This window comes from Paenarthrobacter nitroguajacolicus (assembly GCF_031455195.1).
In the GTDB taxonomy this organism is placed as follows: domain Bacteria; phylum Actinomycetota; class Actinomycetes; order Actinomycetales; family Micrococcaceae; genus Arthrobacter; species Arthrobacter nitroguajacolicus_D.
In genome coordinates, this window is record NZ_JAVDSH010000001.1 from 512537 (window position 1) to 627474 (window position 114938).

The 114938-nt window shown below is 61.5% G+C and carries 104 protein-coding genes and 1 pseudogene (2 of these 105 running past the window's edge); 50 read left to right on the forward strand and 55 right to left on the reverse strand.

Annotated elements, in window-relative coordinates; translation table 11 throughout:
* Window positions 1–22, forward strand: partial view of a hypothetical protein gene (locus tag J2Y68_RS02410; protein WP_309989213.1) — the 3' end only. The gene continues 587 nt to the left of window position 1, outside the view; the window shows 22 of its 609 coding nt (coding positions 588–609); its start codon lies beyond the left edge, outside the window; it ends in the stop codon at window positions 20–22.
* A 119-nt stretch (window positions 23–141) separates the two neighbouring features.
* Here the strand turns inward: J2Y68_RS02410 and J2Y68_RS02415 are convergent, their stop codons facing one another.
* The 5 genes from J2Y68_RS02415 to J2Y68_RS02435 form a co-directional block, all read right to left on the reverse strand.
* Window positions 142–975, reverse strand: coding sequence for an aldo/keto reductase (locus J2Y68_RS02415; protein WP_309989215.1), 834 nt, complete (start codon window positions 973–975; stop codon window positions 142–144).
* 140 nt (window positions 976–1115) lie between these two features.
* Entirely contained in the window at window positions 1116–1448 is a 333-nt protein-coding gene (locus J2Y68_RS02420) for a DUF6510 family protein (RefSeq protein ID WP_309989218.1), read from the reverse strand.
* Window positions 1445–2182, reverse strand: a complete 738-nt coding sequence (locus J2Y68_RS02425) for an FAD-binding oxidoreductase (protein ID WP_309989221.1) — start codon at window positions 2180–2182, stop codon at window positions 1445–1447. Before J2Y68_RS02425 ends, J2Y68_RS02420 begins: the two co-directional genes overlap by 4 nt.
* A gap of 10 nt (window positions 2183–2192) precedes the next feature.
* Window positions 2193–2783, reverse strand: a complete 591-nt coding sequence (locus J2Y68_RS02430) for a molybdopterin-dependent oxidoreductase (RefSeq protein WP_309989224.1) — start codon at window positions 2781–2783, stop codon at window positions 2193–2195.
* 417 nt (window positions 2784–3200) lie between these two features.
* Entirely contained in the window at window positions 3201–3458 is a 258-nt protein-coding gene (locus J2Y68_RS02435; RefSeq protein WP_309989226.1) for a hypothetical protein, read from the reverse strand.
* 252 nt (window positions 3459–3710) lie between these two features.
* Here J2Y68_RS02435 and J2Y68_RS02440 point away from each other — a divergent pair, with 252 nt between their 5' ends.
* From J2Y68_RS02440 to J2Y68_RS02455, 4 genes are all read left to right on the forward strand, one after another.
* Window positions 3711–4310, forward strand: coding sequence for a TetR/AcrR family transcriptional regulator (locus J2Y68_RS02440; RefSeq protein WP_309989230.1), 600 nt, complete (start codon window positions 3711–3713; stop codon window positions 4308–4310).
* Window positions 4307–6205: an alpha/beta fold hydrolase gene (locus J2Y68_RS02445; RefSeq protein WP_309989232.1), complete on the forward strand. Its 1899-nt coding sequence runs from the start codon at window positions 4307–4309 to the stop codon at window positions 6203–6205. The genes J2Y68_RS02440 and J2Y68_RS02445 overlap by 4 nt, the downstream gene beginning before the upstream one ends.
* 118 nt (window positions 6206–6323) lie before the next feature.
* Window positions 6324–6542, forward strand: coding sequence for a hypothetical protein (locus J2Y68_RS02450; protein ID WP_309989235.1), 219 nt, complete (start codon window positions 6324–6326; stop codon window positions 6540–6542).
* Complete coding sequence (locus tag J2Y68_RS02455; RefSeq protein ID WP_463675847.1) at window positions 6446–7033, forward strand: fatty acid desaturase family protein; 588 nt, start codon at window positions 6446–6448, stop codon at window positions 7031–7033. The genes J2Y68_RS02450 and J2Y68_RS02455 overlap by 97 nt, the downstream gene beginning before the upstream one ends.
* Window positions 7034–7163: 130 nt before the next feature.
* Here J2Y68_RS02455 and J2Y68_RS02460 read toward each other — a convergent pair whose 3' ends face one another.
* The 4 genes from J2Y68_RS02460 to J2Y68_RS02475 are packed head-to-tail and all read right to left on the reverse strand — an operon-like array spanning window position 7164 to window position 13712.
* The gene (locus J2Y68_RS02460) at window positions 7164–7421 is read right to left on the reverse strand and encodes a hypothetical protein (RefSeq protein ID WP_309989237.1); all 258 of its coding nucleotides are present in this window, start codon (window positions 7419–7421) and stop codon (window positions 7164–7166) included.
* Window positions 7422–7436: 15 nt separating this feature from the next.
* The gene (gene mgtA / locus J2Y68_RS02465) at window positions 7437–10154 is read right to left on the reverse strand and encodes a magnesium-translocating P-type ATPase (protein WP_309989240.1); all 2718 of its coding nucleotides are present in this window, start codon (window positions 10152–10154) and stop codon (window positions 7437–7439) included.
* Window positions 10139–12556: a phosphoketolase family protein gene (locus J2Y68_RS02470; protein WP_309989243.1), complete on the reverse strand. Its 2418-nt coding sequence runs from the start codon at window positions 12554–12556 to the stop codon at window positions 10139–10141. The genes mgtA and J2Y68_RS02470 overlap by 16 nt, the downstream gene beginning before the upstream one ends.
* A gap of 7 nt (window positions 12557–12563) precedes the next feature.
* Window positions 12564–13712 (reverse strand): acetate/propionate family kinase, encoded by a 1149-nt coding sequence (locus tag J2Y68_RS02475; protein WP_309989246.1) that lies wholly within the window; start codon window positions 13710–13712, stop codon window positions 12564–12566.
* Between the two features lie 162 nt (window positions 13713–13874).
* Here J2Y68_RS02475 and J2Y68_RS02480 point away from each other — a divergent pair, with 162 nt between their 5' ends.
* Window positions 13875–14699 (forward strand): universal stress protein, encoded by an 825-nt coding sequence (locus tag J2Y68_RS02480; RefSeq protein ID WP_309989248.1) that lies wholly within the window; start codon window positions 13875–13877, stop codon window positions 14697–14699.
* Here J2Y68_RS02480 and J2Y68_RS02485 read toward each other — a convergent pair.
* Window positions 14696–15178 (reverse strand): pyridoxamine 5'-phosphate oxidase family protein, encoded by a 483-nt coding sequence (locus J2Y68_RS02485; protein ID WP_309989251.1) that lies wholly within the window; start codon window positions 15176–15178, stop codon window positions 14696–14698. The genes J2Y68_RS02480 and J2Y68_RS02485 overlap by 4 nt on opposite strands.
* Window positions 15179–15313: 135 nt before the next feature.
* Between J2Y68_RS02485 and J2Y68_RS02490 the strand changes: the two genes are divergently transcribed.
* The gene (locus J2Y68_RS02490) at window positions 15314–17926 is read left to right on the forward strand and encodes a cation-translocating P-type ATPase (RefSeq protein ID WP_309989254.1); all 2613 of its coding nucleotides are present in this window, start codon (window positions 15314–15316) and stop codon (window positions 17924–17926) included.
* Window positions 17927–17979: 53 nt separating this feature from the next.
* Window positions 17980–18438, forward strand: coding sequence for a universal stress protein (locus J2Y68_RS02495; protein ID WP_309989256.1), 459 nt, complete (start codon window positions 17980–17982; stop codon window positions 18436–18438).
* Here the strand turns inward: J2Y68_RS02495 and pta are convergent.
* Window positions 18435–20513: a phosphate acetyltransferase gene (pta, locus tag J2Y68_RS02500; protein ID WP_309989258.1), complete on the reverse strand. Its 2079-nt coding sequence runs from the start codon at window positions 20511–20513 to the stop codon at window positions 18435–18437. The two genes, J2Y68_RS02495 and pta, sit on opposite strands and share 4 nt — an antisense overlap.
* Before the next feature lie 203 nt (window positions 20514–20716).
* Between pta and J2Y68_RS02505 the strand changes: the two genes are divergently transcribed.
* Window positions 20717–21139 carry a pyridoxamine 5'-phosphate oxidase family protein gene (locus tag J2Y68_RS02505; protein WP_309989260.1) on the forward strand — a complete coding sequence of 141 codons (423 nt, stop codon included), beginning with the start codon at window positions 20717–20719 and terminating at the stop codon, window positions 21137–21139.
* On the opposite strand, the gene J2Y68_RS02510 is transcribed toward J2Y68_RS02505, so the two are convergent.
* From J2Y68_RS02510 to J2Y68_RS02525, 4 genes are all read right to left on the reverse strand, one after another.
* Entirely contained in the window at window positions 21078–23024 is a 1947-nt protein-coding gene (locus J2Y68_RS02510; RefSeq protein WP_397334638.1) for a heavy metal translocating P-type ATPase, read from the reverse strand. The genes J2Y68_RS02505 and J2Y68_RS02510 overlap by 62 nt on opposite strands.
* 24 nt (window positions 23025–23048) lie before the next feature.
* Window positions 23049–24116 carry a zinc-dependent alcohol dehydrogenase family protein gene (locus tag J2Y68_RS02515; protein WP_309989263.1) on the reverse strand — a complete coding sequence of 356 codons (1068 nt, stop codon included), beginning with the start codon at window positions 24114–24116 and terminating at the stop codon, window positions 23049–23051.
* 72 nt (window positions 24117–24188) lie between these two features.
* A complete protein-coding gene (locus J2Y68_RS02520; RefSeq protein ID WP_309989265.1) occupies window positions 24189–24653 on the reverse strand; it encodes a pyridoxamine 5'-phosphate oxidase family protein in 465 nt (154 codons plus the stop codon).
* Window positions 24654–24721: 68 nt separating this feature from the next.
* A complete protein-coding gene (locus J2Y68_RS02525) occupies window positions 24722–25192 on the reverse strand; it encodes a pyridoxamine 5'-phosphate oxidase family protein (protein WP_309989270.1) in 471 nt (156 codons plus the stop codon).
* A gap of 170 nt (window positions 25193–25362) precedes the next feature.
* Here J2Y68_RS02525 and J2Y68_RS02530 point away from each other — a divergent pair, with 170 nt between their 5' ends.
* Window positions 25363–27084: a GAF domain-containing sensor histidine kinase gene (locus J2Y68_RS02530; protein WP_309989272.1), complete on the forward strand. Its 1722-nt coding sequence runs from the start codon at window positions 25363–25365 to the stop codon at window positions 27082–27084.
* A gap of 51 nt (window positions 27085–27135) precedes the next feature.
* On the opposite strand, the gene J2Y68_RS02535 is transcribed toward J2Y68_RS02530, so the two are convergent.
* On the reverse strand, window positions 27136–27828 hold the full coding sequence (locus J2Y68_RS02535) for a response regulator transcription factor (RefSeq protein WP_309989273.1): 693 nt from the start codon (window positions 27826–27828) through the stop codon (window positions 27136–27138).
* Between the two features lie 228 nt (window positions 27829–28056).
* On the opposite strand from J2Y68_RS02535, the gene J2Y68_RS02540 reads away from it, so the two are divergent.
* From J2Y68_RS02540 to J2Y68_RS02550, 3 genes are all read left to right on the forward strand, one after another.
* Window positions 28057–28419 carry an SPW repeat protein gene (locus tag J2Y68_RS02540; RefSeq protein WP_309989276.1) on the forward strand — a complete coding sequence of 121 codons (363 nt, stop codon included), beginning with the start codon at window positions 28057–28059 and terminating at the stop codon, window positions 28417–28419.
* Window positions 28420–28499: 80 nt separating this feature from the next.
* Window positions 28500–29903 (forward strand): MBL fold metallo-hydrolase RNA specificity domain-containing protein, encoded by a 1404-nt coding sequence (locus tag J2Y68_RS02545; RefSeq protein WP_397334639.1) that lies wholly within the window; start codon window positions 28500–28502, stop codon window positions 29901–29903.
* Between the two features lie 90 nt (window positions 29904–29993).
* Complete coding sequence (locus tag J2Y68_RS02550) at window positions 29994–30911, forward strand: universal stress protein (protein WP_309989279.1); 918 nt, start codon at window positions 29994–29996, stop codon at window positions 30909–30911.
* An 86-nt stretch (window positions 30912–30997) separates the two neighbouring features.
* Here J2Y68_RS02550 and J2Y68_RS02555 read toward each other — a convergent pair whose 3' ends face one another.
* From J2Y68_RS02555 to J2Y68_RS02575, 5 genes are all read right to left on the reverse strand, one after another.
* Window positions 30998–31849, reverse strand: a complete 852-nt coding sequence (locus J2Y68_RS02555; protein WP_309989280.1) for a universal stress protein — start codon at window positions 31847–31849, stop codon at window positions 30998–31000.
* Window positions 31850–31890: 41 nt separating this feature from the next.
* Complete coding sequence (locus J2Y68_RS02560) at window positions 31891–32334, reverse strand: pyridoxamine 5'-phosphate oxidase family protein (protein ID WP_309989282.1); 444 nt, start codon at window positions 32332–32334, stop codon at window positions 31891–31893.
* Window positions 32335–32428: 94 nt separating this feature from the next.
* On the reverse strand, window positions 32429–32893 hold the full coding sequence (locus J2Y68_RS02565; RefSeq protein ID WP_309989285.1) for a universal stress protein: 465 nt from the start codon (window positions 32891–32893) through the stop codon (window positions 32429–32431).
* A 78-nt stretch (window positions 32894–32971) separates the two neighbouring features.
* Entirely contained in the window at window positions 32972–34300 is a 1329-nt protein-coding gene (locus J2Y68_RS02570; RefSeq protein WP_309989288.1) for a sensor histidine kinase, read from the reverse strand.
* Between the two features lie 105 nt (window positions 34301–34405).
* The gene (locus J2Y68_RS02575; RefSeq protein WP_309989290.1) at window positions 34406–35410 is read right to left on the reverse strand and encodes an ANTAR domain-containing protein; all 1005 of its coding nucleotides are present in this window, start codon (window positions 35408–35410) and stop codon (window positions 34406–34408) included.
* Between the two features lie 342 nt (window positions 35411–35752).
* Here J2Y68_RS02575 and J2Y68_RS02580 point away from each other — a divergent pair, with 342 nt between their 5' ends.
* Window positions 35753–36754, forward strand: a complete 1002-nt coding sequence (locus J2Y68_RS02580) for a zinc-dependent alcohol dehydrogenase family protein (RefSeq protein WP_309989293.1) — start codon at window positions 35753–35755, stop codon at window positions 36752–36754.
* Window positions 36755–37214: 460 nt separating this feature from the next.
* Entirely contained in the window at window positions 37215–37637 is a 423-nt protein-coding gene (locus tag J2Y68_RS02585) for an Hsp20/alpha crystallin family protein (protein WP_309989296.1), read from the forward strand.
* 39 nt (window positions 37638–37676) lie between these two features.
* On the opposite strand, the gene J2Y68_RS02590 is transcribed toward J2Y68_RS02585, so the two are convergent.
* The 3 genes from J2Y68_RS02590 to ppsA (J2Y68_RS02600) are packed head-to-tail and all read right to left on the reverse strand — an operon-like array spanning window position 37677 to window position 44301.
* Window positions 37677–38705 carry a 6-phosphofructokinase gene (locus tag J2Y68_RS02590; RefSeq protein ID WP_309989298.1) on the reverse strand — a complete coding sequence of 343 codons (1029 nt, stop codon included), beginning with the start codon at window positions 38703–38705 and terminating at the stop codon, window positions 37677–37679.
* Window positions 38702–41881, reverse strand: coding sequence for an HAD-IA family hydrolase (locus tag J2Y68_RS02595; protein ID WP_309989301.1), 3180 nt, complete (start codon window positions 41879–41881; stop codon window positions 38702–38704). Before J2Y68_RS02595 ends, J2Y68_RS02590 begins: the two co-directional genes overlap by 4 nt.
* A complete protein-coding gene (ppsA, locus tag J2Y68_RS02600; RefSeq protein WP_309989304.1) occupies window positions 41878–44301 on the reverse strand; it encodes a phosphoenolpyruvate synthase in 2424 nt (807 codons plus the stop codon). Before ppsA (J2Y68_RS02600) ends, J2Y68_RS02595 begins: the two co-directional genes overlap by 4 nt.
* Before the next feature lie 126 nt (window positions 44302–44427).
* Here ppsA (J2Y68_RS02600) and J2Y68_RS02605 point away from each other — a divergent pair, with 126 nt between their 5' ends.
* The 15 genes and pseudogenes from J2Y68_RS02605 (at window position 44428) to J2Y68_RS02675 (ending at window position 56199) form a co-directional block, all read left to right on the forward strand.
* Window positions 44428–44757: a DUF3040 domain-containing protein gene (locus tag J2Y68_RS02605; protein WP_309989306.1), complete on the forward strand. Its 330-nt coding sequence runs from the start codon at window positions 44428–44430 to the stop codon at window positions 44755–44757.
* A complete protein-coding gene (locus J2Y68_RS02610; RefSeq protein ID WP_309989308.1) occupies window positions 44754–45221 on the forward strand; it encodes a flavodoxin family protein in 468 nt (155 codons plus the stop codon). The genes J2Y68_RS02605 and J2Y68_RS02610 overlap by 4 nt, the downstream gene beginning before the upstream one ends.
* On the forward strand, window positions 45221–45667 hold the full coding sequence (locus tag J2Y68_RS02615) for a universal stress protein (RefSeq protein ID WP_309989311.1): 447 nt from the start codon (window positions 45221–45223) through the stop codon (window positions 45665–45667). Before J2Y68_RS02610 ends, J2Y68_RS02615 begins: the two co-directional genes overlap by 1 nt.
* A 91-nt stretch (window positions 45668–45758) precedes the next feature.
* Window positions 45759–46661: an ABC transporter ATP-binding protein gene (locus J2Y68_RS02620; protein ID WP_309989314.1), complete on the forward strand. Its 903-nt coding sequence runs from the start codon at window positions 45759–45761 to the stop codon at window positions 46659–46661.
* Window positions 46658–47422, forward strand: a complete 765-nt coding sequence (locus J2Y68_RS02625) for an ABC transporter permease (RefSeq protein ID WP_309989316.1) — start codon at window positions 46658–46660, stop codon at window positions 47420–47422. The genes J2Y68_RS02620 and J2Y68_RS02625 overlap by 4 nt, the downstream gene beginning before the upstream one ends.
* A 2-nt stretch (window positions 47423–47424) precedes the next feature.
* Window positions 47425–48876, forward strand: a complete 1452-nt coding sequence (locus J2Y68_RS02630) for a DUF4389 domain-containing protein (protein ID WP_309989318.1) — start codon at window positions 47425–47427, stop codon at window positions 48874–48876.
* Window positions 48873–49877, forward strand: a complete 1005-nt coding sequence (locus tag J2Y68_RS02635) for a polysaccharide deacetylase family protein (protein WP_309989321.1) — start codon at window positions 48873–48875, stop codon at window positions 49875–49877. The genes J2Y68_RS02630 and J2Y68_RS02635 overlap by 4 nt, the downstream gene beginning before the upstream one ends.
* Before the next feature lie 149 nt (window positions 49878–50026).
* Window positions 50027–50877 (forward strand): annotated as a pseudogene (locus J2Y68_RS22000) (P-type ATPase actuator domain-containing protein); the annotation flags it as partial.
* Window positions 50857–52623 (forward strand): cation-translocating P-type ATPase, encoded by a 1767-nt coding sequence (locus J2Y68_RS22005; RefSeq protein WP_397334643.1) that lies wholly within the window; start codon window positions 50857–50859, stop codon window positions 52621–52623. The pseudogene J2Y68_RS22000 and the gene J2Y68_RS22005, both read left to right, overlap by 21 nt.
* Entirely contained in the window at window positions 52620–53153 is a 534-nt protein-coding gene (locus tag J2Y68_RS02650; RefSeq protein WP_309989323.1) for a hypothetical protein, read from the forward strand. The genes J2Y68_RS22005 and J2Y68_RS02650 overlap by 4 nt, the downstream gene beginning before the upstream one ends.
* On the forward strand, window positions 53128–53598 hold the full coding sequence (locus J2Y68_RS02655; protein WP_309989324.1) for a pyridoxamine 5'-phosphate oxidase family protein: 471 nt from the start codon (window positions 53128–53130) through the stop codon (window positions 53596–53598). Before J2Y68_RS02650 ends, J2Y68_RS02655 begins: the two co-directional genes overlap by 26 nt.
* 173 nt (window positions 53599–53771) lie before the next feature.
* Complete coding sequence (locus J2Y68_RS02660) at window positions 53772–54260, forward strand: GyrI-like domain-containing protein (RefSeq protein ID WP_309989326.1); 489 nt, start codon at window positions 53772–53774, stop codon at window positions 54258–54260.
* A 244-nt stretch (window positions 54261–54504) separates the two neighbouring features.
* The gene (locus J2Y68_RS02665; protein ID WP_309989329.1) at window positions 54505–55374 is read left to right on the forward strand and encodes a universal stress protein; all 870 of its coding nucleotides are present in this window, start codon (window positions 54505–54507) and stop codon (window positions 55372–55374) included.
* A 59-nt stretch (window positions 55375–55433) separates the two neighbouring features.
* Window positions 55434–55790 (forward strand): CU044_2847 family protein, encoded by a 357-nt coding sequence (locus J2Y68_RS02670; RefSeq protein ID WP_309989331.1) that lies wholly within the window; start codon window positions 55434–55436, stop codon window positions 55788–55790.
* A gap of 130 nt (window positions 55791–55920) precedes the next feature.
* Window positions 55921–56199: a hypothetical protein gene (locus J2Y68_RS02675; RefSeq protein ID WP_309989334.1), complete on the forward strand. Its 279-nt coding sequence runs from the start codon at window positions 55921–55923 to the stop codon at window positions 56197–56199.
* Window positions 56200–56309: 110 nt separating this feature from the next.
* Here the strand turns inward: J2Y68_RS02675 and J2Y68_RS02680 are convergent, their stop codons facing one another.
* From J2Y68_RS02680 to J2Y68_RS02715, 8 genes are all read right to left on the reverse strand, one after another.
* Window positions 56310–56987, reverse strand: a complete 678-nt coding sequence (locus J2Y68_RS02680) for a hypothetical protein (RefSeq protein WP_309989336.1) — start codon at window positions 56985–56987, stop codon at window positions 56310–56312.
* Window positions 56988–57090: 103 nt separating this feature from the next.
* Window positions 57091–58560, reverse strand: coding sequence for a DUF5129 domain-containing protein (locus J2Y68_RS02685; protein WP_309989337.1), 1470 nt, complete (start codon window positions 58558–58560; stop codon window positions 57091–57093).
* A gap of 14 nt (window positions 58561–58574) precedes the next feature.
* A complete protein-coding gene (locus J2Y68_RS02690; protein ID WP_309989340.1) occupies window positions 58575–59345 on the reverse strand; it encodes an SDR family NAD(P)-dependent oxidoreductase in 771 nt (256 codons plus the stop codon).
* Between the two features lie 152 nt (window positions 59346–59497).
* Window positions 59498–59917: a PfkB family carbohydrate kinase gene (locus J2Y68_RS02695; protein WP_309989343.1), complete on the reverse strand. Its 420-nt coding sequence runs from the start codon at window positions 59915–59917 to the stop codon at window positions 59498–59500.
* Entirely contained in the window at window positions 59914–60975 is a 1062-nt protein-coding gene (locus tag J2Y68_RS02700; RefSeq protein WP_309989345.1) for an NAD(P)-dependent alcohol dehydrogenase, read from the reverse strand. Before J2Y68_RS02700 ends, J2Y68_RS02695 begins: the two co-directional genes overlap by 4 nt.
* 24 nt (window positions 60976–60999) lie before the next feature.
* Window positions 61000–61905 (reverse strand): carbohydrate ABC transporter permease, encoded by a 906-nt coding sequence (locus J2Y68_RS02705; RefSeq protein WP_397334640.1) that lies wholly within the window; start codon window positions 61903–61905, stop codon window positions 61000–61002.
* Window positions 61902–62870 carry a carbohydrate ABC transporter permease gene (locus tag J2Y68_RS02710; protein WP_309989347.1) on the reverse strand — a complete coding sequence of 323 codons (969 nt, stop codon included), beginning with the start codon at window positions 62868–62870 and terminating at the stop codon, window positions 61902–61904. Before J2Y68_RS02710 ends, J2Y68_RS02705 begins: the two co-directional genes overlap by 4 nt.
* 20 nt (window positions 62871–62890) lie before the next feature.
* Window positions 62891–64240, reverse strand: coding sequence for an ABC transporter substrate-binding protein (locus J2Y68_RS02715; RefSeq protein ID WP_309989350.1), 1350 nt, complete (start codon window positions 64238–64240; stop codon window positions 62891–62893).
* Window positions 64241–64446: 206 nt separating this feature from the next.
* Between J2Y68_RS02715 and J2Y68_RS02720 the strand changes: the two genes are divergently transcribed.
* The gene (locus J2Y68_RS02720; protein ID WP_309989351.1) at window positions 64447–65370 is read left to right on the forward strand and encodes an AraC family transcriptional regulator; all 924 of its coding nucleotides are present in this window, start codon (window positions 64447–64449) and stop codon (window positions 65368–65370) included.
* 339 nt (window positions 65371–65709) lie between these two features.
* On the opposite strand, the gene J2Y68_RS02725 is transcribed toward J2Y68_RS02720, so the two are convergent.
* The 11 genes from J2Y68_RS02725 to J2Y68_RS02775 all read right to left on the reverse strand — a co-directional run bounded on the left by J2Y68_RS02725 (window position 65710) and on the right by J2Y68_RS02775 (window position 78819).
* Window positions 65710–66705: an aldo/keto reductase family protein gene (locus J2Y68_RS02725; RefSeq protein WP_309989358.1), complete on the reverse strand. Its 996-nt coding sequence runs from the start codon at window positions 66703–66705 to the stop codon at window positions 65710–65712.
* Window positions 66706–66733: 28 nt separating this feature from the next.
* Complete coding sequence (locus tag J2Y68_RS02730; RefSeq protein WP_309989920.1) at window positions 66734–68158, reverse strand: glycoside hydrolase family 32 protein; 1425 nt, start codon at window positions 68156–68158, stop codon at window positions 66734–66736.
* A 134-nt stretch (window positions 68159–68292) separates the two neighbouring features.
* Window positions 68293–69840: a glycoside hydrolase family 32 protein gene (locus J2Y68_RS02735; RefSeq protein ID WP_309989359.1), complete on the reverse strand. Its 1548-nt coding sequence runs from the start codon at window positions 69838–69840 to the stop codon at window positions 68293–68295.
* Window positions 69837–70931 (reverse strand): ABC transporter ATP-binding protein, encoded by a 1095-nt coding sequence (locus J2Y68_RS02740; protein ID WP_309989362.1) that lies wholly within the window; start codon window positions 70929–70931, stop codon window positions 69837–69839. The genes J2Y68_RS02735 and J2Y68_RS02740 overlap by 4 nt, the downstream gene beginning before the upstream one ends.
* The gene (locus J2Y68_RS02745) at window positions 70928–71890 is read right to left on the reverse strand and encodes an ABC transporter ATP-binding protein (RefSeq protein WP_309989365.1); all 963 of its coding nucleotides are present in this window, start codon (window positions 71888–71890) and stop codon (window positions 70928–70930) included. Before J2Y68_RS02745 ends, J2Y68_RS02740 begins: the two co-directional genes overlap by 4 nt.
* Window positions 71887–72813 (reverse strand): ABC transporter permease, encoded by a 927-nt coding sequence (locus tag J2Y68_RS02750; RefSeq protein ID WP_309989366.1) that lies wholly within the window; start codon window positions 72811–72813, stop codon window positions 71887–71889. Before J2Y68_RS02750 ends, J2Y68_RS02745 begins: the two co-directional genes overlap by 4 nt.
* 10 nt (window positions 72814–72823) lie before the next feature.
* Window positions 72824–73801, reverse strand: a complete 978-nt coding sequence (locus J2Y68_RS02755) for an ABC transporter permease (protein ID WP_309989368.1) — start codon at window positions 73799–73801, stop codon at window positions 72824–72826.
* A 132-nt stretch (window positions 73802–73933) separates the two neighbouring features.
* The gene (locus J2Y68_RS02760) at window positions 73934–75607 is read right to left on the reverse strand and encodes an ABC transporter substrate-binding protein (RefSeq protein WP_309989371.1); all 1674 of its coding nucleotides are present in this window, start codon (window positions 75605–75607) and stop codon (window positions 73934–73936) included.
* A 78-nt stretch (window positions 75608–75685) separates the two neighbouring features.
* On the reverse strand, window positions 75686–76756 hold the full coding sequence (locus J2Y68_RS02765) for a LacI family DNA-binding transcriptional regulator (RefSeq protein ID WP_309989373.1): 1071 nt from the start codon (window positions 76754–76756) through the stop codon (window positions 75686–75688).
* 257 nt (window positions 76757–77013) lie between these two features.
* The gene (gene trxA, locus J2Y68_RS02770; RefSeq protein ID WP_309989376.1) at window positions 77014–77442 is read right to left on the reverse strand and encodes a thioredoxin; all 429 of its coding nucleotides are present in this window, start codon (window positions 77440–77442) and stop codon (window positions 77014–77016) included.
* Between the two features lie 435 nt (window positions 77443–77877).
* On the reverse strand, window positions 77878–78819 hold the full coding sequence (locus J2Y68_RS02775; RefSeq protein WP_309989378.1) for a LysR family transcriptional regulator: 942 nt from the start codon (window positions 78817–78819) through the stop codon (window positions 77878–77880).
* 120 nt (window positions 78820–78939) lie between these two features.
* Between J2Y68_RS02775 and J2Y68_RS02780 the strand changes: the two genes are divergently transcribed.
* From J2Y68_RS02780 to J2Y68_RS02790, 3 genes are read left to right on the forward strand one after another with little or no spacing between them, the layout of a single operon-like run.
* Window positions 78940–79932, forward strand: coding sequence for a DUF1852 domain-containing protein (locus tag J2Y68_RS02780; protein ID WP_309989380.1), 993 nt, complete (start codon window positions 78940–78942; stop codon window positions 79930–79932).
* A gap of 20 nt (window positions 79933–79952) precedes the next feature.
* Entirely contained in the window at window positions 79953–80999 is a 1047-nt protein-coding gene (locus J2Y68_RS02785; protein WP_309989382.1) for a methionine synthase, read from the forward strand.
* Window positions 81000–81001: 2 nt separating this feature from the next.
* Entirely contained in the window at window positions 81002–81574 is a 573-nt protein-coding gene (locus J2Y68_RS02790) for a flavin reductase family protein (protein WP_309989384.1), read from the forward strand.
* Window positions 81575–82011: 437 nt separating this feature from the next.
* On the opposite strand, the gene J2Y68_RS02795 is transcribed toward J2Y68_RS02790, so the two are convergent.
* Window positions 82012–83391, reverse strand: coding sequence for a hypothetical protein (locus J2Y68_RS02795; protein ID WP_309989387.1), 1380 nt, complete (start codon window positions 83389–83391; stop codon window positions 82012–82014).
* Window positions 83392–84159: 768 nt separating this feature from the next.
* Here J2Y68_RS02795 and J2Y68_RS02800 point away from each other — a divergent pair.
* Window positions 84160–84366 (forward strand): DUF4177 domain-containing protein, encoded by a 207-nt coding sequence (locus tag J2Y68_RS02800; protein WP_309989390.1) that lies wholly within the window; start codon window positions 84160–84162, stop codon window positions 84364–84366.
* Between the two features lie 165 nt (window positions 84367–84531).
* Here J2Y68_RS02800 and J2Y68_RS02805 read toward each other — a convergent pair whose 3' ends face one another.
* Both J2Y68_RS02805 and ppsA (J2Y68_RS02810) read right to left on the reverse strand, forming a co-directional pair.
* Window positions 84532–85374, reverse strand: a complete 843-nt coding sequence (locus J2Y68_RS02805; RefSeq protein ID WP_309989393.1) for a pyruvate, water dikinase regulatory protein — start codon at window positions 85372–85374, stop codon at window positions 84532–84534.
* Window positions 85375–87774, reverse strand: coding sequence for a phosphoenolpyruvate synthase (gene ppsA, locus J2Y68_RS02810; protein ID WP_309989396.1), 2400 nt, complete (start codon window positions 87772–87774; stop codon window positions 85375–85377).
* 388 nt (window positions 87775–88162) lie between these two features.
* Here ppsA (J2Y68_RS02810) and J2Y68_RS02815 point away from each other — a divergent pair, with 388 nt between their 5' ends.
* Both J2Y68_RS02815 and J2Y68_RS02820 read left to right on the forward strand, forming a co-directional pair.
* The gene (locus J2Y68_RS02815; protein WP_309989398.1) at window positions 88163–88435 is read left to right on the forward strand and encodes a hypothetical protein; all 273 of its coding nucleotides are present in this window, start codon (window positions 88163–88165) and stop codon (window positions 88433–88435) included.
* 129 nt (window positions 88436–88564) lie between these two features.
* Window positions 88565–89002 (forward strand): DUF1003 domain-containing protein, encoded by a 438-nt coding sequence (locus J2Y68_RS02820; protein ID WP_309989401.1) that lies wholly within the window; start codon window positions 88565–88567, stop codon window positions 89000–89002.
* 519 nt (window positions 89003–89521) lie between these two features.
* Here J2Y68_RS02820 and J2Y68_RS02825 read toward each other — a convergent pair.
* The 4 genes from J2Y68_RS02825 to J2Y68_RS02840 all read right to left on the reverse strand — a co-directional run bounded on the left by J2Y68_RS02825 (window position 89522) and on the right by J2Y68_RS02840 (window position 95068).
* A complete protein-coding gene (locus J2Y68_RS02825; protein ID WP_309989403.1) occupies window positions 89522–90772 on the reverse strand; it encodes a metal-dependent hydrolase family protein in 1251 nt (416 codons plus the stop codon).
* A gap of 61 nt (window positions 90773–90833) precedes the next feature.
* Window positions 90834–91289 carry a GAF domain-containing protein gene (locus J2Y68_RS02830; protein WP_309989405.1) on the reverse strand — a complete coding sequence of 152 codons (456 nt, stop codon included), beginning with the start codon at window positions 91287–91289 and terminating at the stop codon, window positions 90834–90836.
* A 44-nt stretch (window positions 91290–91333) separates the two neighbouring features.
* Window positions 91334–93007, reverse strand: coding sequence for a hydantoinase B/oxoprolinase family protein (locus tag J2Y68_RS02835; RefSeq protein WP_309989408.1), 1674 nt, complete (start codon window positions 93005–93007; stop codon window positions 91334–91336).
* Between the two features lie 9 nt (window positions 93008–93016).
* On the reverse strand, window positions 93017–95068 hold the full coding sequence (locus tag J2Y68_RS02840; protein ID WP_309989411.1) for a hydantoinase/oxoprolinase family protein: 2052 nt from the start codon (window positions 95066–95068) through the stop codon (window positions 93017–93019).
* A 584-nt stretch (window positions 95069–95652) separates the two neighbouring features.
* Here J2Y68_RS02840 and J2Y68_RS02845 point away from each other — a divergent pair.
* The 12 genes from J2Y68_RS02845 to J2Y68_RS02900 all read left to right on the forward strand — a co-directional run bounded on the left by J2Y68_RS02845 (window position 95653) and on the right by J2Y68_RS02900 (window position 107796).
* Window positions 95653–97005, forward strand: coding sequence for an MFS transporter (locus tag J2Y68_RS02845; protein ID WP_309989414.1), 1353 nt, complete (start codon window positions 95653–95655; stop codon window positions 97003–97005).
* Window positions 97002–97826 carry an aspartate/glutamate racemase family protein gene (locus J2Y68_RS02850; protein ID WP_309989417.1) on the forward strand — a complete coding sequence of 275 codons (825 nt, stop codon included), beginning with the start codon at window positions 97002–97004 and terminating at the stop codon, window positions 97824–97826. Before J2Y68_RS02845 ends, J2Y68_RS02850 begins: the two co-directional genes overlap by 4 nt.
* A 365-nt stretch (window positions 97827–98191) precedes the next feature.
* Window positions 98192–99190: a zinc-dependent alcohol dehydrogenase family protein gene (locus tag J2Y68_RS02855; protein ID WP_309989419.1), complete on the forward strand. Its 999-nt coding sequence runs from the start codon at window positions 98192–98194 to the stop codon at window positions 99188–99190.
* 657 nt (window positions 99191–99847) lie between these two features.
* Entirely contained in the window at window positions 99848–101068 is a 1221-nt protein-coding gene (locus tag J2Y68_RS02860) for a hydantoinase/oxoprolinase N-terminal domain-containing protein (RefSeq protein ID WP_309989422.1), read from the forward strand.
* Window positions 101065–102147: a DUF917 domain-containing protein gene (locus J2Y68_RS02865; RefSeq protein ID WP_309989425.1), complete on the forward strand. Its 1083-nt coding sequence runs from the start codon at window positions 101065–101067 to the stop codon at window positions 102145–102147. Before J2Y68_RS02860 ends, J2Y68_RS02865 begins: the two co-directional genes overlap by 4 nt.
* Window positions 102140–103687, forward strand: coding sequence for a helix-turn-helix domain-containing protein (locus J2Y68_RS02870; RefSeq protein ID WP_309989427.1), 1548 nt, complete (start codon window positions 102140–102142; stop codon window positions 103685–103687). The genes J2Y68_RS02865 and J2Y68_RS02870 overlap by 8 nt, the downstream gene beginning before the upstream one ends.
* A gap of 713 nt (window positions 103688–104400) precedes the next feature.
* Complete coding sequence (locus J2Y68_RS02875) at window positions 104401–104790, forward strand: hypothetical protein (protein ID WP_309989429.1); 390 nt, start codon at window positions 104401–104403, stop codon at window positions 104788–104790.
* Between the two features lie 119 nt (window positions 104791–104909).
* Window positions 104910–105302 carry a hypothetical protein gene (locus J2Y68_RS02880; RefSeq protein ID WP_309989430.1) on the forward strand — a complete coding sequence of 131 codons (393 nt, stop codon included), beginning with the start codon at window positions 104910–104912 and terminating at the stop codon, window positions 105300–105302.
* Window positions 105303–105479: 177 nt separating this feature from the next.
* A complete protein-coding gene (locus J2Y68_RS02885) occupies window positions 105480–105869 on the forward strand; it encodes a hypothetical protein (protein ID WP_309989433.1) in 390 nt (129 codons plus the stop codon).
* Between the two features lie 93 nt (window positions 105870–105962).
* Entirely contained in the window at window positions 105963–106916 is a 954-nt protein-coding gene (locus J2Y68_RS02890) for a GIY-YIG nuclease family protein (protein WP_309989434.1), read from the forward strand.
* Between the two features lie 44 nt (window positions 106917–106960).
* A complete protein-coding gene (locus tag J2Y68_RS02895; protein WP_309989437.1) occupies window positions 106961–107500 on the forward strand; it encodes a barstar family protein in 540 nt (179 codons plus the stop codon).
* Between the two features lie 8 nt (window positions 107501–107508).
* Window positions 107509–107796 (forward strand): hypothetical protein, encoded by a 288-nt coding sequence (locus J2Y68_RS02900; RefSeq protein WP_309989439.1) that lies wholly within the window; start codon window positions 107509–107511, stop codon window positions 107794–107796.
* 225 nt (window positions 107797–108021) lie between these two features.
* Here the strand turns inward: J2Y68_RS02900 and J2Y68_RS02905 are convergent, their stop codons facing one another.
* The 5 genes from J2Y68_RS02905 to J2Y68_RS02925 form a co-directional block, all read right to left on the reverse strand.
* Window positions 108022–108882, reverse strand: coding sequence for a sporulation-delaying protein SdpB family protein (locus tag J2Y68_RS02905; RefSeq protein WP_309989440.1), 861 nt, complete (start codon window positions 108880–108882; stop codon window positions 108022–108024).
* A complete protein-coding gene (locus J2Y68_RS02910) occupies window positions 108867–109451 on the reverse strand; it encodes an SdpA family antimicrobial peptide system protein (protein ID WP_309989441.1) in 585 nt (194 codons plus the stop codon). The genes J2Y68_RS02905 and J2Y68_RS02910 overlap by 16 nt, the downstream gene beginning before the upstream one ends.
* Before the next feature lie 45 nt (window positions 109452–109496).
* The gene (locus tag J2Y68_RS02915; protein ID WP_309989444.1) at window positions 109497–110198 is read right to left on the reverse strand and encodes a hypothetical protein; all 702 of its coding nucleotides are present in this window, start codon (window positions 110196–110198) and stop codon (window positions 109497–109499) included.
* A gap of 45 nt (window positions 110199–110243) precedes the next feature.
* Window positions 110244–110693, reverse strand: coding sequence for an SdpI family protein (locus tag J2Y68_RS02920; protein WP_309989446.1), 450 nt, complete (start codon window positions 110691–110693; stop codon window positions 110244–110246).
* A 1679-nt stretch (window positions 110694–112372) separates the two neighbouring features.
* Window positions 112373–113413: a 3'-5' exonuclease gene (locus J2Y68_RS02925; RefSeq protein WP_309989449.1), complete on the reverse strand. Its 1041-nt coding sequence runs from the start codon at window positions 113411–113413 to the stop codon at window positions 112373–112375.
* Between the two features lie 696 nt (window positions 113414–114109).
* On the opposite strand from J2Y68_RS02925, the gene J2Y68_RS02930 reads away from it, so the two are divergent.
* Window positions 114110–114938, forward strand: the beginning of a protein-coding gene (locus J2Y68_RS02930; protein WP_309989452.1) for an nSTAND3 domain-containing NTPase. The gene runs 1451 nt beyond the window's last position; the window shows 829 of its 2280 coding nt (coding positions 1–829); the start codon lies at window positions 114110–114112; its stop codon lies beyond the right edge, outside the window.

The following is a 114938-nucleotide window of genomic DNA, read 5'->3' on the forward strand; positions in this document are numbered from 1 at the left end:
CAGGAAAGCTGCGCGTCGCTGACCGCGCGAAAAAATGACTGACGCCGAGGCAGGAAGGCGGCCAGCACCATCTCCCGACTGGCCGCTTGACGAAGAAAGTCGGAGCTGAGGTGTGCACGCAATGGTGTTCGAGCGGGTCCCCTAGAGCATCTCTAGCCCGCGTTTGTTGCTGGGTGGAGGATGGGCGCGATCCAGGTCAGCCAAGTCGCGAGGAGTGAGCCGCACGTCGAGTGCCAGGTGACATTCCTGGACATGCTGCGGGCTGGAAGCTTTAGGAATTGCCAGGACGAGGGGCTGCCTGAGCACCCAGGTGAGGGCTATCTGCGCTGGACTGGTGCCATGTTCTGAAGCGATGCGGGCCAGCACAGGATCAGTCAGCATACGCCCCTGCTCCAGCGGCGAATACGCCATAACCGGGATACCCCTCCTGACGCAGTGCGGCAACAGGTCAAACTCGATGCCCCGGCGGGTCAGGTTGTACAGCACCTGGTTGGTCGCAACGTCCTGGCCGCCGGGCGAGCCCGCAAGTTCTTCCATGTCCGCCACATCGAGGTTGCTGACGCCCCAGTAACGGATTTTTCCGGCCCGCTGCAGATGTTCGAAGGCTTCGAGTGTTTCGGCCAAGGGAACTCCGCCCCTCCAATGCAGCAGATAGAGGTCGATGGTGTCCGTTCCCAAGCGGCGGAGACTACCCTCGCAAGCGGTGATGGTTCCGCGCAAAGTGGCGTGATGCGGCAGGACCTTAGTGACCAGGAACGCTTCATCCCGCCGTGTTGCCAGCGCCCTTCCGACGAGTTCCTCGGCCGCACCGTTGCCATACATCTCCGCGGTATCCACTACGGACATTCCCAAGTCCAGGGCCGTATGGATCGCCGCTGTCTCTCGGCCGGCGCTGCCGGGGCGCTCCCCCATGCCCCACGTTCCGATCCCGAGCACCGGGACAGCCTCACCGGACGGAAGAGCTATTCCGCGCATCGTAACTCCCGTCAGAAAAAACCCGTTCCTGTTGCCGGGATGCATCCCGGACGACGTTTCTCCTCGGCACCATGACGGAACGCGTCGTGATTCTTCAATCTACTCCGCCGGATAAGGTCACGATAGGAAGTATCTGCGCCCTACTCCTCACGGTCGATCTCCAAATAGCTAAGCCCGCTCAGATCCAACCAATATCGGGTAGGCGTCTGTACCAACCGCAGCAGGACGCCCTGGCAATCACGGCACCGCACCACTATTCCCGGCGCGTCGGTAAAGACCATGGCCGCCCCAAAGGCGCGTACTGCTCCGCAGTGCCTGCAGCGCCCGAGCGCGGCGATGATGTCGATCCGGAAGATTTCAGACAGGGCGCCCGCCGCTGCGTTCCCGTCTACAGACGGAATGGGCTCGTGGGGTCCTGCGTCAATGTCCTGATCCTCGGGTTCTGGGTAAGCAAAGTTGTCGGCGCTGCTCACTGGATGCCTCCCGTCCCGCCAAACCGTTCGGTCCGTATCGACTCCGCCGAATAGCCAGCCATCACGAGCCAATCCGCTACGGCCTCCACGAAAACCGTTTGGCCGCACACGAACACGTCGGGATTCTCCTCAGCAGGGAAGATCCTGGCCAAAAGGGTGTCGGCCGTGAGGCGGGCCGGCTTGGCCGGCCAGCCCTCCGGCGTCGAACGCGTATAAACATAGTCGACGGTCAGCTTGGCCGATTCGCGCTCCAACCGGCGTAACTCCTCCCGGTAGAGCAACGTGTGGGGAGACTTGAGGGAGTACAGCAACCGGAATGGGGACGCGTTGCCGGAAGCCTGATGGGCGCGGATCATGGACATCAGTGGCACCACGCCGGACCCTCCCCCGATCAGCTGTACAGGGTTCACCCTGCTGGGCCGCCAGACAAACCAGCCGCCTACGGGTCCGCGAATTTCCAATTGGTCCCCCACGGCCAGGTTGCGCACAAGATAGGGCGACACTTCGCCGTCGGGCAGTTCATCAACGGTAATTTCCAGATGCCCATCCATACCGGCAGACGCCACCGAGTAGGAGCGGATGGCGGTGTACCCGTCGTCGGCGGTAAGTCGGATGTCGATGTGCTGGCCCGCCAGGTGCCCCATAAGGCCCTCCACCCGGAGCCGTATGGTCCGCGCTGTGTCGGTTTCGTCCGTACCGCCGACCACTTCCGCGACCTGCCACACGGAGCTCACTGCAGGCGCCTCACGAGTACCGCTCCTCTCGCCAAGGATTCCCGTGAAGGTGATAGCCGTTTGATTCCCAGAAGCCTGGAACGTCCTCCCCCGTCAGTTCCAAGCCGTGAATCCACTTGGCGCTTTTCCAGAAATACAGGTGAGGCACCAGCAGCCGCGCTGGCCCGCCGTGGGCCCGCGCAAGCGGTTCTCCACCGAATTCCGACACCACCCACGCCTTCCCGCCCAGGAGATCCCACAGCGGAATGTTCGTTGTATAGCCGCCGAAGGAGTGGGCCGTGGCGAAGTCACTGGTCGTTTCGACGCTTTCGAAGAACGTGTCCACCGGCACTCCTCGCCAGCTCGTTCCAAGCTTGGACCAACTGGTCACACAGTGAATGTCCTGGGTAATTTCCTCCTGCGGCAAAGCCATGAAGTCATCCCAGGACCAGGAATACCGCTGGCCTTCCCCCGTGGTGATGAAGAACTCCCATGTGTCTATGGGGATCAGCGGAGCGGGTCCCGCCGTCAGGACGGGGAAATCGTGTGTCTCATGCTGCCCGGGAGGCAGGGCGGTATTTTCCGACCGCCGTCCACGGAATCCGGACGAAATGATACCCATGATGCACCTCCGCAGTGGAGCTCCACCCGGCCAAAGGCCGTTGATTCCCCCACCATAGGGCAACCTTCAGCCGGGGTCCAGAGAGCGACGGGACTCAGCCAGTGTGCTCGCGGAATCCCGGTGGTGCCTCAGTTAGGGATGCTCGCGAAAGTGCTGGCCGTGTCCGTGACGAGCTGGTCGCGGGCGAACGCTCGGCCGCAGCTGACGGCGGCGGCGAAGTGCCGCGGGGTGCCGCGGGGTGCCGCGGAAGATACGAAGGGCCGAAGGAAATAGTCTTGCTGAACGAGCTGTGGACCTTGGTAAATCTCCGGAAGAACTACCTGCTGCCCACAAAAAAGCCACGGGGCGGAACAAGCGCCCCTCCGGCCGGAACCGGCGCGTTTATGACCGGCCCGCACCGCCTATCTCCGACTGGGCTTAGGCTGCCTTGGAAAGCGTTACGTAGCTGCCGCCGTCAGGGCCGTCGGGAGCGCCGGGTACCGTGACATAGCTGCCACGAGTAACCGGAGACACTTTTCGGTTGCCGGGGACGGTGACGTAGGTACCTTCACCACGCGTCCGAGAGCTGGCTGTGGAAAGCGTTACGTAGCTGCCGCCGATCAGGGCGGTGCCGAGGACGGTGACGGCCGCAGCTGTGTCAGCGGCGGGTGTTGCGGTTGCGGGGCGTTCAGTCATTAAAGTAATGGGTTCTCCTTGGGGTTCAGGATCATGGTCAGTTGGGGATTCCAGTACCGCTCAAGCGGAAGGGTGTTTGCGGTTTTGTTGCGCGCCCTGCCGGCCCGGGAATGCCCACCGGTGCGGTACTCAAGGGCTGCTCTGGCCTATACCGAGTTTATCTTCTTATTTTGAATAGCTCACAATAACGTGGGGAGACTCACGCGCAGGAGCGGATTTTCAAAAATATGTAGACCGGTCTATTATGTTTTTATGGCATCCAAAGGAAATCTGACAAAGGTGCGGCTCACCGAGTCCATGCTCCAACTCATCCAGACCAGCGGCTACAGCGGCACGGGCCTGAATGCTGTGATCGAACATGCCGCAGCACCCAAAGGGTCCATCTACTTCCACTTCCCCGATGGGAAGGAGGGCCTGGGTGTCGCAGCAGTCGAACTCGCCGCGAAGCAGTTCGAGACGCTCATTGCAGAGACCGCAGTTTCTGCGGGCGGTGCGGCGGAGGCCGCCCGCGCCGCTATCGAGGCCTTGGCGATCATCGTCAGCGAGAGCAACTTCAGGCTGGGTTGCCCGGTCTCCGTCGTCACCCTGGAGATGGGCGCGGAGAGCGAGCGACTGCGGCAGGCGTGCGCCACCGCCTTCGAGTCATGGATCACCCCAACGGCCGCGTTGCTCGAGGCAAACGGTCTACGCGCCGCGGAGGCCCGGTCCCTGGCAACGGTCATTGTGTCGACAATCGAGGGTGCGGTGATCGTCTCCCGCGCCATGCAGGACACCCAACCCTTGGCTTCGGCAGCTGACATTGTGGCAGAGCTCATTAACCAGCGTCTCGAGAGCGCTGGGAGGACACGATGACAGCACATGAAGGCCCCCGCCACGCCTTGGTCTTCGGTGCCTCGGGGATGGTCGGCAGGCACCTCGTCCTGGCCCTTGCCCAAGCTGGCGCGAACGTCACGGCGGCAGTTCGGACTATCGAGTCCGGAGAGCGTGTTAAGCAATGGCTGAGGCAGCATGGCCTAACACGGAGCATCAGCATGACGATCGTCGATTTCGATGCTCCGGAAATCGTCGCGGGCGGCCCTGCGGCGTTCCCGTACATCACCGAGATCCACAACTGCGCCGGGTCCTACCGCTTCGGAATGACCGCCCAGGAAGCACGCAGCGCAAACGTCGGCATCGTCGAGAAGCTGATGGACTTCGCCGAGGACCTCCCTAAACTGCAGCGGGTGGTCCACGTGTCCGGATACCGCGTCGGCGGACAGGACCCAACCACCGTTCCGTGGTCAGAAGACCACCGCACGGCTGCCTACAAAGAACTTGGCGCCTACGAAGCCTCAAAGGTGGAATCCGACGCCATCTTCCAGGCCCAGGCCTTGGAGCTCGGGATCCCCTGGACCATTGTCAATCCATCCAGTGTGATCGGCGACAGCGTCACCGGAGAGTCCGATCAGCTCATCGGGCTGGCCAGTACTATCGAGCAGCTCTGGGACGGCACCGTATCCGCGCTGCCGGGAAACGAAACGACGTTCCTCCCGGTCGTTACGGTCGACTACTTGGCGGCCTTCATGGCTGCAGCAGCCGTCGATCCCACCGCTGCGGGCAAGGCCTATTGGATTCTCGACGACGCCACCCCGCCGCTGGCAGACCTGCTCACTCACGTCGGCCGGCACCTCGGTGCGAAGGTCCCGCGCCTAAGAATGCCTGTTGCTGTGATCAAGCGGCTCCCTCAGCGGATCACCAAAGCAGATCCCGAGACACTCACCTTCATGTCCGCCGACCGCTACCCGACCCAATCCGCCGTCGAGTTTGCCGACAACCACGGGATCCTGATGCCGGACGTGCTGGTGTCCCTCAAACGGTGGGCCGATTACCTGGCCGCGCATCGGTTTGGTGCCGGCAATGCGGATGGCCGTCGATTCGTCGACGCCGGAGGCCTAAGGACATTCGAGCTCGGCCTGCCCGGATCAAACCGGGTGATCCTGCCCGGCTTGCCAGTCAACGCAGACACATGGGCCGAAGTGGCCTCGGGCATCGGAGCGCGCGCCGTCGATCTCCCAGGACTCGGTCTCAGCGGCGGAACGGGCGTCCAGGACTGGGAACAGTGGCTGCCCGCCATCCTCGGTGGGGAACCTGCTGACCTCATCGGTCATTCCATTGGTGCGGCTGCGGCAGTAGTCGCGGCTGACCGATTCCCGGAGCGGGTAAAGTCCCTCACCTTGATCGCACCGTTCTTCCTCCAAGCGCGAATGGGTGCCTCGGCCAGGCTGCAGCCGCTCGTACGTACATATCTACGTCACACCAGCCCGTTGCGACTGTCGCGCCAACTGACCGGTACGGATGCGAACTCGGACGCCCTCAAGTCCAGCGTGGCGGACCTCAAGCGAAGCTGCGCCAAGGGGGTGGCCGCGCATCTCGCCCTCGCGGGATCGAAGCAGTGGCGTGCCGAACTCCGGGAATCACTTGCGCGATTCAGCGGGCCGGTCCGCATCATCACGGGAAGCGACGACCCAATCGCTCCGGGCACAGTTGGGCAGCTGGAGTCACATCCCAACGTTGAACTCATTTCGGTGCCGGGCGCCGGGCACCATCCGCAACTGACCCATGGCGATACTCTCGTGGACCTGCTCAAAGGACCTCTTGCGCGACGGCAAGCCCAGAGTTCCAGCGCACACACTGATACGCGCATCCACGGCCCTGGCGTCACGGCAGGCCGGTCCACCAACCATGCAAGCGCTACCGGCCGGCGTTGAAGCCATGGTTATCACGAGTACCGGAGACTGCCGATGGTGCCAAGGCCTAAGGCGCTGAAGGAGGATATCGGGTTGGACCAGTCCGTGCCGACGCCCCCAGACCCAGGAACCGGCCCTCGTGGTGGTCAGGGTGGCCATCGGCGCACCCGAGGCGGCGCTCGCGCCCAGCGCCGGACCTGCCGTGGTGTCCGCCCCGCGGAAGGCCACCACTGTCATGGCGGCCTGCCAACTGCCCGAGGCATGTGTAGCGGTCACGGTCGCATTCGACAGCGGGCCCGGGGCGATGGCTTGCCAGATCTCGGCCGTGCCTGGTTACGTGTTGGCCGCGGCCCAGTGAAGTTCCGTTGGCTTGAGCATGGCCTACTGGGTCTGCGCTTTGGCACCTACATTGGACTTCTGTTCGTTGCTCTCTCCCCTGGCGTCGCTGCGGCATTTATCGCGGTTCAAGTGGCCGTTTTCGGGTTGTACATGGGCGGCACCTTTGCGCCAAACCACAAAGGGATGCCCATTCTTCCCGAAAACAGTCGTGCCGACTTCCTGAGCCGGCAGGTGCTCACGTCCCGCAATATCACGGGAGGCAGGTTCGTGACATTCTTCATGGGTGGGCTCAACTACCAGATCGAACACCATCTGTTTCCCGACATGCCCCGCCGCCATCTCGGCGAGGCAAGTCAGCTTGTGAAAGCACACTGCGTTCTCATGGGGATCCCATACACCGAAACTGGGCTTATGCACTCCTACGGAATCGTCATCCGCTACCTCAACACGGTAGGTCTCGCGGCTGCTGACCCCTTCACCTGCCCCCTCGCCGGGGAGCACCGGCGCTAAAGGGAGCGACTCGGAGCCTTCCAAAGACTTGTCATCCACGCAAAGATCGCGCTCGTCGGTCCCATTCCCATGGTCCAGCGGTGTCCTTGGTCCCTGCGCTGGTGTTGTTGCCCCATACCCCGCCTCATTCTCACGCTTCGACCAGCTTGATCACCTCCGACTCCCGTTCAAGGTCTTGGGACCAGTAGACCGGATCTTTGACCATCAACAGATATTGGGGCAGGAGCTCTCCGAAGAGGTCCGCCAGCAAGGTCGCATCGTTCTCCACCATTTGGCGGACGACGTCGACGTCCAGGGGCACACCCAGCAACTGTTCTGCTGGCACGAGGACCTCGTGGGTGGTGTCTTGGTAGTGAAACCGGAAGGAGTACTCAACGGCGATGTGCATGGACCAACATTCCTTTCAATTCCCAGCAGACGTTCGTGGTGCGATGGTGTCGGAGTGATCATCTATAGAAGGTTTCACTGTCACGCCGCGCAGTTTTCCGGGGATGCTGAAACGGGACGCCCGTCGGCTGATATGATGGGTTGCCCGGCGCCGAGGAATAGGCATTGTGGTAGCGGGTGCCTGTTGCTTGGCGCGGGAGAAGAACCACCGTTTGGCGAACTCCACCATGGTCAGGTAGACGATCACCATGCCGAGAAGGGCAAGAAAGAAGGGTGCCGGCAATGGATCAAAGCCGAGCCATGGTCCGATCGGTGACAGAGGCAAAGCGACTCCTACGGCGACGACGCCCAGCGATGCGGAGGTCAGCCCCACCGAGGGCCTGCTGCGGAGGAAGGGCACTTTGCGGGTACGAATGGCGAAAATAATCAGGGTTTGTGTAGCGATTGATTCGATGAACCATCCAGCGCGGAACTCCCCGGGCAGAGCGTTGAACACCATGAGCATCAGCGCGAAGGTTGCGAAGTCAAAGACTGAGCTGATGGGGCCGAAGAGAAGCATGAAGCGTCGAATGAAGGCAATGTTCCAGTGCGCCGGTGCACGCAGTTGTTCCTTGTCAACCCTGTCGGTGGGGATCGCCAGCTGGCCGGCATCGTAAAGCAGGTTATTGAGCAGGATCTGGCTTGGCAGCATGGGCACGAAGTTCAACACAGCCGAGGCGGTCGCCGCGCTGAACATGTTCCCGAAATTGCTCGATGTTCCCATCAGGACGTACTTGATGGTGTTCGCGAAGATGCGCCTCCCCTCCGCGACACCCGCGGCGAGGACTCCAAGGTCCTTATCGAGCAGGATGACATCGGCTGCGTCCTTGGCGACGTCGGTGGCCGAATCCACTGAGATGCCGATGTCGGCCTTGTGCAGGGCCAAGGCGTCGTTGACCCCGTCTCCCAAGAACCCTACGGAGCCGCCACTCTTGCGCAGGGCAGTGATAATTCGTGCTTTATGTTCCGGGGACACGCGGGCAAAAATGGAAGCGGACCGTGCCGTGGAGGCCAGTTCATCATCGGACATCCCATCGATCTCGGCGCCGTTGAGGGTGCCACCGGAAATAATTCCAATATCGGCGCAGACTTTCTCGGCGACCTTGGCGTTGTCGCCGGTGGCAATCTTCACTGTGATCTGTAACGACTGAAGCTGGTCAAGTGACGCCTTGACGTTCGCTTTGGGCCGATCCAGAAAGATCAGGAAACCCGCCAGGGTGAAATCGTGTTCATCCGCTTCTGTAATTTGTCGCAGTCCAGGGACGTCACGGCAGGCAACCGCCACAACCCGGGAGCCTGCGTCAAACTGCTCATTGAGCAACTCCAGTGCGGCCTTGGTCGTTGGACGGCACAGGGCCAGGACGTCTTCCGGGGCGCCCTTGGTGATCAGCTGTTCCCCATGTTCGGGTTCGTGGACCAGCACGGTGGTACGGCGCCGTTCGTGATCAAAGCTGATGAGATCCAAACGTGTAAATCGTTCAGGGGTAAGCCGGTCTGCCGGAGTGCTGGCCCAGAGGGCAGTGTCCAACGGGTTTTGTCCGGCGATAGAGTGTTTGGCCTCACTGTAGTCCGCCTCTGTCGCCAGCAGTCCCATGGTGAGTACTTGATCTTGGGTTACATCCGGGGCTACCAGCAACGGTCCGGTGTAACTGATCGTTCCTTCGGTCAGGGTTCCGGTCTTATCGGTGACCAGGATGTCCATGTCGCCCAGGTCCTCGATGCAGACCAACCGTTTGACGAGTACTTTCTGCTTGGCCAGAAGGCGTGTCCCGGCAGCCAGGCTGGTACTGACGACAGCGGGGAGAAGCTGAGGCGTAATGCCGACAGCGATGGCCAGGGAAAAGAGCAGGGATTCAATGATGGGCCGTCGAAGCAGGACGTTGATGATGAAGATCAGCGTGGTCAGGCCGATGGCAACTTGCAGCAAGAGGAACGAGAAACGTCGAAGGCCGAGCTGGAACTCAGTCTGCGGTTGGCGCTCTCCCAAGCCCGCGGCGATCCGACCGAACTCTGTGCCGCTTCCAGTAGCCACGACCACCCCGGTTCCCCCGCCGGAATGAACCACGGTGCCCATGAACGCGCACGATATCCGATCGGCAAGCCCCACGCCACCGGGTACAGGAGAAGGATCTTTTGCCGTTGGCAGTGACTCCCCGGTAAGGATGCTCTCATCACAGAGGAGATTGTTGGTTTCCAGCAGTCGCAGGTCGGCAGGAATAATTGTCCCGAGCCCCAGCTGGACGAGGTCGCCAGGCACCACGGCTGTCACGTCTACGGCCAGGGTCCTGCCCTCCCGAAGTACCAGAGCCTGGTGGGTGATCTGTGAGTGCAGCGATTCCGAGGCGCGCTCGGCCCGGAATTCGTTACTGAATCCCAGACCCACGCTGACCAGAAGGATTGCCCCGATCACTATTGAGTTGGTTGCGTCCCCCAAAAACAACGACACCGACGCGGTGACGAATAACAAGATCAGAATGGGGCTGCCGAGCTGTCGCCCCAGCACACCCCAGGCATTGGCCTTGTGCGACAGAACCGCATTCGGTCCCACAATGGCCAACCGGGCCGCCGATTCCTGATCCGACAAGCCAGCCGGGCCGGAAGCCAACCGGCTCAGGACCTGACCGGCGTCCAGACTGGCGGCTGTCGCAGTGGATAGCTGGGGGAAGTTCCCCTCCCGACTTACTGTGGCGTCCACACCCAGTCCCGGATTTCGGGAAGGTCTTCAAAGTACTTGCGGATGTAGCGGGAGTGGGCGTCCAGTTGCGTCCGACAAAGCTCCAGCAGGTGCTCGGATCCTTCGAACTGACCACGGGCCCGGCGGAGGGCTTCCATCACCAGGTGGTACCGGCTGACTTTGTTCAGGACCACCATGTCGAACGGCGTGGTGGTTGTGCCTTGCTCGTTGTATCCCCGGACATGGAACCGCTCGGGATGCGGCCGACCATGCAGGAGCTGATGCAAGGCCCTCGCGTACCCATGCCAGGCCATCACCACGTCCGTATCGGAGGTGAAGAGTTCTTCAAATTTGCCACCGGAAAGCCCATGCGGATGCGTCTCCGGAGGCGGCAACACCATGGCATCCATGACATTGACTACCCGGACGGACATCTCAGGGACATACCGCCTGAGGAGCCAAGCGGCCGCCAACGTCTCCTGCGTGGGAACATCGCCAGCACATCCCAGGACGATGTCCGGGCCCTTGCCGCCCGAGGTCCCGGAAGTTTCATGTCCAGCCCAATCCCAGATCGATGCGCCAACGGCTGCATGTTCCCGCGCCTCTTCGAGGGTCAGATACTGAGGATGTTCCTGCTTATCGATCACCACCAGATTCACATAGTCCTTGCTTTGGAGCATGTGCTCGGCAGTGACCAGCAGCGTGTTCGCATCGGGAGGGAAGTAGACGCGGATGACGGTGCTGGACAGAGACAGAACCGTGTCGATAAGGCCAGGGCCTTGATGGCTGAAACCGTTGTGATCGTTCCGCCAACACGTAGAGGTCAGCAGGATGTTCAGGCTTGGCACGGGTTGCCGCCACTCCAGGTCCCTTGCATGTTGGAGCCATTTGGCGTGCTGGATTGTCATGGAAGCGCTCACCATCGCGAAGGCTTCATAGCTGGCGAACAGACCGTGCCGGCCCGTCAGCACATATCCTTCCAGCCAGCCTTGGCATAAGTGTTCGGACAGGACCTCCATCACGCGTCCGTTGGCGGAAACATGATCGTCAGCGAGTGCCGCTTCCCTTGTAGCGGCTGGTTCGAGGAGGCATCTATCGGTTGCTTCGAAGACGGCGCCGAGCCTGTTGCTGTTGGTTTCGTCGGGGCAGAACAGGCGGAACCTTGGGTCTCTGGCGGTATCGATGTAGATATCCCGCAGCATCTCCCCCAGCGGTTTGGTGCTCTCGTGCATCACACCGCCGCGGGGAACAGTTTTGATGGCGTACCGGCCAAGATCGGGGATGGCGAGGTTTCGGCTTCCCTTCCCGCGGCTGGCAGGAAGCGCGCCCATGCGTAGATCGCCTGTGGGGGCGAGGTGGGCGAGTTCGGCGAGAAGGCACCCGTCGGCGTCGAAAAGTTCTTCCGGGTGGTACGAGCGCATCCACGCTTCAAGTTGCTGCAGGTGCCCGGGGTTCTCCCGGACCCCGGCCAGCGGGACTTGGTGGGAACGGTGGGTTCCCTCTACGGGCTTTCCGTCCACTGTCACCGGTCCGGTCCATCCTTTGGGGGTGCGCAGGATGATGGCGGGCCATCGTGAGGGCCCGGTGACTCCTTCTGTGCGGGCGTGGGACTGGATGGCGCGGATGGATGCGTAGGCCGAGTCCAACGCTGAGGCCAGGGCGGGGTGGACGACGGCGGGGTCGTCGCCGGCGACGATGACGGGATCCCAGCCGTGCGCTTGCAGCAGCGACGCTACATCCTTGTTCGTACGTCTGCCCAGGACGGTGGGGCCTGAGATCTTGTGACCGTTGAGGTGGAGGATTGGAAGGACCGCCCCGTCCCTGAGCGGGTTAATGAACGAGGGCGCTTTCCAAGAGCCTTCGAGTGGACCTGTTTCTGCCTCTCCATCACCGATGACACAGGCAACGATCAGGTCCGGGTTGTCCATGGCCGCACCGGTGGCGTGCATCAGGGAATATCCCAGTTCTCCGCCTTCGTGGATGGAGCCAGGAGTGGCCGGGCCGACGTGGCTGGCGACGCCTCCCGGCGTCGAAAACTGCCGAACGAGTCTTCGAAGCCCTTCCAGGTTTTTGCCAACGGCCGGATAAACCTCCGAGTAGCAGCCCTCCAGATAGGTATTGGCGACGACGGCGGGACCTCCATGGCCGGGACCGGCCACGAACAGAACCTCCGCGCTCGTGCGACGAATGAGGCGGTTGAGGTGCGCATAGATGAGGGACAACCCGGGGCTTGTGCCCCAGTGACCTAAGAGCCTGGGTTTGATGTGTTGTGCTTGCAGCGGTTCCCGGAGCAGGGGGTTTTCCTGCAGGTAGATTTGGGCGACGGTCAGGTAGTTGGCCGCGGACCAGTATCGGTGCAAGAGGTCAAAGTTCTCTTGTTCAGGCTTACGGTCGGTATAGGTGGCGTTCTTGTCCAGATTCATGTCGCGCTCAAACCTTCCTTACTGCCGTGGCGAGCAACGCCGCCGTCGATTCTGCAATGGCACGTTCTTCGTCGCTGGGTACTACAAGCACCGGAAATGCGGATTCCGTGGTGCTGATTGTGCGGATGCGGGCCTGGTCGGCCGTGTTCAGGCCCTGGTCAAGTGCAAGGCCCAGCGGCGCCAACCAGCCCACCACCTTGGCCCTGAATATGTGGGAGTTCTCGCCCACACCACCTGTGAACACCAGGGCGCCAGGTTGGTCAACCACCATGGAGTAGGCCGCTATGTACTTGGCGAGACGGTAGGCGGCCATGTCCAGGGCAAGCCGGGCCTGGGGTTCGCCGCGGCCCGCAGCTCTTTCAACCGTCCGCATGTCGGCGGATCCTGCAACGGCCAGCAACCCCGATTGGTGGTTCAGGAGGTGGTCGACTTCGTCCGCAGTTGCCCCTTCTTGCTGTAGCAACAGGACCACGGACGGATCCAGATCTCCGGAGCGCGTGCCCATGACGAGCCCTTCCAAGGGGGTCATGCCCATGGAGGTATCCACACTAAGCCCGTTCTTGACGGCTGTGACGGACGCGCCGTTGCCAACGTGGGCCACTATCGCATTCAGAGACGCCACGTCGAGGAACTCCGCTGTGTCACGGCAGGCCATCTCCACCGAGATTCCGTGGAAACCGTAGCGCCGAACCGGATGGGCCTGGTATGCGTCCTCTGGAATAGCGTAGCGGGCAGCAAACTCGGGAATAGACCGATGGAACGCTGTGTCAAAGACGGCCACCTGTGGGAGGTCGGGCCACCGTCTCCCTGCCGCGTCCATGCAGGCAATACTGGCCGGGTTGTGGAGTGGCGCCAAGGGACTGAGGTCTTCAATGGCGGATATGACGTCCGCCGTGACACGTACCGGGGTGTTGAACCGCAGGCCGCCGTGGACTACGCGGTGTCCAATCGCCGCGGGCCCCGAAGATCCGAGGCCCTTAATGGTGGCATCCAGTTCGTCAAAAGCAGCGTGCAGGCCGTCTTGGCTGGAACGCTCATCGGCTGGCCAGTCCACTTGTCCGGACATCAGCAGGCCGGCAGCGGCATCGGGAGCTGAGGTGTCCCGCAAGTGGTATTTCAGCGAGGAGGAGCCAGGGTTCAGCACAAGGACGCGCATGTTCTTCCCACCTCACCACCACCGCAACGGAACCTGGCTCTCCCTGTGGACCCTAACGCACTGAGCCTTTCATTGGGAGGGTCTTCCGGCCCTTGCGGCTGCCGCCCAGCCAACCGATAGTTGAGACCATCACCGTTGGCAATCCGAAAGGAACGTCGGTTCGTGAAGAAACAGATCCTGGTCGCCCTGGACGGTTTCCGAGCAAGCGGGCATGTGGCCGACTGGGCTGCTGCACGCGCGGATTCTCTCGGTGTGGGTTTGGCCTTGGTCCACGTCGTTCCCAAGGAATGGGCATATCCCCGGCAGAGCGACCATCAGATGGCCTTGCTGCGTGCCGAAGACTTACTTGGCAGTGAAACGTCACGGCTGGAAGAAGCCTTCCCCGGGTTGGCTGTCACCCAACATCGGTTGTCAGGTGAACCCGCCGAAACGATCGCCCTGCTGTCCAGCGACTATGAATTAGTGGTGGTAGGAACGGACTGCGGGCCGGGGACGGAAGGGCAAGGGTACGGCTCGGTGAGCTTCCAAGTGGCCGTCACCAGCACCGGCAATGTGGCTGTTATCCCCGCGGCCCGGCCTTCGGTTCGCGAAGGGGTGGTAGTTGGCGTCGACGGCTCGGCTGAGTCACTCAATGCGATGGATTACGGAGCGGGGGAAGCCCTGCGTTTGGGTGAGGATTTGATCCTCATCCACGCCTCCGGCCCCAACGCTCAGCTTGCAGGGGACGCAGATGTCCTCGACGTGGCCCTCCAGCGTGTCAACCGGCAATACCCGGGCGTTACGGCCAAGGCCCGGCTGGACCCTGCCCATGGCCCCGGCGAGGCCCTTGTAGATGCGGCCAGGGACGCACAGCTTTTGGTCATTGGGTGCAAGGGTCGCGGAGGACTGCGGGTGCTGCTTGGTTCCGTGGCCCAGCATGTGCTGTTGCACGTGCAGTGCCCCACGATCCTGACCCGCGCCGGGGAAAAGGGAGCTCGCGGCAGCTAGCGAGTTTCGTCGTCGTGCCCGTCAGAAGCGGAGGGATCCATGGGCGGCCACCATTTCGCCGGTGGTGTGATGACGAAACGACGCCCACTGATCTCACGGGGCGTGATCCTTACCAAGATGTCTTTGGCTCCTGGTTGCCACGGGGAAAGACCGGCTTCAACGGCCTCTTGGATGTCTTCGGGCTGGGTGACAAACTCGGGGCTCCCTTTAAGGATGACGCTCCAGGCGACGGTTCCATACCGATTGAACCCATCGGCTTCCAGAACTACCACCGCTCCTTCACGCAATGCATCGTGTTTCGTCCCCGGTCCCGTCCTGAAAAGAAGCGTTCCGTAATTGGGCACATAGTTCACTGGAAAGATCTCGGGCTCTTCGCCATTGATGAGAGCGAGCCGGCCAATGGACACCGATTGAAGGTACTTCCAGCAGTCGTGGACACTGAGCTCTTTGGTGTCTGAATCCATCGATGTGTTCTCCATGGGGCGAGCCTAACCCCTCCGTCCCCACGCTCATAGGGCAGAAGGTCCCCCACCTACCGTGCCCTTCGGCCCTAGACGACCCCGGCCACTTGGTGCAGCCTGTCATGGAACGCGCGTCCGAGCCCTGGAGTAACAATGTCCCTTGGGAACCAGCCCTCCGCCCCCCTTTCGACGTCACCAGGTGTCGAAGGCCTCAGCTCAGAAACAGCCAGGGAGTTGTTGGCCAGCGTCGGACCGAACGTACTGCCGGCGGCACGGAAGGTCCCGCAATGGCGCAGGCTGCTGGCAGAACTGACACATTTCTTTGCCCTGATGCTGTGGGCGGCCGCCGCCTTGGCCTATATCGGCGGAATGCCGCAGCTGTGCGTGGCCATCATCATTGTCGTGATCGTCAATGGGGTCTTTGCGCACATCCAGCAGGAACGCGCCCAGCACGCTGCCGAACGTCTCCAGAACCTTCTGCCAGCGGACGTGACGGTACGGCGCGACGGGAGCCTCCACACCATTAAAGCCAGCCAACTGGTCCCCGGAGACCTTGTGATCCTGGCGGCCGGGGACCGGTTACCTGCAGACATCCGCCTCACATCGGCCTCCGGATGCTCCGTGGACGAATCAATGCTGACAGGCGAAAGCGCAGCAGTGCCCAAGGATTGGAACGACCCTGCGTGGGGTGGAACGTTTCTTGTCAACGGAGAAGCCGAAGGATTGGTCACAGCTACGGGCAGTAACACCAAGCTCGCCGCCATTGCCGCCCTCACCAGCGGCACCACCTCCCCACCGACCCCACTCACTATGGAACTGCGAAGGATCGTCCGGTTGATCGCATTTGTGGCACTGTCCGTTGCCGGTGTCTTCTTTGTGGTCTCACTGCTGGTGGGCATTGTGTGGCGCGATTCGTTCCTGTTCGCCATAGGCGTGGCGGTGGCTTTGATCCCGGAAGGGCTCCTGCCCACGGTGACGCTGTCCCTGGCCATGGGAGCCCAGCGCATGGCGGAACGCCAGGCCTTGGTCCGAAACCTGGAGGCCGTGGAAACCCTCGGATCCACCACGTTCATTTGCACCGACAAAACAGGCACGTTGACGCAGAACCGCATGAACGCCGTCGAAGTCCATACCGCAGAGGGACTGCTGGGAATTCAGGGAGACGGTTACGGACCCAACGCCAGGATCGAAGGCCAGGGCCGTGACGCAGCACTGACCGTGGCACTCAGTGCACGTGCCGCGTCCCAGGGCCGCGCGGTCCAGCGGGCGGGCGAATGGACAGCCGTGGGAGACCCCATGGAGGCCGCCATCGACGCCCTGTCACGACGTCTGCTCGGCAGCGAGCCGGGGTTGGAAGAACCCGAGCGGCGATTTGCCTTTGATGCCTTCAGGCGACGGGAGTCGGTGCTGGTGGGCACCACGCTTCACGTGAAAGGAGCTCCGGAGTCCGTTTTGCCGCTCTGTTCTCACGGGGCCCATGAGTTGGCCGATGCGGTGGAGTCCATGGCAGCCCGGGGCTTACGGGTTATCGCCGTTGCGCGCAGGCAGTTGCCGGGAAAGCCTGCCGACTGGGTGAATCTTCCGGTGGAGGAAGCAGAACGCGGTTTGGAGGCTGTTGGTCTTATTGGGCTTCACGACCCGCCCCGTCAGGATGTGGGGGACGTGATTGCCGCCGCCCGGGGTGCCGGGATCCGTGTTGCCATGATGACCGGAGACCATCCGTCGACTGCTGGAGCAATCGCACGGGAAATTGGGCTCATGGGCCCGGACAACCTCGTTGTTCAGGGTTCGGACCTGCCAGATGACAACCAAATGCTGGGTGCGCTCCTTGACCGGGACGGGGTGGTGGTGAGCCGGGTTTCGCCAGAACAAAAGCTCCGCGTGGCCAAAGCGCTGCAGGCGCGTGGACATGTGGTCGCGATGACCGGTGACGGCGTCAACGACGGACCAGCGCTCCGTCAGGCAGACATCGGCGTTGCCATGGGCCTCAGCGGCACCGACGTGGCCCGCGAAGCGGCGGACCTGGTCCTCCTGGACGACCATTTCGCCACCATCGTAGCGGCCATCGAACAAGGGCGGGCCACCTACTCCAACATTCACCGCTTCCTGACATATCACTTGACCGACAACGTGGCGGAGCTGGCACCCTTCGTCATCTGGGCCCTCTCGGGAGGCCAATTCCCCCTCGCCCTAGGCGTCCTGCAGATCCTTGCCCTGGACATAGGGACGGATCTCCTTCCCGCTCTGGCATTGGGAGCTGAACCGCCCGGCAAACGGGTCCTCCAGCGTCCCCCCGAAAAGCGCCATCTGCTGGACCGCCGTCTCATGGTGCGGGTTTTCGCCGTCATGGGTCCAACGGAGGCCCTGATCGCAATGGCGGCCTTCTCGACTGTCCTCTTTGGCAGCGGCTGGGCCCGGGGCGAAGCGTGGAACCCGGCCGTTCTGATGTCGGCCTCCGGGGCGGCCTTTGCCGCCGTGGTCCTGGGCCAGCTCGCCACCGCCTTCGCCTGCCGCAGCGCGACGGCGCCTCCGTGGAAACAGGGCTGGTTTACCAATCATCTTCTGCTGTGGGCTGTCGTGGCCGAACTGTCAGCCCTGGCCCTGTTCATCTTCGTTCCGGCCGTGGCAACAATCCTGGGACAGGCACCCCCACCGGCCGTAGGGTGGCTCGTCGCCTTCACGGCCATCCCGGGTGTGCTGGCGGTGGACTGGTTGTATAAGCGGCTGCGTCGCCGGAACAACGCGCGGGTTGAGGCAGCGCGGTAAATACAGGGCGTTTGGCCCTACCACGGCATTGGCCCTGAAGGCAGGGTGGTCCCATGAACTCACATTCACGATCGGATCGCATCGTCGTTGGCGCCGATGGGTCGGAATACTCTTCAAGAACTCTCAAAATGGCGGGGCAAATGGCCAACGCCTTGGGCGGGCAGATCGACGTCATTACCTGCGTGGGCATGTCCGATTACTTCATGACATCCCGTTTGGAGCAGGAGCTGACCCGGTTCACCTCGGAACTCGAAGAAACGGCCATACGGTTGGTGAACGAGGCAGTGGAGCGCGCCTTCGGCGATTCCCGGCCGGAGAACCTCACGGTCACCGTCAAGTTTGGCGAACCTGCCAAAGTCCTGGTCGAGGAAAGCCGTGATGCCCAACTGCTGGTCATAGGCAGGCATGGTGCGGGAGGCTTCCTGGGCCAGGCGATGGGATCGGTCAGCCGGGCCTGCGCAGCCCACGCCCACTGCCCCGTCGTCGTGGTGACATCGGAGGACGAGGGTTAGCCGTCATTCTGTGCCTGGACGGCCGTAATGGCCACCGTGTTGATGATGTCCTCTACGGTTGAGCCCCTGGAGAGGTCGTTGATGGGTTGTCGCAGCCCCTGCAGAATCGGTCCGACGGCGACAGCACCAGAAGACTGCTCCACCGCCTTATAGGTGTTGTTGCCGGTGTTGAGGTCGGGGAAGATGAAGACGGTCGCCTTCCCCGCCACAGCCGACGACGGCAGCTTGGAACTGGCGATCGTGGCGTCCACGGCAGCGTCATACTGCAACGGCCCGTCCACGGGAAGATCCGGCCGCAGGGCCTTGACCAGTTCGGTTGCCCGTCGGACTTTTTCCACGGCCGTTCCTGACCCTGAACCGCCGGTCGAATAGGAGAGCATGGCCACCCTCGGCTCGACGCCGAAACGGGAGGCCGTATCAGCAGATGCGATGGCGATGGCCGCCAGTTGATCGGCGCTCGGCTCGGGAACTACAGCGCAATCGCCATAGACGAACACCCGGTCCGGAAACAGCATGAAGAACACCGAGGAGACCAGGCCCGCGCCGTCGCGGCCCTTAATGAATTCCAGCGCTGGCCGGATGGTGTTGGCCGTCGTATGGGCGGCCCCGGAGACCATGCCATCGGCCTCCCCCAAGTGCACCATCATGGTGCCAAAGTACGCCCCGTCCAGCATGATTTCCCTGGCGCGTTCCATGGTCATGGCCTTGTGGGACCTCAACCGGCAGTATTCCGCGGCGAAACGTTCCCTCAACGGTGATCCGGCAGGATCGAGAATCTGTACGCCGCTGACATCTATGCCGTGGGTCTCGGCAAGTTCCTGCACCGCCGCAACGCTGCCCAATACCGTTACCTTGCAGACACCCCGCCGGCGAAGGATCTCCGCTGCCCTCAAGACCCGCGTGTCGCTGCCCTCCGCCAGCACAATTCTCCGCTCCTGTTGACGCGCCTTTGCAACCAAGGCATTGAGGAACCGCAATGGCGTCATGGTTGCAGGTTGGGGAAGGGCCAACCGGTTCCGCATCCCGGTTTCATCGACATGGCCGGACCACACACCCAAGGCCGCTGCCAGTTTGCGGCGGCTCTCCCCAGTATGAATCTCACTGCGCACCCCGGCAGCATCGCGCGCTACCTGATAAGCCTCCATGGACACCCTAAAGACAGGAAAAGGGGCATGAGCCAACAGCCGCAACACCGATTCACCTGGAACCAAACCATCTGCCAGGATGATTCCCGCCGGCGTCGGAAGGTCAGCTGTCAGCGAGGAGGCCAAGCAAGCCACCATAAGGTCGGATCGATCCCCGGCCACAACCACGAGGTCGCCGCCCTTGAGCGTCACCAGGAGATTATCCACCGTCATTGCTGCCAGGCTGATCCTTCCCACATCACGGTCCAGTTCCGTGCTGCCTGAGACGGGAGCGAGCCCCATTACTGCAGCTACATCCGCCACAGTCGGGGTCGAAATTTGGGCCACTTCCGGGATCACATATGCGGGAATCTCCCCTGCCGCGCGGCGGACGGCGTTAAGGACGGTGCCCGCTGTCCCGACGTCTGCACGGTTGACCACCACCGCAAGAACAGGACAACGTTCTGCTTCGAATTGTCGAAGGGCAGCTTTCACTGCGATCGCCGCTTCATCAGCCGAGAGCTGCTGTGCGCCGACAACCGCCAAGACAGGAAGACCCAGGTTGCGAGCCAGCCGGGCATTGAGGTCAAGCTCCCTGCCAGAGTCGTTCCCACGGAGCTCCGAACCATCGACTATGACTGCATCGCACCCTTCCGAAACTTCCGCGTATTCCGTCAGCGCCCGCGACAACACATCATCTTCCAGCCCGGCAGCAACCTCGGCCTTCACCGTCGCCAAGGGAATGCCGCCCCGACAGCGTGACGGTTCCAATCCATAGAGGCGCCGCAGCATGCCAATAAAGGGATCCTGCTGCGGGTCGGCCTCATTGACGAAGGGCCGGAAGAATCCCAGGCGGCCTGTGCGTCGATGCAGCGCATCGGCCAAGCCCAAAGCCACCAGGGATTTCCCGGAACCTGGAACCACGGAAGCAACGTAAACACCCTGGACCATGTGCCTCCCTTACACGTCACTTTGGACTGCTCCTTAGCTTCCCTTGGGACCGCCCCGAACGCCAGAGCCAAAGGTCATGATGTCCGCCCGCGGGACCTTCGGCCCTGTTAGGGCAACGCCGCCGGCCATAGGCTCACGGACATCAGCTGACAGATGCCGTTCCGGCGCTGTGGGCCCCTACGTCAGGTTCAGGAGAGAACACCATGGAAAACGACGAACGACCAGGCACTGTCCTATCCGAAGCCGACTCATGGAAAGTCGTTGAACGGAACCAGCATGGTCGCTTGGCCGTCAGTGTCTTGGGAGAGCCGGACATTTACCCGTTGAACTTCATTGCCCACGAAGGACGTTTGCTCCTGAGGACAAACCCTGGAACCAAACTCGCCGAATTGACCGTCAACGAGAAAGTGGCCTTCGAGGTTGAGGAAATCGTCGACTCTGAAGCATGGAGCGTGGTCCTCAAAGGCAAGGCCCGGGTGATCGAGTCGCAGACTGAAATCGACGAAGCTGACAAACTCCCCCTCAAACCGTGGATCCCTACCCGCAAGTACACGTACGTGGAAATCACTCCCACGAAGGTCCACGGCCGTCACTTCGAACTTGGGGACGAGCCCGAGCGCTACTGACGGAGGGGTCCGGGGCACTGACGGTGCGTTCGGGCCGGGGTGCTTTCACGCGCCCGGCTGCCTTCGAACGCGAGCCCAGAGCCCTCAGCGCATTCAGGATTGTGGCCAAGTCCACGAACTCCTGGAGCAACGCCCCGGCCACAGCAGGGATCACTCCAGCCATAGCCACCACCATCAACCCCAAGCTTAGGAGGATACCCGTCCAGATACTCGTGCGGGCGATCTTCATCGTGTATTGCCCGATATCCACGGCGAGCGCGGCCCGCGAGATGTCATCGAGCATAATCACCACGTCGGCAGACTCGCTTGCTGCCGTGGTGCCCTTGGCACCCATGGCAATGCCGACGTCGGCCGCCGCCAGCACCGGGGCGTCATTGACGCCGTCGCCCACCATCATGACCGGTCGCAGTGGCAAAGCTTTAACGGCGGCAACTTTGTCCGCCGGGAGACATTCGGCCACAACATCGTCAACGCCTGCAGCCTTCCCAATGTGCTGGGCGGTGGACACGGCGTCTCCGGTCAAAAGCATGGTGTGGCGGACACCCAGACGTGCGAGTTCCGCCAGCGTCTCCACAGCATTTGGCCGAAGCGGATCGCTCATGATGAGCGTCCCTGCAAACTCGCCCCCGACGCCTGCGTAGACCGCCAGCTGCCCCCCTTCCAGGGGCGTCCTCTCAAACCCTGTCGTGTGGCTCTCGACGAACGCCGGCTTTCCCACAACCACCGTGGCGGAGCCGACATCCGCGCTGACACCGTGGGTGGCGTGCTCGCTTGCATCCGTCGCCGGCAGGAGCGATAGCCCGCGCTCGCGGGCTGACGACATGACAGATGCGGCGAAAACGTGCGAAGAGTACTGCTCAGCTGATGCCACGAGTTGCAGCAGCTTGTCCGGGGCCAGTCCACAGCCGGCTGCAACGTGTATCCCCGTCAGGACGGGCCGGCCTTGTGTGAGTGTCCCGGTTTTGTCGAAGACGGCCGTCTTCACACGGCTGAGCTGCTCCAAGGTTCCGGCATTCTTGACGATGATGCCTGCTTTGGCGGCTCGGCTGGTACCGGCAAGGAAAGCGACCGGAGCAGCAATCAGCAACGGGCAGGGTGTCGCAACTACCAGCACTTGCACAAACCTGACTGGATCCTGGCTGAGCCACCATGCCACCCCGGCGAGGACAAAGGCGACCAGGGTAAAGGGAACGGCATACCTGTCTGCGAGGCGGACCGTAGGTGCACGGCTCTCCGCTGCTTCCCTGACAAGGGCGATGATCTGGCTGTATTGGGAGTTGCTTGCCGAAGCCGTGGCCACCATCCGGATGGCGTTGGCCCCGTTCACGGAACCGCTAAGGAGCATCTCGCCAGTCAGTCGTTCCGCCGGCAGGCTCTCGCCTGTCAGCGCAGATTCGTCAAAGGTCCCGACGTCGGAGAGCAGCCTGCCGTCCACCGGGACAGTTTCAGCGGGCTTAACCAGGAGCAGGTCGCCCGGAACGACAGCGTCGACGCCGATATCCTCCACGCCCCCGCCCTCCACTTCACGGTGGGCGTGACGCGGGGTACGCTCCAGGAGGGCACGGAGTTCCTTGGACGCGCGGCCGTGGGCAAAGTCCTCAAGGGCCTCGCCACCGGTCAGCATGAGGACTATGACCAACGACGCTATGTACTCCCCTACAGCGGCGGTGGCACAGATGGCAGTGACTGCCAGCAGGTCAATGCCCCACCGTCCACGGAAAAGGCCTTTGACCATGGCCCCTGCCCTGTAGAGCGCAATGGAGAGTGCATAAATGGTCGCCACACCTTGGGCCGCATCCCTGAGGCCGCTGGCCAGCAAGGCCGCCACTGCCAGCATGGCAAGCACCGTGCCGGCGACCAGTGGGAATCGGAAGACCAGCGTCACCAAAGGACCCCCTGCGGTGAGTGATTAAGCATGGGCGTCCCTGGTGAGGACTACTTTCAAGGCCCCCGTTTCGGCCGCCCGGGAGAAAGTGTCATAGGCGTCAATGATCTGGTCCAGGGCAAAGTGGTGGGTGGCGAACTTATCTGCGGGCAGCTTGTGCTGGGCAACCAGCCTTAACAGCATGGGGGTGGTGTTTGTGTTGACCAATCCCATACTGATGTTGATGTTCCGAATCCAGAGATCCTGGAGGGGCAGTTCCACCGGCTTGCCGTGCACACCGATGTTGGCCACGCTGCCGCCGGGGCGAACCAGGCGCAGGGTCATCCCGAACGTCTCCGGCAGTCCCACGGCTTCCATGGCCACGTCGACACCGGCACCGTCGGTGAGGGCCAGGACCTCGCTGTCCCATTGCGGGTTGCCGGGATTGACAGTATGGGTTGCCCCGAAATCCACTGCACGCGCGAGGCGGCTTTCATCCGGGTCGATGGCGATAATCGTGGAAGCTCCACAGAGTCCTGCAGTCGCCATGGCAGCGAGTCCTATCGGCCCGGCGCCCACCACGGCAATAATGTCGCCGGGCGCTACCCGACCGTCCAGCACACCGATTTCAAATGCGGTGGGAAGGATATCGGAGAGCATGACGGCTTCGTCGTCGCTGACGCCACCCGGGAGCTTGTGGAGGGAGTTCCCAGCGTAGGGAACGCGAACGTACTCGGCCTGTGTTCCATCAATGAGATGCCCGAAGATCCAACCGGTGCCCGGTTGTCCTTCACTGCCGAGGCAATGCGAGAAGAGACCCTTCCGGCAATTGACGCAGTGTCCACAGGACTTGATGCATGAAATGATAACGCGGTCGCCCAGGCTGATTCCGCTGACGGCACTGCCGACTTCGGTGATGGTGCCTACACCCTCATGGCCAAGGATGCGTCCAGGCTGCACTGCGGGTACGTCGCCCTTGAGAATGTGCAGATCGGTTCCACAGATCGTGGTCGTGTCGATGCGCACGATCGCGTCCGTCGGTTCGGTAATGACTGGATCCGGCACGTCCTTCCACGCTTTGACGCCGGGCCCGCCGTAGACGAGTGCTTTCATGGTTTTGATCCGTCCTTCAGGGCCCAGCAACAGTACCCGGCCAGCAGGCGTGCAAGGCGCTTATACTGTGGTTCAGTGGAATACGTCGGTACGTGCGTCGTTCAACGGCGTTGCCCAAAGGTCAGGGCGTTTGGTCTTGAAACGTCGGCCGGTAATAGCTTCGGGAGTCAGGCGCAGGTAGCAGTTCTTGGAGCCGGGCTGCCAGGGATCCAGGCCCAGCGCATCAACATCAGCCCGTTCCTGCCGGTCCAGGATCAAGTGTGTCCGTCCGCGGACCACGACGCTCCAGGCTTTGCCGCTGAGGGCCTTGTAACCATCAATTTCCACTGCACACGGGGTGGTCAGTGTGCTCCAGAATTTCGTGCCCGCCCCGGTACGAAAGACGATGCTGTCACCGTCCAGGACGTAGTTCACTGGAAAGATGTCAGGGTGTCCGTCAACCAGAACGGCAAGACGGCCAACGTTGGTTTGGTCCAAAAGGTCCCAACATTCATCCGGTGCAAGCCGTTCAACGACGGCGGAAGCCTTGGTCTTCATGGTCTTGACGCTAACGGCGGCAGGTCGACGTCGTTAGGGCCGTTGGTCCCGGGCCAGCGGATGCTTCGCTACTCCAGGGATGCGCGGGTAGCGTCATCCAAGGGGCTCCACCACGTCAGCGGCGGAGTGACTTTGAAGCGGCGTCCTGTCATGGACGTAGGGATGATGCGGACAAAATGGTCCTTCCTGCCCGCTTGCCATGGGAAGAGCAGCAAACCGACGGTGTCCAGCACTTCCTGCGTGAGTTTGATGCTTTCAGCTGTTCCCTTGACGACGACGCTCCAAGCTACGCCGGTGTCGGAATCGACGCCATCGGCTTCGACAGCAACGGGGGTCGCGCCAAGGGCGGCGTGCAGCTTGGTGCCCTCGCCAGTGCGGAATACCAACGTTCCGTGATCGACCTTGTAGTTGATCGGAAAAATGTCAGGGTGGTCGGCTGCCCAAACGGCCAGGCGCCCAACTGAGACACTGCGGAGGAGCTGCCAGCATTGGTTGGTGTCGAGGTTCTCCGCCTCGGGAATTGCAGGTTTGTTCATCATGCGATGACACTAGGCCAGCCCGCGGTTCCGGGACAGGGCACAAAGGCCCCCTGGCTGATCGGCTGATGGGGTGAGCCGCTGATGGCAGGCCCAACGAGTCCCGGAGTAGGCTGGCACCCAAGGAGCCGGGATGCCTCGGAGAGGGTCGCCGGCCTTGGTGGAAGGCAGCGATGAACGATTCCCGGGACCAACACGGCACATCGGCGGGCCTTCCGGGCGTACCGCTGGAGGAACTCCTCAAGGACTTCGTGGCGCGGGCCGGAGAATTGCTCCAGGCCCAGGAAAGAACGCGCGGTCTTCTCGAGGCCGTGGTGGCAGTGGCCGAAGACCTGGGCTTGGAGTCCGTACTCCAACGGGTGGTTGCTTCAGCCTGCGACCTGCTCCGGGCGCGGTACGGAGCCTTGGGAGTGATAGGCGAAGACGGCGGACTCAGCCACTTCATCACAGTTGGCATCGAGGAAGACCTGGCAAGCGGCATCGGCCCGCTCCCCACCGGGCACGGAGTCCTGGGGCTGCTGATTACTGATCCCGTGCCGCTGCGGCTGCACGATCTCAGCCGGCATCCGAACGCCTACGGTTTTCCCACGCATCATCCGCCGATGAAGTCATTTCTTGGAGTGCCTGTCCGGGTCCGCGAGAAGGTCTTCGGAAACCTCTATTTGACGGAGAAGGACGGCGGAAAAGACTTTACTCCCGAGGACGAGGATCTGGCCGTCGCCCTCGCCGCAGCAGCCGGGGTGGCCATCGAGAACGCCCGCCTCTACGAAGACGCCCGCAAGCGGACCTCATGGCTGGAAGCCTGCATGGAGATCACCGGCAGGATGCTCGACGACAGCCAGCCTGAAAGTGCGTCCCTGGACCTGATCGCGGAAAGGGCAATGCGCGAATCCGGAGCAGAACTGGCCCTGGTGCTGCTGCCTTCAGCAGAGCAGGCCGGTGACTACAGCGTTGAAGGCCATGCCGGCCGGGATGCTGGCGCGGCCGATGCCGGCAATCTTGTTAAAGGGCGGGTCCTGTCCCTGGCCTCCATTGGCATACAAGGCCGCACCGATGGATCGTCCTCGACCGTCCAGGACCCATGGCGGCTCCTCGCCGTCGACGGGGCCGGGCAGCCGGGAACCCTGCTGGCAGTGGACCTCAGCGCCCAGGGCGACCACCAGGGGATCCTGGTCCTTGGCCGTTCATCCGGCGCGGGAGCTTTCTCCACCACCGACGTTGAGATGGCGTCGGTGTACGGTTCACACATTGCCTTGGCCCTCGCCCTGGACCGCATCCACCGCCTTCGCGAACAACAGGTGGTCTTTTCCGATCGGGACAGAATTGCGCGGGACCTCCACGACCTGGTCATTCAACGGCTTTTTGCCGCAGGACTCAGCATTCAAAGTTTGCGCCGCTTTGGCGCAGCACCGTCGGTCGAAGGACGCATCAACGCCATCACGGACGAACTGGACACCAGCATCAGGGACCTCCGCAACACCATCTACTCCCTCCGGGCCACCGGACAGGATCGCGAGCTCCTGAGTACCCGCATCATGCAGACCATCCAAACAGGAGCCAAAGCGCTCACCCACGCACCGCACCTGACGTTGACAGGCGCGATTGATTCCCTCGAAGACGATCTGCTGGTGGAGCATCTCCTGGCGGTCCTGACCGAAAGCCTCAGCAACGCCGTGCGCCATTCCGGCGCGGAAAGAATCACCGTCTCCGTTGCTGTGGAAGAGAACGCATTGACGATGGAGTTGGCGGACGATGGCTGCGGCTTCAGCGAAACGGGCTCCGGAAATGGACTGGACAACATGGTCCGCAGAGCGGCGGAACTCAACGGTTCGTGCATCATCACCAGTACGCCTGGCAAGGGGACATCCCTGACGTGGACCGTCCCTCTGCGCTGAGGATTCCTTCGCTGCGTTGTCAAACACCGTTCGATTGCGCCGAGACCGGCATCAACGGCCTTTGCCGGCATTCTCGCCCGGCGCATTGGCCATGAAGACGGCGGCTTGGGTCCTGCGTTCGAATCCAAGCTTTGCCAGCAAAGACGACACGTAATTCTTGACGGTTTTTTCCGCCAGCAGCATCTCCTCGCCGATCTGACGGTTGGTCAGGCCCCGCCCCACGAACTCCAGGACCCGCCTTTCCTGTGGAGTCAGGGACGCAACCCGGGGATCAAGCTTCTTTGGTTCAGTGAGTCCGCGGACAATCCGCGCTTTGACGTCCTCATTGAACAAGGATTCGCCCTTCGCTGCCCGCCGCAGCGCACCCAGAAGGTCAGTGCCCCCGATTTCTTTGAGGATGTAGCCCGCCGCACCGGCCAGTACGGCACCCCGCAGCGCCTGCTCGTCGTCGTAACTGGTCAGGATGAGGCAGTTCAGCGCTGGGTCGACAGACCGGACGTCCCGGCAGACCTCAATCCCGGTTCCGTCAGGCAGCCGCGCGTCCAGGACGGCGACGTCGGGACGGAGGGCCGGTATTCTGCGCGTCGCTTCTTCCGCTGAACCGGACATACCAACGACTTCGAAACCTTCAGTTTCCAGCAGTTCCTGCAAACCCCGACGAACCAATTCATGGTCATCGAGGATGAACACACGGATTGGCTTCGCCGAGACGTCCGTCGGGCCGGGTTCCTCAAAACGATTCATGATTTCCTCTCCGGCGGGGGCGGCACCGCACATGCCGATCTTTGAACACCTCCAAATTGTTGCCGACGTGTTCATCGGGTTACAAGGGCCAAATGACCCTGCACAACCTTCGTGACTTTCGGCCCTGTTGCCGTACCGCGATTCAACGGACGCTGGAAATACGGGAAGACCGGACGCCACCATGCAGGAGCTTGGTGGTTCCATCAAAGAAAAAGGAGCAGTATCACCATGAAGAAATGGACGCGATGGCAGGACTGGACAGTGGTCGCCGCTGGAGCCTACGCGGCCCTCTCAGTGCTGTGGACCACGCAAACTGGATCCTCGACGGCGGTAATGGTCACCTTGGGCATTCTCCTGGTCATCGGAGGAGTCGTTAACCTGGCCGTTCCCGGGATGCCCGCCGCTGAGTGGGGGCAGGCCATTATTGCTGTGGCCTTGCTTCTGGCTCCGTGGGTTGCTGGTTTCACATCAGCTACGGGCGCAGCGTGGAGCGCCTGGATTCCAGGGGCGGTTGCCTTGGTAGTTACCGCATTGGCGATAAAACCCAGCACGGAGGAATACCGGCACCACCACGTCATGCCTTCGGCATAACCAATGGAAAATCTGGCGCCTGAGCACCGCTCGGCGCCAGATGCTTACCCGCTTGCTTTCCCCTTTTCCAGCCGGACCGAATGAGCGGACAGGTCACCATGCAGAACAAGCACGCAGCCAGGCTTCGCTTCCTCGGCGCAACGGACTCCGTCACGGGTTCGCGGTATCTCATTGAGTTCATGGGCTCACGGGTACTGGTGGACTGTGGACTCTTTCAAGGCTACAAACTGCTCCGCGAACGCAACCGGCGGCCCTTCCCGATCTCGCCGTCTTCCGTTGACGCCGTTGTCCTGACCCATGCCCACCTGGACCATACCGGCTACCTCCCTTCCCTGGTCCGCGACGGATTCCGCGGCCCTGTCTACTCCACGCACGGAACCGAGCAGCTCTGCAAACTTCTGCTGCCCGACAGCGGACACCTTCAGGAAGAGGAAGCCCGCTACGCAGGCCGGACCGGTTCCTCGGTGCACAAACCTGCCCTTCCCCTCTACACGGCTGCTGATGCCGTCAAGTCGCTTAACAGCTTCAGGCCCGTCGACTTCGACAGAACCATCGATGTCGCCCCCGGGGTCCAGGCAACGTTCGTCCCGGCCGGACACATCCTGGGGGCAGCCCAAATCCAGCTCCAGATGGGAGGGCGGTCAGCCCATTTCACTGGAGACCTGGGCAGGACGGATGATCCGTTCATGTACCCGCCGCGCAAACTTGGAGCCGTGGACGTCCTGGTAACAGAGTCCACCTACGGCAACCGGCTCCATCCAAAGGGCAGCCAAGAGCACGAACTGGCTGAGGTCGTCAACAGGGTCACCAAACGAGGCGGCGTGATTCTGATAGCGGCGTTCGCTGTCGGGCGCGCAGAAACACTGATGCTCCAACTGTCCCGGCTCCGGCACAAGGGACTCATTCCGGATGTGCCGGTCTACCTTAACAGCCCCATGGCCATCGACGCCTCCTACATGTACCAACAGCATCCTGAGGAGCACCGGCTGCGTCCTGAGGAATTCACCAGCATGTACCGGCTGGCCACAATGACCCGCAGCGTGGATGACTCGAAACTTCTCAACCTCCGCGGAGGCCCGATGATCATTATTTCCGCCAGCGGAATGCTCACAGGTGGCCGGATTCTGCACCACATCGAAGCCTACGGTTCCGATCCCAGGAATGCTCTTGTCCTGAGCGGCTATCAGGCAGCTGGAACACGGGGTGCTGCCCTTGCCACCGGTGCCCGCGAAATCAGGATCTATGGAAGGGATGTCCCGCTGCGGGCCGAAGTGGTTCAGTTGGAGGGGTTCAGTGCCCATGCCGATGCGGACGCGATCATCGAGTGGATGCGCTCCGCACCGCAGGCGCCGGCAATGACCTACATCACCCATGGGGAGCCGGAAGCCTCCGACGCGTTGCGTTTACGCATCAAGCGCGATCTCGGGTGGAGTGCACGGGTCCCGGAGTACTTGGAAGAGGTCAGCCTGGATGCCCCGGATTAGCCGTACCGCCATGGACGTTGGTTGAAAATCAAGGTCCAACAGCGGGACTTCCGGCCCTAACTCCCGGAGAAGGGAGACAGGAAACTGGACATGCAACCCCCGGACCCAGCGCTCCGGGACATATCCAAGAAGAACGGGACAGCCATGAAGGAAGCAATTGTCGTTGGTGTCAGCGATTCGCCCAGCAGTGACGCCGCAGTACGGTGGGCCATGCAGAGGGCTGCGGCCCTGAAACTGCCCGTGCAACTTGTCCACGCCGTCGACGACCGCTGGGCGTACGACGCCGTCGGATACAACGAATGGATCAGGGAGTCCGGCGAGACTTTACTCGCCGCCGCCAAAGACCGCGCCAGTAAACTGGAACCAACGGTGGAAATCTCGACCGACCTGGTCTCAGGGGGGTCGGGCTACGCCCTGGGGAAGAAGTCCAAGAAGGCCGCCATGGTAGTGGTCGGCTCCGGGCACGGTTGGGTTGGTGGTTCTCTGACGGACCGTGCTTTGCAGGTTGCCACGGTGGCCCAGTGCCCGGTGGCGGTCATCGGCGAGCATGACATGTCGAATCGGCACGGCGTCCTGGTCGGTGTTGACGGCTCGGAAGAATCGACGCAGGCGGTCCAGTTCGCAGCCGCAGAGGCGGATCGGACAGGCCAGGAGCTGACTGTGCTGCACGCCTTCCATCTACCTGAACCTGTGGTGAGCCGCGGCATGCCCCCGGGTAACTACTCCGAACTCGTTGCCGAACAAGAGCGCGTAGTCTTGGCGGAAACAGTTGCGGGCCTGGCGGATACCTATCCCGACCTCGCGATCCACCAAGTCCTCGAAACCCGGATGCGGCCGGCTGAAGCACTGCTCGCACATGCGGCCACTGCGCGCCTGCTGGTTGTCGGCAGCAAGGGCCATGGCGCCTTCAAACGCCTGCTGCTCGGATCCACGGCGCATGCGGTGCTTGGCAAAATCCCCTGTCCGACCATCATCACGCGCCTTCATACGGTGAAGCACTCCGAATAGGCCGGGTGGCCCTGGCGCAGTGGTTCAGCCGCTGTGGTCCAGGGCCTCCGCCATATCCATTGCCGGACACCCGTCATTCCCTGCTATCAGGCCGGCGGGTGCCTGACGACTATGACCGGACAGCCAGCATGATGGAGAACCGCATGGGCGGTTGAGCCAAAGCTGCCACTCAGTGTTCCTTGAGCAGAGCTGCCCACGACCACAACCTGGGCATCCCCCGCCGCCCCCACCAGCGCTCCCGCCACGGAGGTTCCCTGCAGGAGGTGGTCCTGGACCTCCAGGCCCGGCCAGGTGTTGCGTACTGACCGCGAGGCCGAGTCGAGCAACGCCCGCTTTTCGGCAACGCCGGCTTCGTAGAAAGCATCATGGTGAAATGCGTGGTGTCTATGGACATGCACGATTTTGAGCACAGCGTGGACCAAAGAAGCGAAGTTCGCCGCATAGCGGAGGGTGGCCTCCCAGCCTTCGTCAGCCACGCCGACGACGACCGGCCCATGGGGTCGTTCCGAACCTCCGACGACGGCCACGGGACAGGCTGCCGTGGACGCCAGCTCGAGGCTGACCGACCCAATCAACAATCCCGAAAATCCCTGCGCACCACGGGTGCCGACGACCAGGAGGGAAGCTGTGGCCGCCAGTTTGCGGAGGTTCTCAGCCGGCCACCCATAGACCAGGCTCGTGGCAATTTGCGTGTCTGCCGACACTTCACGGGCGAGTGCCACCCCGTCGGAAACAATCGACTCCGCAGCATGTCTCAGACCGCTGCCAGCTATCCCCGGAACCGGTCCCATGTTGTGGGTAATGACCGGCCATAGCGAACAATGCACCACATTGAGCAGGCAACCGCTCCTGTGAGCTTGCATGGCAGCCCACTGTACAGCTTTGCCCGCCGCGTCCGAGCCGTCGTACCCGACAACGACCCGTTCCTTCTCATTCATCGCAGCGTCCCTGACACATCAAAAGTGGAAGGCAGCCGCTCTCAAGCCAAGTAGACGTGCTTGCCCGTGACCTCTGCGGGCTGAATCCGGACGAAAAGGTCTCGCCCTCCACCTGCCCACGGTTCAACCCTGGCCTTTCCCCAAAGTTGGGTGAGCAACGCGGGCTCGACTACACGGGAGAACGGGCCGCTGACCAGCACGGACCATCCTTCACTGCGGTCCGACCGGAAATCATCCACCTGGAACGATACCTGCAGTCTGGCGACCGGCGTGCCGATCATGCCGTCAGCAGAGGTACGGAAGTAGATGCTGTTCTCATGGACCAGGTAGTTGACGGGAAGGATCATGACCCTGCCATGGTGCACAAAACCGACCCTGCCGGTTGTCCGTGAACGCAGGAGCTCCCAACATTGTCCTTCCCCGAGATCCTCATTGACGTGCCGGGCCCCATCTATCCGGCCTGGTTCCATTCTGGGCAGGGTCATCGCTCATCCTTTCGTAGCGTGCGCCGTGGCTCTCTTCCTTCATTGAGAGCCTATGAAGCCCCACCCAAACGGTGTAGGGCCTAAAGGCCCCGAGCTACGGTTCGGTCTGCCCTGATGCCTCCTTATCCGGGTTGTGGACCACGAGGACCGGGCAATGGGCGTGCGCCACACACGCCGAGCTGACAGAGCCGAGCAGCAACCCTCCAAAGCCACCATGTCCGCGACGTCCAACCACGATCATGTCTGCTTCGCGGCTGACCTCAATGAGACCTTGCCTGGGATGATTCCGGACGAGGCGGGAGACAACATTGTCCGGAAGTGCGGGCCCAAACGCCTTTTCCACAGCCTTGTCAAGGATCTCTCCTGCGGCTTTCTCGAAATCCGTTATGCCCATGGCCACGTAGCCGTCGTACACACGCGGATACTCCCAAAAGGCCGTGGCTACCACCTCGGCGCCCAGGGGCACGGCGAGCCGTTGGGCTACGCGGAGAGCAGTGATGGATGCCTCGGAGCCGTCAACTCCGACGATGATCTTTCCCGTCGAATCCACGCGGTCCATGACCGTCCTTTCGCCGAACCAACCTTCCTGTCTGCTGCAAACTACCCTTGAAATGCCGACGTCGACCAGAGTCTTAGGTCACGATGCAACGGTCGGGTTGTCCCGGGAGCCTTCCGAGCGAAGCTGCTCAATCGTCCGGCGAAGGGTGCGGATGGTGTCATCGAGCTCCGACGTCAAATTTTCCATCCGGTCCAAGGCCGAGGGGTCGCCCATGAAGCGTCGCAGGTTCTGGATCCCCAGGCCGGCAGCGAACAACCGCTGGATCACCAAATCGTGGAGGTCGCGGGCGATCCGTTCGCGGTCGGTCAGCAGCAGCGACTGTTCCCGAAGCGCACTCACGCGTGCCAGATCCAGGGCAAGCCCGACCCTGCTGCCAAAGAGCTCACTTGATTCAATATCCGTACGCGTAAACAGCCGCCCGCCGGCGGGACGGGCCAGCAGCAGGACCCCGTTCTCAGTTCCCCTGTGACCGAGCGCGAAAATCAACACGGGTCCCAGCTTGTCCGACACTTCGGCCCCGAACACCTCAACGGGGTCCTGCACAATGTCGGATTCCCCAGTGGCCAGTACCGAGGCCACGGCATCCGTAACCGGAAGTTCTTTCCCCGGGTAGACGCCCTGCACCCCGACAGCGGACCGGCAACGCAATATTTTGCCGCCCGCAGGCACTGCGACCACGCCCAATGCCGAGTCGGAGGCCCGCAGCGCGGCTTCCGCTACACGATCCAGGTTTCCAAAATCTTCGTCGAACTGGCTGGCAATCAAGCGGCTGCCCAAGTCAATTCCCGCTTCCAGCCATCGTTGTCGGCAGCGGCTCTCATCGAACAGGCGGGCGTTTTGGATAGCTACGCCAGCCGCCGCCGCCAGGGCGATCGCCAGCTCCTGATCTGCGGCCGAGAAATCCTGCCCGTTGCTTTTCTCCGTGAGGTATAAGTTGCCGAAAACGACGTCACGCACCCGGATGGGCACGCCAAGGAAGGTCTTCATCGGTGGATGGTTCTCCGGAAAGCCCACAGCCATGGGATGCCGATGCAAATCATGAAGTCTAAGCGGCTCCGGCTCGCGGATGAGGTGGCCCAGTACGCCGCGGCCGGTGGGAAGGTCACCGATGGACCTGATGCCGTCGTCGTCAATGCCTACCGTAATGAAATGGCTCAAACGCTGGTCTTCGCCGATGACGCCCAAGGCCCCATACCGTGCATCCACCAATACGCACGCAGACTTGACCACCCGGTCAAGTACAGCCTCCAGGCTGAGGTCTTCGGCAATCGAGACCACGGCTGCCAGCAAACCGTTCATTTGCTCCTGGGCATACAACAACTCGTGGGCACGCTCCACAAATTGGCGAAGGAGGGTTTCCAGGCGGCCGTCGGCCGGAGGTCTCCAGTGGTGCTTATCGCTCGTCAAAGCGGACTCCCTTGCAACGCTCCGCCAGTGTCCTGTGGTTGAGTCTAGGGCAACTGGCCCCTGTCAAGAACAGGCTCCCTGCAACACCACCGGCCATGGTCCGGACTAAGGTTCGAAGTGCGCTGTGACGGCCTCGTGTCCGGAGACTGCGGCGATGATGGTTCCTGCAAGATCCCTTATTTTGACGTTGCGGGAGGTTGATGCCCTGCGGATGATGTCCATGGCAGCACCCTGGTCGCAGCGGTTCTGGGCCATGACGATGCCGACGGCCACGTCGATGGGTGTCCTGTTGGCGATGGCGGCGTAGAGGTCCTGCAGTGTTTCGGCCAGGGCGGCCACACGCAGCGCAGGCCGGAGTCGTCTGGAAATTTCTGCCCCGAACCTTTCGAGGGTGAGGATCTCGTCATCAGAGAACTCGTTGGGACGACCCGAACAAGCGCTGAGCACCGCATCGCCCTGCTCACCGGCCCACAATGGCACAACCACTACGGACCTGATTCCTTGGGCCTGGGCTGCACGGCGCAACCGGGGCCAGGGACCACCCTGGGCCAGATCCGGAACCACAACGGCGTGGGATTCGGCCAAGGCCTTTGGCCCAGGACCCTCTTTGAACCGCCCCTGCAGTTCCATCAGTGACGCACATAATGCTCCGGTGCTGGCGCTGCTGGACGCACGCTTGGCCCGATGAACGCTGATCCCGCAGTCAACACTGGGACGCTGGTCTCCGAGCGCGGCCTGAGCCTTGGCTGCCAGTTGGGAAAGGAGTTCGTCGATGTCTTCACTTTCCAGGTCCAGTTCGGCATGCTCGACCCGGGATGCCACAGTTGTCGCGCGAGGCCCCTCACGTGTGAGGACAGCCCCTGCATGTTTCCGGCCCCCCGCCCTTCCGGAAAGCCGTGTTGTGCCTGAAGCCGCCAATGAACCGGCGTTGACATCGCCGTCGTGGATGAGCCCGGTTCCCGCGCACTCGCGCACCTGAGCGATCGCTTCCGCCACAGCCAGTTTGTCCGGGTAGGAACCGGACTCCAGCAGAACTGTGCCGCTGGGGGAAACAAGGCGATAGCGGATGTGAGAATCGCGATCGGTAAAGACCTCAAAGTGTCCTGACATAGTGGCCAGCTTCCAAACAGTCCGGCCCGGATGGACCTCCGGGCCCGGGTTATCAGCGCTGTCCCCGCAATCCGGCGCCGACTGTGACCCACCGGCCTTCGCCGAAGCCCGGTGGTCCTATATGTTACGAGACCCCGTTAAGCCTATCGCCACCCCGTGTCCTGGAACAGGTCCCGGAATGTTCTGCCCTCGCTTTTCGATGGGATGACCATAGCCACTTCCGACATGCTTCCGGGCTTTGAACGTGACTTTCGGCTCTGTTCGAGTCCGCGTTGGCGTGCAAATCTCGACGCATGGAGGTACTGCTCGACACTCTGCGGTACTGAAGGAGGAGTCTGGACAATGCTTGCGTGGAGGGTGAATAAACCGGCGCCAATAAGTAAACAGCCCTTGGTCCTGGGGGAACGGGAAGACCCCCGCCCGGTGACTGGAGAGCTGCTGATCCGGGTGAATGTGTGCGGTATCTGCCGCACTGACCTGCACTTGGCCGAGGGGGATCTGCCACCACGCAGCGCCGGCGTTGTTCCCGGCCATGAGGCTGTGGGCACCGTCCTTGAGAGCGGGTCCAGCAGCAGCAGGTTTGCGGTGGGTCAACGCGTCGGAGTCGCATGGCTCGGTGGCACCTGCGGAACGTGTGCCTACTGCCGCCGCGGCAAGGAGAATCTTTGCCTCGCCCCGACGTTCACAGGATGGGATCGCGACGGCGGATACGCCGACATGATGACGGCCAATGAAGACTTCGTCTATCCCGTTCCCCCGGGCTTCACAGACGAGCAGGCCGCTCCCCTCCTCTGCTCCGGGATTATTGGTTACCGGGCCCTCAAGCGGTCCGCCCTTCCCCATGGTGGCCGTCTCGGAATCTACGGCTTTGGGGGTTCAGCCCACATCACGGCTCAGATTGCCATTGGCCAAGGGGCCTCCGTGTACGTCATGACACGGTCCGCGGAGGCACAAGCCCTGGCCCGGTCTTTGGGTGCAGCGTATGTGGGAGGAACCTTCGACCGCCCGCCCGTCCCGCTCGACTCTGCGATACTCTTCGCACCGGCCGGTGACTTGGTGCCTGTCGCTCTGAGATCCTTGGATCGCGGAGGGACCCTGGCCATCGCAGGAATACACCTGACGGATATTCCTTCGCTCAACTACGGCAAGGATTTGTTCTACGAGCGCCAGATACGGAGTGTTACCGCCAATACCCGGGCCGACGGCGCTGAACTTCTGGCCCTTGCCGCGGAGATGACACTGACCCCAACCACAACGCTGTACGACTTCATGCGGGCGGATCAGGCGCTCGACGACCTGGCAAACGACCGAATCACCGGGGCGGCCGTTCTGAAGATCCGCTGACCTGCCCTGGACGTTCGGCTTCCACTGTATGTGCCGCTTTCCGATCCTCCGGTTGGCCTCCATGCAATCGTTTCTCCAGCTTGGCTTCGGCATCCTCCCGGCGCTGACCGACCCGCAGCATCCTCTGTACTGCCGGACTTCCTTGGAGCAACGTTGCTGCGATGCCTCGGTTGGCCTTGCCGCGCCGAAAATTCCCGGCCGTCCGGGAGCGCAGCGTTGGACGATCCTCGGGCGTGGATCCGGCCCCGGGTGTCTTCTCATTCACTTCAATCGCACCTTCTGTCAACGTCGGATCCGTGGGTTTTCCCAGTATCGTCACCTGGCAGCTGCCGGGTAAGTGACGAAAGTCCCGTAGACCGCCTGCAGAGGGGACTTTCGACTCTGGAAGCGCCCGCCCGTCCGAACGAGGCTGGGAGTGCCGGGGAGGTGCTCCCCCTAATGACTGGACCAGGAGGAAGAAATGACAGATCTAATGAAGTGGTTCGACTCGCGCCGCTCCCCTGCTGACCTTATTGAGCGGCTCTTTGACGGAGACGCCGGTGCAGGGGCCATCAGGGTAGAGGAAGTCGTTGATGGCAATACCTTGGTGGTCCGGGCCGAGCTGCCGGGGATCGATCCTGACAAAGACGCTGAGATCACCGTCTCGGACGGGGCACTGACCATTAAGGCGGAGAAGCAGGAGAAGAAGGAGCAGAAGGAAAAGGACAGTTATCGTTCCGAGTTCCGGTACGGATCGTTCTTCCGGCGCGTGCCGCTGCCCGATGGAGTGCAGGAAAGCGATGTGACAGCGTCTTACACGGACGGCGTCCTTGAAGTGCGCGCACCCATCCCGGACCAGTCCTCTGTTTCATCCACGTCAAAGATTCCCATCACCAGGGGGTAGGTGTTTGGCCCGGCCAGGCCGGGTCAGACTCCTTGGTTGCTAACCGAAGAGTTCCCGGGCCTCCCGATACCGGGACTCAGGCACAACCTTGACGGTTCCAACGGCAACGCCCAGATCTACGGTGGAAATCCGGGTGCCCCGGAGCGACACCATGGTCCCCCAGCCTCCGGCCGCCGCCGCCCTGGTGGCCGCCATTCCCAAACGTGTTGCGAGAACCCGGTCAAACGCGGTGGGCTCCCCACCGCGTTGGATATGGCCAAGCACGGTCGCCCGGGTTTCGATTCCGGTCATTTCCTGCAGTTGTTGTTCCAGCAACATTGCGATGCCGCCGAGGCGGGGCCGGCCGAAGGTGTCCAGTCCGCGTGGCGAGTAAGGGGCTTTTTGGCCGGCCGGAACAAAGGCTTCCGCAACGACCACCAGGGGCGCCCGGCCGCGGTCATGAGCAGAGCTGACCCACGCAGCAATCTGGTTCAAAGGCACACGATGCTCGGGAATCAGGATGGCATGTGCTCCGGCGGCCATTCCTGCGTGCAGTGCGATCCAGCCGGCGTTGCGACCCATGACCTCTGCAATCATGCACCGGTGATGTGACTCACCAGTGGTGCGTAGCCTGTCGATGGCCTCGGTAGCAGTCTGAACTGCGGTATCGAAGCCGAACGTATAGTCCGTTGCTCCCAAGTCATTGTCGATGGTTTTCGGTACACCGATGACATTGATACCACTGTCCGAGAGGATCCGGGCGGCCGTGAGAGTCCCCTCTCCCCCTATCGCGATCAGGCCCGCCAGCCGGTGGCGGCCCATGGCAGCTGAAACAACTGCGTGACCGCCGGTTTCGGACAAAGGATTGGTCCGGGATGTGCCCAGGATGGTTCCACCCAGCCGGGAGATTCCACGTACTGCGCTTCGCGGCAAAGGCAGGGTGTCGTCTTCCAGGACGCCCCGCCAGCCGTCGCGGAATCCAATGAATTCACAACCATGGGTCTGTTCGCCGCTCAAAACCGCTCCACGGATGACAGCGTTCAAGCCCGGGCAGTCGCCCCCGCTGGTCAGGATTCCTACGCGCTTCATGTTTGTTCGCTTAGGTTCGTCGGTTCCAAGCGAAAACTCCGGCTTTCCCCGCATGCCAGCATCACGCTCCGGCCATGGACGGTTACCCTGATGGGCGGCGCGTCTGCAGCGGCGGACGAGACCCTGATACGCCCGTCCTTCAGTTGGACATCCAGAAAGTGTCCCCGGTAGGTCACGTGGAAAGACACCGCCCTCAGACCATGGGGCATGTTGGGGGTGAACGACAGCCCAGTACGATCCAGCCTCAGTCCGGCGAAGCTTCTCTGGACCACGTCTATGGTCCCTGCCATGGCGCCGAGGTGTATGCCCGCTTTCGTGGTGCCGTGCTGCGTATCATCGAGGTCGGCGTCCAAAGCTTCCCGAAAGCTGTCCCAAGCACGTTCCGGGTCTGAGGCGGCGAGTACGGACGCATGGGCAACCCGGCTCAGCGTGGACCCATGGGCGGTTCTGGCCAGGTAGTACTCAATCGTCCGGTCCAATTGTTCCCGCCGCAGCGAATAGCCGAGACCCTCCAGGAACGCGACAAGCCCTTGGCGCCCCAAGAGATAGGGCAACATCAGGACGTCGGCCTGTTTGGCCAGTTTGTACCTGTTGACGTCGTCGCCCTCTGCTTCGAGGATGAGATCCAGCCGTTCGATGTTGTCATACTCCTGGCGGTACTTCCCCCAGTCGAGTTCTGCCAGTTGCTCATATCCGGCAAATTGGCTGATGAGCCCGTCTTCGGTGAAAGGTACGAACATGCCGCGGGACAAACGGCGCCACTGCTCAAGCTCCTGTTCGGTAATGCCTAGTCGTTCCATCAGGCTCACTGCTTCATACCCGGAGAGCGTCCCAGTAATACCCGCTGCACGGGCGCACACCCATGCGGCCATCACATTGGTATACGCGTTATCGTCGAGGCCGGCCGTTTCATGCCCGGGTAGACGTGTGTGGTACTCATCCGGTCCCACCACGCCCCGCAGGTGATAGCGCTGGTCGGAAGGACTGTAGTCGACGGCGGCTGCGAAGTACCGGGCGACTTCAACAATAAGGTCTGCGCCCTTGTGCGATAACCAGCCAACGTCGTTCGTTGCCTCGAAGTACACCCAGGCATTGAACGCGACAGCAAGGCCTACGTGTCGTTGCAAACGCGAGAAATCCGCGACCCAGCGCCCGGATCTCGCATTGTAGAGCCACTGCGGCGTTTCCTCCGTTCCGTCGCTTCCGCTCTGCCAGGGGAACCGGGCGCCCGGGAAGCCCTCATCGGCTGCGGCCTGTCGTGCGGCAGGAAGGCGACGCCAGCGGTAGTCCAGCAGGGCGCGCGCGATGTCAGGCGTTCTGGAGGTAAGCACCGGAAGTACAAACAGTTCGTCCCAGAAAACATGACCCCTGTAGCCTTCACCATGCAACCCCCGGGCGGGAACACCGGCATCAAGTTCGGCGGTGTGCTGAGTCAGGGTCTGCAGCAGGTGGAACAGGTGGAGATTCAAGACCAGCTGCACCTGCGCGGGGGCATCCAGCTTCACCCGGAACGGACGGACTGTCCGCTGCCATGCTGACTGGTGCACAGCGAGGAGCTTGTCGAAATCGACGCCGGCCCTTTCCAGGCATGCGGCGGCCGCCGTGGCAGCGGAGGAGATGGGCCGGTCACGCGACGTGGCCACGGCCACAATGCGCGTCATGGTTAGCGCTGCCCCTTCGGAACAATGCACCTGAAATGTCTGAAAGTGGAATGCGCCCTTGCTGCCCTGGGTGGGATACGTACGGCTGCCCCCAGTGACATCGACGCGTAAACCAATGCCGAAGCGGATTTGGCTTTGGTTGGTTTCTGCTTCCACCATCAGGGTTGCACCGGAACGGCCTGCAGCACCGAATCTTGTTCTATCGATAAGGTGCGGTTGACCCGTGAGCGGGGGTTCTGCGATGTTTGCGTTGCGAATGCCGGCATCGACCCCGACCCTGACGTCGATCAGCCCTGTCCATCCCATGGGCGTCATGCGGGTCCTGATGGCGAGCAGGTGGGGATCGGCCATGGAGACGAAGCGCGTTTCGGCGACTTCGAGCTGCCGGCCGTCGTGCGCGGCCAGTATCAGCCTCCGGGTCAGGACGGCTTTGCCCATGTTGAGCGTTCGTCTCTCGCCGACGACCCGCAACCCCCCGTGGGACCACCAGGGACTGCCTTCCAGCCGCAAGTCCAGAGGTAGGCAATCCGGGGCATTGACCATATGCTCTTCCATGACGGTCTCTTGGCCGATTCGTGCATGAACCCGGTTATAGACCCCGGCGAGATACATCCCGGCGTACCTTGTGCTCCTGCTGGTTTCCGTTACAGCGCCCCGGACGCCCATGTAGCCGTTACCCAAGGTGGTCAGTGCCTCCCGGTGGCCCTCATGGTCGGGATCAGTACCTTCGAAAATCAGCTGCCAGGGGTTTCCCATGACCAAGCCAAGGTCAAGTTCGCCGACATCGTTGAGAACCACGTTCGCGCCGGCGTCTTCGAGTTGGTTCCGTGTTCCCCTGCGGTCAATGCCTACCACCAACCCGAACCCGCCCCGTCGGGCGGACCGGACCCCGGCAACGGAGTCTTCAATGACCACCGCACGCTTTGGCAAGACGTTGAGCCGGCGCGCTGCTTCAAGGAAGACGTCGGGTGCGGGCTTGCCGGGCAGGCCCGCCGCATTCGCTGCCGTACCGTCAAGAACCACGGCGAAGGCATCCGCCATGCCTGCCGCTGCGAGCACGGGAGTTGCGTTGCGGCTGGACGTCACTACCGCTGCTGGAACCCCCGCTGCCTTCAGCCCTTTCAGGAACTGCTCTGTCCCCCGGTACGTTTGGACACCGTCACTGCGCAGGCGTGCCAGGTAGGCCTTGTTCTTAAGTGCTCCCAGTCCAAATGCTGTCCACTCACCTGTGGGGTCGCTTGGCAGTCCCGCCGGGATGCGGACTCCCCGGGACTCCAGCAGATCCATCAGGCCTTGCTCACGTGGCTTTCCGTCCAGCAAAGCGAAGTAGTCGGCCGCGGTGAACGCGCGGTGGTCGGCGTCCGGCGGAAACCGGGAATCCTTGATGATTGATTCGTAGGCGTCTTTCCAAGCGGCCTGATGGACGGTCGCCGTGGCGGTAACCACTCCGTCCAGATCAAGAATGACGGCGTCATAGGGGGGCTTGGCCGCGGCGGCTGTGGGTGATCCTTTCATGTTGCCCTGTCCGGGGATACACCCTGCTCAGCGGCCGCGATCACCGGCAGGGTCCGCAGGAACGTGTCCGGGTTCAGCGAAACCGAGTCGATGCCCTCCTCCACCAGGAACCCTGCGAAATCTGCGTGGTTGCTGGGCCCCTGCCCGCACAGGCCAATGCTGATTCCTGCCCTGTGCGCTGCCCGGATTACTTGGGAAATCATCGTGGTTACCGCCGGATCGCGTTCATCGAACAGCCCGGCCAGTTGTTCCGAGTCACGGTCAACGCCCAGGACCAACTGGGTAAGGTCGTTGGATCCCACCGAGAAACCGTCAAACCTTTGAGCGAATTGTTCGGCCAGGACCACGTTGGAGGGCACCTCGCACATCATGTAGATCTTGAGCCCGTTGTCCCCGCGCACCAATCCATTGGCCGCCATGACTTCGATGACAGTGTCCGCCTCACGGGTTGTTCGGCAAAACGGGACCATGACAATGACATTGGTAAACCCGGCAACTTCCCTGACCCGCTTCAGGGCACGGCATTCCAGTGCAAACCCTTCCTGATATTCCTTGCTGTAATACCTTGAGGCACCCCGAAAGCCCAGCATGGGGTTTTCCTCCGGACGCTCGAAATACCGGCCCCCCATCAGATGCGCGTACTCGTTGCTCTTGAAGTCGCTGAGCCGCACAACCACAGGCCTGGGGTGGAACGGTGCCGCAATTTTTGCAATTCCCGTGGCCAGGACCGAAACGAAATACTCCTCGGGGCTCTGGTAGTTGGATGTCAGTTGACGGATTGATGCGGCTTCGACGTCATCGGTCACCCGCTCCGGGTGCGCCAAAGCCATGGGATGAACCCGGATCAGATTGTTGATGATGAATTCCATCCGGGCCAGCCCCACACCTGCTGCCGGCAACCGCCACCATCGGAACGCGGCCGAAGGACTGGCCACATTGATCATGACGTTGGTGCGGGTTTGGGGAAGTGTTCCCATGTCGACTTCCTCAACATCGAACGGCAGCAAGCCTTCGTAGACCCGTCCTTGCTCACCTTCAGCGCAAGATACCGTAACCGTCGCGCCGGGTTTGAGGACCGTTGTTGCCGTTCCCGTTCCAACAATCGCCGGGACCCCGAGTTCCCTGCTCACGATGGCTGCGTGGCTGGTGGGTCCCCCGTGATCGGTCACAATGCCCGCCGCCCGTTTCATGATGGGGACCCAGTCGGGGTCGGTCATCTGCGTGACCAGGATGGATCCATCCACGAATGATTCAATATCCCGCGCGTCCCGGATGACACAGACCGGTCCCTGCGCGATCGAATCGCCCACCGCCGCGCCGGAGGCCAGGATCCTGCCCGCACCCCGCAGGTGGTGCATTCGGAAAATGGCGCCGGAGCGCTGGGCCTGGACGGTTTCGGGGCGCGCCTGGACCATGAACAGTTCACCGGTGAATCCGTCCTTGGCCCACTCCATATCCATGGGACGGCCATAGTGGTTTTCGACAGCAACAGCCCACCGGGCCAGTTGTAAAACCTCCGGATCTGTCAGGACAAGTGAGCGCTGTTCGAGTTCGGTGGTGTCTACCATGCGAGTACGGGCGGTTCCGCCGCGGCTGTACACCATCTTGCGTTCCTTGGCCCCGATATCCCGCTGGATCACCGGCACCAGCGCAGAGTCACCCAAAAGGGGTTTGAAGACTTGGTATTTGTCGGGGTTAATGGTCCCCTGGACCACCGTCTCCCCCAGACCCCATGCAGCGCTGATGAGCACGCTGCGGGGAAAACCGGACTCCGTGTCAAGGGAGAACATGACGCCGGACGCCCCGACGTCGGACCGCACCATTCGCTGCACGCCGACGGACAGTGCCACATCCAGGTGCCCGAAGCCTTTGATCTCGCGGTAGCTGATGGCCCTATCGGTAAAGAGCGATGCGTAGCACTTCCTGCATGCTTGGAGGACGGCGCGCTCCCCGGAGACGTTGAGATAAGTTTCCTGTTGGCCGGCGAAACTTGCATCGGGCAAATCCTCCGCCGTAGCACTGCTCCGAACAGCCACCGCGAGCTGGTCCTGGCCCGCGCGGTCACACAGCATCCTGTAGCTCTGCTGGATTCTGCGGGCGAAGTCCGGCGGGAATTCCGCTGACAAGAGCGCTTCCCTGATGACCGTTCCGGCCTCGCGTAAGGTCGAGCGCCCGGAACGGTAGCTGTCCAGGGAGTCATTGATCACCGATTCGAGGCTGTTCTCGGATAGAAAATGGCGGTACGCGTCAGCCGTGGTGGCAAATCCATCCGGAACCTTCACCCCTGCTGCTCCAAGAGACCTTGTCAGCTCCCCCAGGGAGGCATTCTTACCTCCAACTGAGGGGATGTCTTGAATGCCTGAATCTTCAAACCACACGACGTGGGCACTGTTCAACGAAGCTTCACGTGCTGAATACATGTCTCGATTCTGGCCTCGTCACCATGCCGTGGGGAGGGTCTTTGGTCCCCGGCCCGCTGTGACTTTTGGCCCTGTTTGGCCGGCTGTCAGCCGCCCATGCTGGGACAAGAGGACAGGAGGCAAACCATGGAACTATCCAACTTCGAGAAGCTTGAACTGGACAAGATCGCCAAGGGACTCGAAGAAGAGGATCCCAAGCTGGCTGCGCTCATGAGCTTGGAGGACCTGGGACGAATCCGCTGGACGCAGGCCCTGCGTGGAGTCCTCGTCGGACTGGCCGGACTCGGCTTGTTACTCACCGGCGTCGCGCTCAGTGAGCCGGTACTGGGAATAACAGGCTTCATGGTGATGGGCGGTGGCACCTACTGGGCAACCCTCTTCATGGATGCCCGCCCCTCCCGCAGGAAGACAACTGCCTCCAGGCAACGTCAGGGAAAAGATGAGGAAACACCATGAAAGCAGTGATTGTTTACGATTCCGCCTACGGAAATACCAAGGCAATCGCGGAAGCGGTTGCTTCGGGCCTTGGACGCGGCAATGCCAGGACCGTTCCCGTCACCGAGTTCAGGCGTGCAGATGTCTCCGCCGGCGACCTGCTGGTAGTGGGAAGCCCCATCAACGGCTGGCGTCCTACCCCAAAGACCCTCGAAACACTGACCGCCGTTGAGTCCGAGGGACTCTCAGGGGTGCTGGCTGCTGCTTTCGACACCCGGGTCAAGCTGTTCATCCACGGTGACGCTGCCAGGAAGATTTCACGGCACTTGAAGAAGGCGGGAGCCACTCCCGTCAGCAAGCCCATGCCTTTCTATGTCGGAGGTACGGAGGGTCCCCTCCTTCCTGGCGAAACCGACCGTGCGAAAACCTGGGGTGGGCAACTCCTGTCCTTGATGAAGTCCCAGACCACCAAGAGGAGCCAGTGATGGCCGGGTATTTGGATCCCAGCAAGATGATCGTAGGTGTTGACGGGTCTCCTGCTTCGGTTGAAGCCTTGCGGCAAGGCCAGCATCTGGCCATGGCCCTCAATGCGCCTTTGGAGGCTTGGGCCTGTTGGGAATTGCCCGTCGGCTACGAGGCCTACCTGGCTATGGGGATCGACGGGTTTGCCCACGATGCGGAGCAGAACCTGGAGGAGGCGCTGGCGAAGGCATTCGGGGCGGACCTGCCGAAGAATGTGAGCAGGCGTCTCGTTAAGGGATCGGCCCGCGCCGCTTTGGTGGAGGGAAGCAAGCATGCAGCCTTCGTTGTCGTCGGCCGCCGCGGGCACGGAGGCTTCGGCGGCCTCCTTCTGGGCTCTGTGAGTTCGGCCGTCGTCGCCCACGCACATTGCCCGGTCGTCGTCGTCCATTCACGCGAAACCAGCCCCTGACATGGAACCTGACCAGAAAACGCGGCTGCCGGCAACCGAACCGGCCGGTGCGCCGACAAGCGGGCAGTCCGCCGTCGTAAAGTGCACTGGCTTGACCAAAGCCTTTGGCAGGACCATCGCGCTGGACGCCGTCAACCTGGCGGTGCCGGCCGGCGCGGTCTTCGGTTTTCTCGGACCGAACGGCGCAGGAAAAACAACACTGCTCCGCATCATGACCGGCCTGTCCCGGGCAACATCGGGAAGCCTCCGGATTCTCGGCATGCCCGTTGGCACCGACGCCCCCGGCACACGCCAGGACGTTGGATACCTCCCCGACGTCCCCGCTTTCTACGACTGGATGACCGCATCCCAGACGCTCCACTTCGCAGGCCGCCTCCATGGGCTTGAGGGTCAACGCCTGACAACGCGCGTCCACGAGTTGTTGGACTTCATGAAGCTCGATGGGAACAGCCAGGCAGTTGGAAAGTACTCCCGGGGAATGCGGCAACGTCTGGGGGTGGCGCAAGCCCTCGTCAACTCCCCCAAGCTTCTCCTCCTCGACGAACCCACCAGCGCCTTGGACCCGGGAGGGCGGAAGGAACTGCTGGAGTTCATCGGCGGCCTCAGGGGCCAGACCACCGTCTTCTTCTCCACCCACATCCTCAGCGACGTTGAGCGTGTCTGTGACTCGGTGGCGATCCTCGACAAAGGCAAGGTTCTCTCCCAGTCCACCATGGATGAGCTCCGGGCCAGGCACGGGCAGCAGACCATCGCAGTGGAGGTGAGCGCGGACGCGGACCGGCTCGCCCGCACCATCGCCGGGAAAAGCTGGTGCATCTCGGTCCATCCTGGGCCGAGGGGAGAGATCATGGCAAAAGTCTCTGACGTGGCGGCGGCCCAGCACGAACTTCCTGCCCTCATCAGTGACCAGGGAACCGGCTTGGTGCGGCTGGAAAGCGCCGAGATCAGCCTGGAAGATGTGTTCCTTGAGCTGGTGGGGGAATCGTTGCCATGAGCAGTTTCGAGGTCCTCGCCCGCAAAGAAGCACAGGAGATCGTCCACACGTGGCGAATCTGGGTGCTTCCCGTACTGGTGGTCTTTTTTGCAGTCATTGGACCGCCGCTGGCACGGATCACTCCGGAACTTCTGGGTTCCCTGACTGCCGGCACCCAGGGTGCGGTCACCCTGCCGCCGGCAACGTTTGCGGACGCCTACGGCCAATGGATCAAGAATCTTTCCCAGATCATCCTGTTCGCCATCATCATCATGTACGGCGGGATGGTTTCCACCGAAGTCCGTGAAGGCACAGCAGCTTTCGTACTCACCAAGCCCATACGCAGAAGCACGTTCATTACAGCCAAGGCAGCCGTTCACGGGCTCTTCGTCACCACCGTGATCATTGCGGGAACGCTGGCAACGTGGCTCGCAACGCAACTGGTCTTTGGTGAAGCACCCGCCGCACGGCTGTGGGGCCCGGCGCTGTTGCTCCTCCTCTACGCGCTCCTGATCCTGGCCTTCATGGAACTGTTCTCCGTCCTGATTCCGGCACCGGCAGGGGCCGCCGGTGCCGGGCTTGGCCTCTACGCCCTGTTGGTGGTTGGCGGGGCCTGGGAACCGTTGGCGAACTACTCTCCGGCCGGGCTCCCGGGCATCGCAGCGGCCATCATCGCGAACCAGCCGCATACGTCGTCAGCCTGGCCCGCAGTCACCGGGGCCGCTGCCGCAGGGGCCGCAGTAGTGCTGGCCATCCGGGTCTTCAAACGGAAAGAACTGTAGCCATGAGCAAACCCTCTTCCATTGTGATGCTCATTGTCGGAATCGTGTTGTCGTTCTTTGGATTCGCGCTCGCCGCCGGAGGAGCGGCAGTCGCTGTTCTGGGCTCACGTCAGGGAGATGAGGGTTTCTTCACCTCGCACACTGAACGCTACACGGTGGCCTCTTACGCTTTGGTTTCGCCGCAGCTGGATGCCATTGGTGAGGGCACCCCGGAGAGGCTGCCCTTCGACGTCGGCACGCTAAGGCTCAGGGCGACACCGGCCGAAGCCGGGAGCAATGTCTTCATCGGTATCGCGCCGCAGGCCGACGTCGATGCGTACCTCCGGGGAGTGCACCATACCGAGCTCCAGGAAGTGAGGTTCCAGCCCTTCCGGCCTGTTTACCGGGATGTACCCGGAACGTCCAACCCGGCCCTGCCCGCTGCCCAAAGCTTTTGGGCAGCTTCGGCAACAGGCCCCGGACAACAGGAGCTGACATGGAAGATTGCTGCGGGCAGCTGGACCGTGGTGGTCATGGACGCGGATGCCCGTGAGGGCGTGTCGGCCGACCTCCAAGCAGGCTTCCGTTCAGAGCTCATCAAACCGGCAGCTACAGGCTTGCTGGTGGGAGGCACCCTTGCCCTGGTCGTTGGTGTGCCCCTGCTGGTGGCCGGCGCGGCGGGACTCGGCAGGCATGGCAGGATCCATGCGCCTGCAACCGGGCACGTACCCCCAGCGGCCGGGCAACCGTGGGCAGCTGCGCTCCCGGCTGGCTCTCCGGTCCGTCTGGAAGGCCACCTTGACCCGGCCCTGTCACGCTGGTTGTGGCTGATCAAATGGTTCCTCGCGATTCCCCATTTCGTGGTGCTGTTTTCCCTTTGGTTTGCCTTCGCCGTCACCACCGTCATCGCCTGGTTCGCCATCCTTTTCACCGCCCGCTACCCGCAGTCGCTCTTCAACTTCAACGTAGGTGTCCTGCGATGGAACTGGCGTGTGGCTTTCTACGTATACGCCGCGGGCGGCACAGACCAATACCCGCCCTTCACCCTCGCCCGCACCAACTACCCCGCCGACCTGGAGATCGACTATCCGCCGCGGCTTTCGCGGGGACTGGTCCTCGTGAAGTCCTGGCTCCTGTTGATCCCGCATTTGCTCATTGTCGGGGCCTTGACCGGCACCGCAACGTGGGCGTGGCGGACTCAGGAAGGTCCGGCAGGTGTGGTGGGCGACCGGGGCGGCGGGTTGTCGCTGCTTGCACTCCTGGTCCTCATCGCGCTGGTGATCCTGCTTTTCACCGGCAGTTACCCCCGGCCGCTCTTTGCTTTCATCATGGGCCTCAACCGTTGGATCTACCGCGTGCTCGCCTACGGCACCCTGATGCGGGATGAGTATCCGCCTTTCCGGCTCGATCAAGGCCCTGATGAACCGGACGGTCCCCGGGAGCCGCCGTCGACCCAACCGGAAGGCCTGCCGTGAGTCCAAACAGCCCACCGCCATCGGACGACGTCCCGCGGCGGAACAAGGCACGACGGCGGGTGGCCGTCGTCGTGGTTCTGTCCGCCCTGGTGGTTATCGCCGTGGGACTGACGCTCATCATCAGCCTTCGCCCCGGCGGATCATCCAGCCCGGCGACACAAGGGGCATCGCCGGCGCCGACGACGGCCAGTTCATCGGCCACCCCCACGCCTTCCCCGCCAAGCACGGCACCTTCCCCGCCAGGCACGGCACCTTCCCCGTCAGGGACGATACCTGACACCGGGCCGGTGCCAGTTCCCCCACCGGAGCCTGAACCCACTGGACCCGGCGCCAGCACCGCCCCGCCGACCCCCACTGCCATTCCAGGGCTTCTCCTCGGACAAGACGTGACATCCATCCCGGGAGCAGGAAACCGGATCGCACTGACCTTCGACGGCGGCGCCAACGCGGCCGGACTTCAGGCCATTCTGTCTACGCTGGAACAGAAACAGGTCAGTGCTACCTTCTTCCTGACAGGGACCTGGGCAGCGGCCAATCCCGACGGTGTGGCGCGGATAGTGGCTGCGGGGCACCGGCTGGGCAACCATTCCATGACCCATCCGGCCTTCACCCAGCTCACGGACCCGATGATCGCCGACGAAATCGTTCGCGCCGAGTCGGCGATTGTTGCCGCGGGTGGCGCACCCCGCCCCTTCTTCCGCTTCCCCTTTGGAGATCGCGATACCCAGACCATCAATGACGTCAACAACCTCGGTTACATCGCCGTGCGCTGGAGCGTGGACAGCCTGGGGTGGAAAGGAACCAGCGGTGGGATGACCCGTGATGCCGTTACCCAAAGGGTCTTGGACGCTTTGCAGCCCGGCGGCATCGTGCTCATGCACATCGGTTCGAATCCTGACGACGGAAGTACCTTGGACGCAGATGCCTTGCCGGGCCTCATTGAAGGGATAAGGTCCGCCGGATATGGTTTCGTCACGCTCGATGCCCTCTTGGCCGGGTAGTCCACGGGTTCGATCCGATGAAGAACGGCAGCGACACAGCCCACCACAGCCTGCATGCCCATGAAGTGGTCCTTCTCCTGTAGGCCGATGCCTTCCGTGGCCTGGACCCCGATGAGGTCGCCGACCGTCGCCGGACTTATGGATTGAACATGCTCCCAGGGGCGGCACGGATGGGGTTGCTCCGTGCTGCCGGGCGCCAAGTCAACAACCCCCTGGTCTTCGTGCTGCTGGCCGCAGCCACCGTAACCCTGCTCCTTGGCGAATATGTGGATGCGTGGGTCATCCTGGGAGTCGTCCTGGTAAATGTCTCCATCGGACTCCTCCAGGAGATCCGGGCGGAGGCCGCGCTTGATGCCCTGCGCTCACTTGTCCCCACTCACAGCGTCGTGGTCAGAGGAGGAATACGAACGGAAGTCCCTTCCGAGTACCTGGTTCCCGGTGACCTCGTCTTGCTGGAAGCAGGAGAGAAGGTCCCTGCGGATATTCGTTTGGTACGGGAATCCGGTCTGGAGGTGGACGAGTCCATGCTGACGGGCGAGTCCGAACCCGCGAGCAAAGACGAAGTTGTCCTCCCCCTGACCACCCCTGTGGCTGATCGCCGGAACATGCTTTACGGAGGGACGCTCGTCACCACGGGAAGTGGCGCCGGCGTCGTCGTCGCCACAGCTGGAGAGACGAGCTTGGTCAGATTCAGCGGCTCCTGGGCGGGGTCAAGCCAGCACCCAGTCCACTCACCAGAAAAATCGGCTCCTTCAGCACGACGCTGACCATGGTGATCCTTGCCTTGGCCGCTGTCGCTTTCGTTATCGGGGTGGGCAGGGGGCAGCACCCCGCAGAGATGTTCACGGCCGCGGTCGCCCTGGCGGTGGGTGCGATACCCGAAGGCTTGCCTGCAGCCGTCTCAGTCACCTTGGCCATCGGGGTCAGGAGGATGGCGCGCCGCCGCGCTGTGGTTCGTCGGCTGCCCGTTGTTGAGACCCTGGGAAGCACCACCGTCATCTGTTCGGACAAGACAGGCACTTTTACTGAGAACCAGATGACGGTGGTTACAGTCCGAACCCCTGGCGCCCGATACGACGTCACGGGGGCCGGATACGGGCCCGAAGGTGACATCGTCTCCCACGTCGTCGGCACGTCCGAGGTGGATCCGGCGGCCACCAGGGACGACGCCCTGTATTGGTGCCTTGTTGCCGGCGCCCTATGTAATGAGTCCTCTGTCGTCCGCGAGAAGGGGCAATGGCAGGTGCGGGGTGATCCCACGGAGGCGGCGATGATTGTGGCCGCCGCCAAGGGCGGCCTCGACATCGAAAGTTTCACTGCAGGGCATCCTCGGAGATACGCCATTCCTTTCAGCCACGAGCGCCAGTACATGGCGAGCTTCCACGCTGACACAGCCTCGGGCACCGACATTGTGGTCTTGGTCAAAGGGAGCTTGGAACGTGTGCTGGAGCGCTCCTCGAGCCAGATGGGCAGCGACGGGACTGCCCGGCCGCTCGATGGCCGGAAGATCAGCCTTGCTGCCGGAGAACTGGCAGGTAGCGGGCTGAGAATACTCGCCACAGCCATGAAGCGCTTGACCGGTGAACCCTCTTTCAATCCGGAGCTTGAACCGGACGGGCTTGTCTTTACCGGTTTCCAGGCGATGCACGATCCCCCGCGTCCGGCAGCGGCAGGAGCAGTGCGAGCCTGCCGTGATGCGGGCATCGCCGTCAAGATGATCACGGGCGACCACCTGGGAACCGCCACAGCGATTGCTGCAGCCGTTGGTCTGGGCAGCCCCGATGCCCCCGGGACGTCATTCGCCGGCACCGACCTCGAAGGCATGGGAGAGCAGGACCTGGCAGCCGCCGTCGAGAAGGCATCGGTTTTTGCACGGGTGTCCCCTGAACTGAAACTTCGCCTGATCTACGTGCTGCAAAATAACGGTCACGTAGTGGCCATGACCGGCGACGGCGTCAATGATGCGCCGGCGCTGCGCCAGGCCAATGTCGGCATCGCCATGGGACGCACCGGGACGGAGGTAGCCAAGGAGGCCTCGGACATCGTCCTGACCGATGACAATTTTGCGACCATTGAGGCCGCTGTCGAGGAGGGGCGGAATGTCTTCGACAATCTGGTCAAATTCATCACATGGACGCTGCCCACCAATATGGGTGAAGGCCTGGTGATCCTGGTGGCTGTCGTCCTGGGGCTGACGCTTCCCATCCTGCCGACGCAGATTCTGTGGATCAACATGACCACGGCGGTTGCCCTGGGGCTGATGCTCGCCTTCGAACCCAAGGAACCCGGCCTCATGGCCAGGCCGCCACGGAAACCGCACCAGTCTTTGCTGACGTGGACATTGACCATGCGTGTGCTGCTTGTGTCGGTTCTGCTGGTCGGTGGAACGTGGTGGATCTTCGAATACGAACTGGGCCAAGGGTCCATGCTGGAGGAAGCCCGGACCTCTGCCGTCAACCTGTTTGTCATGGTGGAGCTTTTCTACCTGTTCAGTTGCAGGTCGCTGACCCGTTCAGTGTGGAAAATGCGTCCCTTCAGCAACCCGTGGCTTGTGGTGGGTGTCCTCATTCAGGCCATCGGACAGGCCGCGATGACTTACATGCCGTTCATGAACTCCCTGTTCCACACGGCGCCGCTCTCAGGCGAAGCCTGGCTGCGCATCCTGGGCGTTGCCCTGCTGGCGTCCTTGGCAGTGGCAGGGGACAAACACTTTCGACGCAACAGCTATCAAGGAGGAAAGACATGATCATTGTGCTGCTTCTCATCATTCTTGGGCTGGTAGCCCTCACATCACTGGCCGGCGGGATGGTGATGGCTCTTGGATCCTGGCTTGGCCCGGACCGCCTGGGCCTGCCGCCCGGGATTCAGCTGCCACCCGAGTATCTGGAAGGCTCTCCCTTCAGCACTTACCTTATTCCGGGGATGTTGCTGGCATGCGTAGTGGGCGGGCTTCATACGGCGGCCTTTGTCCTGCTCATGAGGCGTCACCGATTTGCTTACTTGGCGGCCACCACGGCGGCGTACTCCATCCTGGTGTGGATCTTCGTGCAGATGTCCCTTATTCCCTTCAGCGCGCTGCAGGCCGTCTATTTCGCTGCGGGGCTGGCAGAACTTGGCCTGCTGTTGCTGCTCCTGGGCATCACGCCGACGGCTGAGCGGCAGGCTACGGCACAGCTGGCAGGTGTGCACGGACTGGGCGGCGGGACTTTGGGCCCTGTTAGGGGCGATCGCACCGCCGTAGGATCACCGCATGACCGACAAGAACATAGTGCCTGAGGCAGAAATACTCGGAGCCGACGACTGCTGGAGGCTACTGGGCGAAACACACGTTGGCCGTCTCTCCGTCATTGTGGACGGCCACCCGGACATCTTTCCGGTGAATTTCGCGGTGGACAATCAGACGATCGTCTTCCGAACCGGGATGGGGACCAAACAGCAGGCCATGGAAGCCGACGCCGTGGTGGCTCTGGAAACCGACTCGGTGAGCGCCGAGTTCGGCATTGCATGGAGCGTCGTGGTCAAAGGCGCGGCACAGGAGGCCAGCCCCGGAGGACCCGCCCTGGACGAAGTGCGACGGGCACTCTTCCCTTGGCAAGGAGTTGGTCAGGACTTCCTCTACCGGATAGTCCCCCGGTCCATCACCGGCAGGCGCTTTGATCTGTCAGCCCCCATGTCCCTGCGAACTCCGCTCGACGACGCCACGCGCGCAGGCTTGGAATAGGTCCTGGCCGCCCGCTGTGCCCTGTCTCTTTCCCAGGATGCAGCCGCTTTCCGGCCCGGTTCTGCCGATGCCTTGGCCATCTGCGAGGCGGTCATACCAATGGTCCACGAGCCCCTCCCATTTAGAGTCGTTCGGCCCTGTCGGTGGGGCCTCGGGCACGGGAATCTGGTGACATGAGCACTTTGGACCCCACCCCCAGAAGAATCCACACTCCCGAGCAGCCCACTGCGGTGGTCCGCGAGCGCGTGCCCATGAAGGAACTGACGGACTTTTTCGGTCGCGCCTTCGGCACGGTGATGGCGGCCGCGCAAGCCCAGAATGCCAGTCCGGCCGGGCCGCCTTTTGCCCTCTATCACGGCATGCCAACCGATACCGTGGACGTCGAAGCGGGTTTTCCCATCACACCGAACTTCTCAGCGGCAGATAGTGTCCGGAGCGGCGTACTCCCTGAGTCAGATGCCTTCGAAGCCGTTCACAAGGGCCCGTACGACACGTTGGAACGGACGTACGGGCTCATCCTCGAGCGAATGAGCGCTGAGGGAATCACACCGTCCGACACCATGTGGGAGTTCTACCTCAGCGACCCGGAAAAGCAGCTGGATCCGAGCACGTGGCAGACGCGTGTTGTGTGGCCGATCGAGTCCGGACCAAAGGTGGCTTGAGCATGGAGATGCGGCAGACGGCGCCCAGGAAAGGGTTGCACGGCCTTCATCCGGGTTGGTTGGCCCGACACCAGGACCAACAGACCCAAGGATCCGGGAAACTTCAGGTAGTGGTCAGGTTGGAGCCTGATCATCCAGCGGCATGCACGCCGTGGTCGAGGGCGGCATTCTCCCCCTTGAGGCGGATCCGCATCGTGGAAACCCTCCCGCCAAAGTGCCCAACCTCCAGAAAGCAGGCGATGACATGAGCAATGAACTGCCAATTTCCGTTGGCATGAAGGATTCAGCACAAAGCGAAGCAGCACTGGTTTGGGCTGCCCGGCGGGCCGAAGAACACCATGTGCCTTTAGCGGTCCTGCACGTCGTCGATGACCGGTGGCTTATCGAACCGGCGTCGTGGAGGGAATCTCTCAGACATCAAGGCGAGAAGTTGCTGGAGGCTGCTTCTGCGCGAATAAGGGAGCGATTCCAAGTAAAGGTCAGCACCCAGCTGCTCTCCGGCAGTGTGGCTGCCACATTAGGCGAGTATGCGCGGAAAACGTCCCTGATGGTGATCGGTTCCGGCAGCCCGCACCTTGGGGGTTCATGGACGGACCGTGCCCTGCAGATAGCCGGAGCTTCGTCCGGTCCTGTGGCCGTCGTGACGGCAGTTGATGACCAAGCGAACAGACACGGCATTGTGGTTGGTGTGGACGGTTCGGAAAACTCGCTTAAGGCCGTCGCCTACGCCGCCGCTGAGGCTGACCGGGAAGGACAGCCACTCACCGTTGTTCACGCCTACAACGCGCCTGATCCCGTGGCGGATGCCGGATTGGCGCCTGTAGAACTCCAAAGACTGATCAGTGAACAGGAACGAGTCGTGCTCGCGGAGACCGTGGCCGGGTTGAGTTCGTCCTACCCCGATTTGGCCATCAAGACGTTGTCGAAAGCGCACGAAGAACCTGTTAAGGCGCTGGTTGAGGCATCGGCCCATGCCAAGCTGTTGGTTCTGGGAAGCCGAGGACGAGGCGGCTTTTCACGGATGCTGCTGGGATCCACTGTCCACGGTGTCCTATCCCACCTTTCCTGCCCAACTATTGTCATCCCTCCGGAGCGGACGCCCGAGGACAATTAGTCTGATTCCCGGGGTGGCGACTTCCCGCGCGTCGCCTCCCCTGACCCATGGAGGCCCCCGTGACAGAGGTACTCAGATATGAAGTTGGATCCGGCACTGTGCTGGTCGAGGTCGATGAAAACAGCTATGGAGTGAACCACCCATCCCGTAACGAGCAAGGCATCCTGGATGTGGACAGGCGGCTTGAAGACGCACTGGCCAGCGTCAGGCCGGCAGCGGCGGCTGCGCTGGAAGCCATGAAGGAACTGGCTCCCGAACATTTGGAAATCGAGTTCGGGATCAAACTGGCCGGGGACGCTGGCGCACTGTTGGCAAAGTCGACGCCCGAGGGCCATTTCATCATCAGAATGTCCTGGTCGCCGGACCATCATGCCGCGGAACCAGACATCCGCCAGCACGCGGGCGAATTCATCTGAGTCCTCCTCGAAAGAGCGGATGGCATGTCTTCGCGTCCAGCGCACCCTGCGAAAGTGTCGGAGGCCCTGTTCATGCGCATTTTAGCTAGATAGACTTGCATCTCCAGGTTCGAAGTAACTGAGGTGCGTGATGAACGGCTTCGACCAGCAAGCGCTGACAAGGGCAGCTATTGAATTACTTGCCCTCACTCCCGACGACGTCTGGGTCGCCCAACTCGCCAACGGAGGCAATACGAGCAGGGGCCAGATCGCTGCCTACTGCGCGGCGGAAGGAAGCCTCAGCTGTCCCGCCAGGGACGCGGTGTCGCAGGCCGTCAACGAACTGATCATGGATTTCGACCTGCCACTGAGGGTTCCCTACAGTTTCGACCCGGAAATGGGAAGTGCCGAACCCCGGGAGCAGGTGTAGCAGATGTTCCCGTGCATTGCCCCTGTCACCCGTGAGAGATCAAATACCATGAGTGGGACGTTCAGAGACGTCAATCGTCACGGTCGGCGGGTCCTTGGTGCGGCCCGCCGTCATCGTCCGCGGGCCCTGGTCCGATCTGTATTGCTGACCCGATACCCGTAAAGCAGCAATCCGGCGCCCACCAGGAGCACCAGGGTCACTGCGGCAAAATCTCCCGCGATGAACTGTTCAGCGGACTGGAAAGCAAGGATCCCACCCAGCAACCCCAGCACGGCTGCGGGAATCAGCGGCCACTTCATCCGTTCTGTACGGCCGTCAACGTGGACGCGGACAGTGGACAGCACGGCGAACGTGGCCGCCAGGCCAAGCATGAAGATTGTCGCAGCCGGCAGCCCCTGCCACTCCTGGGGAAGGGCCACCACCACTGCCAGTACCAGCATGACGCCGCCCGGAATCAGGGCCCACCAGTGCGCGCGCTCACGGACATAGACCGCTCCAAAACCGCAAGCCATGAACACAAACAGCATCGTCCCGGCAGTCAGCCCTGTCGCAAGTTGGCTGGCGACCACCGTTGCTGCCAGCCCAAGGAAAACGGAGCCGGGGATGGCTGCCCACCAGTTTTCGCGCTGTTTGAAGAAAAGGCCCAGGAACACAGCTCCCACCGCGGTGAAGGTCAGGGGTGGTACGTATTCCCCGCTTCTGAGTAGATCAAGCTGATCCAGCAGCAGGAGTCCACCCATGGACATCAGGATAACCCCGGCAATGATGCTGGTTGTTGTCGTTTTCATCTACGCCTCCCTGATCTGCTCAGGCAGATGGGTGTTTGCCTCTTCAAGGCTAGGAGTCCCTTACGGCCCGTTTGTAGGGCCCAAAGCCCTACTACCAGGATCCCTAAAAGCCGGAGGAACTGCCCGAGCCGGAAAAACTTCCGCCCGTGCTCCCGTAGCCTGTGGTGCCGCTCTCTCCGCCCCGAACCGCGCTTACGCTGCTGACTCCGGAATCCAGCCCCGAGCTGAAGGTCGCCACGGAGAAAAACTGATAAGACGGGTAGACGGCGCCCAGGATGCTTGGCTCGTAGCTCCGGTGCCGGCCATGTCCGTGAGGATGGTTATCAGACGGAAACATCTCCTTGCGCATCAGTTCGGCTTCGCGCGTGTCCTTGGCATAGCCGTTGATCACCGTTTCAGCATGCTCCTGCAGAAGCGCTGCCAGTCGGGTGCGAGCAGCATAGAGGTGGTCGAGTGCCTCCTCCGGGGTGAACTTGTCTTCGCTGAGGGCAGCGGTCCAGCCTTCAATTTCACGAAGGCTCTCGTCCCGGAAAGACCTCAATGCCACGGCGCTTGCCGTGTCTCCCTGTCCGTGTCGTTTCGCAAGGAGCTGCTCCAGGCCGGCCAAATCGCTGCGGAATGGTGCCAGTTGCCGGTCCCACGCTGTAGGCCATGTACTCGTACGGTTGAGCAACGAGTTGGTGTCGGCAATGACGTCATCCAAAGCATCGAGTTCGGAAGCGGCGTCTGCGTATTGGCGGGTCAGCACCAAATTCCTTCGGCGGCTCAATTGGCGGCTTGTCAGTTCGTGGACCCGCTGCGACAGGTGGCTCGCCGCATCGTATCGAGTGAGGAAGTTGCGGTGCTTCTCCAACACCCTTCCACCGTACGACGATGCCGCAGGAATAGTGCCGGCGTTCAGTTCGGTCACCTCCAGATCCATGCTGACATTGGCGAAGCTGCGGTCCCCACGTTGGATTTCCCGTCGGTTTGCTGATCTTGCAACGGCCCGGAAAGTAATCCAGGCTCCCGCACCCACGCCCAAAGCTCCGGCAGAAATCCACATGGAAGCCACGAAAACGGACGATTCATACCATGGCTGGTTGATGAGCTCGGCCGCGCGCCGAACACCAGTGATGGTTCCTTCCGTCCATTGGGCATCACGCAGGAGTTCTTTGGAAGCCGCTTGAATGTCGGCGCGCTGCTCAGGCGACACTTTTCGGTTCTCACCCATGTACGTGCCAACATGCCGACCCACCGGATCAACGGCGAAGATGAAGAGACCGTCAGCCCACTTTTGACCGTCAGCGCTGATCCATTCCGGATGCCCGGCCCGGGCGAACCTCAGCACCTCCTCATTGAGGTTGTCCTCGGTGCTTCCGTTGTACGTGTACACCACAACTTTGGTGGGCTCGTGGAACTCAATGCCCTTAATCGCATCCACCAACGTTTTCCGGTCCAACACCCCCGCGCTGTCATAAACCTCCACCGCCGCGGGCGGAACCGCAGAGGCCACGGCAGGACCGCCGAGGCCAATCGTGAGAATCAGCAGCAGGTCCCAAAGACCCCGGGCCAACAGGGCCAATCGTGGCATTGGCACCTTTGACCTCAAATTGCGTTCCAGCCGTTGTCCGAGGCGAGCACAACGCCGTTGATGTTTGAGCCGTCCCGGCTCAAGAGGAAGGTGATCCCGGCGGCAAGTTCACTGGCTTCTGCGATGGGCTGAACGTTTGTTTGCATGAAGGGCCCCAGCACCTCGGCGGCGAGTTGGGACTTGAACTCGGCATGGATGTTGGTACGCGTGCCGCCAGGAGCCACCGCGTTCACGCGTATCCCCCGGCGTCCGTACATGACCGCGGCACTGCGCGTGAGACCGATGACAGCGTGCTTTGACACCGTGTAGGCAGTACCGGCCGCCGAGCCGCGCAGGCCTGCTTCGGATGACACATTGACAATGGATCCGTAGCCCGCCTCCAGCATGGTTGGCACCACGGCTCTCATCAGGCGCATCATGGACGTCAGGTTGACGTTCAGGACGTTCTCCCATGTGTGGTCATCGAGCTCGTGGACGGGCTGAAAGCTGTCCATGATGCCGGCAACATTGGCCAGTGCGTCAACGTAGCCCTCCGCCGCTGCCACGACACGTTGCACTGCGTCTTCCTGGCTGATGTCGCCCGCTACCGGAACGAGGTCCAGTTCCCCATTCGCGGCCTGCAGCTGAGCCAGGCCGTCCTCGCTGAGGTCACTGGCGATGACGCGACCACCTTCACGGGCCACCCGCAGTGCGGTGGCACGTCCTATGCCTGAGGCAGCCCCTGTAACGATCACTGTCTGGCCCGTGAAGCGGCCTGGGGTGATGTTTTCCTGCCAGATGACCATGGGAAGCTCCTTCGCGGACCTGCTTGCTGTATCGGCTGATCCGCTGAGAAGCTTGCGGCCCTGAATCCAAGCTAAAGCGGGATCTCCATGCACTCAGGGTCGCGTTTCACGGATGGCGCCGAACAGGGCCTAAAGGCCCTGAAGGGGATTGCTCACGGCGCGTCACCCTGGTAAATCAGCAGCCCAAGCTCAGGCGCCGGCGGGTTGGCGCCTAAGCGCGAGCAGATGATGGCGCCAGCACGGTTGGCATACGCGGCCACGATCAACAGCTCGTCCTCGGATAACGAGTTCAGCTTCTTCCTCCCTCCCGCACCGAGGGCGCCCAACCGGGCCAAGCCCGAGATGAGCCCTGCCATGAACGAGTCGCCCGCACCCACGGTATCCGCCACTCCGTAAGTGTCGTCGTCGAAGTGGGCCACGAGGTTGGTTCGCGGGCCGAGCCGCGAAACACCAACGGTGACGTTGAGTGGGCTGCCACCGGGATGCGCCTGGGATTCCGACGTTCGGGGGTCTTGGATGATGTCGACCAACGATTCGCCAACCACCGTGACCAAAACACCTGTGTGACTCATCGTCCCGGATACACCACGGCTTTGAGCTGGCCGGGCTGCTTGCCCGCCGTGAGTGCCGCCTCGGAGTCAGCGAGGCCGAACTTCCCGGTGACCAATATGTCCAGGTCGACTTTTCCGTCCGCCAAGAGTTGGATGGCGAGGGGCCAGGTGTTGGTGTAACGGAACACGCCGGAGAGCCAGATCTCGCGGTTCTGGATGTAGGAAACGGGCAGTTCGACGTCGTCCGCACCGAGTCCCACCAGGACCACGCGGCCCGCAGGTCCCACGGCCTTAATGCCGGAATGGACCGCCTGGGGTGCGCCGGAAGCGTCGATGAACGCATCGACGTCGAGCCCTTCCACACTGTCCGTTCTCGCGTTCAACGCGTGCGTCGCACCGTGTTCCAGGGCAAAAGCCAGGCGCTCTTCGGCGATGTCCGTGATGTGGATTTCGCTGGCGCCGAAGGCTCGGGCTGCTTGGCCGACGATGATGCCGATGGGGCCGGCGCCCGCGATCAGGACGCGGCTGCCGGGCTTGATCTCTGCGCGTTCACACGCCCATAGCCCCACGGAGAGAGGTTCGATCAGGGCGGCGGCTTCGTCGCTGACGCTGTCCGGGATGTCGTAGGCGAAGTCCGACTGGATGGTCACATACTCGGCGAATGCGCCGTCCACCGGAGGGGTGGCGTAGAACTCCATGTCGGGGCACAGGTTGTAGCGGCCCGCTTTGCACTGCTTGCAGGTACGGCACGGGCGTTGGGGTTCGACGGCGACCCTCGCACCGATGCGGGCAGGGTCCACAGAACTTCCGACGGCGGCAATCCGGCCCGCGAGTTCGTGGCCGAGGATCAGAGGATGGTCCACTACGTAGTCGCCGATCCGGCCGTGCTCGTAGTAGTGGACGTCGCTGCCGCACACGCCGACGGCGGCAACCTGTACCAGAACCTGGTCGGCTTCGAGCTGAGGGACGGGCAGCTTCTCCATGGTCATCTCGCCTTGCCGTTGCAGGATGGCGGCCCGCATCGTGGAAGGTAGTTCGGGCTGTCCGACGTGTGGGGTGTGGGTGGTTGAGGTAGTCATGAGGGGAATCCTTTGAAAGAAAAGTTACTTGACCGCACCGAGGGAAAGGCCTTGGACGAGCTTGTCCTGGGCTGCGAAGCCGGCAAACAGTACGGGGAGCGAAATGACGACGGCGGCGGCGCAGACTTTGGCGAGGAACAGTCCTTGGCCTGAGACGAAACCGGTGAGGAAAACGGGTGCTGTTCCGGCGACGACGCCGGTGAGGACCCGCGCCAAGAGCAATTCGTTCCAGCTGAAGATGAAACAGATCAGCGCCGTTGCCGCGATTCCCGGCATTGCCACGGGTGCTATGACCTTGCGGAGCGTAAGGAGCAGGTTGGCCCCGTCGATCTGTGCAGCTTCCAGCATTTCCACCGGCACCTCGGCCAGGAAGGACCGCATCATCCACACCGCTATAGGCAGGTTCATGGAGGTGTACATCAGGATCAGGAACCAGATATTGTCCAAGGCCCCCACTGTCCTGGCAAAAAGGTACAGCGGAAGGATTGCGGCCACCACGGGCATCATTTTGGTGGAGAGGAAGAAGAACATGACGTCAGTCCACTTCTTTACCGGCTTGATGGAGAGTGCATATGCGGCCGGAATGGCGAGGATAAGGACTAGGCCCGTCGACAAGATGGAAGCAGTGGCGGAGTTGATCAGTGACGGCCAGGGGCTGACACCGGACGTTTCTCCGAAGAACTCCTTGTAGGCGTCCAGGGTGAGGTTCGCCGCGAGGGAGGGAGGGTTGGTTGCTGCATCTGTTTCGGAGTGAAACGAGGTCAGGATCATCCACAGGACCGGTGCGGCGAACAACAACGCCAGCAGCCAAGCGGCGAGGCCAGCGGCGGTGTTGTTGCGCGTCGGGTCCATGCGGGACTTCCCCCGACGGCGGGCACCGGCTTGTGTGGCGGATGTGGTGTTGGCTTTGGCAGGAGTGAGCGTGCTCATCGTGCCGCCTCCTTCTTGAAGAGTGAAAAGACAGTGCGGAGTGCGAACGTGGCCACGATGATGGTCCCGATGACCACCACCACGCCCGCCGCTGAAGCCAGGCCGTATTCGTTGGCGAAGTAGAACGTCTGGTAGATCGCGTAGGGCAGGTTGGCTGTGCCGAGCCCGCCGGCGGTGAGGGTGAAGACGGCGTCGAAGTTCTGCACAATATAGATCGCGCCGAGCAGCCCGCCGAGCTCCAGGTACTGGCGCAGGTGCGGCAGGGTCAGGTGCCGGAAGATGGCCCACGGTGAGGCGCCGTCCATCTGGGCTGCTTCCACAGTGTCCATGGGCCGGGACTGCAGGCCCGCGAGCAGGATCAGCATCATGAACGGCGTCCACTGCCACACGAGCGAGATGATGACTGCCATCAGTGGCGCTTGGGACAACAAGTCCAGCTGGGGCGGGGTCGCACTGCCGAACAGGGACCAGATCCCCGTTAGGATCCCGTTGATGAGCCCATACGCCGGGTTCAGCAGGGCATGCTTCCAGATCAGGGCCGCCGCAACCGGCACCACCAGGAACGGTGCGATCAGCAGGGTCCGGGCCAGGCCGCGTCCGATGAATTTCTTGTTGAGCAACATGGCAAGGCCGAGCCCGATAAGCAGGCTGAGCAGCACCACGGAGACGGTGAGCACGATCGTGGTCAAGATGGCCTGGCGGAGGTCAGGGTCGGTGAGAACCGTGACGTAGTTCCCGAGCCCCGCGAATGCTGTCTTGTCCGGGCTCAGGCTGTTCCAGTTCAGGAACGAGATGATCAGGGTCACCACGAATGGAAGCTGGGTGACGATGATGAGGAAGACCAGTGCCGGGAGCAAGGGTGCGCGACGTGCCCATGCCACTGCGCGTTCGCGGGATCGGGGGCTTCGAGATGGTGCGGCTGTGGCATGTCCCGGGCGGGAGATACGCGCCGTTGCGGTAGTCATGATGTTCTCCTGCGGTTCCGTTAGTGCTTCTTGTACTTGTCGCCGACTTTTTGTGCGGCTTCCTGGCCCTTGGCCAACGCATCGGCCACACTGCCTTGACCGGCGATGGCTGAGCTGACGCCTTGGGAGACGTTGGTGCCCAGGGCAGCGAACTCGGGGATGCCGACGAACTGTATGCCGACGGCGGGCCGTTCCTGCATGCCGGGGTTTTTCGGGTACGCGTTTTCAATGGCAAAGCGTTCGGCTTTGAAGAAAGGCGCCGCGTTCTGGAAGTCTGCATTCTCGTAAGTGGAGATGCGCTTGCCGGAGGGGACCTTCGCCCAACCAAGCTCGGAGGCCACAAGTTCTTCGTATTCCTTGGAGCTGGCCCATGCGATGAACTTCCCGGCGGAATCCTGCTTCTTCGAGGCCGCCTGCATGGCCCAGGACCAGGTCCACAACCAGCCGGAAGACGCTGTCTGCTTCACCGGCGCTTGGACGTAGCCGATCTTGCCTTTGACCGGTGAGGCCTCGGCTTCGAGGGCGCCGGCGGCCGACGTGGCGTCGTACCACATGGCCACTTTGCTCTGGGTGAGGTTGTTCAGGCATTCGGTAAACCCGGCCTGGGCTGCTCCGGCTTCGCCGTGCTCGCGGACCAACGTGGTGTAGAACTCGGTGGCTTCCGTGAACTCGGGAGAATTGACCTTTGCGTTCCAGTCTTTGTCGAACCAGGTACCGCCGAAGGTATTCACTACAGTCGTGAGCGGCGCGAAGACCTGGCCCCAGCCCGGCTGGCCACGGAGGCAGATGCCCTTCATGCCCGGCTCGGCACCATCCACCTTGGCGGCAAGATCGGCCACTTCATCCCATGTCGGCTTCTCCGGCATGGTGAGGCCCTTGGCATCGAAAACATCCTTTCGGTACATCAGGAAAGAAGATTCACCGTAGAAGGGTTCGCCGTAGAGCCTGCCGTCGGTCCCGGTGAGGGAGGCCGTGTACGCGGGAAGGATGTCGGCCTGATTGAACTCCGCGTCCTTGGCAATATCGTCCAGAGGGGCCAGCCAGCCGTTGGCCGAGTAGAACGGGATCTCGTAGTTGGACAACGACGCGACGTCGTACTGACCGGCTTGGCTGGAGAACTCCTGGCTGATCTTCGCCCGGACATCGTTTTCCGGTAACACCGTGTAGTTGACGCGGATGCCGGTTTCCTTGGTGAAGTTATCCGCAGTCAACCTTTGCAGGTCCTCCATCTGCGGGTTGTTGACCATCAGCACGTTGATGCTGTTCTGGTCACCTGCCCCGGCTCCGCCCGCTCCGGCACATGCCGTGGCGGAAAGCGCAATGCACAGGGCTCCTGCTGACAGGGCTGCCGCACGTGTTTTTGGGCGCATTGAGGACTCCTTCGTTCTTCATGGGGGTGCGCAATCTCTGCACTCCGACTGCTGCGTAGGAGTACCAGACTTCAGAGAGGCGTACGCACCGGCTATCCGACGCGCCTCGCCGTGTCCCTCTACAGTAGGTGTGTGGGGTGGGACACAACTAGCGTCTTTGATGCCGCACTTCTGATACTTATTTTCGTCATGGACCGGAGGCCGTCATGAGTTCGGCGAATATCGAACAGGATGCAGCGGCACGGTTGGCAGAGCGGCTGCTGGGAATGCGCGCCAACCGGGAGGTCATTCCTGAAGACCCCCATCATTCGGTTCGCTGGCATGAGCATGACTACCCCAGCCCCATTGCTCGTTGGAACTATCACCCTGAATACGAGATCCATCTGATGCGTAAGGGCAGCGGCAAGTTCATTGTCGGCGACCACATCGGCACCTTTGAAGCCGGTCAGGTGGTCCTGGTGGGCTCAGGGTTACCGCATGACTGGGTCAGTGACCTGGAACCCGGCGAAGTCCTGCACAATCGGGACGCCGTCATTCAATTCGACCGACGGTGGGTGGATCAGACCGCCGCCTTGGTACCTGAAATGAGCGAGGTCAGGGACCTCCTGGATCAAGCCTCGCGAGGCATCGAGTTTTTCGGTGCCTCAGCACACGCGGCCGCCTTCTCAATTGAGGCCATGGGTGGGTCCACCGGGGTTGTCCGCCTGAACCATCTGATGGGACTGTTCGCGACTCTTAGCCGTGCACCAGGGAATGAACGGAAGTATTTGACTGAGGACTGGTTCAGGCCTCAGCTGGATGGCCAGGCGGAGGCTGTGGTGGACATCGTCCTGGAGTACGTCTTCAGCAACCACGCCGGCAGCGTCTCCATGGCAGAGGCGGCCTCGATGGTGGGAATGACCGAGCCCACGTTCTCCAAATACTTCAAAAGAGCAACAGGCCAGAACTTCAGCGACCTCGTCCGCAAGCTTCGGCTCGCCCACGCCCGCCGGCTACTGGAACGCACCGACAAAGCCGTGTCCGACATTTGCTACGAGGTGGGTTTCACCAACCTGTCCAACTTCAACCGACGTTTCTTGGCTGATAACGGGGAAAGTCCTCGCCAGTTCCGCAGACGTGTCCAAGGTTGATGAGACAGTCGGTTGTGCCAATAGGCCTAAGATTGCCGTGACCTCCAGGTCGCTGGTTTGGATCAGAAGGGCGGTACGGCATCGGTCCGAAGGCGCACTTCAGCCACAACCATGAAGGCCTCGCCGACGGGGCCCGCCGCTTCATGACCCTCCCCGGGATCCCAGCAAGTAACCCCGATATTGGTCCTGGGTGCCACCCCGCTGCCAGGCGTGGATTCCAGCCGCAACCCGCCGATCACACCCGGGCTCCGGTTGTCTCCATGCACACACGCGTCTACCCAACGCCCTGGACCGGGAGTTGTGGGCTCCCTGTGCAAAACGTGGGGTTGTACAAACTACTTACACGCGTTGGGGGAAGGATTCCACCTTGGCCGGGTCGCCCTCTACGACGTCGCCCAGCGCCTCGTCGATCAGCTGCAGCGTCTCCTTCCCGAGGACCAGGTCGGCCGCCTTGACAGTGTCCTCCAGCTGTTCCGGCCGGCTGGCACCGACGATAGCTGCCGACACGTTGGGATGCGCCAGGACCCAGGCGACTGCCAGCGTGGCCAACGGCACGCCAAGGTCATCGGCGATCGGGTTGAGTTTTTGCACACGCTCCAGCACCTCAGGCCTCACGAACCGGTGCCCGGTCTTCAGTTCTCCCTCCGGGGTGCTGAAACGACTGCCCGTCGGAACTGTGGACGTGCCGTACTTGCCGCTGAGTACGCCTTGTGCGAGCGGCGACCAGCACACCTGGGTGACCCCGAGCTCTTCGCATGCGGGTACGACTTCGGTCTCGATGACGCGCCAAAGCATGTTGTACTGCGGCTGGCTGGAAAGCAACTGGATACCAAGCCCGGCTGCCAAAGCGGCACCGGCGCGAATCTCCTCTGCCGTCCACTCCGAGACGCCGATGTAGTGTGCCTTGCCGGCATGGACGATGTCCGCGAAGGCGCCCATGGTCTCCTCGAGCGGAGTTTCGTAGTCGTAGCGGTGCGCCTGGTAGACGTCGACGTAGTCCGTCTGTAGACGGCGCAACGATCCGTTGATGGATTCCATGACGTGTTTGCGGGACAGTCCGCGGTCGTTCTTCCCCGTGCCTGTTGGGAAGTACACCTTGGTCATGACTTCAATCCCTTCGCGCCGCGAGCCTTTGAGGGCGACCCCGAGCATGGTTTCCGCCGCGGTCCCCGCATAGGCGTCTGCGGTGTCGAAGGTCGTCACGCCAAGGTCCAGGGCCTTGCGCACGCATGCCGTCGCGACATCCTGGTCCACTGTTTCCCCGTGGGTGGCCCAATTGCCCAAAGCGATCGCGCTGACGTACATTCCGCTGTTGCCGAGTTTCCTGTAGTGCATGTGCATTCCTTTCCACGTATTTTGCGCGCTACGGCGTGACCTTGAGTTCCCGGATGGTCAGTTCCCGGAACGTCGCTGCACCTTCGTGGGCGTAGAGCCGGATGCCGTCATCGCCGTCGAGCGGGAAGACCCGGTGTGAGTGGACCACGCGCCCGTCGCCGACGAACATCTCGACACTTGTACGATCCACCAGGATGCGTAGCGTGAGTCTTCCGGCGGCGGGGTCCACCGGGGTTTGGGTTTCCCCGGCCGTGGGGTTGACGGTGGGACGGCGGTTGACGTAACTGAAGGGGCCGCGCAGATAGGCGCCGGCTGCAACGTGCCTGCCTCCTCCTGGTGCACGGCGTAGCTCGAAACCGAGATTGGCCGGTGGCGCAGCCGGATCCCACTCCACCTCGCAGCTCAGATCGTAGGCGTTCGAGCGGACCTTCAGGTCGTAGGTGCCGGCAACAGCCACATCACCCAGCCGGTGTGTGCGCTGCACGTGGTTGCCCAGCGCAGACGTGGGGGTGGAGGCGAGGTAGTAGGCGCCCTTTCCACGCTTGAGCCGTATATCGCGCACGATCATGTCGTCGCCGTTGTAGCCGTCAGTGGCCAGGGTGGGTGTGTTGTGGGGGTAGTCCCAGAAATTGGCCCATCCGATCGCCCGCCGCAGGGTTGGGTCCTCCGCGCCCGACGCTGTGTGATGCGGGTAGGTCACTGCGCCATAGAAATCGAAGCCGTAATCGAGCCATTCCGGCTCGGCATGGTCGGGTGTAAAGGAACTGCCATCGAAAGCGCCGGTCCAATACGCATACGTCGCGGGCAGTCCGCGGCCCTTGCCGTTCGCGCTGGTGCCCAGGACCCAATGGGAGGTGCCGTCGTCGGCCGTCATTTGGAAGAGGTCAGGGCACTCCAGAAGCCCCAGGTCACTGCGGACAAACTCACCAACACGCGTCCATGACCGCAGGTCCGGGGAGGCGTAGAAACCAAGCTTCTGCCCCTCGGCGTTGGCCATGAACCACCGTTCACGGTCCGCGTCCCGGATCACCTTTGGATCGCGGAAATCGTGCACCCCCGGGTTGGGCAGCACAGGAGCCGCACCTCCCGGCGTGAACGAGCGTCCGCTGTCCGTGGAGTACCAAAGGTACTGGGCTTGGCGGCCTTCCGGCGCCTGGGTGACAAGTGCTATGACAGCACCCGCACCGTATCCTGCAGTATTTCGCTCGTCCACTACCAGGCTTCCGGACCAGCAGTCGCCGTTGCCGTTGCTGAACTTCGGGATCGCAACACCCCGGTCCCGGAACGCGACATGATCCGTGGTGCTGGCCCGGCGCCAGGACGTGCCGCCCCCACCAGTGATGTAGTCGGCGTTGTACAGGTAGTAGTAGTGGTACTCCCCGTCCAGGTAGATGGGTCGTTGGGGATCGTTCTTCCAGTTGTCGCTGACGCTGAAGTGATACTCGGGGCGCATCCTGGTTGGTCCTTTCGGGGGGCTGCCTGCCGCCGAGGCGGGGCCGGACAGCGCCAGGGATCCGCCCAGTGCAACCGCACCGGCGCCTGCCAGTAGTCCGCGGCGGGAGACTGATGAAGAATCTTTCACGTGGTTCACTTCCGTTCCGTCAGGAGGCTGCGGGTGTCGTCAAACACCGCGGCCATGGCCCAGGCTTCAAATGAGAGGAGCCGCACCGTACCTTCAGCGACGGCCAGTGTTACGCGCCCGCCGCCCTGGGTCGGGTAGACGCGGGCAGTGAGCGGCTTGCCGTTGGCGAAAATTTCGACGGCGGACCGGTCCACCAGAACGCGCAGGCGAACCCGTCCGTCCGTCATGGGAAGGGGTCCGGACTTCTCCTCCTTGTCAACGGCCGGGTCGAGGCTGCTGCGGGTCCGGTCAAGATGCATCATGCCGGTGGGGCTTCCGTCAGCTGAGCGGCCCAGAATGACCACCGTCTCCTCGGCGCCGTCCACGCATCCAAGCAGTCCCAGACGCAGCTCTGCACCCGCGGAGAGCTGCAGCTCCACCTCAAGGTCCAGTTGGTCGCCGGAAACACCGGTATCCATGGACGTTCCGGCCACCAGCACCTGCGCAGGCACACTGACGTGGTTCCTGCGCAACGTTTCGATTTCGGGCACGGGTGCGAACTCGAGGGTTCCGTCGTTGGCCAACGTGGCGACCCGCGGCAAGCTCATGACCCCGGACCAGCCGGCTTCCACCATGGCTGCGTCGCTGCGTCCTTCCTGCATCCAGCCGAACATGATCCGCCGGCCGGACTCATCCCGGAAAGACTGGGGTGCGTAGAAGAAGCGGCCGCCGTAATCGAGCCGGTGCAGCGCCTCGGGCTCGAAGGTGTCGCCGGCATAGCGACCCGTCCAGTACAGCGGGTGGCGGGTTTCGCCGTCGTTCCACGCGGAGAAGACCAGCACATCCGTCGAGTCCCCAGCATGTGCAGACCCCAACGCTCCTCGGCCTGCACGGAACAGATCGACGCATTCCCACATGGTCCCTGTCCAGTCAGGGGCTCCAGGATCACCATGGGAGGCATCCCCGATGAACAACGGCCCAATGTAGTCCCAGGAGCGAAGATCAGAAGACTCGTACAGAAACGCAGTGCCTCCGACGTCCCGAATCCCCGAACCCACCAGCTGCCGCCAGGTGCTTCCCTCCTGCCATACGCAATGATCGCGGTAGGCCGTAATGTCCACCCCGGTGGGCGGGGCGCCGATGACCGGGTTTCCGGGGTCCTTGGTCCAGTCGAGCAAGTCCGGAGTTCCGGTGGCGACGCAGGGCAACTCCCTGCCCCCTGACCGCCCGGAGTACACCAAGGTGGGCGTGCCGCCGTCGTTCACCAGGACCCCCGACCAACAGCCCTCGGCGTCCGGTCCCGCAGACGGTTCCAAAGCCACTGGCTGGTCAATCCAGGAGACCAGGTCGGTGCTGGTGGCATGACCCCACTGGATACGGTGGTGGAAGGCACCCTCCGGGTTGTACTGATAAAAGAGGTGGTAGGTGCCGTTCCATTGGCTGACGCCATTGGGATCGTTGAGCCAGCCGGCCGGGGAGACGAAATGGAAACGTGGCCTCAACGGATCGGCTTCAGCGCGGGCCACCAGTTCCTCTGTCGGAACCGTTGCGTGCGGATGGGTCAGTTCAGTCATGCGGAAACCTCTTCTTGAGCCGTCGACGCCGGGTGGCCGGGCTGGATTGGTTCACTCGCCAGGGCGTGGCCGCCGGCAGCGGCCCATGGGCGGTACAGGTGGCAGCGCACCCAGTGACGGTTTTCGGGCTCCCCTACCTGGTGGCGGACGGGTTCTTCAGCCGAGCAGGCCTGGTTCGGATCGCCGTCGAACACGCAGTGCGTCGAGGCCATGACAGCCTGACGCAGTTCGGCCCGGCGGACGGGATCGTACGAGCCTGCCCGGGCCGGATCCGGTACGGCCGAGACCAGCAGTTGCGTGTAGGGGTGCGCCGGGTTGGCCAACAGGTCCAGGGATTCGCCCTCTTCAACGAGCTCCCCGGCGAACATGACCGCCGTCCGGTCGGCCAGGTAGCGGGCGGACGCGAGGTCATGGGTGATGTACAGCATGGAGATGCCTTGCTCGTCGCGGAGCTTGCGCATCAGGTTCAGCACGCCGATCCGGACAGAAACGTCCAGCATGGAGGTAGGCTCGTCGGCCAGGATGACCTGCGGTTCAACGGCCAGGGCCCGGGCGATCGCTACGCGTTGGCGCTGCCCTCCCGAGAGCTCGTGCGGGTATGAGTTCAGCATGTCAGCTTCCAGGCCGACGGTGGTCATGAGTTCTTCCAGCCGCCGCCGGGTCTGTTCCTCGGAGCCTCCGCCCTTGCCGTGGATCGCCAGGGAACGCCGGAGGAAATGCTCGATCCTGTGGGCCGGGTTCAAGGAGCCGAAAGGGTCTTGGAACACCATCTGCAGCTGGGACCGAAAGGCCCGGGACGCTTGGAATCGATCCCGTTTGAGGACATCGACGCCATCAATGAGGATCTCCCCCGAGCTCGGCTTTTCGAGCCTGGCGACACAGCGGGCCAGGGTGCTCTTACCGGAACCGGACTCGCCCACGAGGGCAACGATTTCACCCTTGCCGATGGTCAGATCGATGTTGTGCAGGGCCCGGACGGAATCGCGGGAGAACAAGCCGCCTATCGGGAAGGTCTTTCCCAGGCCGCGAATCTCAAGGGCAGGGGTGCTGGTTTTGGACACGTCCGAGGGGGTCATCAGGGAGTGGCTCATCGTGCAGCTCCTTCGAAGTCAATCGAATCAATCACCGAAGTGTCGGCACCGAACGGGGCCACAAAATGGCCGGGTGCTGCTTCGGCAAGGTCCGGGATGTTCCGGAACTTCACGCCGTCGGGCAGCCCCGTCAACGGAACGCGGGGACCGGTAAGGGGTGGAAACGCGCCCATCAACGCCTGCGTGTAAGGATGGCGGGGGTTGACGTAGACATCCTGGGCCTTGGCGGTTTCCACGATCCTGCCGCCGTACATGACGGCCATGCGGTGCGAGAGTTCCACCATGAGGGACATATCGTGCGTGATGAACAGGACGGAGAAGCCGAGCTCGCGTTGAAGGTCCTTGATTTGGGCCATGATCTCCTGCTGCACCACCACATCCAGTGCTGTGGTGGGTTCGTCCAGGATCAGCAGTGACGGCTTGAGCGCCACGGCCATGGCAATGACGGCACGCTGACGCATTCCGCCGGAGAGCTGGTGCGGGTAAGACTTGAGCCGGGCGGGGTCGATCCTCACCAGCTCCAGCAGCTCACCGGCACGCCGCCTTGATTCCTTGCGGGAGTAACCGGCGTGGGTGGTGAAGATGTCCACGATCTGTTCGCCGATGGTCATCACCGGGTTCAACGAATTCATGGCCGACTGAAACACCATCGCCACGTCCTGCCACCGGAAGCGCCGCAGCTCTTCCGGGCTCATGGCCAGGACGTCCTTGCCGCCGAAGGAAATGCTGCCGCCCGCGATCTTTGCCGGATCCTTCAGAAGCCTCATGATCGAGTTGGCAATGGTGGACTTGCCGCAGCCGGACTCCCCCGCCAGACCGAATACCTCGCCGGTACCGATGCTGAAGGAAACGTGGTCGACGGCGGTGGTGGAACGGGTATCGCCGATGTACTTGACGGTGAGGTCCTTGACGTCCAGGACGGGCTCGTGGGAGCCGAAGGAAACTTGGGAGATGGTCATTTGGCGGTGCTCGTTTCGGTGTCTTTCGGGGTCTTGATCTTTCGCAGCCGCGGATTAGTGACTTCGTCCACGGCGTAGTTGATCAGGGCAAGGGCGAACGCAACCAGTGCGATGCACACGCCCGAGGGTACGAAGACCCACCAGCTTCCAGTAAGCAGTGCGCCTTCGTTGCCGGCCCAGAAGAGGTTGTTGCCCCACGAGACCGTGCTGACATCGCCCAGGCCCAGGAATTCCAGGCCCGCTTGGGCGCCGATGCCGTAGATCACGCAGGCAAGCAGGGTGCCCATGACGATCGAGGCCATGTTGGGCAGGATCTCGCGGAACATGATCCGTCCTGCCCGTTCGCCGGACACGACGGCCGCAGCGACAAAATCCTTGGACCGGATGGACAGTGCCTGGGAGCGCAGGACGCGGGCAGAGCCGGCCCACCCCGTGACCACAAGAACCAGGATCACGGTCCCCAGGCCGGGCGGAAGGAAGGCAGCCAGGATGACCAGCAGCGGCAGGCCGGGCAGAAGCAGGAAGACATTGGTGACCAGCGACAGGGCTTCGTCAATGAACTTGCCGAAGTACGCCGAGGCCAGGCCCACCAGAATCCCGATGAAGGTGGATGCCAGGCCCACCGTCAGTCCCACGAAGAGAGAACTCCGCGAGCCGTGGACGGTCAGCGCCAGCACGTCCTGTCCCTTGGCTGTTGTACCCAGCCAGTGCTCCGCATCCGGTTCCAGGGACGCCATCGCGGTGATACGCGACGGGTCGCCGGGGAACAACACCGGCGCAAGGAGGGCCAACGCAATGAACACGATCATCACCATCATGCCCAGCAAGGCCTTCTTGTTCGTGATCAGTCCGTGGATGAAGCTTCGGTTGGGTTTGCGGGCAGCCGGAGTTTGAGTGGGCTGCTTCAGAAGTGCGGTTGTCATGATCAGTCCTCTAGTTGCCGCGCACGCGCGGGTCGAGGCGGACGTACAGGATGTCCACCAGGAAGTTGGCCAGCAGCACAGCAGCGGTGATGGTCAGGAACAGGCCCTGCATGAGCGGATAGTCGAGGCCCTGGACTGCGTTCAGCAGTTGGTATCCGACGCCCGGATAGGCGAACACCACTTCAGTCAGCAGGGCACCGCCCACCACGAATCCCAGTCCCATCCCAAAGCTCGTCACCGAGGGCAGCATGGCGTTGCGTGCTGCGTAGCGGAGCATGATGCGGCCCGGGCGGAGTCCCTTGGCTTCGGCCATGGTGATGTAGTCCTCGGAATTGGTGGCGATCATGGTGTTCCGCATACCCAGCATCCAGCCGCCAACGGAGACCAGCACGATCGTCAGCGCCGGCAGCACAAGGTGCGCGCCGACGTCGCCGATGAACTCCCAGGTGAACGCCGGCTCCAAACCGTCGGTGAACGCATGCCGGATCGGGAACCAACCCAGCACCACACCGAACAGGTACAGCGCACCCATCGCAAGCCAGAAGTACGGGAACGAACCGATGAAAACCAGCACCGGAGGGAGCGCTGAGTCGATCGCTCCACCGCGCCGCCATGCGGCAAGGATGCCCAGCAGGTTACCCACGACGGCGGCTATCACCAGCGCGGTCCCGCCGAGCAGCAGCGTCCAGCCGATCTGGGACGAAATGACTTCGGTGACCGGAGTGGGGAAACGGGAGATGGAGACGCCCATCTGCCCGGTGAAGATGTTGTGCAGGTAGTCGATGTATTGCTCCCAGATGGGCCGGTCGTCAACGCCCAGCAGCTTACGCAGGGCCTCGATCTGTTCCGGTTGCATTCGGTCCTGGGAGCGGGCAAACATGCGGGACACGGGATCTCCCGGCATGAAGCGCGGAAGCATGAAATTCAGGGTGATGGATGCCCAGAAGGCGATCAGGTAGAAACCAAGGCGGCGCAGGATGAAGCGCACGGTTTCCCTCCATTCGGGAATTGCGGAAAGTGTGGAAGGGCACGCCCGGCGGCAGTGACCGGTTCAGCGGCAAGCTGGCGACGTTGTGGCAGCGGGGATCCGCCGGGCGTGCGATGTGAAGAGTTGCAGAGATTACTTCCGCGGTTCCAGGGTGGTCAGGACCAGCACCGTCGTAGGTGAACGGACGGAGAGCGTGGCGTACGGGTTGTCCTCGGTGGGCCAGCCGGTGAAGCGGGTGTCATTGAAGGCACCCCATTCGGGGCCCGAGAACAGCGGCACCAGCGGTGCGACGTCGTTGTACTCTTCCTGCAGCTTGTTGGCGATGTCCTTTTGCCTGGATTCGTCCGTCTCCGCGACGAAGTCGGCCAGCAGGGCGTCAGCCTTCGTGTCTCCGAAGCGGTGGTAGTTATCGAACGTCTTCGTGCCTACCGGTTTGACCGTGGCAGTGCCCATGGAAGTGTTGAAGTACTTGTATGGGCTGGGATCGTTGGCGCTCCAGACGATTCCGGAGTCGAAGTCACCGGTTTCGTATCCGGCAACCACAGCCGCCCAGTCCGGCGACTCGACCTTGGCCGTAACACCTACCTCGGCCAGGTTTTGCGAAATGACGTTGGCCACGGACAGCCAGTCAGAGGATGTGGCACCTACGGAAATCTTGAATTCGAAAGGCTTGCCGTCCTTAAGCGTGCGCTTCCCGTCAGCTCCCTTGGGGTATCCCGCTTTGTCCAGAAGTTCGTTGGCCTTCTGCACGTCATGGTTGGTCCACGTGCAGTTGTCCTTCACCTGGGCGTTCTTCCAGGTCTCGTAGTTTCCGGACAGGCCGGTGCAGTCCGCCGGCTTGGCGTAACCGCTCATGCCGATCTTGGTGACCTGGTCACGGTCCACGGCCATGCTCAATGCTTTGCGGACGTCGACATCGTTGAACGGCGCCTTGGTGGTGTTGAGCTGCCAGTTGATCATTGCACCGGTGGCAGGGAACCAGTATTGGCGGTGTTCCTTGTCTTTCGAAACAAAGGTCTTTTCAATGTTGGGAATGTACTGCGGAGCCCAGTCAACGTCCCCGTTCGCTGCGGCGAGGTTGGCGCCGTCGTTTCCTGCGAAAGCGAGCATCTTGATGCCGGCGATCTTCTGCTTTTCAGGCTGCCAGTAGTTGGGGTTCTTCTTCAGTACGAAGGACTGGGCCTGGAAAGTATCAACCTCGGTATATGGCCCGGTACCCACCGGCTTGGCATTTGCATCCTTCTCCGGGTCCGGCAGAGCGGACCAGATGTGCTTGGGCAGGATGCTGAGCTGGCCGACGTCGTAGAGGGCCGGCGACCACGGCTTGTTGAAGTTGAAAGTGACCTTATTGCCCTCGGCGGTGACGGTGTCCAGGTACTCAAAGCCGCCCTTGATCTTCTTCTGCAGTTCGAAGGTGTAGGCAACGTCGTCAGCCACGAAGGGCTGCCCGTCGGACCATTTCACGCCGTCACGGAGAGTGAAGGTGACCGATTTGCCGTCCTGTGCAGCTTTCCACTCCGTGGCCAGCCACGGCACCGTTTCTCCCTTGGCCGGGTTAAAGATCAGGAGGGATTCATAGATGGACTGCTGGACCATTGGGTTCACCGTGGGTGCGAACGGGTTGAAGTTCTGCACGAAGGTGCCCATGTCCTCCCGCGGGATGGTGAGGAACCCGCCGGCGTTCGCTCCGGCGTCGGAGGTGCCTGTTTTGGCGACGTTTGCCGTGCAGCCGGTGAGCAGCATCGCGCCCACTGCAAGGCTTGCCGCCGTTATCCGGGCAGCCCGGAAGTATCGGGGTTGTGTCATGATGGTTATCTCTTTCCTATCTTCATCGTCCAAGGTGAAGGGGTGGGTAGGGGTTGCTCTTCGGCGTTGATTTCGCGGTCAGACCGAAGAGCGTTCTAGCAGCGGACAGTCGACCAATTGCTGGTCGGCAAGGATCGGCTGTCCTGCTGTAAGAGCGGCGAGCGTTTGGACGCCCAGGGCGCCCATTTTTTCGAACGGCAACGCAACCGTGGTCAATTTTGGCCGCAGGTAGGCCGCAATGAGTTCCTGGTTGTCGAAGCCGATCACGGCGATGTCCCCGGGGATGGTCAGGCCCCGTTCCTTAATGGCGTCATAAGCGCCCATCGCCATACGGTCATTGAGGCAGAACAGCGCCGTCGGCCTGTCTTGTGGCGGATAGCGGTCCAGGATGTGGCACGCGGCTTCGTAACCGCCGTCGGCCGTTGCGTACCCCGACACCACCAGTTCGGGGTCCAGCTCCAGTCCGGCGACGGCGAGTGCTTCGCGGGCACCCTCCAGACGCCCCACTGCGGCCGGAATGGCCGGGTCCAGGTTGATGACTCCGATCCGGGTGTGGCCCGCTTGGAGCAGGCGTTCGACGGCAACCCGTCCGCCCGCACGCTCATCCGGGACGATCGAGGGCAACTTTCCGTCCGCGTCGAAGCAATTGATCAGTACGGTGGGGACTTCGTTGGCACTTTCGGGGACGTGAACGCCCCGGTGAAAGGTGGCTGCGTAGAGGAGTCCTTCCACTCGTTGTTCCAACAGCTTCTCCGTAGCAGCATCTTCCAGGCCCTCGTTGGGTCCCACGGCATCGGCCTGGTCGGAGGGCGCGATGAGCAGGAACCGGCGGTCAAGCCAGGCCTGGTCCTGGGCTCCTTTGATGATGTCGACGGCGAACGGCGCCGTAACGATCTCCGTCACGATCCCGTACCAGTCACTGCGGCGGGACGCCAGCGCACGGGCGCCGGCATTGGGGCGGTAGCCCAATTCCTGCACGGCATCGTTGATCCGGGTGCGGGTTTCTTCGGAGATGCTCGCATTCTCCCGGTTGCTGAGCACAAACGAAACAGCTGTGCGGGAAACGCCGGCGTGCTTGGCAACGTCCTTCATGGTGACTCCCCGCTGCTTTACAGCCACGGGAGTGTCTGGGTTGGTGCTTTTCGCCATCGAATGCTCCGGTGTTCTTCGCTGATCCAGATCTGCGCCAAACCTTGTTGTTTGGCTGGCCCGGGAGGAAAGCTGCGTTGGTAACGCGCGTTACCTTCCGGACATGTGACTCAGGTTACCCGCGTTACTTCACCTCTGTCAACACTCTTTTTTCGCTTATGAACGCGTTTGGGGTGCTCAACGTGAAACTGACGCTCGCAGCCGGAAAGGCACGACGGCGGGATACGGCCCCGCCGCCGTCGTCCGCCGATACCGCGCTACTTCGCCAGCGCTTCCTCCAACCAGGACCTCAACACCGGCGCGGGAGCCGCGCCGGCCTGCCTCGCGACGACCTTGCCATCGACGATCACCATCAACGTCGGCACTGCCTGTATGGCAAACCTGGCCGAAAGCTGTGGCGAATGGTCTACATCAACCTTCACAAGTTTGACCTGCCCGGCGCGTTCGTGCGCGAGCTTGTCCAGAACGGGGCTCACCATCCGGCACGGACCGCACCACACTGCCCAAAAGTCCACCAGCACCGGGACGCCGGACCGTTCGGCGATCGCGCCGAAGTCGTCGTCGCCCGCTTCAACCACCCAAGGGAGGTCCCGGTGGCAGTTCCCGCAGCGCGGCCGCCCGTCAGCCACGGCCGGAACACGGTTCGACGTGCCGCAATGAGGACACTTGATGATGGCTTTGTTCATGTTGTTCAGCCTCCGTAAGCTCCATTGTGCTGTAATCAAGCGCCGGATTCGAGGCCAAATAGTGCCTTCATAATCACTACGTCCACCGCGATACCGCCGAGCGGCAGGGACGCGCCACCGGGGTCTCCCCTGGTGACCGTCGGCCACCGCAAGGCTTGATACCTTCGGGAAGCCGGAAGGTGCTCCGCGCTCGTGGTCAGGATTGCCATCGGAAGCGGCCCGCCGGGTGTAGTTCGTCGCCGTTTAGAAGTGGGGGGAATTGCGAACGCCTGCAGCACCCACTCCCTTGGCCCGGCCCGCGCAGGCACGTTAGGTGAGGACTTGGCCAATGCCGCCTCTTCCGTCGAGGAGCACCAGGGCTGGATGACATGGATGTTTACCGGGCCACTCCAGAACGCCCTGTTCCTTCGGAAAGACCCGCCCACCCAGCTTCAGTCAGTCGAGTAGCGCTACGCCGAACTCAGCGACCACGGCCCGCAATTCCCCGAGGTAGCGCTGCGCCTGGTCAGTGAGTGGAATCGCGGCGTGGCCGATCCAGCCGATCTCGATGCGTTCGTCAACGTCCAGCGGGATGGCGACGATCTCCGGGTCGAGCTGCCCGCTGATGATGCCCGTCGAGATCGTGTAGCCGTGGAGCCCGATCATGAGGTTGAAGATCGTCGCGCGGTCAGATACCCGGATCTCTTGTTTACTGGACAAGGTGGAGAGAATCTCCTCGGCGAAGTAGAAAGAGTTGTTCGCACCTTGATCGAAGGTTAGACGCGGCAAGCCGGCGAGATCATCGAGAGTCGCACGTTCTTTTGAGGCGAGCGGGTTTTTCCGTGAAATGAAAATGTGCGGATCGGCGAGGAAAAGCGGAGTGAACGCGAGCCCGGATTCCCGGAGCAGCTTGTCGATGACCTTCCGGTTGAAATCGTTCCGGTAGAGGATGCCTATCTCGCTGCGGAGCGTCCGGACATCCTCGATGATGTCCCAGGTGCGGGACTCGCGCAGCGAGAACTCGTATTCGGCCACATCAGTGGCCTTGACCATACGGACGAAGGCGTCCACCGCGAACGAGTAGTGCTGCGTTGACACCCCGAGCAGACGTCGCCTTGGTGGCCTGCCGAGGTAGCGCTGCTCGAGGAGAGCGAACTGCTCGACGACCTGCCTCGCATAGCCGAGGAACTCTACCCCGTCGGCGGTGAGGGTGACTCCGCGGGCGGAGCGAACCAGGAGCGCGCGGCCCACCCGGGCCTCAAGGTCCTTCATCGCAGCGGACATCGTCGGCTGGGCTACGTAGAGAAGATCTGCAGCCGCGGAGATGGACCCCTCTGCTGCAACTTCTATGAAGTAGCGAAGTTGCTGCAGGGTCAATCCGCTCGAAATTTGGGCCATAGGAAGATTCTATATGGATGCATAGTAACCACTAGTTACTTGATACCCCTCGAAAGGCTGCACCATGGATGTATCACCTTCTGAAAGGCCGTCTCCGGCCCATCAACGGATAGGCAGCACATGGCAGACGACTTCACCTTCAGCATCAGCAGGACCCCCTTCAACGAGGACTACTCCCCGGCGGAAGGCTCGCGGATCACGACTAACTTCGCCAACCTGGCACGGGGCGAGCACCGCCAGGAGAACCTCCGCAACGCCTTGACCATGATTCGGCGCCGCTTCAACGATCTCGCAAGCTGGGACAACCCGGACCGGGACCGTTACACGCTCGAGCTTGAGATCGTCTCCGTGCAGATAGAGTTCACTGCCGAAGGTACGGATCAGCAGTTCCCCCTGTTCGAGGTACTCGACATCCAGATCGTCGACCAGCTGAACGGGGTCCGCCACCAAGGGATCGTCGGGAACAACTTCTCCTCCTACGTCCGTGACTTCGACTTCAGCGTCGTGCTGCCAGCGGCAGCAGCGGAGTCGGGCAAGCCCACCGTTCCCGAGGACTTCGGCGATCTTCACGGCAAACTGTTCCAGCAATTCCTCGATTCACCGGCGTGCCAGGAACGTTTCCCGCAGCCGCCAGTGGTGTGCATCAGCGTCTCAACGAGCAAGACGTACAGGCGAACAGAGAACCATCACCCGGTCCTGGGGGTCGAGTACCAGCAGGACGAGTTCTCGCTGACAGACGCGTACTTCGCAAAAATGGGGCTGCAGGTTCGCTACTTCATGCCACGCGGCAGCGTTGCGCCGCTCGCCTTCTATTTCCGCGGCGACCTGCTCAACGACTACTCCAACCTGCAGCTCATCGGCACGATCAGCACCATGGAGACTTTCCAGAAGATCTACCGCCCGGAGATCTACAACGCCAACTGCGCCGCTGCCCACGTCTACCAGCCGAGCCTGGGAGAGCAGGACTACTCGCGGACCCATATAGATTACGACCGCGTCGAGCGCAGTCAGCTCGCGATCACTCAGGCGAAGTACACGGAGGAACACTTCATCACTCCCCACAAGGATCTATTGGACCAGTGGACCGCCAAATACCCCGCCCTCGTCAACTGACCCACGGAGAATCGCCAATCATGAACACACTTTTGCCCACCACCGTTGTCGGAAGCCTGCCGAAACCATCGTGGCTCGCACAGCCGGAGACTCTGTGGTCCCCGTGGAAACTGGACGGAGATGGGCTGCTCGAAGGCAAGCAGGATGCGCTACGCATCGCCATCCACGAGCAGACCCGCCGCGGCATCGACATCGTCAGCGACGGCGAGCAAACCCGCCAGCACTTCGTCACGACCTTCATCGAGCATCTCAGTGGCGTCGACTTTGAACAGCGCAAGACCGTGCGCATCCGCGATCGCTACGACGCAAGCGTGCCGACCGTCGTCGGACCGGTGCGCCGCGAGCGTCCTGTATTCGTCGAAGACGCAAAGTTCCTCCGCGCAACCACAGACCGGCCGATCAAATGGACTCTTCCCGGTCCAATGACTATGGTGGACACGCTCTTCGATGACCACTACAAGAGCCGCGAGAAGCTGGCCTGGGAGTTCGCTGCGATCCTGAACCAGGAAGCGAAAGAACTGGAGGCCGTCGGCGTGGACATTATCCAGTTTGACGAGCCCGCATTCAATGTCTTCCTCGATGAGGTCAAGGACTGGGGCGTGGCTGCGCTTGAGAGGGCGGCAGAAGGGCTGCGTGCGGAGACCGCCGTGCATATCTGCTACGGCTACGGGATCAAGGCGAATACTGACTGGAAGGCGACGCTCGGTTCACAGTGGCGGCAGTACGAGGAAACATTCCCGCTGCTTCAGAGCTCCAGCATCGACATCATCTCGCTGGAATCCCAGAACTCCCACGTGCCCATGGACCTCATCGAGCTCCTCCGCGGCAAGAAGGTCATGCTCGGGGCAATCGACGTAGCAAGCGAGACCATCGAGACCCCGGAGGACGTCGCCAACACCCTCCGAAAGGCCCTGCAGTTCGTCGATGCGGACAAGCTCATCGCCAGCTCCAACTGCGGCATGGCACCGTTCCCCCGCGACGTCGCACTGGCCAAACTGAGTGCTCTCAGCGCAGGGACGACCATCATTCGCGAAGAACTTGCCCGCTCTGCAACCACGGTGTCATAACCATGTTTCACGTCTACCCCCCAGACACCTGGCTCGAGACTCCCAAGCCAGGCTTCCCGTCCTCCCTCTCGGCCGACGACTTCAAAGCACTGTTCCGTGGTCACCCGGGAGGTGTCGCCGTCATCACGGCGGATGCGGGCGAAGGACCGGTAGCGTTGACGGTATCGTCCGTGGTGTCTGTGAGTGCCGAACCTCCGTTGCTGATTTTCTCGGTCTCGGCACTGTCCTCTGCGTCCGAGGTGCTTTCGCGCGCCGAAACCGTCGTGGTGCACCTGCTGGACGCGCACGACATCGACTTGGCCAAGTTTGGGGCGACCCCCGGCGCGGACCGCTTTGACCAGACGCACCGCTGGTCGACCCTTCCAAGCGGCGAAGCGGTGTATGAAGACGTCCGCGCCTGGGTGCGCTGCGCCGTCATCAATCGTATGGAAGTGGGGACCTCCACAATCGTCGCCGTTCACGCCCTGGAGTCCCGCGTGATGCGTGACGTCCAAGCGGGCGAGCCCGGCGACGCCCTGATCTACCACAACCGTTCATGGCACCGCCTGGGCGAGCATTCCAGGCTTGAAGGCTGAGCGCCGCGCCAAACAATGCGAGGCAGCAAGCCGAACGGCGCACGACGGCGGGAGGATACCTCCCGCCGTCGTCCTCGTTAACATCTGCGCATCTTGACGGCATGGACTGGCGATCGGTACGTTCCATCATGGCCGAAGAGCGTCATACGGTGCCTCAATGGCCTCTCATTCCACTCCCTGGCGTGGGAACACGGGGGAAGCGGCGGGAACATGCGGAATCCGGGCCAATCCGGTGGCGATATGAGCCGATCCGGAGGGGAAGGTGTAAAAATTGCCCACCCACTCGTTCTGTTAGGTGGAACGGCGAAGAACAGATCTCGCAGACGGGCCTATTTGAAAGCTGGACCTTGTCATACGGTAATGCATGGATAATTCCATTGGAAGGCAAACCATCGCTACTGAAAGCAGACGTAGACGCGCGACAAAAACAACGATTGTTAGCCGGGAAAAAGTTGCCGGACGCCGGTTGCCTCCCATTCCCCTATTTTCCAGATGACTATCATTGCACTAATCCCTGCAGCACTCCATAGAAGGCGAACCTGTCCTGACATGCGGAGCTGAAGATCACCCATTGGAACAATCCGACCGCTCCTGTATATAGCCTCCAGAAGGGTATTCCCCGATTCCGGCTTTTCCCAGTATGTAACATGTTCGCGCAGCAACATTTGGGAGGGTCCTGGCGTTACCGTTCGTACGGCTTCCTCTGCTGACCCCGTTCCCAGGCTTACTGGGTCCCATGGCGATCGAATAATCCACGCTGGGCAAGGTGGGCTCTCCAATGCGTCAGCCGGGCGCCGAATCATACCGGTAATGAAGAACCAGACAACAAACCCGCCAATGATGACAATCATCGCGGGGGCATCTCTTATCGACAACCGAACGAGGGCCCACGGGTCAGCAACCTCACCGTACTTAATGATGGACAAGAGGTCAGTTAGAACCTGCGCAACCATCTTGCCGAGCGCGCCAACGCTTAGGCTGGTGTGCCACCACATGAACAACGGCATCACAGCCGGGAAAAGCCAAAGTACCGGCAACAGCCAGAAATTCGCAGACGAGGTCCTTGCTCCCAGCAGTTGATGGTGACCGCTGCCCACGGCAACATACGCTTCAGGAGGGGTACCTTCGAGGCACGCCCGCCGAGCAAGATCCGCACCTTGGGAATGGCCCACAAGAAGGACTTCGTCATAGACCGCGCGCATCTGCTTGTGTCTCTTGACCACGAACTGGAGGATCTCGTTGCCTGTAACAGGGTCCACGTACGCCCAAATGTCCCCAATTGTCTCCACAATCACGACGCGGATCAGATCTACTACCCTCTCTGCTCTTTGGGACCCCATAGACCGAAGTAGAAGGACGAAAAAGTAGATTGGTAAAGCGGCCACCAACAGAAGGACAAGCAGGGGTGACAAAACATAGGCGATCATCACTGCGGTGAACGGCCCCCACAGGGCAATGATTTGCCTAACGAGCCCGATTAAGCTGATGGAGTTCCCATCAAATTGGATTTTCTTGGATTCTTCGAAGCTCAGATGACGTGCCGCCCACAATGCTGATGACTGCATCACAAACATCGGAAGATTAAGAAAGAGTCGAGCGAAAATTTTCCAAGCCTTAGCGTGATTCACTCTTTCGTCCCACCAAGCTTCCTCGACAAACACAAGGCGGGGTGCCTTATTGGGGACTCGGACCCATGCACCAAGTCGGGAATCCTTGCCTGTGGTTTTTGAACCAGTTGATTCCTTAGCGAGAGACAAGACTTCTCCCCCTATTTCTTCAACAGCTCGCGTAAGCGAACCGAAGACATCTTGGGCCATTGCACCTTGGGCTTGCCGTCCAATCCCGTGAACTGCGAGGATCCCCACGCGGATTGGTGGACTAGAATAGCCCGATTGATCTGTCTCTTTCGAGAGGCGTGCCGAAGCGCGCTTCCTGGCGTTCTTCCCCAAAAGGTATCTCCTGATCTTTAACATGCTTCGAAATCTGCCAGCTGTATTCATCCAAGACAGCCATGGCCGTTACTCTGACACGATTGCCGTATCAATAACTTTCGAGGATTCCCGCTGCGGCCGCAGAGTTCCGGATATTGAATGGATCCAACGTATCGAATTCCCCCGACAACGTAAGGGCGGGGCCGGGGCGCATGTGCATCCGAGAATGTGAAGTGGGCTCAACTCGAGGATCACCCCCAGCTGCGTGTGTTCACCATGCAGGCAGCGCCTGCTTCCGTGTACCAATGGACCAGTCTTGGGCGAAGGTGTGCGCATTGTGCACTTCTTTCTTCGGCTCCTGAGGTTAGCCGCCGAGATGACACATGCGCGTCGGGTATAGAACTAACCGCGACAGGCGTTCTTCGGCCCCGTGGTAGGTAAGGGCCCGTGAGGAGTACCCGTGTGGTCGCGGCGTCCTAGTTGCACTTTGGAGAACGAGCCAGGTGAGCTTTCTGAAGGTATTCGCTTCGATCAGGTCCGTTCTCGCCGGTATCCCCCTGTTAGTAGCGACAACGGAGACAGCGTGCCATCCCAGCAGCCCGGTGCCATCCAGTAGGATCGTCGGCAACTGGCCAGTCAAGGAGGAAACGGTTTATGCACTACGTCGTCTTGCAGGTGATTCTCAAAGAAAAGCTATGGGGAACTGGCTCAGGTAACTTGACCGAACTGGAGAAGACCATCAACGCTCAGGCGTCCAAGGGTTACCGACTGCATACGATTACCACCTCCAGCAGCGGGAGCAAGGGGCTTGGTGGCGGCGACCGTATCCAGGCCACCATGGTGTTCGAAAGCCTGGCATAGTGGACGGCATCCCGAAGCTGAAATGAATAGGCAAAAAGTCTTAGGTTCGATCCTTCGCAACGACGTTGACGGGTTCAACGCCGTTCACCAGCACTTTTACTACGGCTGCCCTCGGATCAAGCCAGAAGCCACCCACGGTTCGGACACTCCCGGAACCTAAGATTGTCAGTGGTGCAGTTGCATGCGTTGAAGAACCGTGGCGGAGATTTCTTCCACTGACATGGAGGCGGAGTTGACGTAGGGGATGTTGTTGGACCGGTACATGTCCTCCGCGTTCCGAAGTTCAAAGGTGCATTGGTTTAGTGACGCGTAGTTGCTGCCCGGCCGGCGTTCCTGGCGGATCTGGCTAAGCCGGACGGGCTGGGAAGTAAGGCCAAAGCATTTGTCCGCGAATGGCAGCAAGGGCTTCGGTAGCGCCATGACATCAAAGTCCTCTTCGACCAGCGGGAAGTTCGCTGCGAGGATTCCGTGCTGCAGGGCAAGGTACATGGTGGTGGGCGTCTTCCCGCAACGGGACGGGGCGATCAGGATCAGTTCGGCGCGTTCGAGCGCGCGGAGCGACTGGCCGTCGTCGTGTTCAATCGCATATTCGACGGCGGCCATGCGGGACTGGTACCGCACGGCGTCGCCCACGCCGTGTGCCTGGCCCGGTTTTCCGTTGGCGGCCGCGCCAAGTGTTTGTTCGAGCTTCCCGATGTGGGAACCGAACAAGTCGAAGAACTGACCACGGCTCTCAGACAGCACGGCACGAATGTCCTGCCCCACAGCAGTGGAGAAAATGATCGGCACAGGACCGGATGCTGCCACCTTGTCGATGATCGCAACCACCTCGCGGGCTTGCTCAATGGTGGTGATGAAGGGGATGGTCCGCCGTTCAAGCCGTTGGCCTGGAAACTGGGTCAACAAGGTGTTGCCCAGCGTTTCAGCAGTGATCCCGGTGCTGTCCGAGAGGAAGAACACCGTGGGGGCGGACGCTGCGCCCGCCCCCACGGTTTGGTTGTCTGCCACTTAGACCTTGGTGGTGCTGGTGTTCGCCAGGCGCAACCAGGTCTCAGTGACTGCATCCGGGTTGAGCGAGATGGAGCTGATGCCCTGTGCAAGGAGCCACTCTGCGAAGTCCGGGTGGTCGCTGGGGCCCTGGCCGCAGATTCCGACGTACCGTTCCTTGGCCCAGCAAGCACTGATGGCCATCTCCAGCAGCTTGGTCACTGCCGGGTTCCGCTCATCGAAGCCTTCCGCCACTAGTGCAGAGTCTCGGTCCAAGCCCAGGGTGAGCTGGGTCAGGTCATTGGAACCGATGGAGAACCCATCGAAGTACTCCAGGAACTCGTCCGCCAGGAGAGCGTTGGCCGGCAGCTCGCACATCATCACGATCTCCAGCCCGTCCTCGCCACGCCGCAGTCCGTTGGCGGCGAGGAGGTCGATCACTCCACTGGCCTCGTCCAGGGTCCGTACGAACGGGACCATGAGCTTTATGTTGCTCAGGCCCATCTCGTTGCGAACGTACTTCAGCGCCTCGCATTCGAGTTCGAAAGCCTGCCGGAACGCTGCTGAGAGGTACCGGGAGGCGCCCCGGTACCCGATCATCGGGTTCTCTTCCTCCGGTTCGAAGGCCGTACCGCCGATCAGGTTGGCGTACTCGTTGGACTTGAAGTCCGAAAGCCTGATGATCACCGGTGCAGGGGCAAACGCGGCGGCTATCGTTGCAATGCCTTCAGCCAGGCGACGGACATAGTAGTCGCGCGGACCGTCATAGGCCGCCGTTTTCTCCTGGATCAACCGGACCGTGTAGTCGTCAAGGTTCGCCGGGCGCTCGATCTCGCCAGCGACGGCCAGCAAGGCGTTGGGATGGACACCAATCTGCCGGTTGATGATGAACTCCAGCCGGGCCAAGCCAACACCGTGGTTGGGGAGCTTGGCGAAACTGAACGCCTGCTCCGGCGTCCCAACGTTCATCATGATCTTCACCGGGGCCTCGGGCATCGTCTCCAAGCTGGTTTCCTGGAGCGTGTACTCCAGCAGCCCTTCGTAGACCAGCCCGGCTTCGCCTTCGGCGCAGGACACAGCCACGGGAGTGCCGTCCTTCAGGATCTGGGACGCGTAGCCGGTTCCGACGACGGCGGGAATCCCCAGTTCGCGGGCGATGATCGCAGCGTGGCAGGTCCGCCCGCCACGGTCCGTAACAATCGCGGCAGCCTTCTTCATGATCGGTTCCCAGTCAGGGTCCGTCATGTTCGCCACCAGGACATCACCCTCCTGGAAGGAGGCCATCTGGTCAAGGGAGGACAGCACCCGCACCTGCCCGGCGCCGATCCTCTGACCGATCGCGCGGCCTTCGACCAATACCGTTGAACGCTCAGCGAGCGTGTAGCGGGACGTGACGCCCGCCGCTTTACGGGACTCCACCGTCTCGGGCCGTGCCTGAAGGATGTAGAGCTCTCCATCCACACCGTCCTTGCCCCACTCGATGTCCATGGGACGGCCATAGTGCCGCTCGATCGCCACGGCGTGGCGGGCAAGCTGCTCGACATCCGCGTCGGTCAGGCTGAACCGGCTCCGGGAATCCTGCGGCACGGGGATGAAGTCGACGGTCCGGCCGACCTCTTCGGATTCCGTGTACACCATCTGCACGGCCTTCTCCCCCAGGCCACGCTTGAGGACTGCCGGCCTGCCCGCCGCCAAAGCCGGCTTGTAAACGTAGAACTCATCAGGGTTGACGGCCCCCTGGACCACGGCTTCCCCGAGGCCATACGAGGACGTGATGAACACGGCGTCCGTGAAGCCGGTTTCGGTGTCCATGGTGAACATCACCCCGGATGCGCCGACGTCGGAACGAACCATCCGCTGAACGCCTGCCGAAAGTGCTACTTCCGAATGCGTGAATCCGTGATGAACGCGGTAAGCAATCGCGCGGTCGTTGTACAGCGAGGCGAAAACGTCCTTGATCGCCAGCAGGATGTTGCCGATCCCCCGGATGTTCAGGAACGTCTCCTGCTGCCCGGCAAACGATGCATCCGGCAGGTCCTCAGCGGTGGCGCTGGAACGCACCGCCCACGACACATCTGCACCATGCTCCTCGGTGAGGCGCTGGTAGGCCGCGCGGATTTCCTCTTCGAAACCGGCCGGGAACGGAGTCTGACGGATCAGGTCCCGGATCTGCCCGCCGACCTTGGCCAAGGCGGCTACGTCGCCGCTGTCCAGCCCCTCGAGGATCTGTTCGATGCTCGCATCCAGCTTCGACTCCGCCAGGAAACGCCGGTAAGCGTCCGCCGTCGTCGCGAAACCGCCCGGAACCTTCACTCCGGCCGAGGCGAGATTTCGAACCATCTCTCCGAGCGATGCATTCTTGCCGCCAACCTGGTCAAGGTCGGACAAGCCAAGCTCAGAAAACCAAAGAACGTTAGTCATAAATTGTGTCCTCCATTGGGCACGCTCTGACAAGCGCTAAAAAAACTAGGTCATGCAAGGATCCGGGTCGTTGCGACTGGAAGCAAATGAAAGTGACCTACGCAACATCCTCAGCAAGTAACGGAAAGTCACTGGGCCGGCTTTCAGTCCGCCGGAAGGTGGAGCGCGCCAACGCCAAGACGCTGCCCCCTTGGGACTCGAATGGGATTCCAGGCTGCATAAACACTGCTAAGTCGCAGGAACCCAGTATGAGCCTCTGGAGAGCTTCGGCTGATCCGGGTCAAATCGGGCTGCGCGGGCGTAGGCTGAAGCTACCGGCTCCTGACCATGCGGGTATCGCTCCGGCGGATATGGCGCGCTCTATGATTTCACCCACCAATGAAGGGCAGTGCTGGTTGTTGTGCACATCAAGGAATTCTGGGACCATCTCTCGACCGAAACAAAGCAATGGCTGATGGACAACCCGGGCAGCGTCATCGTTCCCCGCACCTTGGCGGCCATCATTGACGGACAAACCGGCCAGGACAGTGCAGTGGACATCCACGGAGGCGCGGTGCTTACTGAGGCGGATCAGCACTTCATCCAAGACAAGGCGCACCGACACGCGTCGAAATCCGACCGCGGCCCGACGTTCTTCGACGCGGTCGGCCCTCAAGACTAGGCCGTCCCTCCGCCGACAAGCGGCATTCGGAAGCATGGGCAACTGGCCCCGCACCAGGGCGTCCTCTTTCGGGCTTCGACATAAGCAGACCACGGTCTTGGTACCGGCAAGAGGGCGCTAACCTTGGGAATGACTGCTGCACAGAAGACCTGGCACGAACAGCACAAAGCATCGCTGACCACCGGACAACGCGCCGCCGACATTCTACGTAACGGCATGGGCAGCTGGCCCTTCGTCGGAGGCTTTATTGGCTTCATGATCATCTGGTCGGTGATCAATACCTGGGCCCTGGCCACCAAAGCCTGGGATCCTTACCCCTACATACTCCTGAACCTGCTGCTCTCCATGCTGGCCGGACTACAAGGCGCCATTCTCCTGATCGCCGCGAAAAGGCAGGATGCCATCGCCGCGGCCATGGCACAGCATGACTTCGACACCAACACCCGGGCCAAGGAAGAGATCGAGCTACTGATCACCATCAACCGTGAGCAACTGGACCTACTGAAGGAACTAAAGAACCTCGCTTCCGCCGAAAGCTCCCAGAATCGCCAGGGCTCAACCAGCTAACTCCCGTACGCCAATGCACGCACCTTTTTAGGGCGGTGTTCCAGATTGGTGTTGTTGATCAGGAGCCAGCAATCGAGCTTCGCATCGTCGATTCTTCTCGAGCTGCCACCTGAATGCCTGTGCAGGCGGCAGGCCGAATTTCTCGACGCAGGGGCAACCACCATGTGGCCATAGTGGGGCGGGGCATCCGCCTGCCGGAGAATTCAGCTGCTTACCGTTCAGTGACGATTGCACTGCGGCCTGGCGGCGGTGACAGAGGGACCTGACCACCTAATTTGTACACACGATAAAGCAAAACCCCCTCTGACGAGGGGGTATGCCGTGCCCGAGGTGGGACTCGAACGGGATTCCGGGCCTTGGGAACACTGGGAAGTGGCGGAAACATGCGGAATCCGGGGCAGTCCGGTCCAGGCTGAGGTGGCAAGTGTCGACATTGTCCACATTTGCAAAGCATCAACCGATTTCAGGGTGTTCCTCTCGGTCCCCGCGTACGTGCAAGTCTATTTTTCGCCCGTGTTCCTAAGGGACAGACGCGTTCTTGCGCAAGTCCGGGCCTTGGAGGGCAGCAGCGGAGATAACCTGACCGTCCTTGATGACGGTACGCGTCTTGCTTTCGTCCCAGAGGATTGAGGGTTCATTGAAGGGATTCCCGTCCAGCACCACCAAGTCCGCGCAGGACCCTCGGGTTATGCGTCCAAGGTCACCGCGCCGAAGCAGTGCGGCGTTGGTTGATGTTGCCGACCGGAGGGCGCCGTACACGCCAAGCACTTCACACTGCAGGCGGAGTCCGGCCAGTTGCTCATCCTCCAGTTCACCCATGAGGTCTGTTCCAAACCCAATCCGGACCCCAGCATCTCGAGCTAGGGCTACGGCGTTCCTCCCTGCCTCCAGCACTTCACGATTCTTGGCCGATCCCACCTCAGTGAGGCCGACTTCCCTGCCTCGCCGTTCCATGGCTTCGTAGGTCACCAAAGTGGGGACTAGATAGACGTCATTGTCAGCCATTAGTTGGGCGGTTTCTGCATCCAGCAGGTTGCCGTGTTCGATGCAGCGAACCCCGTTGAGTACTGAATGGCGAATGGCCTCGGGCGAATATGCGTGAGCTGTGGCATAGCTGCCCCGGCGAGAAGCCTCCTCCGTTACGACGCGGATTTCAGCCGCGCTGTACTGCGGAACCCGAATCGGATCGACCGGTGAAACGACCCCACCGGAGGTCATTAGCTTGATAGCGGAGGCACCCGTGCGGAACCTGTGACGCACGGCCCGCAGCAGGTCATCGATGCCGTCCACCACTTCGCACATGTGCCCGCCATGGAAGCATCCTCCGTCGTTCGTGGCCCGGATATCGCCGTGACCGCCGGTCTGGCTTAGCGCCGGACCGGTGAAGAAGTAGCGCGGACCGGGGTACAGACCCTCCTCGATGGCGCTGGCAAGGCCAACGTCCCCACCGGCGACGTCACGAACCGCAGTGAAGCCCCGGAGCAGAGCAGCCGCGAGGCGCCGTGCCCCGGCAAGTGCGGAATAGCTCAGTGGCCCCGTCTCGTTCCTGACGGACGTCAGGCTGAGCGCATAAGCATGAAAATGCGCATCGATAAGTCCTGGAATCACGGTCCGGCCTCCAACGTCAAGGACGACACCGGGCTCTCCCACCTCCCTCCCCGTGGCGGTGATCCGGCCATCCCGGATGCTGATGGAGCCCTCGATCAGGTCAGGCGATTCACCGTCAAAGATTAGGGCGTTCCGTATTGTCAGTATTCCCGAAGTGGTCACGTGCGGTTCCTTCGTATTGCCCCTGTGGGCGGGCACCTAGTGGTGCCCGCCCACAGAGGACCTAATTGGCTGCGGTTAGGGCTTTTTCGAGCAGATGGACAGAGCGCCGTGCGACATCCACGGCTGCGTCCACCGAACTCTGGTCGTAGCTGCCCTCAGGACCGAGGAAGTTCATGGAACCGATAGTCCGGCCGTTGCTCACGACCGGAACGTTGACGATGGCCCCGCAGCCTAATGACTCGATGGTCGCCGAATCAAAGAAGAATGCACGGACCGCTTCCGTATCCGCCCCCAGGAACGGCCGCTGTCCATTGAGGACCTGCTTCAGCCACACCGGGTTCGTATCCCCGGCGAGAGTCTTCTTCCCGCCCACAGGATAGACATCGGGATGGGTGGTGTAGACGCGGGCCATGCTGGTGCCATCATCGGCAATAACGGAGGCGGTAAAGAGCGTGACACCGACTGCTTCCTGGGCGTTGGCGAAAACGTCCTCGAAGGAATCAAATTGGGAACTCATGGAGTCCTTTCTGTTCTTGATGGGAACCCATCCGCTGGCGGCGCTTAGTAGCCGTAATGCGTCTTGGCGAAGTCCTCGGTGATAAACCCGTTGACGATGTCGTAGGTTATGTCCTCGCGGGAGCGCTTGGAGACCTCTCCGAAGCCGCCGCCGCCGCCCACCGCGAGGCGTACGACGTCGCCGGCCTTGACCTTGTGGGCGTTCGCCTTCAGGGTGCGGACCTCATCGCTGCGGCCGGGGTTGATCACAACTTCGGGGCCTTGGGCGTCTGATCCGCCGAAGAGCCCCCAGGCGGGGGTCTTTGACCGTTCGAACCAGAGCCCGACCACGCAGTCGGCCAGGAATTCGTATTCGCGCACCACGCCATTGCCGCCTCGGTACTGCCCGGGACCGCCGGAGTTGGGGCGGATTGAGTATTCGTTGATCCGGAACGGGTAGCGGGTCTCCAGCATCTCGATGGGCAGGTCCTTGAGGGAGCCGTTGACGTTATTGATCATGGCCGATTCACCATCAGTGCCCTGCCAGGCACCCCAGCCTCCCAGAGTTGCTTCCATGGTGACGAAGTTCCGGCCGAATCGGGTGTCGAAACCGGCCGCAGTGATGATCATTGAGTCACCGTGGCTGGCGCTGGCGACGCGTTCGGGCATGGCCGGGGCCATTGCCTTAGAGACGAGGTCGATCAGCAGCCCCAGGTGCGAAAAGTACCACTGGCACGGGGCCGGCGTCACGGCGCCGAGCACTGAGCCGGACCGCACCTGGGTGGTCATTGGTCGGAAGGATCCGCCGTTGGAGTTGGACTCCGGGCTGACGAGGAGCTTGTAGCCCACGCGCAGTGCCGAGACGGCCTGGGCGGCGCCGCAGTTGACGGGACCCATGGTCTGGTCAGCAGAGTCGGTGACGTCGAAGTCAACCGTGTCGCCGGCTACAGTGATCCGCAGCTTGATCGCAATGGGAGTGTCCAGATTGATGCCATCGTTGTCCAGGAAGCCCTCGGCTTCGTAGACTCCGTCCGGGATGTTGCGTACGGTCGCACGCTCGATTTCCTCCGTTTGGCGGAATATCTCATCCCGGGCGGCATCGAGCTGCTCCATCCCGTAGCGACCCACGAGCTCCTTCATTCGCGTGGTCCCCATCCGGAGGGCGGCGATCATCGCGTGCATGTCACCGATGGTCTGGTAGGGGAAGCGCACGTTGGTCCGGATCAGTTCCACAACGGAAGTCTCGACTCCGGCCTCGACCAGCTTGACCGGCCCCATCCTGAAGCCCTCTTGAAAAATGTCCGTCGAGTCCATCGAACCGCCGACATCCTTGGATCCCATGTCCATCCAGTGAGCACGGGTGGCCGCAAATCCGACCACAGCGCCTTCATCGAAAATCGGAGCAAAAATGGTCACGTCGTTCAGGTGTGTGCCGCCCAAGTATGAGTCGTTGAGAATCCAGATGTCCCCTTCCTGCCAGACCGTGCGCCCGTACATCTCCTCCACGGCAATGGAACAGGTTTCCAGGTTGCCTAGGAACAGTGGCAGACCGGCGGACTGCCCGAGCACGCGGTGCTCGGTGTCCAGAAGGGCCACGACGCAGTCCCCGCCCTCGTAGAGGATGGGTGAGTACGCGGAGCGGATCAGGGTGGCGTTCATGTCATCGGCGGCGCTGGTGAGCGCGTTACGGATGATTTCCACGGTGACGGGATCCAGGGTTTTGACTGCTGTAATTGTCATTTTGGTACCTCAGTTTCCTTCGACGTCTTCAGAGCGGATGACAAGGGAGCCGAACTCGTCTACCTTGACGTTGAACCCTGGGGGCACAACGGTGGTGGCGGTCTGCTCCACGATGATGGCGGGTCCTTCGAATGTGTGGCCGGCGCCGAGGTCGTCACGGCGGACTACGGTGGTGTCGTGCTCGACGTGGTCAAAGACCACCCGTCGGATTTCGTGTTTAAACTCCGGGCCCTGCGCGGTTACGTAACTCGGAGCTTCCAACCGTCCCAGGTCGCCGACGGCCTGCGTGCGCAGCGTGACGATTTCGATCGGGGCGCCGAGATTAGAGTGGCCGTAGCGCTCGTGGTACATGGCGGAGAAACGGACAGCGAGGTTGGCGACAAAGTCCGGAGACTCGGGTTCGTCAGCGGACGTCAGCGGAACGTTCAGGGAGAACTCTTGCGACTGGTAGCGGACGTCCACGGACGCCGTAGTGGCACGGCTCTCTTCCGGGACGCCTTCCGACACCAGTGACGACAGGCCCTCGACTTCCATGGAACGCAGGATGCCGGCCATATCTGCCACGTCGATGTCGTCGTCAAGGTAGAAGTACGGTTCGGAAAAGTCCTTGCGGATGTTCGTCTGCAGCATGCCCCAGGCGGAGAAAGCGCCGGGGAAGCGAGGAACGACCGTTTCCGGAATCCCGAGCTCCTTTGCCAGGAACACCGCGTGCATGGGTCCTGCACCGCCAAAGGCCACGAGGGCGAAGTCGCGTGGTTCGATGCCGCGGGAAATGGTGATGGTCCGGATCGCCTGGGCCATTTGAGAGTTGGCGACGTCGCAGATGCCCTCGGCCATGGCGACGGGGTCCAGGCCGAGCTGATCACCGACAGTTTTCAGGGCTGTGATCGCGGCTTCACGGTCCAAGGCGACCTGTCCGCCGGCAAACCAGTCGGGGTCGACACGGCCGAGCACCAGGTTGGCATCAGTAACTGTGGGTTCCGTCCCGCCGCGGCTGTAGCAAGCCGGTCCGGGGTTGGCGCCTGCCGAACGCGGCCCGACCCTGAGGCCACCGGCTTCGAGCCACGCGACGGAACCGCCGCCAGCGCCGACGGTGTGGATGTTGACGACGCTCATGAGCATCGGCAGACCTTCAAGGTGGGCCTCAGTGGAGACGTCCGGCTTGCCGTCGACCACCAAGGAAACGTCAAAGGATGTGCCACCCATGTCTACACCGATCAGGTTGCGGTTTCCCGAGACACCGGCCAGTTCGACATCGCCCATGGCGCCGCCGACCGGGCCGGAAAGCAGTGTTTGGAGCGGGCGCTTACGGGCAGACTCGGCGGTAAGCACGCCCCCGGAGGACTGCATAATATGCAGCGGGGCTTCCACTCCCCGGTCACCGAGTTTCTCTTCCAAGTCCAGGAGATAGTTGCGTACGACTGGCCCTGTGTAGGCCTCGACGACGGCGGAGGACGTGCGCTCGTATTCGCGCCATTCCTTGGCTGCCTCGTGCGACAGGGAGACCGTGAACTCTTCCCCGAGTTCCTCCAGCAGGATTTCCCGGGCCCTGAGTTCGTGCGAAGGGTTCTTGTAGCTAAACAGGAACGCAACGGCGACGGCGCCGTAGCCTTCCTCGACTGCCCGGCGCGCCGCTTGGCGGACTGCTTGTTCGTCCAAGGCCACGAGTTCCTGGCCTTGGCTGTCCAGTCTGCCGCCGACGCCGATGACGTCCTTACGCTCGATCAGCGGGGCAGGCTTGCGGTACTGAGCATTGTAGAGCTCAAGTCGGGGGCCACGGGCGATGTGATAGGTATCTTCAATGCCGGCCGTCGCCAGCAGTAGCACGGGAACCCCACGCCGTTCCAGGAACGCATTCAGCCCCTGGGTGGTGCCATGGACCAGGAAATCGATGTCCGCTAGGTCATCAACTATCGATTCAAGGCCTGCGATGACTCCGGCGCTCAGGTTCCCCGGTGTAGTGGACGCTTTCGTGGCCGCGTAGGTTCCGGCCGCCTGGTCGTACGCCACAATGTCAGTAAAGGTTCCGCCGATATCCATCGACACCCTGTAGTTCGGCATGTGTATCTCCTCATGGTCTTGGAATGGAACTCTGTGTGTGGGAGATCACGCTACATACGGGGTCGACCAACATCGTGGGCATTCTGCATGATTCGACTACAGCTGGACGGGCAGAGTGCATAACGGTGGATGTAGATGCCTGAACGGTCAAGGTCGACACCTCGGTGCCACTCGGCTGCGGCAGGCACGCGTGCTGGCAACGAACCGTGATTGGCGCCCCCACTGTTGATCTCTCACTGCGCGCTGGGCCCTGGTCCGAAGGGCCTGGCAACTTCGGCGGATAGCGTCTGCCCAATATCCCCAAAAACAAGAACCGTTTGGACCTGCGCAGAGGGCGCGCGGCTGGAAGAGCAGTGCTTTCCGCCCAAAAGCGTGAATCAAGAAAGTGCAAAGTGAACACTGTCCGAGCGCACTTGGTTTGTAGTGTGAGGGCAATCACTCGACGGGAGGCTGGGACAAGCCACCCCGAGTGGAGGCTTGGGTGAGCTGCTCCGAGGTGAATTCCTTGATATCCGGACTGTTCTCCGTGCACAGAAACGCTGCGTGAACTTCTTATCCTGTCCAAAAATATCGGAGGCCAAGACATGTCCAGTATCGACCCAATCATTTCAGGGCAAGCGCCCGGGACGGCGAGCCCGCCTCGCTCCATGGCCGTCGGGCACGCGTTCCGCGACATGCCTTTCGGGTCCATCCACTTTAAAATCTGCGCGGTTCTCTTCTTCGCCTTCGCAATCGAAGCTTGGGAAATGCTCATGCTCACTTACGTTGCTGGTGATCTGGCTACTAGCCTGCAGGTCGGCATGACGCAGGTAGGAATCGCCATCTCGGCGCTCTTCCTGGGCATGATCCCAGGGTCACTCGTTTGGGGCCCCATCTCTGACCGGATCGGGAGGAAAGCAACATGTGCATGGAGCTTCGCCGGCTATGGCGTCTTCACGCTCCTGAGTTGCCTCGCACCGAACTTTGAGACCCTATCGGTGGCTCGATTCCTCTCCGGGCTGTTGTTCTCCGGCGTCTTCACTGTGACTTTCCCCTATTTTGAAGAGCTGCTCCCGGTTAAGGTCCGCGGAAAGGCCACGGTCTATCTTGCCGCAGGGTGGCCGATTGGTATCCTGGCCGCCCTCGGCACTGCTGCTCTGGTCGGCGGGCACGGCTGGCGCTGGGTCATTGCTGTTAGCGCACTTGCAAGCCTGTGGGGCATCGTCCTGTACAAGGTCGTTCCGGAATCCCCGTACTGGCTCGCGAGGCGCGGGCGGAATGAAGACGCGCACGATGTCCTCGACCGACTGGGAGCACGCGGCATCTCCCGTGGCACCATTTTCACCGTGTCGGAGGGCGAGAAGCAGTCCATCTGGGGCCTCTTCAAGGGGAGGATGGGCCGGATCACGGTCATCCAGGTCCTCATCAACTTCACCTTCTCTTGGGGCTACTGGGGACTTCAATCGTGGATGCCGACATTGCTTGAAGGGCGAGGACTGAGCGCCTCATCAAGCTTTTCCTTCATTGCTCTGAGCGCGGTCCTCATGATCCCCGGCTACATGACGGCCTCCTACCTGACCGGACGCTTTGGCCGCAAATGGATATTCACGATCTACGTCCTCGCCGCGGCCGGCGGTGGCTTCTTCTTCGCGACAGCCTCAACCGAGACCGAGATGTATATCGGCATGTTCTCCCTGGCCTTCTTCGCTCTGGGAGCCTGGGGCGTCTGGGACACGTGGATGGGCGAGCTCTATCCCTCGATCCTTCGCGGCTCAGGTTACGGGTTCGGGATCTTCGGTCAGCGCGTCGCAAATACGGTGGCACCGAGTCTTGTCGGATTCCTCCTAGCCTCCGCCGCCGGAGTCACCTCGACGATTCTGTTTATCAACATGTTCTTGTTTGTCACGGTCCTCCTTGCCCTGTTCTTGCCCGAAACCGAAGGAAGTGAATTGGAATGATCACCCCCACCGACAATCTTTACGATCACTCGGAGAACGCCCGAATCCTGTGGATCAACCCGCTCTACACCGATGTGTACAACCGGGCGATGGCGGATTCTTTCCGCCAGATAGTCCGTCCCGGCACCGAAGTTGATGTTGTTTCCCTTGACGGAGAGGGGCCCTCCCACGTCGAATACAACGCTTTTGAGGCACTCATGCTTCCACAGTTGTTGCGAACGGTCCGGTGGGCGGAAGAAGCAGGCTATGACGCCGCCGTCATCGGTTGCTTTTACGATCCGGCGCTGCGGGCGGCACGCGAAATCACCGATCGCATGGTAGTCGTAGGCCCGGCGCACTCGGCGCTGAGCATCGCCGGAAGTCTGGGCGAGCGATTCTCCATCCTTGTCGGACGGAAAAAGTGGATTCCCGAGATGGCCGAGAACGTCCATCGTTGCGGCGCATCAGAGCGTCTTGCGTCATGGCGCGTGCTCGAGATGGGTGTCGATGACTTCCAGGAGGATCCGGCGCTCACGGAAAAGCGGATCATGACCGAAGCACGCAAGGCCGTGGAGCAGGACGGCGCAGACGTCGTCATCCTCGGCTGCACAGCCGAATTCGGATTCTTCCGAACGGTTCAAGAGGAAATTGGCGTACCCGTGATCGACGCGACTGTGGCCCCGCTCAAACACGCCGAGCAGCTCGTTGACTCGGTGCGTCGGTTCGGTTGGACACACAGCAAGCGCCTTGGCTACGACGGGCCCACGACCCAGGAACGCCAGCGGTACTTCCCGGCTCTCGAGCCAAACCACATAGTGTCAATGACCACGGTGCCCTCGTAAATACATCGCACCGCTCGTCACTCCGGCTGCCCTCGGTACACAGATCCCCTCCCCCAGAGCATATTCGAGCGGAGGGTACCCCGATACCCTCGCCTGCCTCGAACCCCCCGTGATACAGGCAGGCGAGGGAACCGTTGCGGGTCACCAGCCATGCGGGGACGAGTAACCGCATCCTTCCCATTACCCCGGCGTCATCAGTGCCGGCTTACAAATCAAAAGCAAACGTGGCATTTAGCACCACGCATAAACGGAAGTAAGGCGATGTCAACACACACCCTAGGTATCAACCCCATGATGACCCATGAGGACCATGTCACCGTCGGGCTGCTGTCCCCTCTCAAGCGCAACCTCTCGCTGGTCCAGCGATGAGCAGTCCGGAATCCGCGGTTGTCTTCCGCAAATTGGGCGGCCCTGAAGTGCTGGCTGTTGAAGCTTCTTCTCCACGTCAGGTCGGGGAAAACGATGTCCGCATCAACGTCGCGGCATTCGCACTCAACCGCGCAGATCTAATGTTCATCCACGGAGAGCACTACACAATCCCTGCTTTCCCCTCGCGCATTGGCTCCGAGGCAGTGGGTACCGTCACCGAGATCGGTGAGAAAGTTACAACCTTCAACATCGGCGACCGCGTCACAAGCATTCCCTTCTTCACCGCAACCGACGGCGTACAGGGAACGACAGCCGTCCTACCGGCCGACTATCTAACCCTTGCTCCACCGGAACTTTCAGATGCCCAGGCCTGCTCTGTTTGGATGCAATATCTCACGTCTTACTTCGCCTTCGCGGAGGCATCCCATCTCGGATGCGAAGACACAGTGCTCGTCACTGCCGCCGCCAGTTCGGCCGGGCTTGGCGCCATCGAGATCGCACGCGCACTTGGTGCGAGAGTGGTAGCGACGACACGGTCAGAGAAGAAGCGATCGCTCCTCCTCGAGACCGGCGCAAACGAAGTAGCCCTCTTGGGAGTCGACGACCTCGGCGAGGTCATCGACCGCACCACCGATGGCAAAGGCGTTCGGGTCGCTTTCGATCCTGTAGGAGGTGAGTCCCTCAGCACCTACGTCGATCACCTGGCACCTAATGCCGTCATTTTTGGCTACGGAACGCTGAGCGATTTGCAGCCCATTATCCCTATGGCTGCAATGTGCAGAACTCAATCCGTTTTCCACCCATACTCAATGTTCAACCACGTCGGACGGGCCGATGAGCGGCGTCGGGGTGTCGACTTCATCCTTAAGCGGATCAGCTCCGGGGCCCTGCGGCCCAGAGTCGACAGGGTCTTTGCCTTCGACCAAGTGCTTGATGCCTACCGCTACATGGAGTCGAACGAACAGTCAGGGAAGATTGTTGTCCAAGTAAATTAGCACTGCCGCCCCTGGTCCGTGTCCGTTGAATACTCCGCCGGGCACGGACCAGGATCGGACTCAAGCAGGGACCGCCGTACCGGACTGCTGACGGGTGGAGACGCGAGCCGTGCTCGTGCCCGTTGATCGTTGGGGGCAGTTTTAAGCGGTAGCAGAAACATAGACGCCTCAGGCGCCGCGGCAGTGATTGAGTTGCTAAGTAAGCTCTACCGATTGGTCGCTCAAATCAGACATTCACAGCCGCGATGACACACCAGGGCGGGACCGGGTCCTCAACGGGTCGGCCGCAGACCCGCGCTTGGCCTTTCCGTCGATGAAAGGGCTGTCCGCTCGCAGCATGCGTTCCCTCTTGTCGATGACGTGGTCTTCCGCCAGCAGTGCCTCGGAGCTGGGCGGCACAGGCTCAATCCGGGATCACCGCTGTGGGATGTCGCCCTATATCTATTTGAAGGCCCTTGATTTAGGCGACACACCGCAGTGGTGCACTCTATATTCATAAGAGATATCCAGCAATCGGCAGGTTCTCACTGTTGGTAAACGTCGGGCAGGGACTGAGCAATGAGAGTGGGACTGCGGCTTCAAGGAACCAGCTGCCGGACCGTTGTCCTGGACGGGCGGACTGTAGTTTCCGCCGCTCGGGAGGTGCACGCTGGCAGCTTGTCGGAAGCATTGGAGTCGTCCCTGTCCGGGGTCCGTCGGGAGTTCGGGCCAGGCATCACGGAGATCACTGCCGACGTCGGACGGGTCTTGGTGGAGAGGAAACTGGGCGACGTCCTCGCCATCCGTATTTCGCCCCGTCCCCCAGCAGACGACTTTCACATGATGGTGCTGCCAGCCCTGGTTAAGCCAGCCGTGACCCGGACCGTGCATGTCCGCGGGGGTCACGACCTGCGGGGACGGCCTTTGGCCCGGTTGGACCTGGAGGCGTTCCTGGCCGATCTCCCCGGCATCCTTGCCGGTGACGTCCGGAACGTGGCGATTACTTCCGTCGGTTCGACAGCGTCGAAGGACCACGAAACGCGCATAGCCGATGCCATCCTCAGCAACGACAGAGATATGCGTATCAGTATTTCCACTGACTTCTATTCCAGCGTTTTCCGGGACCGCGACTACACGGCCATCCTTAACAGCGCCCTGATGGAGACGGGGGAAGAGCTGGCTGCCATGCTTGAGGAGGCAGGCCGGCGCCAGCTCCCGGACACCCTCTTGTCGTTTGCAAAGAACGACGGCGGCCGCGCGCCTCTGTCACGGCTGGCCGTGGCGCCTGTGCACGGGTTGCGCGCCGAGCCCGCGATGGCAATCCTTGGTGCGGCCACGTTGGCGGGAATCCCCGACGGGGAAGTCGTTCTCTGTATGGAGGCCGGGGTCTCCGTGGGCCACACCCGTGGAGGCCTGCCCGTCGCCAGAAGCCTCATTCGCCAAGGATTTGACGCAAGTCTCGCCAGCAACGCCGCCAATCTGGAGCCGTATACCGTCCATCATCCGATTCGCACCGGCATCCCTTCGGTGATTGCCGACCTCCGCGAGTGGCAGGAAAGTCCGCTGCCCTTCGGGCTGGTGCCCACTCTGCCGGCGGCGCAGGACGCCGCAATGGTAGGTTCTGCCGTGGCCCCGCTGACGGCGTGGATCGACAGGCTCGAGACCGTCAGCGGCCGGGTTGACCTGCAACGCGTGCAGAACCTCGCCGAAGAGGACGCCCACTCAGCGGCGGTCCAATTGGGCGGCAGCCCCGGGCAGACCCGCATCATAGAATCGAACGTCTTTGCCATGCCCTACGGGAACCCCGGAATCGTTCGAATCCGGGTCCAGGCGGCAGGAGAAACGTCCGCCGACGAAGAACACATGCCGCCCGCAGACGCGCGGGGAACCAACCCATGAGCACCGTACTCACTACCGAGGACGTCCGGAACCTCAGAACAGGTGCCCATTTCCTGGCTTGCACCATCGACCCGACGGCCATCTACGTCTACGCGGAGATGATCCAGCGGGCGATGGAGGACCGGTCAGTGGAACTCGTCACCGTCGACGAGCTAGCTCCCGACGACTTGGTGGTGGCGGTCGGAATGGTAACGCAGGGCCTTTTCATCGCCGACATGCCTCCCGTGGGCGATGAGTTCCTCGGCTGTATCAGTGCCATCGAAGCCCGTCTCGGCCGAAGGGTGAGGGCGATCTATTCGCTCGCTGCCGCCAACATCAACGGAATCGTCCCCCTCATGGTTGGACTGCAATCCTCGCTGCCCGTCATCGATTCCGACCCCATGGGCCGCGTTTTCCCCTTGATCAGCCAGACAACACTGAACATTGGAAACGTGGCGATCGGCCCTATCGCGCTCATGGGGGTAACCGGGGAACGGGCGGTGGTGGAGGTCGAAAGCCCGCAGCGGGCCGAGACGCTGGTGCGTGCACTGGTGACCGAGCTGGGCGGCTGGGCAGCCACCGCGATGTATCCGTGTTCCGCACACCAGCTGAAAGTGCATGGCGTTCACGGCTCCATCAGCCGCATGATCCGGATCGGGCAAATCCTGGACGCGAACAGCTCGGTTGAGACAAAGTTGTCGTTGCTCGCCGACCTCCTCGGCACCACGCGGATCGCCAGGGCCCGCGTGAGCCACATCGAAAGCCTATCCCGGCCCACTGACCTCGGCCTGCCGGCGCAGCCGTCCAGCGTAACGCTCGAAGACGAAACCACCGGACGCATCGTCCGTCTTGAAATCCAGAATGAGATTCTGCTGGTCCTTGTGGATGGCGCGGTAACAGCAGCCGTCCCGGACATGGTGACGCTACTCAATTCCGAGCAGGGCACGGTGGTCAACCTCGACGACGTCCAGGTGGGCGACGTCATAGACATCATGAAGATCACGGCAGCGGCGCAGTGGTACTCGGAGACGGGGCTTGATCTCGCCGAGCCCAAGGCCTTCGGCATTCCGATCGTGCACCCAAGGCGGCGACATGCGTAGATCGAAAAATGAAACCCGACTCGATGTCGCCGCACTCTTGGCACACGGTTCCCTCCGTGATGCCACGCCGCTATATCTCACTCCATCCAGCGGGTTGATAGAAAGTGTTGTTCTGGTCTCCCAGCTTGAGGCAATCCGGCAGGTGCGGCCCAATACTGTGGTGGTCCTCTCCACAGACATGGGATCAGGGGGCTGGTTGGTGTCCGCGGCGCTGCGCCATGCGTGGGAGCGGCGGGCCAGCGCCGTCGTCGTGGCCGGAAGCGCCTATGCAAGTGCTGCGGTCGGACTGGCGGAGCGGTTAGGCATCACGCTGCTGGCCACTGACGGGGAGCCTGCAGCGCTTGCCTTGGCACTGGCGGCGGAGATCGGCGCTGCCCTGTCGGTGGTCGATGCGGAACTGGCCAGGGTCGCCCGGACAGTTGCAAAGGACGCCACACTCGCCGATGTCCTCAAGACCATTTCCAGGGAACTGGACGGGGTCGGAGTTTTGCTGGAGTACGACGGCATAGTTCTGGCCTCTGCCGGAATGCCTCTGCGGGAAACTGATGAAGTCATCACTGTGGAAGTCGGCGGGGCCAACAGCGCCCTCCGCGGTACCCTCACGGCCCGCGTGCCCAATTCCAGCGTCCACAACCTGCGGCTGGTGCGCTCAATCCTTGAGGTGGTCACCCCCGCGGTGAAGGCTGCCTGGCTGTGGGAGGAACTAGTTAGCACTGCCCGGGCCGTTCCCACAGCGGCGATCGCCGGGTTGGATCAGGACCCTGCCAGGTCGGGCGCGGACTTCGAAGAACAATATCGACATCTGCTGACCCAGTTGGGCTGGCGCGAAGGGGAGCCATACGTGGCCGTGTGGCTCCGCAGCGGGCAGGTGCCAGTCCACCGGCCCGAGCTGACGGCCGTGTTGCGCTTGCTCTGGCGCAAGGTCACAGTACGCAGCCCGTTGGCTGAGGTTCAGGACGGTTGGCTGGTGCTCGTGTCCGCCGAGGATCAGGACGCATCGGCCCAGCTTGAAACCCGAATCAGGACTCGTCTTGGGCCAGCTCTTGCCGAGCTTGGCCTTGTGGCGGGACTGTCCCGATGGCAGGAGGACACCCCGGCGCTGGCCGTGATCGTGCGTGAGGCGCGGCTGGCTGCACAATCCGCTTGGTCAATGGGGCCCGGCACGGTTCTAGGCTTCGCTGGCCTCGGGGTGGTCGCGGCCACAACCTTCGTCGACATGGACGCCGTCGGGCTCGTGGCAGAACTATCACTACCGCGACTGATGATCTCCCCTGACCGCGACGCGATCATTACCGCGGTGGCCGCCTTCCTCGATCACCGCGGTTCAGTTAGCCTCGCAGCGAAGTCCCTCAGCCTGCACCGGAACACCCTGCAGGCCCGGCTTAACCGGGCACGGGAACTCGGTGTTCCGCTTGATATCCCCTCCGAGCTGCTGTCCGTCCACCTCATCGTCAAAGTGCTGCGACGGTCTATGCCAGACACAACGACTTCCGAAGACCCCCTAGTAAACCAGAAAGGCCTCCCGGAGTTCCCAGTCTGATTCCCTCAATAATTGCGCCGAGGATTCCTGTCATTCACTTCGCGTGCCTTCAGCAACTCCGCGTATTCGAACCGCCGCCTCCTCCGCGGGGCCATGTCCTCGCCGCCGGCTACCCTTGCTCACCAACTTCAGAAAGCGCTGGTCATACAGCCCGACGGCGACGCCGTCACCCGTACGTAGCCCCGGTGGGTGCCCCGGTGCCAGCAAACCAGGCACCATGCCCAAAAGTGATGCGCAGTGCGTATCACAACTTACCTCGACAGCACGACTTGTGGGTGTTTTTCGGCAACCTGGTCGGCTTTGACGTGGTCAGCCGACAATCGCGTGAGCCGCCACGTTCGGGAGGCACCGCTGGGGAGCGTTCAGCTGAGTCGGCCCCGCGTCCCGCTTGATCGGGCGGACACCTTGATGACAGGGCCAAGACCAAATTGAAAGCAATCTGCCGACCGTTGCCACTGCACTCTCACCCCGGAGTGACTCAGCACACGCAGAGCGCTTCCGGATCCGCGTCATGTCGCTCGCGCCACTTACATGCGATGAGTAGATGTAGGCCGAACGAGGCACAGGGAATAGCTGTGATCAGTTCTCAATAAAGGAGATCTAAGTGTGGACAATGTCCACACCCCCTTTAACCTGACAATACAGCGCCCAGCCCGGCCTCCTGACGCCAGCAACGAGCGGAAGCAGGGTGATCTCGACGCAGTCTCGTGGTCATGTCGGGCTCAGTCCCTCTACCCATGAAGGGGTGTAGGACAAACCACGACCTAGCGAACGAATCAAGAGAGGAACACATAACCCAGTTCAGAGCAGGCGGCACTGTTTACCGGGGAACCTACGACTGGGACCACATAGCCGAGGTCGGGCATGGGCTCGGCTGGCAGCGTAAGAGTACCGAAGACCCCGGATTCGGTGCCGTCACCTTCGGCACGGACGGCACCACCGCGCCCGATGGCACCGTTGAGCACCCCACCAAAACCCACGACGGACAGACCGGCGGCACGGACGGCATCAATGGATACTTTGATCGCAACACCGAGTCAAGCAGCAATCAAGCCAAGATCGCCCTGGGCTTGAGTGACCAACTTAAGAATGTGAAACGATGAGCACCATGTCTTCGCGAAGATTTCTCCTCCAAGGCCTTGTTGTTGCCATCCTCGCTGCCCTCACTGGGTGTGGAACAACACCGAGCACCACCCCACCTACGAGCACCGCGGAGCAGACCATGGGACCAGAACAAGCCCGCACCGAATACCTCGACATCTTCACACAAATTCAAGCTCTCGCCCCGGGCGACTGGACGAAAATTACACCCGATAAACCCGGTATGGCGTGCCCCCTCCCGGACGGGTCCGAGGGCACTCAGTTCAATTACGACAGTACGCAGGGGGCGATCTCAGAAGATCAGGCTGAAGCGATACATAAGACGGTAAAGGAAGTCTTTGAGCGCGAAGGGCTACGCGTTGTACAAACCCAGCCCTCGGGAGCGAACCGAGACCAGACGACCACAGGCTTTGGCGATGGCAAGTTCTCCATGCAGCTTGGAACGAGCAGCTTCGGAACCACACTCGGCGGCAACACCCGATGCGCGCCGGATCCCGAGGGCAAATTCCGGTAGCAAGCAGTGACCAACAAAGTCCACCGGCACTGGCGCGTCCTTTCCACCAGTGCCGTCCTGCTGCTGCTCATGTCCGGATGCGCCCCCGCGTCTCCGGGCAAAGGCACTGATACTGCCCCATCACCCTCTCAAACCCCCGCAACGAACACACTTCCCGATGACGGGAAAGAGGCAACCATGACGCCGGGAGAGGCCAAAACGGAGTTCTTCGGACTCCTCGACGAGATCCAAGCGATGGCACCGGGCGATTGGACCAATAAGGATGTTCCGGCAGGTGGCTACTGCAACTACCAGGGAACCGGAAACGGCAAAGAGTTTGCAGGAGCGCGGACCATGGGACCCCTCAGCACCACCGAGCGCGAGGCACTCAGGCAAAAAGTCGGGCAGTTTTATGTATCCCATGGGTACAGCGTGAAGACCTTCGATCAATCAACGGCCACGAACAAGCTCATCATAACCAACGGTTTCGGGCCCGATGGACTGATTCTCCAGGTTTATACCGGCGATCTCGGCACTACTGTCGCTGGCAATAGCCGTTGCGTCGCTGATCCGCAGGGCAAGGGATAGCCGAGCTGACCATGACGTGCCGGGCCACAGTGAGCTCTGGACGCAGATGACAGCAGAGCCACAAGCAAAGCCACGATGACTTACAGTGATCACGTGCCAGATCTTGAACTCCTCGCCTTCCATGAGAACGCTGTAACTCCTGTCGGAGTCACCCCCCGCGCAGCTCTGACCCTTGGTCATGTTCTCGTTGGCATGGGCGCGGACCACGATCCCGTTGTGCAGCTGGAAGATATCCTGGTCATCCGGCACACCTTCAGCCCTAGCGATCCCCAGGCTTTGCCAGGCCCCGAGGACCTGACGCCCGAACGCGTTCTTACCTACACCCGGGAGCAGAGTGTCTCGCCGCGCAGTTTCCCTGCCGTCCCACCGCGGTACTGGGTCATCCTTGCCGCCGACGGCAAAAAACGATCGCGACTGTGGGGTGCCTTCGAGAACCACGGCGAAATCATCGCCGAACGTACTACATCTGAGCGGTACTTCGATCTGCGACCCTCCGACTTTCTCGCGCCATTAAAAGACCGGCTCGTCATCGAATGGGACACACCTCGGAGTTGGCACCGACGGGCCAGCGCAACGAGTGCCTCAGGCATGCCGGTATTGGAGATCGCAGACCGCGACAAGGTTCCCTTTCCAGGGTTCGACGGCGTTCTGCTCCCCTACCATCAGCTGCGTGAGATGGTCGAGGATCCGCGCTATGCGGACTGGCGGGCAGCACTCTCTGAGGTGCAGGGCATCTATCTGATCACGGACTCCTCCAACGGCAAGCAATACGTCGGAAAAGCCGACGGCGCCGAACGGATCCTGGGTAGGTGGATCACGTACGCACGTGACGGGCACGGCGGCAACGTGGCTCTTCGTGAGTTGGCCTTCCAGAGCACAGCCGGCGAGGGTAAGGCTGCCGCGTCGAAGACTGACCATGCCCGACACTTCGTGTTCAGCCTGCTCAGGGTATTCGGCCCCAGCACGCCGGCCTCAGAGGTGAACGCGGCGGAGTCCCACTACAAGGCAGCACTGATGACCCGCACGTTCGGCCTGAACAGGAACTGATCGCGGCGTTTCATCGGCTTCAAGAGGACTTTGGGAGAATCAAAATGATGGACCCCAAAACGTACCTTGAAGTGCCCACGGACACTTCTTTCATGCTGCTCGCCACCAGCGCAGCCGCGTCTGCAGACTCGCTGAGCAGCCTGACTTCCAGCGGCATGGTCGTCAGGACGCTGCGCGGTCGAAAGATGCGTGGGCGACAGAGTCTCATGGACGAAGCTGGTGCGGCGCTTCAGTTCCCGAGCTACTTTGGCGAGAACTGGGACGCCCTCGATGAATGTATAAGCAACCTGGATTGGATGCTACCGGTGACTTCGCTGGTGCTCCTCGTCCAGGACGCGGAACAAGTGCTGGCTGACGAGAACACAGACCAGCTACAGGTCTTCGTGAGCCTTCTCAGGGACGCTATGTGGACATTCGCCGAGGCTGTTGAGCTGGGCGAAGTCTGGGATAGGCCGGCTGTTCCGTTTCATGTGGTGCTGCAAGCAGACGTCGAGGCTGCAGCAGCGGCTTCCCGGCGCTGGGTAGCAGCGGGCGGCTCACTCAAGCATTTGAACGTCGGGGATAAACCGCCCGGACAGTTTTAGATAGTCCTATGCTTGAGAACTTTGGCAGCACCTATTCAGTCACCGATAGCACGCCTGGTTCGCCGGAAGTCACCAGCGACACTCAGTCCTGCCTGTTTGCCCGTTACGGGGGCTGCACCTTCAACGGCGGCCTCTACCGCGTACACACCGCGGATTGGTCACGGAGGGCGTCCACGATGCTCGCTGAAGCGTTTCCTGAATTCACCTTCCCGTTGATTCCTTTCGGCTTCGACTGGCTCGGTCGGCAGTTCATTCTCGACCTGCGAACCAAAGATACAGACCCAGAGAGATCATGATGCTGGAACCCGGAACCGGGTACGCCCGACGAATCGTCCGGCTGGGGCCCAATGACGGGCCGGCACAGACTACGGTCCGGTTTCGAATCGCCGCACTGGCTTCAGCAACATCCAGACGGCTCACTGCTCAAGCGATGGGCGCCGGCTTGCCGCGCGGACTCGCTTTGAAGGGCAACTCCGACAAGAGCTTGATCATGACAGGACCCAGCCCCCGCGACGCTGCAATCATGACGGAAAAACCATGGCCAGTGCGAAGGACCAGATCCCAATGAACATGATGATGCCGACATGCAACAAGACGCAGGCGACGAACCCTGCGGTCTGCACGATGGGTCGCCTGCTAAGAAGGGTTCCTGCAATGACGCCTTCCATAATCATCGTTCCCCAACTAAGTGTTAGGGCAACGATAGGAACGGATGTAAGGAAGAAAACGAAGCTTTGAAGAAAGTTCGCAGTTCCAAAGAACTCACCGCGAACTATGTAGTACAAGGCGCTTCCCTCGCTCCAATTCTCAACACTCAGTTTTGCCAACGCACTGTGCAGATAGATATACGCAACCTGGATCCTAAGAGCCCAATGTGCGGCCCAGGAAATTCCTTGCCACGCACCGAACCTGGCAGTGGACCGTGAGTGGCCTTGCGACCAGTGCCAAAGCCGGTTATCTGGTAGAGAGACAAACACGAGGAAAAAAGTAGTGAAAACCAATACCGTGTCACCACCGTCAGGTAGGGCAACTGTATGGGCAAATGAGTAGGAAAGCCAAAGATGGAGAATTGACGTAAATCGCGGAAGAAACCCAGAAATCACAACGATTAGACCAATAATCATCAAGACTTGCACAACTTCATCCGAGAGCTCGCTCGCAATGCAGAATAACGATACGTTCTCCAGTGCACGGGTGCACTGTCCGGTTGAAGGCTGTCCTAGAATCGGAACCGAGTAGAGGTAGGGTGCTGGTGTCAGTAAGAGTGTCAGTACCTGGGAGAGCGCCAGACCGCTCCTGGCGACAGCAATGATTCGCGATTGTGGATTGAATGACCAGATGTCATTGTTCAGACTGGATATTATTCTCATCGCGCCTTGCATCTCGAATCCACAACCGCACCTTTAACGTCAAACCGGGCTTCTGATTCAAATTCCCGGTAAGCCCATGGGACTGCCTTGGTCTGAAAAATTACTATCCGGCCGCAAACGGACGCAACCGGTGAGTCATTGTCGACGATCTGGGTTTCCAGGGATCGCACCCTCTCGAGGCATTCCTGTCGACCGCCGTCGGGACTGCAATCGGCCCATTCCTTTATGGTGTTACCAATCACGCCCAGCTCCGGCCCCTGAGACCTTTGTTTACGACTTAGTCCGAAGTAATTCTCGGGCCGGGTTTGTGGAGTCTGCATCAACGACTCTACGGATCCGTCATCTCGGAGCTGATAGACGGCGAATTCCGGATCGTTGGGCGGCTTGGTGAAGAATGCCCACGCTTGGGGTGCAACTGACACCAATGTGCGGCGAAGGGGCTCCCCCTCCTTCACGGCCAACACATTGCTGGGCATGGCGTAGAAGATCGTAAGTGCGAAGAAGGCGCCAAACAGTGCTAGAGAAATTACTCCCGCAAGCACCGCCGTTCTTGATCTCTGTGACGGGTCATTCAGGGTCATGGCAAGTCTGGACAGGTAGCCAGTTCAGGGATAGGAGTGACGAGTTCATCGCAGCGCTCGTGTGAGCTCTGCAATCGCGGTGTCCCGCCCGATCTCTTCTACACCTGCCGTTGTCATGTAGTCCTTGTTTGCCAAATAGCCGGGAACTACTAGCAAAACCAAAACGGCGCCACCGGCGACGACCACGAAGGTCGCAACCGCTACGTTGGCATACAAGGCGCCGTTTGCCACTACGAAGGCAGCCACTGCTGCACATGTCCATGTCACGCCGCACCCATACGGCGTAACTTGCTGCGCATCCTGAGGATCAGTTATCGCCTTGCGGTAGGCCAGGTAGTCATAGAACTTTTCCGTGAAAGTGGCCAGGCCAGCCTCGACCGAGCGGGGCTTTCCAGAGCGGAGCTTTGGCAGTACTTCGGAACTAAACCCAGGGTAATAGACCAGGAAGTCCTGAACGATCGGGTCAACCTCGGCAAGAGTTGGGACCGGACGATCTGCGGCAAAACCCAGCAGGCTAAGCAATCGTGGGTTACTTTCGGCCAACGGGCCGATACCAGCCAGGAGAAGCCGGAGCGCATCTTCGGCGCTGTAGTTTCCTCGGAAATCTGCTTTCTTCGTTGAAAAAGTGGTAGCTACAGATGCTTGAGCGGACGAGATACCAACCGGGCCAAGCAGAAGAGATAGCAACATAGCCAGGCTGATGCGAAAAGTTCGACTTGATGAACTATAAAATACAATATCCCCCATTATTAATGAAAAGAAATTTAGTTATGGACTGATCATCGCTTTGGACTATTCATCGCCCTCAGTAATACGTCGAGCCAGCGAATCAGCTTTGTAGTACATGTGCATGAGCAGGGCCACCATGATGGCCGTGAACCCCATACCCGAGAAGAAGATCCACGGAACACTTGAATCATCCTTGGGTAGTACTGCAAATATGACCCACAGTGTTGCCACAAAGCCGATGAGCATCACCGGAATAGCTTTCAAGGCACCTAGCGCTGAAGTGTGTGCAGCGTTCCATGCACGCTCAGACGACAGAGTAGCCTTCGAGCGGATGCCAAACGTATAGTTAGGCTTCGAATCGCCAGACTTAACCTGCGATGCCAGCATTTGAAGTAGGCCTGCTACAACCAAGAACGCAATCGTGAACATTGTCGTGCTGAAAACCGCCCCCAAAACGATCCTTTCACTGTTACGAACTCGGATGACCGAGAAAACTCCAGATTGAAATGCCACGCTAACATTGGCCGTAGCCCGTCGCAAATCACAGCCGCTGATTTGATTAGGCTCCGACCACTACACGCCTTCAGTCAGTAGTTATCACATGTGAAATAAGGAGAAGACTCGTCGGCGGAGCTGCATTCGTCTTGCAGGGGTCGGAATGGACCCAACCTGGAGATGGCCTCAAGCTCCGCCGACAAAGCCGCCGTCTATGCCGTCGTCACTGAAACTGCGGCCGAGTACTAGGTCGCTCACGGCTGGCTCACTTCCAAACCCCACAGTCTTCACCTCAGACAAGGTGGCGGGCCGGCGGCTACCTGCTTGAACCATGAAGGCTGTGTCGGCGCCTTGTTCTCAGGTGGTACCGGCGCACACCCACCAGCACGATGACCGCGGCGACGAGCCAGAATAGTCCAGCGCCGATCAGCAGTACGATCATGCTGCCGAGCTGGTCCGCGAGCACACCAGCCGACAACGGCCCAGAACGATACCCGCGCCGCGGAACGCTCACATCCGGGCGATGGCAGGCACGGGCCCCAGCCTGGCATCTGGACCTTGAGCACAAGTAATGTCAGCGGTGGACCATCGATCACAGACACACAGAGGCCACCCCAAGCAGCACCAACAGCCCGGTGACGTCGGACGTGAAGGCAATGGCAATGGCAATGGCAAGCAACCGCGCAGGCTAAACGTGGTTGCCAGGTTCTTGTGGTCTCGACGCGGTCAAGCCACGGGCGACAAGTGGCCCCACGACGACTTGGCAAGAGGCTAAGCACAACAGCAGGGTCACAGTCCACGTTGACGCCCCGGCTGTCTGGAAGGCCAGCATCAAAGCCGCCGTCGCCATGGAGGCGCCCAGACTGGACAGGCCCCGGCTAAATGCCAGGAGGTTCAACTTCGCACCGCTACCGGTCCGGGATTTCGGGACTTCCGCTCAATCTCAACTCTTGCAATGGGTGACCATTGAGCCAGCCTTTACTGTGCCCAAACAAAGGAATACTGCTCTCGAAGTCATGTTGCCCTCAGTCCCCCTACCCATGAAGAGGTGTAGGACAACCACGACCTACCGAACGCACCAAGACAGGATCACATACCCCCAATTCAGAGCAGGCGGAGGGCCCACCAGCCAAGACCCTGAACCCGCTCCCCCAAAACTGAAAAGGCCCACCGGCGGCCCGGCATCAGCCGGCACCACGCATCGGGGACTCGTGTCCACATTTGTACACAGGTTAAAGCAAAAACCCCCTCTGACGAGGGGGTATGCCGTGCCCGAGGTGGGACTCGAACGGGATTCTCGGCCTTGGGAACACTGGGAAATGGCGGAAACGTGCGGAATCCGGGCCAGTCCGGTCGCTGAATGAGGCAGTCCGAGGTGGAAAGTGTGGACATTGTCCACACTTTCCTTTTTGCCCGTCCGTCAGCATTTGATAAGGAATCCATGGCATGCCTCCATTCGCCCGGAACGCGGCGACCGTGGACTCGGCAATGGCGCACCGTTGGCCAAGGCGAGCAGGGGTCCTTCATCGTTTCTCCTCCTATCAACGATCTATCGCGAATGGCAGCTTCGGCGACATGACCTAAAAGTCGCCGCCAATTAGAGGAGGCCAGCCCAACCGTCCAACACGCCTTGGACAGTTGGGCCGACGTTTAGGTTTACTCAGTCCTTCGCACCCCGTTGCTGTGGTGCGGGCAACTCAGTTGAGGTCAGGACACTTCGAACGATAGTGACCTGGTGTCCGACAGTGACCGCATTTCCGAACTCGGGGACTCTCGGCGGTGGAAGGCTGTGCAACGATGACTTTCCCTGCCAGCTCAGCGTGTGCGGTGGGGACGAGGTCGTCGAAGTATCCGGGTGCTGCAAGTACTGCTGCCGAGCGCTTGAGAACTGAGAGTTCATCCGCTGTCAGGATTTGATCGGCGAACGCCGCCTCGCGCATCATTTCCAAGAAACGCTCGTTGAGTCCACGGACTTGCGCCGCGCCCATACCTCCCCTGCCAGCTACTTTGGCAAGGGCTTTCGCCTCATCGCCGATGATCTTGCCATCTGCCAACGCCAGGGCGAGTACATCCAAGTACTCTGCTGCCGCCGCGTCGGCGACGTCCGCCGCGCTGATCGGCAACCGCGAAAGTAGAGAAGACATCCACCCATCGGTGCCTTTTCTCAGGGATGATGCCCGCGTCATCGGAGGGACCAATCCGAGCTGGTGCGACGCGAACAATCCTTGTATGGGGTCATGGCCATACTCGATAGCGGGCCGGTACCGTTCCAACATCTGCGGAAGCAGCGCTGCCGTTGCCCTGACGTCACCCAGCGCGGCGTGCGCGTCCACGAGCGAGATGCCGGCATGTTCAGCCAAGGTGCCGAGCTTGTGGTTCGGTGTATCAAACGTCTGCTGGCCCAACCACAGCGAGCACAGAGCGGGCACGGGTGCGGTGTTCAATCCAATTCGGGCAAGTTCAGCGGCCATGAAGCGCTCTTCGAACACGGCGTTGTGGGCCACGACGACCGTGCCTTCAAGACGCGACATGATGTCGGGTGCGACGTCACCGAAAAGCGGCGCGTTGCGAACAGAGTCATTGCTGATGCCGTGAACGAACACAGCGCCAGTGTCCCTGCCCTCCGGGTTGAGGAGGGTAGCGAATTCGTCTTCGATACGCCCGTTCCGGTCCACCCTGGCGATCGCTATTTCGATGACACGATCACCCTTGCTAGGTGAGAAGCCGGTCGTTTCCACATCTATGACAGCAAACGGCCCGTCGTGAACATAGCCGCGACCCTGCCCGGGTCCCCCATAGCTAAACAGGTCACCAACCCTACCGGGCTCAGCAAAACGCATACGTTGACGGGTTGGCACTGCGTCTTGTTGCGGGGGACGCGGGTTGGTGTAGATCGCCGGTGAACTCATCGGCGGGGCGGACTCTGTCGACTGAGCACGACGAGTCTCAGGTTTACGTTGTTTTCGTTTTCGTGAAGCCCACCAAATAAGGAAGACAACGAGTGCCACGACAAGGGCAATTTCCATAGTTTCTTCTTTCGACAATTCACCAGATTCGGCCGGGCGGAGTTATAGGGCCAACGTTGACGCTCGGAGATCGGCGTATTCTAGGCCCGACTCCTCCGATGCTAACGCGGATGTTTGCCCAACGGCGCACGAAGGCGTTTGGACCGAATTGGCTTCGGGCTGATCGTCACGCCTGGTAACTCCCGAATCACAGAACGAGCCCTTCTACATTGACGCGCCCACATGAGCAGCGGTGACAGACGTGCGGTCCATGCTCAGCTCAGGCCAGCGTGTGAGCATCACCGGACCCGATCCAGAAAAGCTTCACTCCCTTCTAGATCCGCACCACGAGGACACAGCGGAGTTCGGCGGCCGCATCGTCGGATCCTCGCGAGGTAGGGGCGCGGGTCGGCCAGCCATAATGGTGCTATGGCGGAGTCATTAAGTTACGACCTTCACAAGCTAGGGTGGCGCGCGTTTCAGGACCTAAGCGCCGTAATCCTACAGACGGTGTTTGGTCAAACGTTCCACACCTTTGCGGACAGCAACGACGGTGGCCGCGATGGTGCCTTCCACACCGGGTGGACCACCACTCGACCTGACGAAAGTTCGGGAATCCCTGCAAATTTCGCTACCGGCCCGGTAGTTGCCCAATGTAAGTTCAGTGCATCTGGAGCAGGAACGTTATCCCCGCATGGCCTTAAAGACGAACTCGCGAAAGTACAGCGACTTCAAGAACAGGGCTTGTGCGACGGGTACATACTGATGACAAACCTTCGCGTCACTGGCGAGACTGAGGCTTGGCTTATAGATGAATTGCAACAGCGTGGCGTGAGCCAAGTGCTAAGTCTCGACGGCACCTGGATCTGCCAACAGATCAGCACTCGTCCGCTTTTACGGCGGTATGTTCCCAGGGTCTACGGGCTGGGTGACCTCAGCCAAATTTTGGATGAGCGAAGGTTAGAGCAGTCGAGCGTACTTCTGGCAAACCTCGGCGAAGACCTCGCAACCTTCGTCCCGACCGCAGCGTATCGGCAAGCGGCTGATGCGCTGGCAGAGCACGGCTTTACTCTTTTGCTGGGCGCGCCCGCAGCGGGCAAGTCTACGATTGCAGCGGTGCTCTCGGCTGTAGCACTAGACGAGCAGGGCGCTGGGGTTCGAAGGGTCGACTCTGCTTCGGAGCTCATCCAGTCTTGGAATCCGCACGAAAAAGGTCAGCTTTTCTGGGTGGATGACGCTTTCGGTGCGATCAGGTACG

Bases quoted from the DNA above. Each gene is read 5' to 3' on its own strand.
- J2Y68_RS02415 (WP_309989215.1), bottom strand. From the start codon at position 975: ATGCGCGGAATAGCTCTTCCGTCCGGTGAGGCTGTCCCGGTGCTCGGG.
- J2Y68_RS02430 (WP_309989224.1), bottom strand. From the start codon at position 2,783: ATGGGTATCATTTCGTCCGGATTCCGTGGACGGCGGTCGGAAAATACC.
- J2Y68_RS02435 (WP_309989226.1), bottom strand. From the start codon at position 3,458: ATGACTGAACGCCCCGCAACCGCAACACCCGCCGCTGACACAGCTGCG.
- J2Y68_RS02440 (WP_309989230.1), top strand. From the start codon at position 3,711: ATGGCATCCAAAGGAAATCTGACAAAGGTGCGGCTCACCGAGTCCATG.
- J2Y68_RS02445 (WP_309989232.1), top strand. From the start codon at position 4,307: ATGACAGCACATGAAGGCCCCCGCCACGCCTTGGTCTTCGGTGCCTCG.
- J2Y68_RS02455 (WP_463675847.1), top strand. From the start codon at position 6,446: ATGTGTAGCGGTCACGGTCGCATTCGACAGCGGGCCCGGGGCGATGGC.
- J2Y68_RS02460 (WP_309989237.1), bottom strand. From the start codon at position 7,421: ATGCACATCGCCGTTGAGTACTCCTTCCGGTTTCACTACCAAGACACC.
- J2Y68_RS02470 (WP_309989243.1), bottom strand. From the start codon at position 12,556: ATGAATCTGGACAAGAACGCCACCTATACCGACCGTAAGCCTGAACAA.
- J2Y68_RS02475 (WP_309989246.1), bottom strand. From the start codon at position 13,712: ATGCGCGTCCTTGTGCTGAACCCTGGCTCCTCCTCGCTGAAATACCAC.
- J2Y68_RS02485 (WP_309989251.1), bottom strand. From the start codon at position 15,178: ATGGAGAACACATCGATGGATTCAGACACCAAAGAGCTCAGTGTCCAC.
- J2Y68_RS02490 (WP_309989254.1), top strand. From the start codon at position 15,314: ATGTCCCTTGGGAACCAGCCCTCCGCCCCCCTTTCGACGTCACCAGGT.
- J2Y68_RS02495 (WP_309989256.1), top strand. From the start codon at position 17,980: ATGAACTCACATTCACGATCGGATCGCATCGTCGTTGGCGCCGATGGG.
- pta (WP_309989258.1), bottom strand. From the start codon at position 20,513: ATGGTCCAGGGTGTTTACGTTGCTTCCGTGGTTCCAGGTTCCGGGAAA.
- J2Y68_RS02505 (WP_309989260.1), top strand. From the start codon at position 20,717: ATGGAAAACGACGAACGACCAGGCACTGTCCTATCCGAAGCCGACTCA.
- J2Y68_RS02515 (WP_309989263.1), bottom strand. From the start codon at position 24,116: ATGAAAGCACTCGTCTACGGCGGGCCCGGCGTCAAAGCGTGGAAGGAC.
- J2Y68_RS02520 (WP_309989265.1), bottom strand. From the start codon at position 24,653: ATGAAGACCAAGGCTTCCGCCGTCGTTGAACGGCTTGCACCGGATGAA.
- J2Y68_RS02525 (WP_309989270.1), bottom strand. From the start codon at position 25,192: ATGATGAACAAACCTGCAATTCCCGAGGCGGAGAACCTCGACACCAAC.
- J2Y68_RS02530 (WP_309989272.1), top strand. From the start codon at position 25,363: ATGAACGATTCCCGGGACCAACACGGCACATCGGCGGGCCTTCCGGGC.
- J2Y68_RS02535 (WP_309989273.1), bottom strand. From the start codon at position 27,828: ATGAATCGTTTTGAGGAACCCGGCCCGACGGACGTCTCGGCGAAGCCA.
- J2Y68_RS02540 (WP_309989276.1), top strand. From the start codon at position 28,057: ATGAAGAAATGGACGCGATGGCAGGACTGGACAGTGGTCGCCGCTGGA.
- J2Y68_RS02545 (WP_397334639.1), top strand. From the start codon at position 28,500: ATGAGCGGACAGGTCACCATGCAGAACAAGCACGCAGCCAGGCTTCGC.
- J2Y68_RS02550 (WP_309989279.1), top strand. From the start codon at position 29,994: ATGCAACCCCCGGACCCAGCGCTCCGGGACATATCCAAGAAGAACGGG.
- J2Y68_RS02555 (WP_309989280.1), bottom strand. From the start codon at position 31,849: ATGAATGAGAAGGAACGGGTCGTTGTCGGGTACGACGGCTCGGACGCG.
- J2Y68_RS02560 (WP_309989282.1), bottom strand. From the start codon at position 32,334: ATGACCCTGCCCAGAATGGAACCAGGCCGGATAGATGGGGCCCGGCAC.
- J2Y68_RS02565 (WP_309989285.1), bottom strand. From the start codon at position 32,893: ATGGACCGCGTGGATTCGACGGGAAAGATCATCGTCGGAGTTGACGGC.
- J2Y68_RS02575 (WP_309989290.1), bottom strand. From the start codon at position 35,410: ATGTCAGGACACTTTGAGGTCTTTACCGATCGCGATTCTCACATCCGC.
- J2Y68_RS02580 (WP_309989293.1), top strand. From the start codon at position 35,753: ATGCTTGCGTGGAGGGTGAATAAACCGGCGCCAATAAGTAAACAGCCC.
- J2Y68_RS02585 (WP_309989296.1), top strand. From the start codon at position 37,215: ATGACAGATCTAATGAAGTGGTTCGACTCGCGCCGCTCCCCTGCTGAC.
- J2Y68_RS02590 (WP_309989298.1), bottom strand. From the start codon at position 38,705: ATGAAGCGCGTAGGAATCCTGACCAGCGGGGGCGACTGCCCGGGCTTG.
- J2Y68_RS02595 (WP_309989301.1), bottom strand. From the start codon at position 41,881: ATGAAAGGATCACCCACAGCCGCCGCGGCCAAGCCCCCCTATGACGCC.
- ppsA (WP_309989304.1), bottom strand. From the start codon at position 44,301: ATGTATTCAGCACGTGAAGCTTCGTTGAACAGTGCCCACGTCGTGTGG.
- J2Y68_RS02605 (WP_309989306.1), top strand. From the start codon at position 44,428: ATGGAACTATCCAACTTCGAGAAGCTTGAACTGGACAAGATCGCCAAG.
- J2Y68_RS02610 (WP_309989308.1), top strand. From the start codon at position 44,754: ATGAAAGCAGTGATTGTTTACGATTCCGCCTACGGAAATACCAAGGCA.
- J2Y68_RS02615 (WP_309989311.1), top strand. From the start codon at position 45,221: ATGGCCGGGTATTTGGATCCCAGCAAGATGATCGTAGGTGTTGACGGG.
- J2Y68_RS02625 (WP_309989316.1), top strand. From the start codon at position 46,658: ATGAGCAGTTTCGAGGTCCTCGCCCGCAAAGAAGCACAGGAGATCGTC.
- J2Y68_RS02630 (WP_309989318.1), top strand. From the start codon at position 47,425: ATGAGCAAACCCTCTTCCATTGTGATGCTCATTGTCGGAATCGTGTTG.
- J2Y68_RS02650 (WP_309989323.1), top strand. From the start codon at position 52,620: ATGATCATTGTGCTGCTTCTCATCATTCTTGGGCTGGTAGCCCTCACA.
- J2Y68_RS02655 (WP_309989324.1), top strand. From the start codon at position 53,128: ATGACCGACAAGAACATAGTGCCTGAGGCAGAAATACTCGGAGCCGAC.
- J2Y68_RS02660 (WP_309989326.1), top strand. From the start codon at position 53,772: ATGAGCACTTTGGACCCCACCCCCAGAAGAATCCACACTCCCGAGCAG.
- J2Y68_RS02665 (WP_309989329.1), top strand. From the start codon at position 54,505: ATGAGCAATGAACTGCCAATTTCCGTTGGCATGAAGGATTCAGCACAA.
- J2Y68_RS02675 (WP_309989334.1), top strand. From the start codon at position 55,921: ATGAACGGCTTCGACCAGCAAGCGCTGACAAGGGCAGCTATTGAATTA.
- J2Y68_RS02680 (WP_309989336.1), bottom strand. From the start codon at position 56,987: ATGAAAACGACAACAACCAGCATCATTGCCGGGGTTATCCTGATGTCC.
- J2Y68_RS02685 (WP_309989337.1), bottom strand. From the start codon at position 58,560: ATGCCACGATTGGCCCTGTTGGCCCGGGGTCTTTGGGACCTGCTGCTG.
- J2Y68_RS02690 (WP_309989340.1), bottom strand. From the start codon at position 59,345: ATGGTCATCTGGCAGGAAAACATCACCCCAGGCCGCTTCACGGGCCAG.
- J2Y68_RS02695 (WP_309989343.1), bottom strand. From the start codon at position 59,917: ATGAGTCACACAGGTGTTTTGGTCACGGTGGTTGGCGAATCGTTGGTC.
- J2Y68_RS02700 (WP_309989345.1), bottom strand. From the start codon at position 60,975: ATGACTACCTCAACCACCCACACCCCACACGTCGGACAGCCCGAACTA.
- J2Y68_RS02705 (WP_397334640.1), bottom strand. From the start codon at position 61,905: ATGAGCACGCTCACTCCTGCCAAAGCCAACACCACATCCGCCACACAA.
- J2Y68_RS02710 (WP_309989347.1), bottom strand. From the start codon at position 62,870: ATGACTACCGCAACGGCGCGTATCTCCCGCCCGGGACATGCCACAGCC.
- J2Y68_RS02715 (WP_309989350.1), bottom strand. From the start codon at position 64,240: ATGCGCCCAAAAACACGTGCGGCAGCCCTGTCAGCAGGAGCCCTGTGC.
- J2Y68_RS02720 (WP_309989351.1), top strand. From the start codon at position 64,447: ATGAGTTCGGCGAATATCGAACAGGATGCAGCGGCACGGTTGGCAGAG.
- J2Y68_RS02725 (WP_309989358.1), bottom strand. From the start codon at position 66,705: ATGCACTACAGGAAACTCGGCAACAGCGGAATGTACGTCAGCGCGATC.
- J2Y68_RS02730 (WP_309989920.1), bottom strand. From the start codon at position 68,158: ATGCGCCCCGAGTATCACTTCAGCGTCAGCGACAACTGGAAGAACGAT.
- J2Y68_RS02735 (WP_309989359.1), bottom strand. From the start codon at position 69,840: ATGACTGAACTGACCCATCCGCACGCAACGGTTCCGACAGAGGAACTG.
- J2Y68_RS02740 (WP_309989362.1), bottom strand. From the start codon at position 70,931: ATGAGCCACTCCCTGATGACCCCCTCGGACGTGTCCAAAACCAGCACC.
- J2Y68_RS02745 (WP_309989365.1), bottom strand. From the start codon at position 71,890: ATGACCATCTCCCAAGTTTCCTTCGGCTCCCACGAGCCCGTCCTGGAC.
- J2Y68_RS02750 (WP_309989366.1), bottom strand. From the start codon at position 72,813: ATGACAACCGCACTTCTGAAGCAGCCCACTCAAACTCCGGCTGCCCGC.
- J2Y68_RS02760 (WP_309989371.1), bottom strand. From the start codon at position 75,607: ATGACACAACCCCGATACTTCCGGGCTGCCCGGATAACGGCGGCAAGC.
- J2Y68_RS02765 (WP_309989373.1), bottom strand. From the start codon at position 76,756: ATGGCGAAAAGCACCAACCCAGACACTCCCGTGGCTGTAAAGCAGCGG.
- trxA (WP_309989376.1), bottom strand. From the start codon at position 77,442: ATGAACAAAGCCATCATCAAGTGTCCTCATTGCGGCACGTCGAACCGT.
- J2Y68_RS02775 (WP_309989378.1), bottom strand. From the start codon at position 78,819: ATGGCCCAAATTTCGAGCGGATTGACCCTGCAGCAACTTCGCTACTTC.
- J2Y68_RS02780 (WP_309989380.1), top strand. From the start codon at position 78,940: ATGGCAGACGACTTCACCTTCAGCATCAGCAGGACCCCCTTCAACGAG.
- J2Y68_RS02785 (WP_309989382.1), top strand. From the start codon at position 79,953: ATGAACACACTTTTGCCCACCACCGTTGTCGGAAGCCTGCCGAAACCA.
- J2Y68_RS02790 (WP_309989384.1), top strand. From the start codon at position 81,002: ATGTTTCACGTCTACCCCCCAGACACCTGGCTCGAGACTCCCAAGCCA.
- J2Y68_RS02795 (WP_309989387.1), bottom strand. From the start codon at position 83,391: ATGGCCCAAGATGTCTTCGGTTCGCTTACGCGAGCTGTTGAAGAAATA.
- J2Y68_RS02800 (WP_309989390.1), top strand. From the start codon at position 84,160: ATGCACTACGTCGTCTTGCAGGTGATTCTCAAAGAAAAGCTATGGGGA.
- ppsA (WP_309989396.1), bottom strand. From the start codon at position 87,774: ATGACTAACGTTCTTTGGTTTTCTGAGCTTGGCTTGTCCGACCTTGAC.
- J2Y68_RS02820 (WP_309989401.1), top strand. From the start codon at position 88,565: ATGACTGCTGCACAGAAGACCTGGCACGAACAGCACAAAGCATCGCTG.
- J2Y68_RS02830 (WP_309989405.1), bottom strand. From the start codon at position 91,289: ATGAGTTCCCAATTTGATTCCTTCGAGGACGTTTTCGCCAACGCCCAG.
- J2Y68_RS02835 (WP_309989408.1), bottom strand. From the start codon at position 93,007: ATGACAATTACAGCAGTCAAAACCCTGGATCCCGTCACCGTGGAAATC.
- J2Y68_RS02840 (WP_309989411.1), bottom strand. From the start codon at position 95,068: ATGCCGAACTACAGGGTGTCGATGGATATCGGCGGAACCTTTACTGAC.
- J2Y68_RS02845 (WP_309989414.1), top strand. From the start codon at position 95,653: ATGTCCAGTATCGACCCAATCATTTCAGGGCAAGCGCCCGGGACGGCG.
- J2Y68_RS02850 (WP_309989417.1), top strand. From the start codon at position 97,002: ATGATCACCCCCACCGACAATCTTTACGATCACTCGGAGAACGCCCGA.
- J2Y68_RS02855 (WP_309989419.1), top strand. From the start codon at position 98,192: ATGAGCAGTCCGGAATCCGCGGTTGTCTTCCGCAAATTGGGCGGCCCT.
- J2Y68_RS02865 (WP_309989425.1), top strand. From the start codon at position 101,065: ATGAGCACCGTACTCACTACCGAGGACGTCCGGAACCTCAGAACAGGT.
- J2Y68_RS02870 (WP_309989427.1), top strand. From the start codon at position 102,140: ATGCGTAGATCGAAAAATGAAACCCGACTCGATGTCGCCGCACTCTTG.
- J2Y68_RS02875 (WP_309989429.1), top strand. From the start codon at position 104,401: ATGTCGGGCTCAGTCCCTCTACCCATGAAGGGGTGTAGGACAAACCAC.
- J2Y68_RS02880 (WP_309989430.1), top strand. From the start codon at position 104,910: ATGGGACCAGAACAAGCCCGCACCGAATACCTCGACATCTTCACACAA.
- J2Y68_RS02885 (WP_309989433.1), top strand. From the start codon at position 105,480: ATGACGCCGGGAGAGGCCAAAACGGAGTTCTTCGGACTCCTCGACGAG.
- J2Y68_RS02895 (WP_309989437.1), top strand. From the start codon at position 106,961: ATGATGGACCCCAAAACGTACCTTGAAGTGCCCACGGACACTTCTTTC.
- J2Y68_RS02900 (WP_309989439.1), top strand. From the start codon at position 107,509: ATGCTTGAGAACTTTGGCAGCACCTATTCAGTCACCGATAGCACGCCT.
- J2Y68_RS02905 (WP_309989440.1), bottom strand. From the start codon at position 108,882: ATGCAAGGCGCGATGAGAATAATATCCAGTCTGAACAATGACATCTGG.
- J2Y68_RS02910 (WP_309989441.1), bottom strand. From the start codon at position 109,451: ATGACCCTGAATGACCCGTCACAGAGATCAAGAACGGCGGTGCTTGCG.
- J2Y68_RS02915 (WP_309989444.1), bottom strand. From the start codon at position 110,198: ATGGGGGATATTGTATTTTATAGTTCATCAAGTCGAACTTTTCGCATC.